Annotated in this window: 100 protein-coding genes, 1 tRNA gene and 4 pseudogenes (1 of these 105 running past the window's edge); 49 read left to right on the plus strand and 56 right to left on the minus strand. The window is 59.3% G+C overall.

Annotation, left to right across the window (positions count from 1 at the left end; translation table 11 throughout):
• Both NTD80_RS20300 and NTD80_RS20305 read right to left on the minus strand, forming a co-directional pair.
• Window positions 1-468, minus strand: a pseudogene (locus NTD80_RS20300) (type IV secretion protein Rhs); the annotation flags it as partial.
• A gap of 254 nt (window positions 469-722) precedes the next feature.
• On the minus strand, window positions 723-1,337 hold the full coding sequence (locus NTD80_RS20305) for a LysE family translocator (protein ID WP_262134711.1): 615 nt from the start codon (window positions 1,335-1,337) through the stop codon (window positions 723-725).
• 146 nt (window positions 1,338-1,483) lie between these two features.
• On the opposite strand from NTD80_RS20305, the gene NTD80_RS20310 reads away from it, so the two are divergent.
• A complete protein-coding gene (locus tag NTD80_RS20310) occupies window positions 1,484-2,569 on the plus strand; it encodes a DUF1615 domain-containing protein (RefSeq protein WP_065905544.1) in 1,086 nt (361 codons plus the stop codon).
• A 558-nt stretch (window positions 2,570-3,127) separates the two neighbouring features.
• On the opposite strand, the gene NTD80_RS20315 is transcribed toward NTD80_RS20310, so the two are convergent.
• Window positions 3,128-3,946, minus strand: coding sequence for a DUF4349 domain-containing protein (locus NTD80_RS20315; RefSeq protein WP_262134712.1), 819 nt, complete (start codon window positions 3,944-3,946; stop codon window positions 3,128-3,130).
• 156 nt (window positions 3,947-4,102) lie between these two features.
• On the opposite strand from NTD80_RS20315, the gene NTD80_RS20320 reads away from it, so the two are divergent.
• On the plus strand, window positions 4,103-4,519 hold the full coding sequence (locus NTD80_RS20320; RefSeq protein WP_065905546.1) for a PaaI family thioesterase: 417 nt from the start codon (window positions 4,103-4,105) through the stop codon (window positions 4,517-4,519).
• 180 nt (window positions 4,520-4,699) lie between these two features.
• On the opposite strand, the gene NTD80_RS20325 is transcribed toward NTD80_RS20320, so the two are convergent.
• Genes NTD80_RS20325 through NTD80_RS20335 form a run of 3 tightly spaced genes read right to left on the minus strand, consistent with a single transcriptional unit; the run spans window position 4,700 to window position 7,286 of the window.
• Window positions 4,700-5,881 (minus strand): acetyl-CoA C-acetyltransferase, encoded by a 1,182-nt coding sequence (locus NTD80_RS20325; RefSeq protein ID WP_065905547.1) that lies wholly within the window; start codon window positions 5,879-5,881, stop codon window positions 4,700-4,702.
• Window positions 5,882-5,892: 11 nt separating this feature from the next.
• Window positions 5,893-6,552, minus strand: a complete 660-nt coding sequence (locus tag NTD80_RS20330) for a CoA transferase subunit B (RefSeq protein WP_003211625.1) — start codon at window positions 6,550-6,552, stop codon at window positions 5,893-5,895.
• Window positions 6,553-6,587: 35 nt separating this feature from the next.
• The gene (locus NTD80_RS20335) at window positions 6,588-7,286 is read right to left on the minus strand and encodes a CoA transferase subunit A (RefSeq protein ID WP_010211319.1); all 699 of its coding nucleotides are present in this window, start codon (window positions 7,284-7,286) and stop codon (window positions 6,588-6,590) included.
• Between the two features lie 189 nt (window positions 7,287-7,475).
• Here NTD80_RS20335 and NTD80_RS20340 point away from each other — a divergent pair, with 189 nt between their 5' ends.
• Complete coding sequence (locus NTD80_RS20340) at window positions 7,476-8,375, plus strand: LysR family transcriptional regulator (protein ID WP_262134713.1); 900 nt, start codon at window positions 7,476-7,478, stop codon at window positions 8,373-8,375.
• A gap of 143 nt (window positions 8,376-8,518) precedes the next feature.
• On the opposite strand, the gene NTD80_RS20345 is transcribed toward NTD80_RS20340, so the two are convergent.
• From NTD80_RS20345 to NTD80_RS20370, 6 genes are all read right to left on the minus strand, one after another.
• Complete coding sequence (locus NTD80_RS20345) at window positions 8,519-8,848, minus strand: hypothetical protein (protein WP_065905550.1); 330 nt, start codon at window positions 8,846-8,848, stop codon at window positions 8,519-8,521.
• A 516-nt stretch (window positions 8,849-9,364) separates the two neighbouring features.
• Window positions 9,365-10,210 carry an NAD-dependent protein deacetylase gene (locus NTD80_RS20350; protein ID WP_065905551.1) on the minus strand — a complete coding sequence of 282 codons (846 nt, stop codon included), beginning with the start codon at window positions 10,208-10,210 and terminating at the stop codon, window positions 9,365-9,367.
• 8 nt (window positions 10,211-10,218) lie between these two features.
• Window positions 10,219-10,659, minus strand: coding sequence for a CBS domain-containing protein (locus tag NTD80_RS20355; RefSeq protein ID WP_065905552.1), 441 nt, complete (start codon window positions 10,657-10,659; stop codon window positions 10,219-10,221).
• Between the two features lie 132 nt (window positions 10,660-10,791).
• Window positions 10,792-12,741 (minus strand): DNA topoisomerase III, encoded by a 1,950-nt coding sequence (locus tag NTD80_RS20360; protein ID WP_262134714.1) that lies wholly within the window; start codon window positions 12,739-12,741, stop codon window positions 10,792-10,794.
• Between the two features lie 132 nt (window positions 12,742-12,873).
• The gene (locus tag NTD80_RS20365) at window positions 12,874-14,496 is read right to left on the minus strand and encodes an MFS transporter (protein ID WP_106804489.1); all 1,623 of its coding nucleotides are present in this window, start codon (window positions 14,494-14,496) and stop codon (window positions 12,874-12,876) included.
• A gap of 151 nt (window positions 14,497-14,647) precedes the next feature.
• Window positions 14,648-16,294 (minus strand): GMC family oxidoreductase, encoded by a 1,647-nt coding sequence (locus NTD80_RS20370; protein ID WP_120448094.1) that lies wholly within the window; start codon window positions 16,292-16,294, stop codon window positions 14,648-14,650.
• A gap of 196 nt (window positions 16,295-16,490) precedes the next feature.
• Between NTD80_RS20370 and NTD80_RS20375 the strand changes: the two genes are divergently transcribed.
• Complete coding sequence (locus NTD80_RS20375) at window positions 16,491-17,384, plus strand: LysR family transcriptional regulator (RefSeq protein WP_120448095.1); 894 nt, start codon at window positions 16,491-16,493, stop codon at window positions 17,382-17,384.
• 984 nt (window positions 17,385-18,368) lie between these two features.
• Here NTD80_RS20375 and NTD80_RS20380 read toward each other — a convergent pair.
• From NTD80_RS20380 to NTD80_RS20390, 3 genes are read right to left on the minus strand one after another with little or no spacing between them, the layout of a single operon-like run.
• Complete coding sequence (locus NTD80_RS20380; RefSeq protein WP_262134715.1) at window positions 18,369-19,466, minus strand: DNA alkylation repair protein; 1,098 nt, start codon at window positions 19,464-19,466, stop codon at window positions 18,369-18,371.
• Window positions 19,467-19,481: 15 nt separating this feature from the next.
• Complete coding sequence (locus NTD80_RS20385; RefSeq protein ID WP_065905558.1) at window positions 19,482-20,828, minus strand: glutamine synthetase family protein; 1,347 nt, start codon at window positions 20,826-20,828, stop codon at window positions 19,482-19,484.
• Window positions 20,829-20,839: 11 nt separating this feature from the next.
• Window positions 20,840-21,397, minus strand: coding sequence for a helix-turn-helix domain-containing protein (locus NTD80_RS20390; protein WP_065905559.1), 558 nt, complete (start codon window positions 21,395-21,397; stop codon window positions 20,840-20,842).
• Between the two features lie 46 nt (window positions 21,398-21,443).
• Here NTD80_RS20390 and NTD80_RS20395 point away from each other — a divergent pair, with 46 nt between their 5' ends.
• Window positions 21,444-21,812: a nuclear transport factor 2 family protein gene (locus tag NTD80_RS20395; protein ID WP_262134716.1), complete on the plus strand. Its 369-nt coding sequence runs from the start codon at window positions 21,444-21,446 to the stop codon at window positions 21,810-21,812.
• 28 nt (window positions 21,813-21,840) lie between these two features.
• Here the strand turns inward: NTD80_RS20395 and NTD80_RS20400 are convergent, their stop codons facing one another.
• Window positions 21,841-23,991, minus strand: coding sequence for a WG repeat-containing protein (locus NTD80_RS20400; RefSeq protein ID WP_262134717.1), 2,151 nt, complete (start codon window positions 23,989-23,991; stop codon window positions 21,841-21,843).
• A gap of 104 nt (window positions 23,992-24,095) precedes the next feature.
• Here NTD80_RS20400 and NTD80_RS20405 point away from each other — a divergent pair, with 104 nt between their 5' ends.
• Both NTD80_RS20405 and NTD80_RS20410 read left to right on the plus strand, forming a co-directional pair.
• Window positions 24,096-24,404 (plus strand): RcnB family protein, encoded by a 309-nt coding sequence (locus tag NTD80_RS20405; protein ID WP_065905562.1) that lies wholly within the window; start codon window positions 24,096-24,098, stop codon window positions 24,402-24,404.
• A gap of 77 nt (window positions 24,405-24,481) precedes the next feature.
• Window positions 24,482-25,675: an MFS transporter gene (locus NTD80_RS20410; RefSeq protein WP_262134718.1), complete on the plus strand. Its 1,194-nt coding sequence runs from the start codon at window positions 24,482-24,484 to the stop codon at window positions 25,673-25,675.
• Here the strand turns inward: NTD80_RS20410 and NTD80_RS20415 are convergent.
• Window positions 25,638-25,910, minus strand: coding sequence for a DUF1652 domain-containing protein (locus tag NTD80_RS20415; protein ID WP_065905564.1), 273 nt, complete (start codon window positions 25,908-25,910; stop codon window positions 25,638-25,640). The two genes, NTD80_RS20410 and NTD80_RS20415, sit on opposite strands and share 38 nt — an antisense overlap.
• Window positions 25,911-26,041: 131 nt before the next feature.
• Window positions 26,042-27,538, minus strand: coding sequence for a helix-turn-helix transcriptional regulator (locus tag NTD80_RS20420; protein WP_262134719.1), 1,497 nt, complete (start codon window positions 27,536-27,538; stop codon window positions 26,042-26,044).
• A gap of 174 nt (window positions 27,539-27,712) precedes the next feature.
• On the opposite strand from NTD80_RS20420, the gene NTD80_RS20425 reads away from it, so the two are divergent.
• Complete coding sequence (locus tag NTD80_RS20425; protein WP_262134720.1) at window positions 27,713-28,681, plus strand: hypothetical protein; 969 nt, start codon at window positions 27,713-27,715, stop codon at window positions 28,679-28,681.
• 50 nt (window positions 28,682-28,731) lie between these two features.
• Here the strand turns inward: NTD80_RS20425 and NTD80_RS20430 are convergent, their stop codons facing one another.
• The 3 genes from NTD80_RS20430 to NTD80_RS20440 form a co-directional block, all read right to left on the minus strand.
• A complete protein-coding gene (locus NTD80_RS20430; RefSeq protein WP_262134721.1) occupies window positions 28,732-29,901 on the minus strand; it encodes a hypothetical protein in 1,170 nt (389 codons plus the stop codon).
• Window positions 29,902-29,915: 14 nt separating this feature from the next.
• Window positions 29,916-30,803 (minus strand): nitrilase family protein, encoded by an 888-nt coding sequence (locus NTD80_RS20435; protein ID WP_262134722.1) that lies wholly within the window; start codon window positions 30,801-30,803, stop codon window positions 29,916-29,918.
• Between the two features lie 119 nt (window positions 30,804-30,922).
• Window positions 30,923-32,872, minus strand: a complete 1,950-nt coding sequence (locus NTD80_RS20440; RefSeq protein ID WP_262134723.1) for a flavin monoamine oxidase family protein — start codon at window positions 32,870-32,872, stop codon at window positions 30,923-30,925.
• A gap of 205 nt (window positions 32,873-33,077) precedes the next feature.
• Here NTD80_RS20440 and NTD80_RS20445 point away from each other — a divergent pair, with 205 nt between their 5' ends.
• From NTD80_RS20445 to NTD80_RS20475, 7 genes are all read left to right on the plus strand, one after another.
• Window positions 33,078-33,422 carry an FKBP-type peptidyl-prolyl cis-trans isomerase gene (locus NTD80_RS20445; RefSeq protein WP_262134725.1) on the plus strand — a complete coding sequence of 115 codons (345 nt, stop codon included), beginning with the start codon at window positions 33,078-33,080 and terminating at the stop codon, window positions 33,420-33,422.
• Between the two features lie 24 nt (window positions 33,423-33,446).
• Window positions 33,447-33,884, plus strand: a complete 438-nt coding sequence (locus tag NTD80_RS20450; RefSeq protein WP_262134726.1) for a DUF1851 domain-containing protein — start codon at window positions 33,447-33,449, stop codon at window positions 33,882-33,884.
• Window positions 33,885-34,369: 485 nt separating this feature from the next.
• Window positions 34,370-34,525, plus strand: a complete 156-nt coding sequence (locus NTD80_RS20455) for a hypothetical protein (RefSeq protein ID WP_262135074.1) — start codon at window positions 34,370-34,372, stop codon at window positions 34,523-34,525.
• 39 nt (window positions 34,526-34,564) lie between these two features.
• Window positions 34,565-35,281: an MgtC/SapB family protein gene (locus NTD80_RS20460; RefSeq protein WP_065905570.1), complete on the plus strand. Its 717-nt coding sequence runs from the start codon at window positions 34,565-34,567 to the stop codon at window positions 35,279-35,281.
• Window positions 35,282-35,584: 303 nt separating this feature from the next.
• Window positions 35,585-36,214 (plus strand): response regulator transcription factor, encoded by a 630-nt coding sequence (locus NTD80_RS20465; protein WP_262134727.1) that lies wholly within the window; start codon window positions 35,585-35,587, stop codon window positions 36,212-36,214.
• Between the two features lies 1 nt (window position 36,215).
• Complete coding sequence (locus tag NTD80_RS20470) at window positions 36,216-39,827, plus strand: transporter substrate-binding domain-containing protein (protein WP_262134728.1); 3,612 nt, start codon at window positions 36,216-36,218, stop codon at window positions 39,825-39,827.
• Between the two features lie 134 nt (window positions 39,828-39,961).
• Window positions 39,962-40,384: a chemotaxis protein CheY gene (locus tag NTD80_RS20475; RefSeq protein WP_065905573.1), complete on the plus strand. Its 423-nt coding sequence runs from the start codon at window positions 39,962-39,964 to the stop codon at window positions 40,382-40,384.
• On the opposite strand, the gene dkgB is transcribed toward NTD80_RS20475, so the two are convergent.
• The 3 genes from dkgB to NTD80_RS20490 all read right to left on the minus strand — a co-directional run bounded on the left by dkgB (window position 40,381) and on the right by NTD80_RS20490 (window position 43,835).
• The gene (dkgB, locus tag NTD80_RS20480; RefSeq protein WP_106804478.1) at window positions 40,381-41,199 is read right to left on the minus strand and encodes a 2,5-didehydrogluconate reductase DkgB; all 819 of its coding nucleotides are present in this window, start codon (window positions 41,197-41,199) and stop codon (window positions 40,381-40,383) included. The two genes, NTD80_RS20475 and dkgB, sit on opposite strands and share 4 nt — an antisense overlap.
• A gap of 114 nt (window positions 41,200-41,313) precedes the next feature.
• Window positions 41,314-41,892, minus strand: a complete 579-nt coding sequence (locus NTD80_RS20485) for a cupin domain-containing protein (protein WP_262134729.1) — start codon at window positions 41,890-41,892, stop codon at window positions 41,314-41,316.
• Entirely contained in the window at window positions 41,880-43,835 is a 1,956-nt protein-coding gene (locus NTD80_RS20490) for an FAD-dependent oxidoreductase (RefSeq protein ID WP_262134730.1), read from the minus strand. Before NTD80_RS20490 ends, NTD80_RS20485 begins: the two co-directional genes overlap by 13 nt.
• A 131-nt stretch (window positions 43,836-43,966) precedes the next feature.
• On the opposite strand from NTD80_RS20490, the gene NTD80_RS20495 reads away from it, so the two are divergent.
• From NTD80_RS20495 to NTD80_RS20545, 11 genes are all read left to right on the plus strand, one after another.
• Window positions 43,967-44,725, plus strand: a complete 759-nt coding sequence (locus tag NTD80_RS20495; protein ID WP_065905577.1) for a class II aldolase/adducin family protein — start codon at window positions 43,967-43,969, stop codon at window positions 44,723-44,725.
• 41 nt (window positions 44,726-44,766) lie between these two features.
• Window positions 44,767-45,405, plus strand: coding sequence for a TetR family transcriptional regulator C-terminal domain-containing protein (locus tag NTD80_RS20500; RefSeq protein ID WP_065905578.1), 639 nt, complete (start codon window positions 44,767-44,769; stop codon window positions 45,403-45,405).
• A 150-nt stretch (window positions 45,406-45,555) separates the two neighbouring features.
• Window positions 45,556-46,347, plus strand: coding sequence for an enoyl-CoA hydratase/isomerase family protein (locus tag NTD80_RS20505; protein WP_262134731.1), 792 nt, complete (start codon window positions 45,556-45,558; stop codon window positions 46,345-46,347).
• A gap of 30 nt (window positions 46,348-46,377) precedes the next feature.
• On the plus strand, window positions 46,378-47,538 hold the full coding sequence (locus NTD80_RS20510) for an acyl-CoA dehydrogenase family protein (RefSeq protein WP_065905580.1): 1,161 nt from the start codon (window positions 46,378-46,380) through the stop codon (window positions 47,536-47,538).
• Window positions 47,539-47,556: 18 nt separating this feature from the next.
• Window positions 47,557-49,665, plus strand: coding sequence for an acetate--CoA ligase family protein (locus tag NTD80_RS20515; RefSeq protein WP_262134732.1), 2,109 nt, complete (start codon window positions 47,557-47,559; stop codon window positions 49,663-49,665).
• On the plus strand, window positions 49,655-51,262 hold the full coding sequence (locus NTD80_RS20520) for a 5-guanidino-2-oxopentanoate decarboxylase (RefSeq protein WP_262134733.1): 1,608 nt from the start codon (window positions 49,655-49,657) through the stop codon (window positions 51,260-51,262). Before NTD80_RS20515 ends, NTD80_RS20520 begins: the two co-directional genes overlap by 11 nt.
• A gap of 19 nt (window positions 51,263-51,281) precedes the next feature.
• On the plus strand, window positions 51,282-52,868 hold the full coding sequence (locus tag NTD80_RS20525; protein ID WP_262134734.1) for an ABC transporter substrate-binding protein: 1,587 nt from the start codon (window positions 51,282-51,284) through the stop codon (window positions 52,866-52,868).
• A gap of 165 nt (window positions 52,869-53,033) precedes the next feature.
• Entirely contained in the window at window positions 53,034-53,993 is a 960-nt protein-coding gene (locus NTD80_RS20530) for an ABC transporter permease (RefSeq protein ID WP_065905584.1), read from the plus strand.
• Between the two features lie 3 nt (window positions 53,994-53,996).
• Window positions 53,997-54,824, plus strand: a complete 828-nt coding sequence (locus tag NTD80_RS20535; RefSeq protein WP_065905585.1) for an ABC transporter permease — start codon at window positions 53,997-53,999, stop codon at window positions 54,822-54,824.
• Window positions 54,825-54,826: 2 nt separating this feature from the next.
• A complete protein-coding gene (locus tag NTD80_RS20540; RefSeq protein ID WP_262134735.1) occupies window positions 54,827-56,446 on the plus strand; it encodes an ABC transporter ATP-binding protein in 1,620 nt (539 codons plus the stop codon).
• A gap of 9 nt (window positions 56,447-56,455) precedes the next feature.
• A complete protein-coding gene (locus NTD80_RS20545) occupies window positions 56,456-57,157 on the plus strand; it encodes an NAD(P)H-dependent oxidoreductase (RefSeq protein WP_120448112.1) in 702 nt (233 codons plus the stop codon).
• A 118-nt stretch (window positions 57,158-57,275) separates the two neighbouring features.
• Here NTD80_RS20545 and NTD80_RS20550 read toward each other — a convergent pair whose 3' ends face one another.
• A complete protein-coding gene (locus NTD80_RS20550; protein ID WP_120448113.1) occupies window positions 57,276-58,358 on the minus strand; it encodes a 3-deoxy-7-phosphoheptulonate synthase in 1,083 nt (360 codons plus the stop codon).
• Window positions 58,359-58,978: 620 nt separating this feature from the next.
• On the opposite strand from NTD80_RS20550, the gene NTD80_RS20555 reads away from it, so the two are divergent.
• Both NTD80_RS20555 and NTD80_RS20560 read left to right on the plus strand, forming a co-directional pair.
• A complete protein-coding gene (locus NTD80_RS20555; RefSeq protein ID WP_262134736.1) occupies window positions 58,979-59,728 on the plus strand; it encodes a carbon-nitrogen hydrolase family protein in 750 nt (249 codons plus the stop codon).
• Complete coding sequence (locus tag NTD80_RS20560; RefSeq protein ID WP_262134737.1) at window positions 59,729-60,178, plus strand: GNAT family N-acetyltransferase; 450 nt, start codon at window positions 59,729-59,731, stop codon at window positions 60,176-60,178. It begins immediately after the preceding gene.
• A gap of 51 nt (window positions 60,179-60,229) precedes the next feature.
• Here NTD80_RS20560 and NTD80_RS20565 read toward each other — a convergent pair whose 3' ends face one another.
• Complete coding sequence (locus NTD80_RS20565; RefSeq protein WP_120448115.1) at window positions 60,230-60,469, minus strand: DNA-binding protein; 240 nt, start codon at window positions 60,467-60,469, stop codon at window positions 60,230-60,232.
• An 83-nt stretch (window positions 60,470-60,552) separates the two neighbouring features.
• On the opposite strand from NTD80_RS20565, the gene NTD80_RS20570 reads away from it, so the two are divergent.
• The 12 genes and pseudogenes from NTD80_RS20570 to NTD80_RS20625 all read left to right on the plus strand — a co-directional run bounded on the left by NTD80_RS20570 (window position 60,553) and on the right by NTD80_RS20625 (window position 72,200).
• Window positions 60,553-60,918 (plus strand): helix-turn-helix domain-containing protein, encoded by a 366-nt coding sequence (locus tag NTD80_RS20570; RefSeq protein WP_065905592.1) that lies wholly within the window; start codon window positions 60,553-60,555, stop codon window positions 60,916-60,918.
• 151 nt (window positions 60,919-61,069) lie between these two features.
• Complete coding sequence (uvrY, locus tag NTD80_RS20575; RefSeq protein ID WP_003190387.1) at window positions 61,070-61,711, plus strand: UvrY/SirA/GacA family response regulator transcription factor; 642 nt, start codon at window positions 61,070-61,072, stop codon at window positions 61,709-61,711.
• 1 nt (window position 61,712) lies between these two features.
• A complete protein-coding gene (uvrC, locus tag NTD80_RS20580) occupies window positions 61,713-63,536 on the plus strand; it encodes an excinuclease ABC subunit UvrC (RefSeq protein ID WP_106804466.1) in 1,824 nt (607 codons plus the stop codon).
• Between the two features lie 32 nt (window positions 63,537-63,568).
• Window positions 63,569-64,129 (plus strand): CDP-diacylglycerol--glycerol-3-phosphate 3-phosphatidyltransferase, encoded by a 561-nt coding sequence (gene pgsA, locus NTD80_RS20585; RefSeq protein WP_016968866.1) that lies wholly within the window; start codon window positions 63,569-63,571, stop codon window positions 64,127-64,129.
• Window positions 64,130-64,192: 63 nt separating this feature from the next.
• Window positions 64,193-64,268, plus strand: a tRNA-Gly gene (locus NTD80_RS20590).
• 235 nt (window positions 64,269-64,503) lie between these two features.
• A complete protein-coding gene (locus NTD80_RS20595; protein ID WP_262134740.1) occupies window positions 64,504-66,339 on the plus strand; it encodes a tyrosine-type recombinase/integrase in 1,836 nt (611 codons plus the stop codon).
• A 509-nt stretch (window positions 66,340-66,848) separates the two neighbouring features.
• Window positions 66,849-67,118, plus strand: a pseudogene (locus NTD80_RS20600) (DNA adenine methylase); the annotation flags it as partial.
• Between the two features lie 34 nt (window positions 67,119-67,152).
• Window positions 67,153-67,582, plus strand: a pseudogene (locus NTD80_RS20605) (transposase); the annotation flags it as partial.
• Window positions 67,583-67,743: 161 nt separating this feature from the next.
• Window positions 67,744-68,394 carry a hypothetical protein gene (locus NTD80_RS20610; RefSeq protein WP_262134742.1) on the plus strand — a complete coding sequence of 217 codons (651 nt, stop codon included), beginning with the start codon at window positions 67,744-67,746 and terminating at the stop codon, window positions 68,392-68,394.
• A gap of 522 nt (window positions 68,395-68,916) precedes the next feature.
• The gene (locus tag NTD80_RS20615) at window positions 68,917-70,095 is read left to right on the plus strand and encodes a CBASS cGAMP synthase (RefSeq protein WP_262134744.1); all 1,179 of its coding nucleotides are present in this window, start codon (window positions 68,917-68,919) and stop codon (window positions 70,093-70,095) included.
• A gap of 6 nt (window positions 70,096-70,101) precedes the next feature.
• On the plus strand, window positions 70,102-71,733 hold the full coding sequence (locus NTD80_RS20620) for a ThiF family adenylyltransferase (RefSeq protein WP_262134746.1): 1,632 nt from the start codon (window positions 70,102-70,104) through the stop codon (window positions 71,731-71,733).
• Window positions 71,721-72,200 carry a Mov34/MPN/PAD-1 family protein gene (locus tag NTD80_RS20625; RefSeq protein ID WP_262134748.1) on the plus strand — a complete coding sequence of 160 codons (480 nt, stop codon included), beginning with the start codon at window positions 71,721-71,723 and terminating at the stop codon, window positions 72,198-72,200. The genes NTD80_RS20620 and NTD80_RS20625 overlap by 13 nt, the downstream gene beginning before the upstream one ends.
• A 251-nt stretch (window positions 72,201-72,451) precedes the next feature.
• On the opposite strand, the gene NTD80_RS20630 is transcribed toward NTD80_RS20625, so the two are convergent.
• Window positions 72,452-75,061 carry an AAA family ATPase gene (locus NTD80_RS20630; protein WP_262134749.1) on the minus strand — a complete coding sequence of 870 codons (2,610 nt, stop codon included), beginning with the start codon at window positions 75,059-75,061 and terminating at the stop codon, window positions 72,452-72,454.
• Window positions 75,062-75,458: 397 nt separating this feature from the next.
• Window positions 75,459-77,183 (minus strand): MobH family relaxase, encoded by a 1,725-nt coding sequence (gene mobH / locus NTD80_RS20635; protein WP_262134750.1) that lies wholly within the window; start codon window positions 77,181-77,183, stop codon window positions 75,459-75,461.
• Between the two features lie 221 nt (window positions 77,184-77,404).
• On the opposite strand from mobH, the gene NTD80_RS20640 reads away from it, so the two are divergent.
• Window positions 77,405-77,602, plus strand: a complete 198-nt coding sequence (locus NTD80_RS20640; protein WP_007901093.1) for a hypothetical protein — start codon at window positions 77,405-77,407, stop codon at window positions 77,600-77,602.
• A 131-nt stretch (window positions 77,603-77,733) separates the two neighbouring features.
• Here the strand turns inward: NTD80_RS20640 and NTD80_RS20645 are convergent, their stop codons facing one another.
• Both NTD80_RS20645 and NTD80_RS20650 read right to left on the minus strand, forming a co-directional pair.
• Window positions 77,734-78,693: an ArdC family protein gene (locus tag NTD80_RS20645; protein WP_262134751.1), complete on the minus strand. Its 960-nt coding sequence runs from the start codon at window positions 78,691-78,693 to the stop codon at window positions 77,734-77,736.
• A 131-nt stretch (window positions 78,694-78,824) separates the two neighbouring features.
• Entirely contained in the window at window positions 78,825-79,154 is a 330-nt protein-coding gene (locus NTD80_RS20650; protein ID WP_262134752.1) for a hypothetical protein, read from the minus strand.
• A gap of 456 nt (window positions 79,155-79,610) precedes the next feature.
• On the opposite strand from NTD80_RS20650, the gene NTD80_RS20655 reads away from it, so the two are divergent.
• Window positions 79,611-80,009 (plus strand): DUF3742 family protein, encoded by a 399-nt coding sequence (locus NTD80_RS20655; protein WP_262134753.1) that lies wholly within the window; start codon window positions 79,611-79,613, stop codon window positions 80,007-80,009.
• On the opposite strand, the gene NTD80_RS20660 is transcribed toward NTD80_RS20655, so the two are convergent.
• The 5 genes from NTD80_RS20660 to NTD80_RS20680 all read right to left on the minus strand — a co-directional run bounded on the left by NTD80_RS20660 (window position 79,998) and on the right by NTD80_RS20680 (window position 84,559).
• Complete coding sequence (locus NTD80_RS20660) at window positions 79,998-81,539, minus strand: conjugal transfer protein TraG N-terminal domain-containing protein (protein WP_262134754.1); 1,542 nt, start codon at window positions 81,537-81,539, stop codon at window positions 79,998-80,000. The two genes, NTD80_RS20655 and NTD80_RS20660, sit on opposite strands and share 12 nt — an antisense overlap.
• A 10-nt stretch (window positions 81,540-81,549) precedes the next feature.
• Window positions 81,550-81,858, minus strand: coding sequence for a hypothetical protein (locus tag NTD80_RS20665; RefSeq protein WP_262134755.1), 309 nt, complete (start codon window positions 81,856-81,858; stop codon window positions 81,550-81,552).
• Window positions 81,855-83,246: an integrating conjugative element protein gene (locus NTD80_RS20670; RefSeq protein ID WP_262134756.1), complete on the minus strand. Its 1,392-nt coding sequence runs from the start codon at window positions 83,244-83,246 to the stop codon at window positions 81,855-81,857. Before NTD80_RS20670 ends, NTD80_RS20665 begins: the two co-directional genes overlap by 4 nt.
• A complete protein-coding gene (locus tag NTD80_RS20675) occupies window positions 83,243-84,199 on the minus strand; it encodes a TIGR03756 family integrating conjugative element protein (RefSeq protein ID WP_262134757.1) in 957 nt (318 codons plus the stop codon). Before NTD80_RS20675 ends, NTD80_RS20670 begins: the two co-directional genes overlap by 4 nt.
• A gap of 105 nt (window positions 84,200-84,304) precedes the next feature.
• Window positions 84,305-84,559 (minus strand): helix-turn-helix domain-containing protein, encoded by a 255-nt coding sequence (locus NTD80_RS20680; protein WP_123722475.1) that lies wholly within the window; start codon window positions 84,557-84,559, stop codon window positions 84,305-84,307.
• 169 nt (window positions 84,560-84,728) lie between these two features.
• Between NTD80_RS20680 and NTD80_RS20685 the strand changes: the two genes are divergently transcribed.
• A complete protein-coding gene (locus tag NTD80_RS20685) occupies window positions 84,729-84,986 on the plus strand; it encodes a LasR-specific antiactivator QslA (protein ID WP_262134758.1) in 258 nt (85 codons plus the stop codon).
• Between the two features lie 37 nt (window positions 84,987-85,023).
• On the opposite strand, the gene NTD80_RS20690 is transcribed toward NTD80_RS20685, so the two are convergent.
• Genes NTD80_RS20690 through NTD80_RS20730 form a run of 9 tightly spaced genes read right to left on the minus strand, consistent with a single transcriptional unit; the run spans window position 85,024 to window position 92,488 of the window.
• The gene (locus NTD80_RS20690) at window positions 85,024-87,777 is read right to left on the minus strand and encodes a conjugative transfer ATPase (RefSeq protein ID WP_262134759.1); all 2,754 of its coding nucleotides are present in this window, start codon (window positions 87,775-87,777) and stop codon (window positions 85,024-85,026) included.
• Entirely contained in the window at window positions 87,777-88,193 is a 417-nt protein-coding gene (locus NTD80_RS20695; RefSeq protein WP_262134760.1) for a TIGR03751 family conjugal transfer lipoprotein, read from the minus strand. Before NTD80_RS20695 ends, NTD80_RS20690 begins: the two co-directional genes overlap by 1 nt.
• Complete coding sequence (locus tag NTD80_RS20700) at window positions 88,156-89,670, minus strand: TIGR03752 family integrating conjugative element protein (RefSeq protein WP_262134761.1); 1,515 nt, start codon at window positions 89,668-89,670, stop codon at window positions 88,156-88,158. Before NTD80_RS20700 ends, NTD80_RS20695 begins: the two co-directional genes overlap by 38 nt.
• Window positions 89,660-90,475: a TIGR03749 family integrating conjugative element protein gene (locus NTD80_RS20705; RefSeq protein ID WP_262134763.1), complete on the minus strand. Its 816-nt coding sequence runs from the start codon at window positions 90,473-90,475 to the stop codon at window positions 89,660-89,662. The genes NTD80_RS20700 and NTD80_RS20705 overlap by 11 nt, the downstream gene beginning before the upstream one ends.
• Window positions 90,472-91,113 carry a PFL_4703 family integrating conjugative element protein gene (locus NTD80_RS20710; RefSeq protein ID WP_262134764.1) on the minus strand — a complete coding sequence of 214 codons (642 nt, stop codon included), beginning with the start codon at window positions 91,111-91,113 and terminating at the stop codon, window positions 90,472-90,474. Before NTD80_RS20710 ends, NTD80_RS20705 begins: the two co-directional genes overlap by 4 nt.
• A complete protein-coding gene (locus NTD80_RS20715) occupies window positions 91,110-91,523 on the minus strand; it encodes a TIGR03750 family conjugal transfer protein (protein ID WP_262134765.1) in 414 nt (137 codons plus the stop codon). The genes NTD80_RS20710 and NTD80_RS20715 overlap by 4 nt, the downstream gene beginning before the upstream one ends.
• A gap of 7 nt (window positions 91,524-91,530) precedes the next feature.
• Window positions 91,531-91,902, minus strand: a complete 372-nt coding sequence (locus tag NTD80_RS20720) for a TIGR03745 family integrating conjugative element membrane protein (protein ID WP_201021322.1) — start codon at window positions 91,900-91,902, stop codon at window positions 91,531-91,533.
• A 17-nt stretch (window positions 91,903-91,919) separates the two neighbouring features.
• Window positions 91,920-92,159 (minus strand): TIGR03758 family integrating conjugative element protein, encoded by a 240-nt coding sequence (locus tag NTD80_RS20725; RefSeq protein WP_262134767.1) that lies wholly within the window; start codon window positions 92,157-92,159, stop codon window positions 91,920-91,922.
• Window positions 92,156-92,488, minus strand: coding sequence for an RAQPRD family integrative conjugative element protein (locus NTD80_RS20730; RefSeq protein WP_262134769.1), 333 nt, complete (start codon window positions 92,486-92,488; stop codon window positions 92,156-92,158). The genes NTD80_RS20725 and NTD80_RS20730 overlap by 4 nt, the downstream gene beginning before the upstream one ends.
• 598 nt (window positions 92,489-93,086) lie before the next feature.
• Here NTD80_RS20730 and NTD80_RS20735 point away from each other — a divergent pair.
• Window positions 93,087-93,350: pseudogene (locus NTD80_RS20735) on the plus strand (alcohol dehydrogenase catalytic domain-containing protein); the annotation flags it as partial.
• 218 nt (window positions 93,351-93,568) lie between these two features.
• On the opposite strand, the gene NTD80_RS20740 reads toward NTD80_RS20735, so the two are convergent.
• The 7 genes from NTD80_RS20740 to NTD80_RS20770 form a co-directional block, all read right to left on the minus strand.
• Window positions 93,569-94,771 carry an FAD-dependent oxidoreductase gene (locus tag NTD80_RS20740; protein WP_262134770.1) on the minus strand — a complete coding sequence of 401 codons (1,203 nt, stop codon included), beginning with the start codon at window positions 94,769-94,771 and terminating at the stop codon, window positions 93,569-93,571.
• Window positions 94,772-95,050: 279 nt separating this feature from the next.
• Entirely contained in the window at window positions 95,051-95,809 is a 759-nt protein-coding gene (locus NTD80_RS20745; protein WP_262134771.1) for a GntR family transcriptional regulator, read from the minus strand.
• Between the two features lie 199 nt (window positions 95,810-96,008).
• The gene (locus tag NTD80_RS20750; RefSeq protein ID WP_262134772.1) at window positions 96,009-96,515 is read right to left on the minus strand and encodes a MaoC family dehydratase; all 507 of its coding nucleotides are present in this window, start codon (window positions 96,513-96,515) and stop codon (window positions 96,009-96,011) included.
• A gap of 35 nt (window positions 96,516-96,550) precedes the next feature.
• Window positions 96,551-97,657 carry a CaiB/BaiF CoA transferase family protein gene (locus NTD80_RS20755; RefSeq protein ID WP_262134773.1) on the minus strand — a complete coding sequence of 369 codons (1,107 nt, stop codon included), beginning with the start codon at window positions 97,655-97,657 and terminating at the stop codon, window positions 96,551-96,553.
• Complete coding sequence (locus NTD80_RS20760; RefSeq protein WP_262134774.1) at window positions 97,654-98,838, minus strand: CaiB/BaiF CoA transferase family protein; 1,185 nt, start codon at window positions 98,836-98,838, stop codon at window positions 97,654-97,656. Before NTD80_RS20760 ends, NTD80_RS20755 begins: the two co-directional genes overlap by 4 nt.
• Window positions 98,835-100,010 (minus strand): acyl-CoA dehydrogenase family protein, encoded by a 1,176-nt coding sequence (locus tag NTD80_RS20765; RefSeq protein ID WP_262134775.1) that lies wholly within the window; start codon window positions 100,008-100,010, stop codon window positions 98,835-98,837. The genes NTD80_RS20760 and NTD80_RS20765 overlap by 4 nt, the downstream gene beginning before the upstream one ends.
• A 181-nt stretch (window positions 100,011-100,191) precedes the next feature.
• Entirely contained in the window at window positions 100,192-101,019 is an 828-nt protein-coding gene (locus tag NTD80_RS20770; RefSeq protein ID WP_262134776.1) for an SDR family NAD(P)-dependent oxidoreductase, read from the minus strand.
• A 324-nt stretch (window positions 101,020-101,343) separates the two neighbouring features.
• Between NTD80_RS20770 and NTD80_RS20775 the strand changes: the two genes are divergently transcribed.
• The 5 genes from NTD80_RS20775 to NTD80_RS20795 all read left to right on the plus strand — a co-directional run bounded on the left by NTD80_RS20775 (window position 101,344) and on the right by NTD80_RS20795 (window position 108,923).
• Window positions 101,344-102,966: a DUF1302 domain-containing protein gene (locus tag NTD80_RS20775; RefSeq protein ID WP_262134779.1), complete on the plus strand. Its 1,623-nt coding sequence runs from the start codon at window positions 101,344-101,346 to the stop codon at window positions 102,964-102,966.
• 16 nt (window positions 102,967-102,982) lie between these two features.
• On the plus strand, window positions 102,983-104,335 hold the full coding sequence (locus tag NTD80_RS20780; RefSeq protein ID WP_262134780.1) for a DUF1329 domain-containing protein: 1,353 nt from the start codon (window positions 102,983-102,985) through the stop codon (window positions 104,333-104,335).
• A gap of 100 nt (window positions 104,336-104,435) precedes the next feature.
• Complete coding sequence (locus tag NTD80_RS20785) at window positions 104,436-105,536, plus strand: WD40/YVTN/BNR-like repeat-containing protein (RefSeq protein WP_262134781.1); 1,101 nt, start codon at window positions 104,436-104,438, stop codon at window positions 105,534-105,536.
• Window positions 105,533-107,947 carry an efflux RND transporter permease subunit gene (locus tag NTD80_RS20790; protein ID WP_262134782.1) on the plus strand — a complete coding sequence of 805 codons (2,415 nt, stop codon included), beginning with the start codon at window positions 105,533-105,535 and terminating at the stop codon, window positions 107,945-107,947. The genes NTD80_RS20785 and NTD80_RS20790 overlap by 4 nt, the downstream gene beginning before the upstream one ends.
• A gap of 121 nt (window positions 107,948-108,068) precedes the next feature.
• Complete coding sequence (locus tag NTD80_RS20795) at window positions 108,069-108,923, plus strand: CmcJ/NvfI family oxidoreductase (protein WP_262134783.1); 855 nt, start codon at window positions 108,069-108,071, stop codon at window positions 108,921-108,923.
• Between the two features lie 178 nt (window positions 108,924-109,101).
• On the opposite strand, the gene folD is transcribed toward NTD80_RS20795, so the two are convergent.
• The 5 genes in view from folD to NTD80_RS20820 are tightly spaced (at most 41 nt apart) and all read right to left on the minus strand, a layout consistent with a single transcriptional unit that may run on beyond the window.
• Window positions 109,102-109,986, minus strand: a complete 885-nt coding sequence (gene folD / locus NTD80_RS20800) for a bifunctional methylenetetrahydrofolate dehydrogenase/methenyltetrahydrofolate cyclohydrolase FolD (RefSeq protein WP_262134784.1) — start codon at window positions 109,984-109,986, stop codon at window positions 109,102-109,104.
• Window positions 109,983-111,320, minus strand: a complete 1,338-nt coding sequence (locus tag NTD80_RS20805; protein ID WP_262134785.1) for an aminomethyl transferase family protein — start codon at window positions 111,318-111,320, stop codon at window positions 109,983-109,985. The genes folD and NTD80_RS20805 overlap by 4 nt, the downstream gene beginning before the upstream one ends.
• 41 nt (window positions 111,321-111,361) lie before the next feature.
• Entirely contained in the window at window positions 111,362-112,207 is an 846-nt protein-coding gene (gene purU, locus NTD80_RS20810) for a formyltetrahydrofolate deformylase (RefSeq protein WP_262134786.1), read from the minus strand.
• Window positions 112,131-112,547, minus strand: coding sequence for a Dabb family protein (locus NTD80_RS20815; RefSeq protein WP_262134787.1), 417 nt, complete (start codon window positions 112,545-112,547; stop codon window positions 112,131-112,133). The genes purU and NTD80_RS20815 overlap by 77 nt, the downstream gene beginning before the upstream one ends.
• Before the next feature lie 7 nt (window positions 112,548-112,554).
• Window positions 112,555-112,862 carry the 3' portion of an intradiol ring-cleavage dioxygenase gene (locus NTD80_RS20820; RefSeq protein ID WP_262134788.1) on the minus strand. Its footprint extends 559 nt past the window's final position, so 308 of the gene's 867 nt are visible here — the last part of the coding sequence; its start codon lies beyond the right edge, outside the window — the gene reads right to left on this strand; it ends in the stop codon at window positions 112,555-112,557.

Below are 112,862 nucleotides of genomic sequence, written 5' to 3' on the forward strand. Positions count from 1 at the left end.
CTCCAGTGGCCCGATGACCGACTGATAGGAGGCATACAGCGCCTTGAAATGCTCTTGGGAGACGTTGGGGAAGAAGCTGATGCGGTACTGCTGGTTACGATCGCACTCGGTAACTTCCAGAATGCCGCTGGGCCCGATGGTTTTATGGATGGGCGCCCCCAGCGGGCCGCCGTTGGGGTCGATACGCTGCAACATCACGGGCGTATTGCCGATGGGCACGAACCTCGAACTCTGGAACATGTGCACCAGCGTCAATGTGCCGTTGGCCTGGCACGCGGCGACGGTACTGCTGGGAAGGATCGAGCGGTTGATCGGCGCGACAAGCGCCACCTCACGGCCGACCTTGAATACCTGCTCGACATCCAGCGCCGAAGAGCTGAGGAAGCTTTGCGCCAAGGTTTCGTAGGAATTGAGGCAACGCCTGAAGTCGCTGAGCACGGCTTCGACGTCACGCGTCTTGGCATCCATGGCCGTCAGCAGCAGGAGGCCGATGGTTTGGCTGGTGGCGTTGATCAAGGCGCACCCACCAAAACGGCGGGGCTATCGAAAAAAAACATCTGCAATCCCTCGCACTGTGTGATCAGGCGAGGGACTTTGCAGCGGTTTTTAAGTGATATCTGTAGTGCTTATCCGGCATTGAGGTGGGGCGTTTCGCCAAACATTGTCTGCTTGCGCCCAAGCGCCCAGTGGCCGGCTGGGCGCCCCCACGATCCAGCCAGTGTTCAGCGCTGTGCGAACGCCAAATTCAACCCCAACCCTGCAAAGGCTGCTGCAAAACTGCGGCGCAGCCAATTCTGCACGCGTGGCGATTCGATGACTGCGCGGCGAAATCCATTGGCCAGCAGGCCGTAGAGCACAAACACCGCAAACGTCATCGCCATGAATACGCCGCTCAGCACCAGCATTTGCAAGGCCGGCGCGCTGCTGCCGGGGGTGACGAACTGTGGCAGGAAGGCCAGGAAGAAAATCGTCAGTTTGGGGTTGAGAATGTTCAGCAGGAAACCGCGAATGATCAGGCTGCGCAGGGTAGCAACGATGGGCGTGTCATTCATGGCGAAGGCCGAGCGGTCACGCCAGGTGGCGTAGGCCAGATACAGCAGGTAGGCCACGCCGGCGTATTTGAGTACTTCGAACGCCAGTGCGCTGGTGTGCAGCAGCGCGGAAAGCCCGAGTATGGAAGCCAGCAAGTGCGGGAGGATTCCCGCCGTGCAGCCCAGCGCAGCGAAGACGCTGGCGCGTTTGCCGGCGGTGAGGCCGGTGGAGACGGTAAAGATCACGCCGGTGCCGGGAATCAGCACGACGATCAGGCAGGTGACGAGGAAATTCAAGCTCAGCATGGCATTCAAACTCCTTGTACGAATGGTCGATGACAGATCCTGTCACGTTTGTCTTTTGCTGGCGAGTGCAGCAGGGCGGCGAACGCCGGATAGACTTACCTGTCGATATCAGCGCTAGCTGGCCCATTGTCGTTCAAGGAAGTCCCATGTCCGCATCCCGACTGATCCTGTGCCTCACCACGCTCCTGGTGCTGGCCGGTTGCTCTACAACGCGCGCCCCGCAACAGCCGCAGCGCAGCGAGGCCGAGGTGAAGGCGCAGATCGTGCGCCTGCTGCCGGCAACCGTGAAGGACCGCAACGGCTGGGCCCAAGATATCTACACGGCCTTTGATACCCAGAAGATCTACCCCAGCACGGAAAATATTTGCGCCGTGCTGGCGGTGACCGAGCAGGAGTCCACTTATCAGGTCGACCCGCCGGTGCCGAACATGGGCAAGATCGCCCAGGATGAAATCCTGCGCCGTGCCGGCAAGGTGCACGTGCCGGCCTTTGTGGTGCGCAGCGCCTTGCAACTGACTTCGCCCACCGGCAAGACCTACGCAGAACGCCTGAGTGGCGCGCGCACCGAGAAAGACCTCAGCGGCATCTTCGATGATTTCATCAGCGTGGTGCCCCTGGGCAACACGCTGTTTGGTGGCTTCAATCCAGTGCACACCGCAGGCCCCATGCAGGTGAGCATCGATTTTGCGCAGAAACAGGCGCGAGGTTATCCCTACACGGTGGATGGCACGATTCGTCGCGAAGTGTTCACCCGGCGCGGCGGCATGTACTTCGGCATCGCCCATTTGCTCGGTTATCCAGTGAATTACGATCAGCCGCTGTACCGTTTTGCCGACTTCAATGCCGGCTGGTACGCCAGTCGCAACGCCGCGTTTCAAGCGGCGGTCAGCCGTGTTACGGGCACCGAATTGACCTTGGATGGGGATTTGATTCGTTACGGCTCGTTGCTACCCGGCAGCACCGAGCTGGCGGTGCGCTCTCTCGGCGCGAAGCTGGATATGCGCAACCCCAGCATCCGCAGCCAACTTGAGCAAGGCGAGCAGTTGGATTTTGAAGACACCACCCTTTACAAGCGCGTGTTTGCCCTGGCTGATCAGGCTGCCGGCAAACCGCTGCCGCGGGCGATCCTGCCGGGCATTGTGCTCAAGAGCCCGAAGATCACCCGCAACCTGACGACGGCGTGGTTTGCCAACCGGGTCGATGAGCGCTATCAGCGCTGCATGAAGCGCTGATAGCGACCCAGTGGCAAGTGGACCTGTGGTCGGCCCTGTAGTAATCGGCCCTGTGGCGAGCGGCCGTGTGGTGAGCGGCCGTGTGGTGAGCGGGCTTGCCCCGCGTTGGGCTGCGCAGCAGCCCCAAAACAGGCACCGCGTGATAACTGAAAACCCCATGTTGCTTGATGGGGCTGCTGCGCAGCCCAACGCGGGGCAAGCCCGTTCGCCACAAGAGGCTGACTTGCAACAAGAGCCTGACTTGCCACAAGAGGCTGACTTGCAACAAGAGCCTGACCAGCCACAAGAGGCTGACTTGCCACAAGAGGCTGACTTGCAACAAGAGCCTGACCAGCCACAAGAGGCTGACTTGCAACAAGAGCCTGACCTGCAACAAGAGGCTGACCAGCCACAAGAGGCTGACTAGCCCCAAGAGGCTGACTAGCCCCAAGAGACTGACTTGCAACAAGAGGCTGACTTGCCACAAGAGGCTGACTTGCCACAAGAGGCTGACTTGCAACAAGAGCCTGACTAGCAACAAGAACCAGGCCTGCCACGACGTCCTTCTGCCACAAGCGGTCAGCTGTTCACAGAAGGTCCATCTGCCACCTTGGATCTTTTCGCCACGACCAACCGTCGCCACAGCCATACCCACAACCACAGCACAGGGAACGCCAGGACTACGAAGGGCAGCACATAACTGGCGCGTTCCAGTGCATCGGCAGTGCCGTCGACCAGGTTGTCGCCCAGGTTGCTGAACATCCGGCTGAAGCGTGACGCCTGGTTCGCGCCGTCGGAGGAGCGGAAGTTCAAGGTGACGCGGTTGGTATCGAGGCGGCGTTGCTGGCCCGCGGCGACTTGGGCCAGTGCCTGCAGTTCGTTTTCGATGCCGGCCTGCTCCTTGCTCAAGGCAATCAAGTCGCTGACGGTGATGTCCTTGCGCGTGGCTAATTCGTCGAGGCGTTGCTGCTGGGCTTGGAGGCGGTCCCGGCGGCGTTGCACATCGGCGACAGCGTCGGCCAGGTCTTCGGCAGTGGTGATACGTTGGCCGAGCTTTCCGCCTTCCGCGGCCAGGGCCACCATCGGTTCCACGCCGGTAGGCGCGATGCGCAGGATGATTACGCCGCCGTTGCCGTCTTCGGTGATTCCGAGAATATTGCAGGCGCCAAAACGAGCCGACTCACAGGCTTCGCGGGTGGCCTGCATGCGCGGTGCGAGCAGGGCGCCGGGCAGCGCCAGGGTCAACTCATGTTCATAGGCCAATTGTGCGCCGGCCCGGCCTTGCTCGCCGTTGATCACGTTGGCGCGGGAGTGATCCTTGGGCGAGCAGCCGACCAGGGCCAGGCCGGCCAGCAAGAGCCATAAAAGCGCGTGAGGTTTGCCGTCCAGATGGCGCATTGCAATTCCTTGGGGTGTGCGGGGAAATTGACCGCGATTAAAGCCGGTCTGGCGGATTAACGCAAAGCATCGCGCAGGATTTGCGTAGCTGATGGTGATGGCTGCTGCGCGGGCGCTGGCGTACACCTCAGGACTTATTCCAAGGAAGAATCCGCCATGATCAGCCACGCCGTTCCCGAAGGTTTCGTCTCGTTGCCCCGCAGCAGCCCGCTGCTGGATTTGCTGGGCCCGGCATACTGCCGAGGCGAAGGCCTGCAGCTGGAAATCGGCCTGCGGGCCGACAATCGTCACGCCAATGGACGTGGCACCGTGCACGGCGGGGTGTTGGCGACCCTGGCGGATATCGGCATGGGCTACGCGATGGCATTCTCCAGTGAGCCGCCGCTGCCGCTGATTACCGCGAGCATGACCCTGGACTACCTGGGCGCGGTGCAGGTAGGGGAGTGGATTGTGGTGCGCTTGGAACATCACAAGCGTGGACGGCAGATGGCGTTTGCCACGGTGAGTCTGCAGGTTGGGGAGAAGGTGGTGGCACGGGCGAACGCGGTGTTTGCGGTGCCCCGTACGGACTGACAACCGGGGATGATGGGGAGCGCGGGCACGTCAGCGCCTACCCTTTGCATTAAAGAAAAGGCCGGGCTTTTCGTGGAGCCCGGCCGTTTCCGTGTTGCTCTTATCAGCGGGGGCTGCCGTGCAGCTGAATGGGAGCAGCTCCCTCGCCACCGCGGGCGGTTTCCCCCGTTGTTGTTTGAATCAGCTGCGTTCGAGGGCGAGTGCTACGCCTTGGCCACCACCGATGCACAGCGTCGCCAGGCCTTTCTTGGCATCGCGCTTGATCATTTCATGCAGCAAGGTCACCAGCACGCGGCAGCCTGAGGCGCCGATCGGGTGGCCGATGGCAATGGCGCCGCCGTTGACGTTGACCTTGTCCGCGTCCCACTCCAGCTCTTTGCCCACCGCCAGCGATTGCGCGGCGAAGGCTTCGTTGGCTTCGATCAAGTCCAGGTCGCCCAGGCTCCAGCCGGCTTTGTCCAGGCAGCGGCGCGTGGCCGATACCGGGCCGATGCCCATGATCGCCGGATCGACGCCGGCATTCGCGTAGCTGGCAATGCGCGCCAGCACGGGCAGGCCGAGGGCCTTGGCTTTGTCGGCACTCATCAGCAGCACCGCAGCGGCGCCGTCGTTGAGGCTGGAGGCGTTGCCGGCAGTGACGCTGCCGTCTTTCTTGAACGCCGGCTTGAGTTTGGCCAGGGACTCGGCGGTGGTGCCGGCGCGTGGCTGCTCGTCCACGGCGAAGGCAATCGGGTCGCCTTTGCGCTGGGGAATCAGGATCGGCGTGATCTCATCGACAAAACGCCCGGCCTCGATGGCTGCCGCAGCTTTTTGCTGGGACGCGGCGGCAAAGGCATCCTGGGCTTCACGGCTGATGCCGTACTTGTCCACCAGGTTCTCGGCGGTGATGCCCATGTGGTAGTCGTTGAACGCGTCCCACAGGCCGTCGGTGATCATGCTGTCGATCATCTTGGCGTGGCCCATGCGCAAACCGGTGCGCGCGGCAGGCAATACGTACGGGGCCAGGCTCATGTTCTCCATGCCGCCGGCGATGATCACCTCGGCATCACCACAGCGGATAGCCTGGGCGCCCAAGTGCAAGGCCTTGAGGCCCGAACCGCAGACTTTGTTCAGGGTCAGGCTGGGTACGGCGTGTGGCAGGCCGGCGAGGATCGAGGCCTGGCGCGCCGGGTTCTGGCCGCTGCCTGCGGTCAGCACCTGGCCGAGAATCACTTCATCCACTTCGGCAGGATCCAGGCCGGTCTGCTCCAGCAGGCGACGGATCACGGCGGCGCCCAGTTCCGGAGCCGGGATGTTCGCAAGCGAACCTTGAAAGCTGCCCACGGCGGTGCGGGTGGCAGCAACAATCACGACGTCTTGCATGGAATCTGTCCTCACTGGAAGTGCATTTCTGGAACGTGGTCCGGGACGATCAGTTTACCGGCGGTCTTGCTCACAATCTCTTCAACGCTGACGCCAGGTGCGCGTTCCTTGAGGACAAAAGCGCCATTTTCGATTTCCAGGTACGCAAGGTCGGTCAGCACACGCTTGATGCAGTTGGCGCCGGTCAGCGGCAGGCTGCACTGGCTGAGCAACTTGGACTCACCGTCCTTGGACGCGTGGGTCATGATCACGATGATGTTTTCCGCACCGGCCACCAGGTCCATGGCGCCGCCCATGCCCTTGACCAGCTTGCCGGGGATCATCCACGAGGCGATGTTGCCTTGTACGTCGACCTCAAACGCGCCAAGCACGGTGAGGTCGACGTGGCCGCCGCGGATCATGGCGAACGATTCGGCGGAGGAGAAGATCGACGCGCCGATACGCGCGGTCACGGTTTGTTTGCCGGCGTTGATCATGTCGGCATCGATTGTTTCTTCAGTAGGAAACGGTCCCATGCCCAGCAGGCCGTTTTCCGATTGCAGCATCACTTCCATGCCTTCGGGAATGTAGTTGGCCACCAGGGTCGGAATGCCGATGCCCAGGTTGACGTAGAAACCGTCCTGCATTTCGCGGGCGACACGTTGAGCCATTTGTTCGCGGGTAAGTGCCATTTTTATGAGTCCTTATTGTTCGGGCTGGGGGCAGATTATTTGCGGACGGTGCGCTGTTCGATGCGCTTCTCGAAGGTGCCGCAGATGATCCGGTCGACGTAGATGCCAGGGGTGTGGATCTGCGCCGGGTCCAGCTCGCCCGGTTCGACGATTTCTTCCACTTCGACCACGGTGATCTTGCCGGCGGTGGCGGCCAGCGGGTTGAAGTTCTGGGCGGTGTGGCGATAGATGACGTTGCCGAAGTGGTCGGCCTTCCAGCCTTTGACGATGGCGAAGTCGCCGGTGATGGATTCTTCCATCAGGTAGGGGCGACCGTTGAATTCGCGGGTTTCCTTGCCTTCGGCAACCGGGGTGCCGACACCGGTGGCGGTGAAGAAGGCCGGGATGCCGGCGCCGCCTGCGCGCATTTTTTCGGCGAGGGTGCCTTGGGGGGTCAGCACCACTTCGATTTCGCCGCTGAGCAATTGCTTCTCGAACAGCGCGTTTTCACCGACATAGGAAGCGATGACCTTGCTGATCTGCTTTTCTTCCAGCAGCACGCCCAGGCCAAAACCATCGACGCCGCAGTTATTGGAAACCACGGTGAGGTCGCGGGTGCCTTTGCGCTTGATCTCGGCGATGAGGTTTTCCGGAATGCCGCATAGGCCAAAACCACCGGAAAGCACGGTCATGCCGTCTTCCAGGCCTGCCAGTGCTTCCTCGTAGGACGCCACGCGTTTATCGAAACCTGCCATATGCACCTCTATTATTGTTTGTGGGCCAGCCAATGAACCGAGTGTTGCGCCGACGGATTGATTTGTTAAGTTGTTTTTTTAGGTTGATTGATTTAGAAAACAGCACAATAAACTGCAGTCCGTAAGCTTCAAGCATAGTCAGCGGCCGCTTTCACTTGCAGCTTTCATCTCGTCACCTGGAACATTCCTATGACCGTCAAACAAATGCGTGCGTTTCTCGCCGTGGCCCAGACCCTGAGTTTTGCCGCCGCCTGCGAGCGGTTGCACCTCTCCCAGTCGGCGCTGAGCCTGACCATCAAGGGGTTGGAAGAAGGGCTGGGCGGGCGATTGTTCAGCCGCAATACCCGTAACGTCGCGCTGACCCCGGAAGGTGAATCCCTGCTGCCCTTGGCCCGCCGGTTGATTGCCGATTGGGACAATACCGAAGATGAATTGCGCCAACGCTTCACCCTGCAGCGCGGGCGTGTGACGGTGGCGGCGATGCCGTCGTTCGCCGGCAACCTGTTGCCGCCGATCCTGAAGATATTCCGCGCGCGTTACCCGCAGGTGAACGTGACGGTGCATGACCTGATCAACGAGCAGGTCCTGGAGATGGTGCGAGATCGGCAGGTGGAGTTGGGGGTGGCGTTCGAGCCTGCCGAAGAAACATCGCTGGCATTCACGCCGTTGTACCTGGATCGCTTCATCGCCGTGGTGCCCGCCGATTCGCCCTTGGCGCATGTGGCTGACGTCGACTGGAGAACCCTTTTGCAACACCCGTTCATTACCTTGCAGCGCCCGTCCACTGTGCGCGTGATGCTGGAAGAACACTTGGGCGCCCTGCAGATGAAACTGCCCGTGGCGTTGGAAAGCCATCAATTGGCGACCGTAGGCAAGATGGTTGCCAATGGCCTGGGGGTCAGCGCCGTGCCTGCGTTATGCGCGCGGCAGATGGAAGAGGCGGGCGCCCATTGCATTACCTTGCACGGCCCGGTAATCGAGCGGCCGATTGGGGTGCTGACCAAACCGGGGCATGAACTGTCGGCGGCGGCGCAGGTGCTGTTTGATATTTTCTGCGATGAAGCAGCGAAAGGGCGATTTCCGCTATAGCCCCTGTAGCAACCGGCTTGCCAGCGGCGGTGTAATCAACAAAGCATCGCCGGCACGCCGGTTCCCACAATTAACAAGATAACGATGGCAATAAAAAAGTCCGCTCGGCGAACCGGGCGGACTTAATGTGTTAATTAGTTTTATCAGCAGTATTTATCAATCACTTTAACCTGCGATTGGCCTTTGAGGTTCTGCCATTCGGTATTAAGTGTATGGAACACTTGCTCGATAAAGTTGCGATCGGCCGCGGCTTTCTTGCCGACATAACCCTGGCCGCGGCGGTACATCTTCAGGCGCGCCGCCAGTTCACGGTTATTACGGTCGAACTCGGCTTCTTCGGTGTGGGGCGCCAGGCAGTCAATTTGCACTTCGCCCGATTTGCCAATCCACAGGATATGGTCGTCGAGTGTGTCTTTCTGCGCTGCGAACATCTCAGCCAATTCATCGATAGTTGGTTGGTTGTTCAGATTCATGTGTAAGCCCCTTGACCAGTTGGCGATCTATCAGTTGATTCCGTTAAAACTGCTTAGTTGTCTCCGGCTTCAAAAACCGGGCGTCAGTGACGGTCTGCCGAATACGGGCAGGGTCTTGAACCTGATGCATGTAGTCTTGCTGATGAACTGCTACGCAATGGTTTCATAACGAAGACAAGCAGCGTTTGAGCTCCTTGTACCGATCCTTTCGGGCCGGTCAGCTTCATCAATCTGCCTTGTGGGCAGTGCACATCCGGAAAAAACAGCTCGGCGGTCAGACGAGCTTGTTCAAAACACGTGTTACCAACGCTCCCGATCCGGGAGACGTCTAGATCATGCAAGGACAAAAACGTTACGTCAACGGTTATGTAGTGATTTTTTTAAAGCACTACATAAATCCCTGTGAGGACGGGAGAATCCCGGAAAACGTGACTTGGGCGTCATTTTTTGGAGGGGTGGGTCGTCGATCCGAGGGGATGAAATTGGCGCGCAGCCGTGTAGGAGCTGGCATAGGGGTTATCTCAAACGATCAGCCAACAGAGGCAACAACTGCTCGCACGACGCCTCGATCTTCACCTGCAACAGCTCATCCCCACGGGTCTTGCCCAGGTTGATGGCAATCACGGGCTTGCCGTGTTCAACCATCGCCTTGCAGAGGCGAAATGCCGAATAGGCCATCAGTGACGAGCCCACTACCAGCAAGCCTTCTGCTTGCTCGACCGCCGCCATCGCCCTGGCTGCAGTTGCCGGGGCGACGTTTTCGCCAAAGAACACCACGTCCGGCTTCAGCCGTTCACCGTTGCAGTGGGGGCAGTGGGGCACCTGGAAGTGTTCTTCAAACGTCGGGTCGAGGAGGGTGTCGCCGTCTGGCGCTTGTACCGCATGCACCTGCGCAAGGTAGGGGTTATCGATTTCCATCTGCCGCTGGATCACATCGCGCGTGCTGCGCAGTTGGCAATCCAGGCACAGCACCCGGTGCAGGCTGCCGTGCAGTTCGATCACGTCATGGCTGCCGGCCTGGTCATGCAGGGTGTCGACGTTTTGCGTGATCAGCCCGCTGATGCGCTGGCGTTGCTGCAGGGTCGCCAATGCCAGGTGAGCCTTGTTCGGCTGCGCAATGCGCACCCTCGGCCAGCCCAGCATCGCCCGCGCCCAATAACGGCGTCGTGCCTGTGGGGTGGCGAGGAATTCCTGATACATCATTGGGGCCTTGCCCCGACGCACACCTTCACTGTCGCGGTAGTCGGGGATCCCCGATGAGGTGCTGATCCCCGCCCCGGTCAGTACCAGGAAACGCCGTTCGGCCATGGCCCGGTACAAGGTGTCGAGGTGGTCTTCTTGATGTTCCAGCGTGTCGAGCATGGGTTCCCCTATTCGCCGCGAATGTACTGCTCCAGCTGTTTGATCAGGTCGGCCTGTTCGGCGATGGCTTCCTTGACCAGGTCGCCGATGGACAGCAGGCCCAGCAGTTTGCCGCCTTCAACCACGGGCAGGTGACGCAGGTGACTGTCGGTCATGATGTTCATGCATTCCTCGACACTTTTGTGGGTGTCGACCGTTATCACCGGGGAACTCATGACTTCATCGACCCGTGTGGTGACCGACGACAGGCCCTTGAGGATGAGTTTGCGTGCGTAATCGCGTTCGCTGATGATCCCGACCACCGCGCCTTCCTTGACGACCGGCAAGGCGCCGACGTTTTTCTCCGACATCCGCACCAGCGCTTCAAACACGGTGTGGTCCCACTGGATAGTGTGCACGTCCTGGTTTTTCTGATCCTTGGCTTTGAGCACTTGTGCGACGGTTTTCATGGCGGCCACTCCGGTGTTGTTGTTAGGAAGTCAGCGGGTCCCCTACAGAATCCTAGACCGCCTACGCCGGAGCAAGGTCCAAAGCGGCGTTAAACCCGTCGAAAAACGTCATTCGCCGGATTTTTTCGGCGTTTACCCGGTATTAGTCGACTTTTTGCTGCGCTTGGGGGCGGCCGTAGTCTTGCGAGGCGCGCTTTTTCGTTTCTTTTTCCACGGTGTAGCACCCCGGCCTGCCGGGCTGGCTGGCCCGGTTATGGTCATGCGCATGCCGTTGCAGCGTGCCACTTGCTTGCTCATCCAGGCCGCTTGCTTGGCAACGAATTCCTCCAGGCTCATTTCACCGCTTTGCACCATGTCCAGCGCCTGTTCCCAGATCGCGGTGGTACCAGGGTCGGCAATCGCCCGTGGCACCGCATCGATCAGGCTGAACGCAGCGGGGGTGGCAGATAGCGCCTTGCCGTTTTTCAGCAGATAACCCCGGTCCAGCAACCCCTGAATGATCCCGGCGCGGGTGGCCTCGGTGCCGATCCCGGTGGTGTCCTTGAGCTTTTGCTTGAGCAGCGGGTCTTCTACCAGCTTGGCGACGTTTTTCATCGCCTTGATCAGGTCGCCTTCGGTAAAGGGCTTGGGCGGCTGGGTCCACAGGTCCTTGAGGTTGACCTTGGCCACCGCGTAGTCCTGCCCCTGCACCAGCGTTGGCAACGCCTGCGGTGCCGGTGCCTCGCGGCCTTTTGCCGGGGCCAGGGCTTCGGGCAGGGCGCGTTTCCAGCCCGGCTCGATCACCACTTTGCCCACCGCGCGTAGAGCCTGGTCGGCACAGTCAAAATCGGCCTGGGTGCGATCGTACTCATGGTTGGGCAGGAACTGCGCCAGGTAGCGTGCTCGTATCAGGGTGTAGACCGCACGGTGCTTGCCGGTCAGTTGGCCGGCATCTTTGCCCGCACCAGTGGGAATGATGCCGTGGTGCGCGCTGACCTTGGCATCGTTCCACGCCCGCGAACGGCGCTGCGGGTCGATATGCGGCATCAACGCATCCACCGCCGCATCGGCACGGCCCAGCGCGGCGAGGATCTTCGGTGCCTCGCTGTGCTGGCTGAGTGGCAGATAGCCGCAGTCGCTGCGCGGGTAGGTGATGGCCTTGTGGGTTTCGTAGAGCGATTGCGCGATATCCAGGGTTTCCTGGGCGCCGAGGCCGAGCTTTTTCGAGCAGATTTCCTGCAGGGTACCGAGGTCGAAGGGCAGGGGCGCGACCTCGCGCATGCGCTCGGTGCGCAGCTTCACCAGCCGCGCACTGGCGGCGTCGGTCATGGCGTCGGCGGCCTCGCGAGCCAATTGCGGGTTGAGGCAACGGCCCTGGTCGTCACAGGCATCTTCGGCCGCGCGCCATTGGGCGGTGAAGGTCATGCGCTCATGGCGCAGGTCGACATCGATGGCCCAGTACGCCACCGGTACGAAGTCGGCGATGCTGCGGTCGCGGTCGACCACCAGGCGCAAGGTTGGCGTTTGCACACGGCCTACCGGCAACACACCTTGATAGCCGGACTGGCGCCCCAGCAGGGTAAACAGGCGACTCATATTCATGCCGATCAGCCAGTCGGCGCGCGAACGGCCCAGGGCCGAGTGGTACAGGCTGAAGGTTTCGGCCCCGGGCTTGAGCGCCGCCAACGCCTTGCGAATCGAGGCATCGTCGAGCGCCGACAGCCACAACCGCTGGATCGGCCCGCGATAGCGGCAATGCTCCACCAGTTCGCGGGCGATCATTTCGCCCTCGCGGTCGGCGTCGGTAGCGATGACCAGTTCCTGGGCTTCCCCCAGCAGGCGCTTGACCGCCTTGAACTGGCTGGCGGTCTTGGGCTTGACCTGCATCTTCCATTTTTCCGGGACGATCGGCAGGTCAGCCAGCACCCAGCGCTTGTATTTGGCGTCGTAGGCGTCGGGCGGGGCGGTTTCCAGCAGGTGGCCGATGCACCAGGTGACTGTGACCCCGTTGCCCAGCCAGCACCCGTCGCCGCGCCGGCTGGCGCCGAGCACGGCCGCGATGTCCTTGGCCTGGGAGGGTTTTTCACAGAGGTAAAGCCGCATGCTCAGCCCATTCGTTACACAGTTGAATGGGGAGCAGGATGGGCAAAAGAAGGGATTTGATCAACTGTTATCTGGATGGATATACAGCAATTTGTGTGCGCCCCCGCCGTCAAGGACGGGGGCACGGGTCAGTCAGTTGTTATTGATGTCCACATGCCGGGTTTCCTTGAGGCAGAACAACCCGACAATCAAGCTCACGCCGGTCACTACCACCGGGTACCACAGCCCGTAGAAGATATCGCCGGTGTACACCACCAGCGCAAACGACACGGTTGGCAGGAACCCGCCAAACCAGCCGTTACCGATGTGGTAGGGCAGCGACATCGAGGTGTAGCGGATACGCGTCGGGAACAGCTCCACCATCAGCGCCGCCAGCGGGCCGTAGCACATGGCGGCAATCAGGATCAGCGCCACGATCAGCACCACCACCATTACTTTGTTGACCTGGGCAACATCCGCCGAAGTCGGGTAACCGGCCAGGGTCACGGCGCCACGCAGGGCCGCTTCGTCGTAACCGTCGATGCGCACTTCACCCACGCTCACCTGCACCGGGCTGCCCGCCGGGGCGGCGGCGCTGCTGTACGGCAGGCCCTGCTTGACCAGGAAGGTCTTGACCTTGTCGCACGGGCTGTCAAAACGCGCCTTGCCCACCGGGTCGAACTGGAAGGTGCAGGTGGCCGGGTCGGCCAAGACGGTGATCGGTGCCTGATGGCTGGCCTGGTCCATCGCCGGGTTGGTGTAGTGCGCCAGGCCTTTGAAGATCGGGAAATACAGCGCGGTGGCCAGCAGCAGGCCGAGCATCAGCACCGGCTTGCGCCCGACCTTGTCCGACAGCCAGCCAAACAGGATAAAGAACGGCGCGCCAATCACCACGCTGATGATCAGCAGCATGTTGGCCAGGGCCGGGTCCATTTTCAGGAACTGCGTGAGGAAGAACAGCACGTAGAACTGCGCGGCGTAGAAGGTCACGGCTTGGCCGCCGTTGATGCTGAACAGCGCAATCAGCACCACCTTGAGGTTTTCCCACTTGCCGAAGGATTCGCGGATCGGCGACTTGCTGGCCTTGCCTTCCTCTTTCATCTTCAGGAATGCCGGCGACTCGTGCAGGCTCATGCGGATCCAGGTCGAAATGCCCAGCAGCACGATGGAGAACAGGAACGGAATCCGCCAGCCCCAGACTTCAAACTGATCGCCGGTGAAGTAGCGGCACGCCAGCACTACCAGCAGCGACAGCAGCAGGCCGAGGGTGGCGGTGGACTGGATCCAGCTGGTGTGCAGGCCGCGTTTGCCGGCGGGCGCGTGCTCGGCCACGTAGGTGGCTGCGCCGCCGTACTCGCCGCCCAGGGCCAGGCCTTGCAACATGCGCAACACGATCAGGATGACCGGTGCCGCGATGCCGATGCTCGCATACGTCGGCAACAGGCCGACGCAGAAGGTCGCCACGCCCATCAGGATGATGGTGACCAGAAAGGTGTATTTGCGTCCGATCATGTCGCCCAGGCGGCCGAACACCAGCGCGCCGAACGGGCGCACCACGAAGCCGGCGGCAAAGGCCATCAAGGCAAAGATAAACGCGGTGGTGTCGTTGACCCCGGCAAAGAACTGCTTGCTGATCACCGCCGCCAGGGCGCCATAGAGGAAAAAGTCATACCACTCGAACACCGTCCCGAGGGACGAAGCGAAGATGACTTTTCTTGAATCGTTGCCGGCACTCGCGGTAATCGCCGAGCCCAGGGGTTGAGCATGTTCTGACATCGGGTAGCCCTCACAGTGATTATTTATTGTTGTTCCACTGTCGGCGCCAACCTTGGCGCCGGTTGTCCTTCCTGCCGGTGTCCGGCCGGGCGATGGCGTAAAGCCAGATGCAAACCCTGGATGCGCTATCGCCAGGCCGGACGCCTGCTGGTCATGCGGGTGCGGTCATTTCTCTCTCGGGGGCAAGGTTCCTTGTGTTCGGCGAAAGGATTAGCTGCGCGGCTTTCTCCGCGATCATCAGCGTCGGTGAACAGGTATTGCCGGAGGTAATGCGCGGCATGATCGAGGCGTCGGCAATCCGCAGGCCCGGCACGCCATGCACGCGCAGTTGGGCGTCGACCACGGCGTCCTGGTCAGTGCCCATGCGGCAGGTGCCCACTGGATGGAAGATTGTAGTCCCGATTCGCGCGGCGGCTTCGTGCAGCTCCTCTTCGGTCTGCAGCGAATCACCTGGCAGGTATTCAACCGGCTTGAATTGGCTCAAGGCCGGCGCGGCGACGATGCGCCGGGTCAGGCGAATGGCATCTGCGGCCACGCGCAGATCTTCCGGATGGCTGAGGTAGTTGGGCCGGATCAGCGGCGCATCCGCCGGGTTGGCCGAGCGGATATCAATGCGGCCACGGCTCTGCGGGCGCAGATCGCAGACTGACGCAGTAAAGGCGGGGAACGCGTGCAGCGGTTCGCCAAAACGCTCCAGCGACAGCGGCTGCACATGGTATTCAAGGTTGGCCGAAGTCTGTTCCGGGCCCGAGCGGGCAAACGCACCCAACTGGCTGGGGGCCATCGACAGCGGGCCGCTGCGGTCGTACAGGTAGCGCAGGCCCATGCCCATCTTGCCCCACACGCTGCCGGCGATCTGGTTGAGGGTGCGGGCTTTTTCCAGCTTGTAGATCAGTCGCAGTTGCAGGTGGTCCTGCAGGTTGCCACCGACGCCCGGCAGCTCGTGCAGCACCTCGATGCCCAGCGGCTTGAGGACGTTGGAGGGGCCGATGCCCGAGCGTTGCAGGATGCCCGGCGAGCCCACGGAACCGGCGCACAGCACGATTTCCTTGCGCGCCCTCCAGCTCGACTGCTGGCCGTGTTGACGCCCGACGACTTGGGAGGCGCGGCCGTTTTCCAGGAGTACGCGGTCGACTTCAACGTCGGTCAGCACGGTGAGATTGGGGCGTTGACGGATGGGCTTGAGAAACGCCTTGGCCGCATTCCAGCGGACGCCGGCCTTCTGGTTGACCTGGAAGTAGCCGCAGCCTTCGTTATCGCCCTGGTTGAAGTCGCTGATGGAGGCGATGCCGCTTTGCGCCGCCGCATCCCGAAAGGCATCCAGAATCGGCCAATGCAGGCGCTGTTGCTCGACTCGCCATTCGCCGCCATCGCTGTGGAACTCCGAGCTGCCGGCAAAATGGTTTTCGCTCTGCTTGAACAGCGGCAGCACGTCTTTCCAACCCCAGCCTGCATTGCCCGCGGCTGCCCAACCGTCGTAGTCCTGGGCCTGGCCACGCATGTAGATCATGCCGTTGATCGACGAGCAACCGCCGAGCACCTTGCCGCGTGGATAACTCAGTGCACGGCCTTGCAGGCCTTCCTGGGCCTCGGTCTTGAAGCACCAGTCGGTGCGCGGGTTGCCGATGCAGAAGAGGTAGCCGACGGGAATATGGATCCAGGGATAGTTGTCGCGGCCACCCGCTTCGAGCAGCAGCACGCGGTGGGCCGGATTGGCGGAGAGTCGATTGGCCAGCAGGCAGCCTGCGGGGCCGGCGCCTACTACCACGTAATCGTATTCAGCAGTTGCAATGGACATCTGAGGTCTCGCTTGTTTTTCTTATTGGTTCCATCCTAGTTGTTAGTTTTCGTCTTAAAAATGTTAGTTTTTACCCAGCTGCTGTGCGTTTTTAAACAGTGCGACCGCTGTGGCGAGCGGGCAAGCTTGCTCGCCACAGGCACGGGGCCAGTCTTCGCGGTCGTGTAGTGAGTTATGCCCAAGGGAGGGAGGCTGAATGTTCGACTGGAATGACCTGCGGTATTTTCTCGAACTGCAGCGCAGCGGCCGCCTGCTCACCGCCGCGCAACGCTTGAAGACGACGCATGCCACGGTGGCCCGGCATATCGAGGCGATCGAAAAGAGCCTCGGCACCGCGCTGTTCGTGCAGCACGCCCAGGGCTATGAATTGACTCCGGCCGGCGAAGCCTTGCTCAAGCATGCCGAGGCCATGGAAAACGTCGCGCTGCTGGCCGAAGACGAACTCACCCATTCCGCCGCGCCCTTGGGCAAGATCCGCCTCGGCGTGGCCGAGGGCTTGGGCGTAATGTTCCTTGCCGGTCGCATGGGCGGGCTGTTTGAACGCTATCCCGGGTTGGAGGTGGAACTGCTCGCGGTGCCGCGTTTCGTCAGCATTCTCAACCGCGAAGCGGAAATCAGCATCCACCTCGAGCGCCCCAGCGTTGATCAACTGGTCACGCGCAAACTCACCGACTATCGCCTCGCGCTCTACGCCAGCCGCGCCTACCTTGCGCGCAATCCGCCGATCGAAAAGCGCGAAGACCTCGCCGCCCATTCATGGATCGATTACGTCGACGATCTATTGTTCAGCCAGGAACTGAAATTCCTCAGCAGCTTCTGTCGTAATCCCAAGGTGGTGTTCCACAGCACCAGCGTCATCGCCCAACACCAGGCTGCACGGTCAGGCTTGGGGATTGCCGTGCTGCCGTGCTTCATGGCCTCTGGCGACCCGGACCTGGTGCCGTTGCTGCCGGCAGAGAGTATCCAGCGCAGCTACTGGATCAGTTCGCGGCGTGAACTGCACAAGTCGGTGCGACTGCGGGTGTTGTGGGATTACGTGGTGGAGTTGTGCGCGCGGGAGCAGGGCTTGTTGCTTGGCGAAGCTGCCTGAAGAACCTGGCTCGAAAACGGCGGGCTCGCTCGCGATGGCGGAGTGTCAGTCGATGCAGTGGGTGGCTGACCCACCGCTTTCGCAGGCAAGCCAGCTTCCACATTTGATCTGCTTACACCCGGGAGCCCAAGCCATGCCCAGATCCCCCTGTGGGAGCGGGCTTGCTCGCGAAGGCGGGCTGGCAGTTGAGGCATTCGGTGCCTGATCTACCGCTTTCGCAGGCAAGCCAGCTCCCACATTTGATCTGCGTACACCCGGGAGCCCGAGGCATACCCGGATCCCCGTGTGGGAGCGGGCTTGCTCGCGAAGGCGGTGGGTCAGTTGATGCAGTGGGTGCCTGAACTACCGCTTTCGCAGGCAAGCCAGCTCCCACATTTGATCTTCATACACCCGGGAGTCCGAGGCATACCCGGATCCCCCTGTGGGAGCGGGCTTGCCCGCGATGGCGGGGGCTGTCAGTTGATGCATTCGGTGCCTGAGCCACCGCTTTCGCAGGCAAGCCAGCTCCCACATTTGATCTGCGTACACCCGGGGGCCCGAGGCATACCCGGATCCCCCTGTGGGAGCGGGCTTGCCCGCGATGGCGACCTTTCAGTTGATGCAGTGGGTGCCTGATCTATCGCTTTCGCAGGCAAGCCAGCTCCCACATTTGATCTGGGTACACCCGGGAGCCCGAGGTATACCCGGATCCCCGTGTGGGAGCGGGCTTGCCCGCGATGGCGGTGTGTTAGCTGATGCATTCGGTGCCTGATCTACCGCTTTCGCAGGCAAGCCAGCTCCCACATTTGATCTTCATACACCCGGGAGTCCGAGGCATACCCGGATCCCCCTGTAGGAGCGGGCTTGCTCGCGAAGGCGGGCTGTCAGTTGATGCATTCGGGGCCTGACCCACTGCTTTCGCAGGCAAGCCAGCTCCCACATTTGATCTGCGTACACCCGGGTGTCTAGGCCCCACTTCAATCCCCCGGTGTTGCCCCACCTGCCTCAGTCGCGCAATACGAAGTCAGCACTGCCCAGGCGTTCACCATTCACCATCACGTGCACGGTATGCTTGCCCGGATAGTGCTTGCGGGTGGTCAATTCGCGGATGTGTTGCTCGCGGCTGATACGTTGCTGTTCACCCGCGCCCAGCGTGAATGCCTTGAGCTTGAAGACTTTGGCCGCGCTGTGCCCGGCGCTTTTGACGTAGTCGATGGCGTAGTCCACCACCAGTTTCTGCGCGGTGGCGGCGGTGGATTCCAGGCTGAATGACAGGGTGATGCGTTCGCCCAGCGTGATCACTGCCGGTGTGACGCTCAGGTGCTGAATCTTCACGTCGGCCTTGGCGCCGGCGCCCATGATGGTCAGCGCGCGGGTGTTGCCTTGCTTGATCAGGCTGCGCAGCGCGTGGCGGGCGATCCAGGCGGTGTGGGGATTGTCGAGGTTCCAGCCCTCGATCAGGTCGAGTACCCAGTCCGGGTGTTCCTTGGTGATGTCGTTGAGATGGTTGGCGACGGATTTGCGCACATACAGGCTGCTGTCGGCCTTGAGATTATTGAGGATCGACGCGCACAGCTCGGGGTTGGCCTGCACCTCGGCCAGTCGAAACGACCAGGGCAGGCGCGGGCGCGAGCCTTCGCTGGCGAGGCGGCGCACGTGTTCGTTGTCGTCCAGCGACCAGGCTTGCATCACCGCCAGCGTGCGCGCGAAATCATTCAGCAGAAAGTGGCGGATCGCGAATTCCGCCGAGCCAAACGTGGTGAAGTATTTGAGCGCGGCCATGGAACGCTTGAAGTCAGCCTGGCCGTAACTCGCCACGTAATGCGGCAGGAACAGGCTGACAAACGCGCTGTTCAGGCGCGGGGCCAGCGCGTAGAGCAGCTTGAGGGTCTGCACATATTCCAGCGGGATCACCGCGTGCAGGCTCTCGCTGACCCGCGCCATGCGCTGCATCACCGACAACTGCGCCAGCCCGGCCTTGGCGTGCTTGAGAAAACCCTTGGCGTCGAACGCCGGGTACACCGCGCTCATCTCGCGGGCGATGTGCTGCAGGCGTTCGACGTTGAAAATTTCCTTCAGGGCCGGGGCGCTTTGGTCGGTCATCGGTTATCCATGGGGTCAGAGAAACCAGCGGTATTCGCGCGCATTGATCTCTTGTTGGAAGGCCAGGTGATCCTGGCGTTTGTTTTCGCAGTATACGTCGACAAATTCGGCGCCCAGCTTATCGCGCACGACCGGTTGATGCTGCATGGCGCGCACGGCATCGAGCATTTCCAAGGGGAAGTCGGTACCGCTGTTGCGGTCCTCGTTCAACGGCGCGATGGGTTCGCGCTTGGCCTCAAGGCCATGTTCCAGCCCGGCCAGGATGGCCGCCAGCACCAGGTACGGATTGGCGTCGGCGCTGGCCAGGCGGTGCTCGATGCGCAGGTTGCGCGGGTCGGATTCGGGAATGCGCACGCACGCATCGCGGTCCTCAAAGCCCCAGCTGGCGCGGGTCGCCGCGTTGACCGTGCCACCCAGGCGGCGGAAGGCGTTGTGGTTGGGCGAGAAGATCGGCATGCAGTGCGGCAGCAGTTCCAGGCAGCCGGCGACCGCATGGCGCAGCGGTTGCTGCTGATGGGCCGCCAGCAGGTTATTGCCCGCGCCGTCATACAGACTCACATGCACATGCATGCCGCTGCCGGGGTATTGCAGGTAGGGCTTGGCCATGAAGCTGGCGCGGTGGCCATGCTTCAACGCCACGCCTCGGGTGCTGCGGCAGAACAGGGCGGCCCAGTCGGCGGCGCGCAGGCCATCGTCGAGGTGGCCGAAATTGATCTCGAACTGGCCGGGGCCGATCTCGGCAGTGATCACCGTGATGTCGATACCCTGGTCCTTGGCGGTCTGCGCCATATCGTCGAGCACTTCACTGAAGCGCGAGAGCCGGTCGATATGCAGGTTGGGCTGGTCGTCGGCATCCTCGCTCAGCGGGTCGCGGGCGAATTGCGGCAGGCCGTTGTCGAGTTTTTTGTCGAACAGGTAGAACTCCAGTTCGAACGCCACCACCGGGTGAATGCCTTTGTGCTGCAGGCGCTCCAGCACCTTGGCCAGGACTTCGCGGGGCTCGAATTCGATCGGGGCGTCGGTGCCGTCTGAGGTGATCAGCATCTGGCCCAACGGCTGCGATTCCCAGCTCACCGGCTTGAGTGTGCCCGGCACCAGGCGGCGGTTGGCGTCCGGGTCGCCGTCATGGAAGCAATAGTCACCAATCTTGAACAGCCCGCCTTGAGTCCCCAGCAGCACGGCGTTCTGTGGCAGCTTCAGGGGGCTGCCGGCGGCGACTTTTTCGAGCATTTCTATCGGGTAGCGCTTGCCGTAGAAATGCCCTGGGATATCCAGGGCGATCAGGTCCACATACCGCACGTCGGGGTGGTTCTGGCGGAAGGTCCGTACTTCGGCCAGCAACGTGGAAGATTGGCTTTTCACGGGTGTTGCTCCTAGTTGTAGACCCACAGCACGCGGGCGGGCAGATCGGTCAGGTTGGCGTAGCGGCAATGAGCAAAGCTGGCCAGGTGGAAGCTGTCACCAGGGCCGAGGGTGACCGAGTCAGCCTCACCCTCGACCCACAAGGTCAACTCGCCTTCGAGCACAAAACCGGCCTGTTCGGCGCGGTCGCTCATGGTTTGCTCGCCGCTGTTGGCGCCGGGGGCCAACAGGCTGTCGAGCATCGAGAACGCGCCATTCATGCTCGGCGAGACGAGGATGTCGGTAATGCCGTTGGCGTAATACACCGTGCGCCGCTCGTTGGGGCGGGTCACCCAGCTCACGGCCTTGGGTTTGGACAGGCTGTAGAAATACGTGGTGGGCACGTCGAGGGCGTGGCTGATCGCGGTCAGGTCGGCCACGGTAGGCCGCGACAAGCCGCGTTCCACTTGGGACAGGAAACCTACGGAACGCTCGATCTTCTGCGCCAATTGGGCGAGGGTGAGCTTCTTGTGTTTGCGCAGGTCGTGAATCAGGATCGCCAGGGCGTCGAGTTCTTCTTGTTGATTCATGAAATTTATATCAAATAATTTCATGAAAAATTACAGGATTAATTTCATGGAGGCAATGGGCATGCAGCTGGAGCAGCACTTATACGCGTTGGAACAGGCACTGCAGGCGAGTGCCACCCGCACGGATGCGAAGCGGGTGGCGCAGTTGCTGGCGGATGATTTCGTCGAGTTTGGAGCCAGTGGCACGGTATGGGGCAGTAAAGCCGAGGTGATTGCCGGGCTGCAGGATGAAGTGTTTGCGCCGCGCCGCATCTCGGGGTTTGCTGTGAAGGTGCTCGGCCAGGGGGTGGCGCTGGCGACTTATCGCGGCCACCGCGAAGGCACCGGGGACTCGCTGCGCAGCTCGGTGTGGCGAGAGGAGCAGGGGCAGTGGCGGATGGTGTTTCATCAAGGCACACCCGCGCCGGCGACCTAAGCTCCCTCGCCACAAGGGCGGCGCCTGGTTATTCGCGTTGGTAGCTGTCGATCTGCGCTCCATCGGCATCGAATACATTCACCCGGTTTTCTTCTTTCGTATCCCAGATGCTGTACTTCGCATCGTTGCTGTTGGCCGGGATGCTGTAGGTGGTGTACTGGCCGAGTTTCTTTACCACGGTATTGTTGCGGTCGATCAGCACCAGGCCCTTGAAGCCCTCCATCTCCGCTGAGGCGAGGTTTTTCTGGAAGGCGTTGAGGGTGGTGTATTTGAGCGGCACGCGCTGTTTGCCTTCGGTGTCGACCGCACCGTAGCGCTGGCCGGTCTTCACCACCGCCATGCCGTTGGAAAATGGCTCGACCTCATCGTAAGGCAGGTTGATTGGCAGGGTTTTACCTTGTGGGTTGATGAAGCTGAATCGGCGGCTTTTGCGCTCTTGCACCAGTTGCGGCTGGCCCTGGATGAACGCGCCGATGGCGGTGGTGCCCGGCGGATTGATTTTCTGCAGTTTCAGGCTGTAGACGTCCCTCTGTTGATCGTTGCCAGCGGTGGTGTAGAGGTAGTCACCGATCACTTCGATGTTGGAAAACCGCGGCGCCAGCAGTTCCTTGCCGGCCAGGTTCCAGACGCCGTAATCCGAGTCGCTGCCGTAGGTTTTCAGCCCCGGCCGGCCAATGAACAGCTCGCCGACCACGTTGACGTTGACGTATTTCATCGGCACCACGACCTGCTGTTTCTTCAGGTCGTAGACGCCGTAAGGCCCGTTCGTTTCGCGCTCGACGATCATCAAGTCAGCGTTGATCGGCTTTTCGATGATCTCGAACGGCAGCTCCTTCAGCGTGTGCCCGCCCGGCACGAAACTGAAGTATTTGAACAGCAACTGACGCCAACCGTCTTTCTCCGGCGTGCTGCCCACCTGCATGTGGTACACGCCGGGCATCTCGCTGTATTCGATGCGTTCGAAGCGCGGCTTGACCACCCAATGGCCCTGGTTGTCGATGAAGCCGTTTTTTTGCGTGGCGTTGTCGTAGGCGATGTAGCGACTCTGGGGTGGCACGCTGTTGTGCATCTGCAGGTTGACTGTTTGCAACTGGGCAGGCTCTAGCAGGTAGATGACGATGCTCGCCGGGGTATCTTCGAAGTGGTAGGTGGCGTGTACGTTGGTCAGGGCGCTGGCGGTGTCTGGAAGGTCTTTCACGAACTGCTCCAGATGCGTCTGCAGTTCGGCGCTGGTGGTGTAGCTGGAGAAGTGGTCCTGCATGCGCAGCAGTTCATCATAGTAGGCGCGCAGGTTGGCCTTCTGCTCGGCGGTGGGCGAGGAGTTCGAGCTGTTACCGCCGCTGTACAACGTCTTGCCGTCGGCGCTCAGGCCCTGGATCACCAAGCTTTTGTCCTTCGGTGTCGCCAGCAGTAAGGACGCGCTGCCGTCCGCGAGGGCGGTCAATTGGTAGATTTCGCCCTGCTCGCCGGCGACTTTGGGGTGGGCCGGGTCCAGCATGATTTTCTTGAAGCCTGCATAGGCCGGGTAGGTGAGGGCGACGTCGATGCGCTCCACCGGCTTATTGACCTTGAGCTCGGCCTTGGTAGTGTCTTCATCCTCAGCGCTGACCACTCCCACCTCGGTAAACGGCTGCTGCGTGCCGTCGCGAAAGGACACGGCTTGCACTGCATAACGTTCTTCATGACGCTGGTCGGGCAGGGCGCCACGCTTGAGCACCTCGCGGATCGGCTCCACATCCAGTTTCAACCCCGACTGGTTGTCGAAGAACACCTGCGCGAACGCTTGCTGCTGGAGCGCCCCCAGCGCGGCGCTCAGTTGCGTAGCCGGGAAGGGCACGAAAGGCTCGTCATAACGCAGCTCTTTTTTCTGCGCCGGTACCGGGTCGGTTTTTGACGCCGGGGAGATTTCCAGGCGCATGCTTTCGATCATCGCGATCTGGTTGATGCTGTCGCGGGCATCCAGTACCAGGTAATTCAGGCGCTTCTTCGCTTCGGGCAACGACAGGGTGTTGATGTCGGCGACTTCGCCTTCATTCAATTGGTCTTCGCTGTAGTCGGTGCCGCTCACCAGGCCAGTGACCGCATGACGGTCGAGCAGGTAATAGGCTGCGCCGCCGATCACGGCGAAGACCACCAGGGCGCTGGCGAGTAGCTTGGTTCGGGTCAGGGCTGTTTTCATTGTTGTCAGACTCGAGAATAGGCTGGCGCAAGGTTAGCAGGCTGAATGATTTCGTGCGCCCGTGGTCCGAACCTGGGTACGCGTCATTCATTGAAGGAGCACCTATGAAGTCCAAAACCCTCGCCGCCTGCCTGCTGGTCGCTGCCAGCCTGTCCACCGCCAGTTTTGTCGCACAGGCGGGTGATACCCCCCAGGAAACCGTGCAGCCTTCCAACATCAACGCCCGCGATCTCAAAGAGGGCGACCGTGCCCCGGACATCCTGATGCGCAAGGAGTCGGCGGTCAGCGACTGGAAAAAGCGTGGCCTCAAGCAACCTGAAGCCGACAGCCAATGGGCGCGGGTCGGCGACAAGTTCGTGCTGCTGAAAACCACCAACGGCACCATCCTCGAGATCACCCCAGTCAAAAAATAGCCCGGCTTTTTTGCTTGCTCCGCGTTAAGGTAACCGGCCATAAAACGCCGCGTTACCTTTGACCGAAAGAGAGCAGGATGCTTGCCACAATAAGAAACTACCCTCGCACCGTGAACCTGTTGCTGTCCGCCACGTTGTTGCTGACGTTGGCCAAGGCCATCACCTTTCCCTACCTGGTCATTTACCTCACCAGCCACTTTGCCCTCGACATCAGTCAGGTCGGCCTGGTGATCGGCAGCTCGCTGATCGTCGGTTCGCTGCTCAGCGTGTACGGCGGCTTCCTGGTCGACCGCATCAACAGCTATCGGCTGCTGCTCGGCTTGAGCGTGGTGTTTGTGCTGGGTTTTATCGGCACGGTACTCGCGCAGAATATCTGGGCGTTCTACAGCTGCCTGATCCTGATCAACCTGGCTTATGCGGTGATCGACATTGCGGTCAAGGCCGGCTTTGCCAGCCTCTTGCCCGAAGAGGCGCGCAGCGAAGTGTTTTCGATCAAGTACACGCTGACCAACATCGGTTACGCCGTGGGGCCGTTCTTTGGCGCGATGGTAGCCAAGCTGGATATCAGCCTGCCGTTCATCCTTTCGGCGTTGCTGGGGTTGGGGTTTTTCCTGTTGTACTGGCGCTGGGGCGATCGCACCCTGGCCACCGCCGAGGTCGCGCAAAAGCCGGTGTCGTTCCTGGCCGTCGGCCGTGTGTTGCTGCGTGACCATCGATTGGTGTGCTTCACCCTCGGCGGCCTGCTCAGCGCCGTGGTGTTCGGCCAGTTCACGGCCTACCTGTCGCAATACCTGGTGACCACCACCAGCGCGGAATACACCTACACCGTGATCAGTGCGGTGCTGACCACCAACGCGGTGCTGGTGATTGCCTTGCAGTACGTGATTGGCCGGCGCATCTCGCACCGTTACCTCAGCCAATGGCTGATCTTCGGCCTGGGCATGTTCATGCTGGGGTTGATCGGGTTCGCGCTGTCCACCAGCGTGCTGTGGTGGGTGCTGGCGATGGGGGTGTTCACCGTGGGGGAAATTATCGTGTTCCCGGCCGAGTACATGTTTATCGACCGGATTGCCCCGGACCACCTGCGGGGCATGTACTACGGGGCGCAGAACCTGTCCAACCTGGGTGCAGCATTGGGGCCGGTGTTGTGCGGGCTGGTGCTGGCCAGCCTGCCGGCCCACTACATGTTCTACATGCTCGGGGCGTTCATCGTCGCGGGTGGGGTGTTCTACTTCATTGGTTCGTCGTTGAAGGCAAGTCATCCAGCGTGAGCTTGCCCATGTTGTTGCTTTGCAGTTCGTAGCGCAGTTCTTCCACCATTTTTTCCACTTCTTGCGGGGTCTGCAGCCGATTGGTGCTGATCCCCGTCACCACCAGGTCCACCCGGCCGGTCTCGGCGTCATAGACCTTGAGGGTCAATGAGGCGTCCCGGCACAGGGTGAACTCGCATGTCAGCGGCGCCAGGCCTTCTTCGATGCAATTTCGCAGTTGAGAGAGCGTAAACATGAGGGTTCCTTCAAGGTGTCGTTTCACGACGGCACAGGTTCAAAGCCCTGTGCTCACCCCTTGAAGGTTAGGGATCGGTACGGCATCCGATAAGGCGAATTCATACTAGCTGGACTAGTGCATTTGTATGTTCAGCGCTTGCTTTTAACCCTTAATTCACCGGCAAACAGCCCACGTTCACGGGCCCAGACAATCGCCGCACTGCGGCTGTGCACCCCCAGTTTTGAGTACACCGTGGCCACATGGTTACGCACCGTATTGGGTGCCAGTTTCAGCCGCGAGGCGATTTCCTTGTCGGCCAGGCCTTCGCAGATCAGGCCCAGTACATCGCGCTCACGCGCGGTCAGGTCGGTGAAGGCTACGTTGGGCAGGTTGGGGCTGTTGACGCTCTTGGCGTTGGCCAGTTTCTCGATGAGGGTCTGGCTGAACCACGAGGCGTCCTGCATCACTTCCTCGATGGCAGCCACCAGCTCCAGCTCCGAGCGCTTGCGCTCGGTGATGTTCATCATCACCAGCAGGTAGCACGGCACGTCCTGGATGACCACGGTGTCGGCGGAAAGCACGCAGTCGATCACTTCGTTGCCTTTCTTGCGCACCTTGAGGTCCTGGCCATCGAGGTTGCCGGCTTTCTCCAGGGTGGCGAACACCTGGGCGGCCACCGGGGCGCTGTCGATGAAGTGGATCTCTTCGATGGCCTTGCCGATCAGTTCCTCACTGGTATACCCGGTAATCGTCATGAAGGCTTCGTTGATATCCACCACCTGCCGGTTGGCGGCGCTGCACACCAGGGTCGGCACAGGCGTCAGGCGGAACGACTTGGCGAAGCGCTCTTCACTCTGGCGCAGCGCAATCTCGGCCTTGCGGCGTGGCTCCAGGTCGGTGAAGGAAAACAGCATGCATTCCTCTTCGTTCATGTCCAACGGCTGGCCGGCGACGATCACCAGTTTGCTGCCACCTTCGGGCAGCTTCAGCTCGGCTTGCATCTGCGGGATGGTCGCGCCTTCGCCCAGGCGCTGGATGGCCAGGTCCTTGCGATCGGCCTGCTCCAGAACGTCCAGCTCATACACCGAACGGCCGATGACCTGGTCGCGGTTGTAGCCGGTCATCTCCAGGAAACCCTGGTTCACCTTGATATAGCGCAGGTCGCTCAGGCGGCAGATCACCGCAGGCGCCGGGTTGGCGTTGAAGGTTTTTTCGAAGCGCTGTTCGGCGCTGGCCCACTCGGTGGCGTCGCTGAGGATCAGTACCAGCAACTCGGGCTCGCCGTGGGAATCGCTGATCACCAGGCTGCGCAGGCGGTGGACCCAGGTCTTGCGTTCGTCGGCCGTGGGGGTGACTTCCACCACCACATCGCTGAACTCATCACCGGCCGCCGCACGGGCGAGGGGGTAGTTTTCCAGCGGCACGGGGTGGTTATTGCGATAGCGCAGGCTGAAGCGTTCGGCGTATTCCTGGGTATCGGCGCCCAATGCCGCGACCTCATCCACCCCATGCATGGCCAGGGCCGCATCGTTGGCCCAGAGGATGGTCTGGTCGACCTCGGCGAGGATTATCCCGTCGGACAGCCCGGAGATGATCTGCTGCAGTTGGCGACGGTTGGTTTCTTTGGCGAGGACATCCTGGGTCATGGTTTCTCCGGGTTTTGGACGCATGAAAGTACGACACCCAGGCTTCAGGATAGTGCAGAGCAATTGCCTGCACCGGGGTGCGAATGCACCAGATGGCCTGGTGCATTTGCGCGGGGACGGACGGACACGTGGCTGGCCAGACTGAGACAGTCAATCACTGCAAAAGGATCAATCATGACCACTGTCTATGAAACCAACCGTTCGCCGTTTCGCGTGTCCTGGAGTTCTGTACTCGCGGGTAGTGCAATTGCCCTGGTGACCTACCTGGTGCTCAGTGTCCTCGGCACCGCCATTGGCGCCAGCGCCGTCAACCCGATGCAGGCGGGCAATCCGTTGAGCGGTTTCGGCACGGGCGCCGGCATCTGGCTATTTGTCTCGACGCTGATCGCCATCGCCGTGGGTGCCTTTGTGGCCGGGCGTACGGCACCGGATCGCGGCGGCCTGCATGGTGTGCTGACCTGGACCCTGACCACGTTATTCACCACCTGGCTGCTGGCAGGCCTGGCCGCGAGCGTGGTCGGGACCGCCGGCAATGTGGTGGGCAAAGGCCTGTCGGCTGCCGGTAGTGGCATCGCTGCCGCGGCGCCGGGCATCAGTGACAGCGTCAAGCAGCAACTGGACGAGCAGGGCATCCACCTCGACTGGAACAGCCTGCAAGCTCAGCTCGATACGCTGCTCAAGCAAAGCGGCAAGCCTGAATTGGACCCGGCCAATGTCGAGCAGAAAACCGATCAGGCCGCAGCGGATGGCAAGCAATCGGCGACGGCTGCCGCGACCAATCCAGCCCTGGCCGGTGATGCGCTCAAGCAGTGGTTCGACCGCGTCAAAGCCTCCGGTGAGCCTGCGCTGAACGCGGCCGATAAAGACGCGCTGGTCAACATCGTTGCCGCCCGTACCGGCAAGAGCAAAGAGGAAGCCACGCAGATCGTCGACAACTATGCCCAGGCCTATCAGCAAGCCATGCAGAAGGTCGATGAGCTCAAGCAACAGGCCGAGCAGAAAGCCCGTGAAGCAGGCGAAGTCGCGGCCAAGCAACTGTCCCGCGCAGCCTGGAGCACCTTGGCGATGTTGCTGCTGGGTGTGGCGTTGAGTTTCTTTGTGGGGCGTGTGGCGCTGACGACGCGTCGGGTGCCGTTGGCCTGACGGGCGTTTAAGTTAGGTTGTGGTTAGGGGGCATCCCCTAACCACACTTTTCATGCTGCGAGCCAACCGACGACTGGCACAATCATCAGCGTGCTCATCGCCATTGAAAGCACATTGCCAATGTAAGGGTGAAAATGAATGGGCATTCTCGCGGCAATGAAACACGCCAGCGGCGGGGCGACGAGTGCACCCAGCAGAGCACTTGATCCAATCACCATCCAACTGCCTCCATGGCTCAGTACGGCTGCAGGTACCACTGATACCAACGGAACATAGGTTGGGTACCAGCCTCGCTTTATCCATTGATGTCGCCAGATCACTACACCAATAGCCGATGTCAGCGCCTGAGCCCCAATAATGTACAAGAGCAATCCGGAGCCATAAGCCGGGCTCATGGGGTTGAGACTATAAGCGAGCAATACCCCCGCCAATAACCCGAGACTGGCAAGTTCGTTTCCGAAAAAAGGGGCTTCGGAAAAGTCCGCCAATACTCGACGCATACCCCAGATCACTCCGTAATTAGGCGGTATCGCAGGTACAGGTCTCTGCGGAGCGACGTAGTCTGAGCGCACCAGTGAGGGCACCCTACGACACAGTGCAAATGCGACCACACTTCCCGCAGCCATGCCCAGTACATTGCCGATAACGGCTGGCAACCCCAGCGGTATGCACACCAGATTGACGATCAGCAAGCACATCGGCGTAACCAACAGCGCCCCCAGCACTGCACCGTTGAGGGTGACCTTCCAACCGCCGCCAAATATGAGCACCATCGCTGCGGGCAAGGAAACAAAAGCCGCAAACGTAGGTTGCCAAGTTTCGGCAGTTACGCTCCAGCCCCAAAGCAGGTTGCTCAGCAAGAGACCGATCAATGAACTGGTCACCAACCAAGGCCACAATCCGGTGCCATAGCAAATGGAAAAGCCTTGCCAGGCCTTACCATGCTTGCTCGCCCACCATGCCAGATAAGCGCCGCTTAATAGACCCAGGGATGCGAGTTCATGCTTGTAAAAAGCTACCTCACTGATATCTCCCAGTATCCACCGCAACCATGCGATGGGGTTGGGCAGGGACATGACCAAATCACTGTAGCCCGGCCAGGCACCCTGATGGCTGAATACCACCCATAGCGCCAGCAAGATCGCGACAAATCCCAGCGCAGCCACGGTGATATCCACGGGTGAGAAGGTCGACGTTTTCTTGGTAAATGAAGTTTCCATAGATTGCCCTCCTCTCAACGAGGCAGGGCAGGATGGAGGGAGTACCCGAGCATCTGGTCATACAGATCATGTCTGCGGTCTCGTTGCAGATCATTGAGGTCGTTCCAGATTGGCGCGCTGCGGGCACTGGTAATATCAATATCGGCAAAAAGAATTTCCTGGCGATTGGCCGAAGCCACTGCACCAATCGGCCAGCCGTTTGTTCCTGCAATGAGGGAACACCCGAGGTAGCGTGCATCCCGTTCCTCACCAATTCGGCTGGCGGCAGCGATGAACACGTTGTTCACATGGGCTGCTGTCATCGTCAGGTAGGAGGCCATGCACTTGCCTGCCTCATCGAACAGCGGTGGCGGCGTCCACACCCAATTGTTCAAGCTGCAGATGATATCGGCACCTTGCTGGCTGAGAATACGCGGCACTTCCGGGAACCAGATATCCCAGCAGATCAGCAGGCCAATGCGACCGATGGGGGTCTCAAATACCGGAAATCCACTATTACCCGGGGTAAACCAGAGCTTTTCCAAATTCCATAAGTGAGCTTTGCGATACTTGCCGATGAATCCGTTGGGGCCTAGTAATACGGCAGTATTGAATAGTCGCATGCCGTCGATTTCGCTCAGACCCGCCACCAGATACACCTGGTGCTTGCAGGCAAAATCCATCCATTCGCGCACGCTAGGTCCGTTCGGCACCTCTTCAGCATGATCGAACGCATCCTGGCGACTACTGAAGAAATATCCACAGTTTGAAAGCTCCGGCAACACGATCAGATTGGCGCCACCGTTTGCGGCTTCAGTCGCCAGTAGAAGGCTTTGACGCAGGTTGTCGCTGCGATTGGAGACGCCTACCTGCGGATCGAATTGAATAACTGCGACGCGGGCGAAACTTGTTGGCTCACTCATGAGTGACCTCTTATTTTTATGCGACCGGTTTTGGTCGGGTGTTTATAAGAGGCGACAATATGTTTAAAGGATAGTCAGATGATTCCTATGGCGTTGTAGTAGATTTCTCTAATGCGAATTTAACTTTCTAACTCGTACTCGGGGTAGTCTCGCAGGGTAAAACCGCCGTTGAAGTGTGCTTGAGTTTTGCTGCAAATATTGATCACCGTATCAATGGCACCTCTGAAGCACGGCTCCGTCCAGCCAGAGTCCACAGAAAAAGACTCCCCGCAAAGATAAAGTCCGGACATGTGAGAAAAGTCCCTGTTGTATTTCATCAGGCTGACGGCCTCGTAATAGGTGCCAGGGCGATAGAGCTTTGCACAGCCGAGGGAGTGTTTGTCGTTCATCCAGCGCTGAACAACTGCGTGTTCGCGTGCTATATAGGGAGAGATGCGCGCTTTGATATTGGTTGACTTCAATAAAATTCTATCCAGTTCTTCTATGCATTTGTCCACGAGCTCTGTGTCGCTGAAGAGTGATAGCTTCGTTGCGTCGTCCTCCCATGTGTAGCTTAAAAGTATGCAGTCGTAGGTGCTGTTTTCGTTGTAGCGGTAGGTGTACATGTCGTGTATGAAGCTGTCGGTCACGATGGCTTGAGGTATGGTTTTGTTACGTGAAATAAAGGACTTTTTGAGCGGGGCGTACACTTTGCAGCTGGTTTCCCAATGCGCTGTTTTATAGGCTTCGATTGTTTCGAAGGGCAGCATGTCTTGAGTGAAGTCTTCGACAGATATTTGTGTCTCTATCAGCCACGAAGGCAGTGTGATCACCACGGAGTCAACGTCAATAAATTCTTTCCTCATTGCCGTTGGCTGAGCAGCATTCCAGTCGTAGTAAACCCTTATTTTCCCATCTTTAAGAGCCTTTATTTTTGTCACTGAACTGTTGGTCAGTAATCCTGACGGGGTTTTTATTAAATGCTCATACAGTGACTCGGTGGGCTCACTCGCTTTTATAAATAGGAGCGACTCAGCCAGCGAGCCAAGACCCATATAGTTTGGTTTGTTGAAGCGAAGTCCTCTTGAGTCAGTCACCGCTGCAGCATTCGAATAAGGTGAGGCGATGGCCGCACCCTTTGAATCTACCCGGCCGTGAATTAACTGAAGATGACTACTGAAACCAAATATTGCTGTGCGTATTGGGTAGATTGAGCAGACATCGTAGAACGCTCCCCAGCTGCCGTCACCAATACCAATTGAATAGAAGATGGCAGACTCCTGCGCGGTCATGCCCATTCCGCCAAAATTGCCAGGATCACTTTGGCGCCAGCTATCGATGGTGGGCATCTTCACCAGATCACGAAATGAGGTGCCTTGGTATTTTTTTACTATCGCAGCCCACATTGATTCCCAGTGCTCCGCGCCATAATGCTCGGAAATGTGCACGGTCATGCGTTCGGCAAACTTCTTCCACTTGGCAAAGACGCGGCCTAACGTTTCACCGGGGGGTGGCGTTTTTCCGTCTGCGTTTTTCCAGATCAGCATGGTGGGTTCGTCGCCACTCTCCATGCTTCCTTCTCGCAGGTAGACTCCCGTTGCACGGACCGCAGGGCTGCCAGGGTTCGGAAAGTCCGAATGGACCAACTCAAACTCTTTAGCGTAATAGGCCATGAGTGAGCGGCCCTCTTTGGGAGGGGTGTTTGATGTATTGAAGAAAGGCATTCTCATTGCGCCCATCTCAAAAGGGGGGCGACCTACAGTAGGGGTATTGCGTCCCCCGAGGGCAGTGAAGTGTCGGCCGCCAATACGCTTGGATTTTTCGATTAATGTAATATTCTTGAAGCCACATCTGTGCAGTTCGCGTGCAGTGGTCAAGCCTGTTATGCCCGCCCCGATGATGCAAATCTTGTGCTCTGTGTTGGTCGCGTTGGCGATGCCGTTTTCTTGCTCTACCAAGGTGCGATAGTCAAAGCATAAGTCGGGTGGGTTAGGGAATGTGGCTCTCCATTTATTATTTGTCGCGCGTTTTTTTCTAGCGGACTGTTGATTAACATCTGCTGGGAAATTGAAGCTGGAGCCAATGGTCATTCTGATATTCCATGCGCTAGTTGATTCTCTCCACCTAGATTGGATGCAGGGACGGCGGTTAAAAATAAGAGACATGTGATTTTTGGTTAGGGGACATCGTGTTCTTTTGTAGGGGGAGAGAGGCGCTTATTCGGCTTGACTAAACTTGCAAATCCCACCCAATTCTGGGAAAACCCCACCCCTCACGCCTTCAACGAGCCCCGCCATGAGCAACGACGAACTCCAGATCACCGACATCCGCCCAGGCACCGGCAAAGCCGTGGTCAAGGGGGCGCTGATCACCACTCAATACACCGGCACCCTGGAAGACGGCACGGTATTCGATTCGTCCTGGGAGCGGGGTAAGCCGTTCCAGTGTGTGATCGGCACCGGCCGCGTGATCAAGGGCTGGGACCAGGGCCTGATGGGCATGCAGGTCGGCGGCGTGCGCAGGCTGTTGGTCCCGGCGCACCTGGGGTATGGCGAGCGGTCGATGGGCGCGCATATCAAACCCAACAGCAATCTGTGCTTCGAGATTGAGTTATTGGAAGTGCTGACGCGCGATGATTGAAGTGTTTGTGAACCGGGAGGCTGCATGCCGTTGATTCAAGCTATTCGCGACAGCTGGGGGTGGGTCGGCATTGATCCCGTCGAGGTCGTCGGGACCACCGCCTTTGGCAATGTGATGATCAAGGACACGCAGGGACGCTATTGGCGGCTGTGCCCTGAAGCGCTTTGTTGCGAGGTCATTGCGCAGACGCGTGCCGTGCTGGACGAGGTTTCCAGGGATCAGGCATTTCTGCGCGACTGGTATCTGCAACCCATGGTGGAGCAGGCCGAGGAGGCCCTGGGGCCGTTGGCGCCTGGCCAGGTTTATCATTGGGTTATTTCGCCGGTATTGGGCGGCGAGTACGTCATCGACAATGTGCGATGCCTGGATCATGTTGAGCAGCTTCGGTTCTGCGGTGATCTGGCACGGGAGATAAAGGATTTGCCCGACGGTGCCCAGGTGAAGCTCAGGCTTGTCGACTAGTCATTGAAAAAAGGCAGCGTTCCATGGATGTCCAGGGTGTAGCTGAATGGCCCCTCGGCGGCTCCTGAACCCTCCCTGAAGAATCCTCTTATCCACCTTGCGGAAGCTTTCCTACGGTTTACTCCCGCGTAAACGGGGCGTAAGCTTCGCGCGTTTTCATCAATAGCGGAGACCCTCAGTGGGTACTTGTTCGAGTGACAGTAGTCGGCCGGTTTCGGTAACCGGCACATACTTGGCAAGGTAACGCGCATTTTCCTGATGCCGTTGTCTCGCCAACAAAGCGAGAAGCGGCATTCCGACAGCAGCCAGTCCTGGCGCCTGTCCGATCCCTCTCATCGACGCTGACCAGCACCTGACTGACCTCGGGATGCTACGGACGCGCCTGCCTTTTTGCGGCAGGCGGGCCGAGCTGACTATGTCTGTAGAACGGGCAGGGTGCAGCCGGTCGTACCTGTCCGCCGGTTTCCTCGCGCAGGAGTTACACCATGAGCCTCACTCTGCTCAAAGAGTTGTTTGCCGGTTTCCTGCGGGATCGGCACATCGCCCGGCATTTCCGTCGCCTGCCGCTGATCCTGCTGGCGTATATGGCGCTGACTCAGGCGGTGAAAGGCTTCTACATCCGTAAATTTGGCTGGCAGTAACGGTGCTATCGCTGGCGCTGGCGTTCAAGGAGATTTTTTATGCAAGCAATCAACAACATCAACCTCAATTCGCTGATCGACACTTTGGTCAGCCTCACCGCCGCGTTCATCCTCGGCGGCCTGATCGGTTTTGAGCGCCAGTACCGCCAGCGCACGGCGGGCCTGCGCACCAACGTGCTGGTGGCAGTGGGCGCGGCGATTTTCGTCGACATGGCCAACCGCCTGGGCGGCGCAGAAGGCGCGGTGCGGGTGGTGGCGTACGTGGTCTCGGGCATCGGTTTTCTCGGCGCGGGCGTGATCATGCGCGAAGAAGGCAATGTGCGCGGGCTCAACACCGCCGCCACGCTATGGGCATCGGCGGCGGTGGGGGCCTGTGCCGGCGCCGACCTGATCCTCGAAGCGCTGCTCGGCACGCTGTTTGTGCTGGCGGCCAATACCTTGCTGCGGCCGATCGTCAACAACATCAACCGCCAGCCGTTGGATGTGGTGTCGGCGGAGGTCACCAATATCCTCTATGTCATCGCCCGGCGTACCCAGCAGAAAGCCGTGCTCGCACTGCTGGAAGCCGAATTGGCGCGTTGCAACTACCCGGCCAGTGATGTCGATGTGCGGCCTTTCGGCACTGACGAAGTCGAAATCGAAGCCACCCTGGCGGTGACCTCGGTGGACGGTGACGAGTTGGATGCTCTGGTGGCGCGCATTTCACTGTCGACCCTGGTGGTGCAGGCCTTCTGGAGCCCTAGCACCACGGAGTAGCACGCAGACGTAAGGCTTTGCCTTGTTCAACACGGACTATGCTTTGGAGGGGGAAAAGTCCTACAAGCATTCGAGACTATCCCTTCATTTGAAACCACACGCCATTGTTAAGGTTGCGCGCTTGCACCTTTTTAGGAACCCAGGCGCAGCGTTACGTTTTCATCGTGTTTTTCAAAAGGAGAGGCCCGTACTGCCTGAAGTGTCACGCAGAGTACTCAGCACCGTTTGTCGGAACTGTTACTTTTCACAGGTAGATAGGACTCACGTGATATGTAAGCGTACTGATCCTCCCAGGGGAGTCTTATGAGCAACAAAGCTTTAATTGTGGATGATCACCCGTTTATACGTTCCACCGTCAAGCACCTGCTGAAGCAGGAGGGCTTCGACACCATCTTCGAAGCGGGTAACGGCGCGGATGCCATGCAGGTTGCCCGTGAGGAGCGTCCGGACCTTGTCATTCTCGACCTGGCAATGCCCAAGCTCGGTGGGTTGGAGGTGATCAGTCGGATTAAAGCCTTGGACCTGCCCTGCAAGATACTGGTACTGACTTCGTACCTGGCCGTGTTCTTTTCCACCCGTTGCATGCGTGCCGGTGCCATGGGGTTTGTCGCCAAGACCGGCGAACTCGACGAGCTGCAGAAGGCCATCAGGGCAATCCGGTCCGGCTACAGTTGCTTTCCGAGTCTGCCTACCAGTTCGGTGCGTCGCGACGACCTGCAATCCACCGAGCAGGAGTTGGTGGAGGCGCTGTCCGATCGCGAGCTGACGGTATTGCAAAAACTGGCCCTGGGCCTGGGTAACAAGGAGATTGCCGAGGACATGCTGTTGAGTCACAAAACCATCAGTACCTACAAGACGCGGCTCAAGGAGAAACTACGTATGTCGTCGGTGGTGCATCTGTCCAAGTTCGCGCAGCGCAATCACTTGATCTGAAATGAACCCCTCACGGTTAATCAAGCTCATGGTCATCCTGCTCGTGGGGATGTTGCCTGCGGCGGTGATGGCCGTGGATGCACCGCAAAGCCTGCGGCTACTCGGCCATTCAACCCTTGAACCGACCAGCGTGATGCTCGATGAAGCCGACTGGCGCTGGCTGCGCGGGCAGCGCACATTGATCATCGGGGTCTCGGCGCCGGATTACGCGCCCTTCGACCTGAGTAACAACAAGCAAGAACTGGAAGGCATCACCGCCGATTATGCGAAGCTGATCGGCCAAGCGCTGAATATCGCGGTCACGGTTCGGCGCTACGACACGCGCGATGAAGTTATCGACGCCCTCAAGAGCGGCGCGGTGGATTTTCTCGGCTCGGCCAACGGTTATGAGGTCGCCGACCCGCAGTTGGTGCTATCGCGCTCCTACGCCAATGATCAACCCGTGCTGGTGACGCGTGCGGGTGACAACCTTGCACTGAATGCCGATCTGGCGGGCAGGCGCGTGGCGATGCTCTACCACTACATGCGGCCCGATGCCGTGCAGGCGTTCTACCCCCAAGCACAATTGCAGTTGTTTGGTTCGACCTTCGAGGCCATCGGCGCCGTCGCGTTCGGCCAGGCGGATGTGTACCTCGGGGATGCCATCAGCACCCGCTACCTGATCAACAAGAACCATCTCAATAATGTGCGCATGGCGGATTTTTCGGCCATGGAAGCCAACCCGTTCGGGTTCGCCCTGCGCAAGGAAAACACTCGCCTGCTGAGGATCATCAACGCCGCGCTGGCCGCTGTTCCTGCCAACCAGCAGATGGAAATCCTGCGCCGTTGGAGTGCCGGTGGCATTGGTTTTCCCGAGGCCCACCGGCTGCGCTTGAGCATCAATGAGCAGCGTTGGCTGGAGAAGCATCCGCGCGTGAAAGTGGCGGTGCTCGACAAGTTCGTGCCGCTGTCGTTTTTCAACGAGCAAGGCGAGTTCGAAGGCCTGAGCGCCGAGGTGTTGTCGCGGATCAGCCTGCGTACGGGCCTCAAGTTCGACATCGAGCAGGGCACTTCACTGCCGCGCCTGGTTGACGCGGTCAGCACCGGGCGCGTCGATATGCTGGCGGCCGTGACGCCCAGCATCGAGCGGTCGGAGAAAATTCGCTTTACCCGGCCCTACCTGTCAAACCCCTATGCTCTGGTGGTGTCCGCGGACAATGAGCACGTGATTACCCTGGAGGACATGGCCGGCAAACGCCTGGCGGTGGTCAGCGGCAACAGCCTCGCGATGCAGATTGCCGAGGATTACCCAGGCGTCATGTTTGTCGAAGTCGAGAACACCGAGCAGGCCATAGCGTTGGTGGCCAAGGGCACTGTGGAGGCGACCGCGGTGTCGTTGATCAGCGCGCGCTATATGATCGCGCGCAATTACCGTGAACGCCTGCGCATCACCAGCACGGTCGGCCGGGAGCCGGCGCGCTTCACCCTGGGGGTCAACCGCAGCCAACTGGAGTTGTATTCGATTCTCGACAAGGCATTGCTGAGCATTACCCCCGAAGAGATGGACGAGCTGACCAACCATTGGCGCAGTGAAATCATCCTCGAAGACAGCTATTGGCTGCGGCACCGCAACGTGATTATCCAAGGCTTCGTGCTTGCCGCGCTGCTGCTGTTGGTCACCCTGGGCTGGGTGTTCTACCTGCGTAACCTGATTCGCAAGCGCGCCCAGGCGGAGCGGGCCCTGAGTGACCAGATGCGCTTTATGAGCGTGCTGATCGACGGCACTCCACACCCGATCTACGTGCGCGACCGCCAAGGCCGCTTGATGGCGTGCAACAACGCCTACCTCGATGTCTTCGGCTTCAAGCTCGAAGACGTCATTGGCAAGACCGTCATGGAGACCGACACCGGCAACCCTCCCCAGGCTCAGTCGTTCCATGCCGACTACCTGCGCTTGATGGAGCAGGGCGAGCCGCAGATTTATGACCGCGTGCTGAAGATTCCCGGTGGCGGGGTGATGACCATCTACCAGTGGATGCTGCCCTACCGGGATAGTAACGGCAGTGTCGTGGGCATGATTGCCGGCTGGGTCGATGTCAGCGAGCGCCAGCGCTTGCTGAGCCAGTTGCAGGAAGCCAAGGAGGAAGCCGACGCGGCCAACCGCGCGAAGACCACCTTCCTGGCCACCATGAGCCATGAGATACGCACGCCCATGAACGCCGTGATCGGCATGATCGAACTGGCCCTGGAAAACGCCCAGCAGGGGCGTGCCGACCGCGCCGCGCTGGAGGTGGCCTCGGTGGCATCGCACAGCATGCTGGAGTTGATCGGCGATATTCTCGACATTGCGCGGATTGAATCCGGCCACTTGTCACTGGCCCTGGAGCCCGCCAATCCGCACGAGCTGCTGGCCTCGGTGGCGCGGGTATTTGAAGGGTTGGCGCGCGACAAGGGCCTGGTGTTGCAAGTGGAACTCGACCCGCTGATCAATCATGCGGTGTTGATCGACCCGCTGCGCTTCAAGCAGGTGGTGTCCAATCTGTTGGGGAATGCGATCAAGTTCACCACCAGCGGTCAGGTACGCGTGGGGGCCCAGGGGGCATTGGTCGACGATCAACTGGACCTGCGGCTATGGGTGGAGGACACCGGCATTGGCATCAGCGCTGTCGATCAGCAGCGCTTGTTCAACCCCTTTATCCAGGGCAGCAATAACGAACAATCGGCACGCAGTGGTTCTGGCCTTGGACTGGTCATCAGCCGCAACCTGTGCGAGATGATGGGCGGGCAATTACACTTGAGCAGCGTGCTGGGCAAGGGCACACGGGTGGATGTGACGCTGTCGCTGGAAATGACCACCCGCGTGCCGGATGCATTGCCCGTCTTGCCTGTTCCGGCGTCCCGGGCGTTGAGCATCCTGGTGGTGGATGACTACCCGGCCAACCGCCTGCTGCTGGCTCGCCAGTTGAGCTTCCTGGGCCACCGCATCACCACCGCCGAGGACGGTGCCCAAGGCTTTGCCTTGTGGCAGGCCGGGCAGTTCGACGGGGTGATCACCGATTGCAATATGCCCTTCAAGGATGGGTATACGTTGGCGCGGGATATTCGTGCCCAGGAGCGTCAGCGCGGGCTCACGCCGTGCCTGTTGCTGGGCTTCACCGCCAATGCGCAGCCACAAGAAACCGAACGCTGCCGACAGGCCGGCATGGATGGCTGCCTGTTCAAGCCTACCGGGCTTGACGACTTGCGCGCGGCGTTGGCATCGCGCGCGGTCGGCGAGGTGACACAGGCGGTTGAGCCGACGTTTGATTTGAGCACGCTGATCGCGCTGACCGGTAGCGATAAGGTCGCGCTGAACGAGCTGCTGACGCCGTTACTCGACAGCCTGGAGGAAGATCGCGCCTGGTTGGGTGTTGAGCAAAATCGCACGGACTTCGCCAGGCTGCATGACCTGGCCCATCGCGTCAAAGGTGGCGCACGCTTGGTCAAGTCTGAGGCGTTGATCGCCAGCTGCGAGACCTTGGAAGACTTGTGCGAGCGGCGCGAAGGCGAGGCATTGGACGCAGCAGTGCAGGCGGTGGAACGGGCTATCGCTGGCTTGCAACACAGCCTCGGGCAGTACTGCAATCAGGCGTGACCGAGGTAGACAGCCATTCGGTGCATTTGGGACAACTCCTACATGAAGGGGGAACATGCCTGATTTTGTCTTCGGGATATGTCTGGAAAATGGGCGACGCTCACTGACGAGCGCTGCCAGCCCAGGGGTTTGCCATGCCGAACAAAGCACTGACCATCCTGATTGCCGATGAACAGCACCTGCAACGGTTGTACATCGAAAAAATGCTCAATCAGTTGGGGTACCACCGGATCGTGCCGGTACAAACCTTCGAAGAAGTCCAGATACTCACCGCCATTCCGGCCGAACCCTTTGACGTGCTGATCATCAATGCGGGGCTGACGCTGCACAGCTGCGGGCCCCAGCCCCAGGTACGCCACGTGCTGGTCTACGACCACCTCGACCTGGGCGCACCTGCCGGCGCAACACCGGCAGTGCTGGTACGGCTGCCCGGCGTGCCGGACAACGTCAACCTCGAACATTTCATGGACATCATCGACCCACCCGCAGCCACGGCGGGCCTGCGGGTATTGCCCTGGTTGCGCGAGTTATCCCGCGCACGGGTGGCCGGCGCCTAGTCCCACTTCGGCGCGATGCCCTTGGGGCTGGTCAAGCGATGGCCGCGCTCCAGGCCGGCAATCTGTTCCATGTCGGCAGCGCTCAAGGTCAGTTGCAGGGCCTTGAGGTTGCTTTCCAGGTTGGCGCGTTTGGTCGAGGAGGGGATCACGGCGTACCCGAGTTGCATGGCCCAGGCCAGGGTCACTTGGGCCGGGGTGGCTTGATGGCGCTCGGCGATCTGCTGGATCACCGGGTCCTTGAGCACTTCGCCGTAGGCCAGGGTCATGTAGGAGGTGATCTGGATACCGTGGGCGCTGGCGAACTCCGCCACCTTGCGGTTTTGCAGGTAGGGATGCAGTTCGATCTGGTTGGTCGCGATGTGCTCGGCGCCGACCGCTGCGATGGCCTGTTTCATCAGGTCAATGGTGAAGTTGGAAATACCGATCTGGCGCGTCAGGCCCTGGCGCTTGGCTTCCAGCAACTGGCTCATGAATTCGGCGACGGGGACCTGGTCTTCCGGCGACGGCCAGTGGATCAGGGTCAGGTCCAGGTAGTCGGTCTGGAGCTTGCGCAGGCTCTCCTTGAGGCTCGGGATCAACTGGCCTTCGGCGAAGTTGGCGATCCAGATCTTGCTGGTGATGAACAGCTCATCACGGGGCACACCGCTGTCGGCGATGGCCTGGCCGACGTCAGCTTCGTTCTCGTAGATCTGCGCCGTGTCGATGACGCGGTAGCCCAGTTCCAGGCCGGTGCTGACGGAATCAATCACCACCTGGCCCTGCAGGCGGAAAGTGCCGAGGCCGAAGGCGGGTACGTTGGACGTGGGGATAGACATCAGTAACTCCTGAAGAGGTGTGAACAATGGAGTCGAGTATCCGCCCGTCGTTCCTTCGGAAAAACCGTCGAATCCGAAAAGGACTCTTTACCGCAGGTCACGAATGGGCCTGGCCTAAAATGTCGGCGGCGTAATCACCCAGATCACCACCGTCTCCACCTTGCCGGGGTTGCCATACCGATGCGGTTCGCTGCTGGCAAAGCTGAAGCTGTCACCGGCCGCCAGCAGGAAGTGCCGCTCTCCCACCCACAGCTCGAACTGCCCGCGCAACACATAGCCGGCTTCTTCGCCTTCATGGCTGTAGCTCTGCTGGCTGTAGGTGCCCGGTGGGAAACTCGATTGCAGCATTTCCAGTTGATGGTTGGGCAGGGGCGTCAGCAACTGGTCGACGATGCCGTCTTCATAATGGATGCTCTGGCGATTGTCCTTGCGCACCACGTAGCCGGCGTCTGCCGGTGCGGGCGTGGTCTCGCTGGCGAAGAACCACTGGATCGTCACCCCCAGGCTGCGAGCGATGTTGAACAGTGCCGGAATCGACGGATACGCCAGGTTGCGTTCCAGCTGGCTGAGGTAGCCGGCGGTCAGTTCGCTGGCCTCTGCCAGGGCGGTCAAGGTCATGCCGCTGGCCTTGCGCAAACCACGGATGCGGGTGCCGAGAAACAGTTGCTGGGGTTGGTCGTTCACAGATTCCATGCCACCTTGAGTCCTTCGTAGATCGCCTCTTCGGCGGTGCGCGGCGCCAGGCAGTCGCCGATCCGGTCAAACGGCACCAGGCCCTGCAACTGCGCGCCGAGAGTGTCCACTGGCTGATGGCCCTGGCACAACACCAGCGTGTCGATATTCTCCAGCAGCATGGGCTCGCCGCTGGCGGTGTGTTGCAGGTACACCGTGGTGTCGTCGCAGCCGTACAAGCGCGCATACGGGATGATCGGAATGCCCAGCCGGTGCAGCTCGCCGGCCAGTTGATCACGCACATACAGCGGCAGATTCTCGCCACAGTGCGTGCCATTCACCGCCAGTTGCACCTGATGCCCGGCGCGCACCAGGCGCTCGGCAATACCGGGGCCGATCCAGTCGCAACGCCAGTCGACCACCACCACCGAACGCCCCAGGGGCACTGCGTCGCGCAGCACCTGCCAGGCATCCACCACCTGCAGTTCGCCGCCTTGCTCGAAGGCCGGCCAATAGGGCTCGGCGCCGGTGGCGATGATCACATGGTCGGGTTGCTCGCGCTCCACCAGCGCGCGGTCGACGCGGGTGTTGCGCAGCACCTGCACCCCGGCCAGTTGCATCTCGCGCTGCAGGTTGGTGCTGGCGCCACCGAACTCACTGCGCCGTGGCAGCAATTGCGCCAGCAGCACTTGTCCGCCCAACTGGGCGCTGGCCTCGTAGAGCGTCACGGCATGCCCGCGTTGCGCCGCGACCGCTGCGGCTTTCATACCCGCCGGACCACCGCCCACGACCATGATGCGCTTGCGCTTGAGCGTCGCTTGCACCTCGCCGAATTGCAGCTCGCGGCCGGTCTCGGGATGCTGGATGCACGAGATCGGCAAGCCCTTGTGAAAGTGACCGATGCAGGCCTGGTTGCAGGCGATGCACGCGCGCACATCCTCGACGCGCCCGTCGAGGGTCTTGGCGGGCATCAGCGGGTCGCAGATCAATGCGCGGGTCATGCCGCACACATCGGCCTGGCCGCGCGCGAGGATCAATTCGGCTTCCTGGGGTTGGTTGATGCGCCCGGTGACGAACAGCGGAATCGACAGGCTGGCCTTGAACGTAGCGGCCTCATCGGCGAGGTACGCGGCGGCAATGGCCATGGGCGGCACGATGTGGATTGCACCGCCCAGCGAGGCCGACGTGCCCGCGACGATATGCACGTAGTCGAGCTGGGTCTGCAGGCTCTGCACGGCTTCCAGGGATTCGCTTTCGGTGAGCCCTTCGGCATCGCGTTCATCGGCAGAAATGCGCAGGCCGATGATGAAGTCCGCGTCGGTAGCCGCGCGCACGGCGGCGAGGATTTCCGTCAGGAACCGTAGCCGTTGCTCAAGCGCCCCGTTGTAGCCATCGCTGCGCCGATTGACCCGCGGGTTGAGAAACTGCGCCGGCAGGTACCCATGGCTGGCGACCACTTCGACCCCGTCGATCCCGGCCTGATGCAGACGCCTGGCTGCGGCGGCGTAACCCGCGACAATCTCATCGATCATCGCTTGGTCCAGCGCACGCGGCATCACCCGGAAGCGTTCATTGGGCACCCCCGAGGCCGAGTAGGCCACCGCCAGCAGGCCATCCGCCGACTCCATGATTTCCCGCCCGGGATGAAAGATCTGCGACAGCACCACGGTGCCATGGGCATGGCAGGTTTCGGCCAGCTCGCGGTAGCCCTCGATGCACGCATCGTCGGTGGCCATCAACACATGGGAGGTGTACCGCGCGCTGTCATGCACCCCGGCCACCTGCAGCACAATCAGGCCGACACCGCCTTCGGCACGCGCACGGTGGTAGGCGATCAATGGCGGGTTAACCCGGTTATCGGTGGGCATCGAGGTGTCATGACCGCTGGACATGATGCGGTTTTTCAGGCGTTTGCCCCGCAGGGCCAGGGGCTCGAACAGGTGCGGGAAAGCAGAGGGCGACATGGTGCGGGTACTCCAGGCGCTGTTATTGTTATTTTTCTATAGGAGGCTGCCGCCAGTAAAAAATCAACTTGTTTTTTTACTGGCGTCTGGATTAGCGTCGCCTTCACCCACCCCGTGCCCGGAGAATAAAAATGCCTCACTCCACCGAACAGCACCTGCGCGAAGAGCTTGCGGCGTGTTATCGATTGATCGCGCACTACCGCATGAGTGACCTGATTTTCACGCATATCTCGGTGCGCATTCCCGGGCCCGAGCATCACTTCCTGATCAATCCCTACGGGCTGATGTTCGATGAAATCACCGCCTCCAGCCTGGTGAAGATCGGCCTCGACGGGCGCGCGGTCGAGCCGTCGCCGCATGCGGTCAACCCCGCCGGCTTTGTGATTCACAGCGCAATCCATGGCGCCCGCGAAGATGCCCACTGCGTGCTGCACACCCACACCCGCGCGGGCTGCGCGGTGGCGGCGCTGGAGTGCGGGTTGTTGCCGGTGAACCAGATTTCCATGGAGTTCTACGGCAAGGTTGCCTACCACGACTACGAAGGCGTGGCCCTGGACCTGGACGAGCAGCAACGCCTGGTGCGCGACCTCGGCGACAAGCCGGTGCTGATGCTGCGCAACCACGGTTTGCTGACGGTAGGCGCAACCGTCAGCCAGGCATTCCTGCGCATGTACTACCTGGAAAAAGCCTGCGACATCCAGATCGCCGCCCAGGCCTGTGGCCCACTGGTGCTGCCATCCGCCGAGGTCTGCCAGTACACCGAACAGCAATTCAACAACCCCGGCCGGCCGCTGGAGGAGGGCGAGTTGGTGGACCTGGATGCGATGCAACTGGCGTGGGCGGCGTTGCTGCGCATGCTGGATCGAGTGTCGCCGGGCTACCGCGACTGATGTAGAGTCGTGCAGCCGACTCAACCGAAGGACACCGCGCCATGACCCAGGAAACCCGTTTCTCCCGGATGGAGCCGGAATTGCGCAAGGCCAATCTGGTCCAGGCGACCCTGACTTGCCTCAAGCGTGACGGATTCCAGGGCGCCTCGATCCGCAAGATCAGCGCCGAGGCCGGGGTCTCCGTCGGGCTGATCAGCCACCACTACTCGGGCAAGGATGAGTTGGTGGCCGAGGCCTACCGCACCATCACCGGCCAGGTCATGAGCCTGCTGCGCGAGACCATGGCCAAGGCGCCGCCCAACCCTCGGGAGCGTTTGTCGGCGCTGTTTCGGGGCTCGTTTTCCGCCGAGTTGCTCGACCCGCAGTTGCTGGATGCGTGGCTGGTGTTCTGGGGCGCGGTGAAGACGGCGCCGGCGATCAACCTGGCCCACGAACACTCCTACGGCGAATACCGCACCATCATGCGTTCGGCCCTGACCGACATGGCCCGCGAAGAAGGGTGGGAGCAGTTCGACGCCGACCTCGCGGCCATCGGCCTGAGCGCCTTGCTCGACGGGTTGTGGCTGGAGTCGGGGCTCAACCCCGGCACGTTCACCCCGGAGCAGGGGATCCAGATCTGCGAAGCCTGGGTCGACGGCCTGCAATCTGGCGGTCGCAAGCGTTACCAGCTCAAACCCTGAGCCTTCCTCGCCGCCCTGGACGCAAGGTCCGGGGCGGTTTTTCCGGCACTGAAAAAATTTAAGATTTGCCGATTGCCTCCTTACTGAACACTCGTTTAGTATCGCCTCATGTCGCACCCCTCACGCCAAATAAAATAATTCGAGGAAGCCATGACTACCGATTCGTCCGTGCTCACCCACGTGCAGGCAGGCGTTGCCTGGATCACCCTCAACCGAGGGCCGCAGCGCAATGCGCTGGACATCCCGACCCTCAAGCACCTGCACAGCCTGCTCGACGCGTTCAATCGCGACCCGGCCGTGCGTGTGGTGGTGTTGACCGGCAGCGGCCGCAGCTTCTGCGCCGGCGCGGACCTCGCGGAGTGGGCTGACGCCGAAGCACGCGGCGCCCTGGAAACCTACGGCTGGACCGAAACCGCCCACGCCCTCATGACCCGCCTGCACAGCCTCGACAAACCCACGATTGCCGCGATCAACGGCACCGCCGTCGGCGCCGGCATGGACCTGACCCTGTGCTGCGACCTGCGCGTAGCGGCCCAGTCGGCGCGCTTCAAGGCCGGCTACACCAGCATGGCGTATGCGCCGGACGCCGGTGCCAGCTGGCACTTGCCACGCCTGATCGGCAGCGAACAGGCCAAGCGCCTGCTGTTCCTTGATGAGCTGTGGAGTGCCGACCGCGCCCTGGCAGCCGGCCTGGTCGGTGAAGTGGTCGCCGATGAGCAACTGCATGCCCACACCCTCGAACTGGCGACCCGCCTGGCCAACGGCCCGACCTTCGCCTTCGCCCAGACCAAAACCCTGATCCGCGATGGCGCCGACCGCAGCCTGCCCGAGCAACTGCAAGCGGAACTGGCCGCCGGCCTGTTATGCGGACGCAGTGCCGATGGCGCCGAAGCCCTGCGCGCGTCGATGGAAAAACGCCTCCCGACATTCTGCGGCAAATAACAACAACGACACCCCCGAGCAGGTAGCGCCATGAATTTCCAACTCAGCCAAGAACAAGACATGTTGGTGGACGCGGTACGCAGTTTTGTTGCCAAGGAATTGTTGCCCCACGAGGAGGCGGTGGACCGCGCCGATGAGGTTTCACCAGAGCTGGCCGCGCAGATCCGCGACAAGGCCATCGCCGCCGGTTTCTATGCATTCAACATGCCTGAAGAGGTCGGTGGTGGTGGCCTCGACTACTTGTCGCAGGCGCTGATCGAACGGGAGTTGTCCAAGGTGTCATGGGCCCTGCATGTGTTTGTCGCGCGCCCGTCGAAAATCCTCATGGCCTGCACCGGCGCGCAGATCGGCGACTACCTGTTGCCGTGCGTGCAGGGCAAGAAAATCGACTGCTTCGCGCTGACCGAACCCGGTGCCGGCTCGGACGCCAACGCGATCAAGACCCGCGCCGTGCGCCACGGCGATGACTTCGTGATCAACGGCAGCAAGCACTTCATCAGCCATGCCGGGCACGCCGATTTCGCCATCGTGTTTGCCGTCACCGATACCTACGAGCACAACGGCCGCCAGCGCAATGCGGTGACTTCATTCCTGGTCGACCGTGGCACGCCGGGCATGACCATTCGCCGGGGCCCCAAGTGTGTGAGCAACCGCGGTTACCACACCTACGAAATGTTCTTCGACGACTGCCGCGTGCCAGCCTCCAAGGTGCTCGGTGAAGTGGGCAAAGGCTGGGACGTCGCCAACGCCTGGCTCACCGCCGGGCGCGTGATGGTCGCCGCCAACTGCGTCGGCCAGGCCCAGCGTGCGCTGGAGGTGTCGCTGCAATGGGCGGCGGATCGCAAGCAGTTTGGCCAGCCCATCGGCACTTATCAGGGCGTGAGTTTCAAACTCGCCGACATGGCCACGCAGATACGCGCGGCTGAACTGCTGACCCTGCACACCGCCTGGAAAATGGATCAGGGCAGCATGACCGACGGTGAGGCCGGCATGGCCAAGCTGTTTGCCAGCGAAACCTTGGGCAAGGTCGCCGACGAGGCCGTGCAGATTTTCGGTGGCATGGGCTTGATGGATGAAGGGCCGGTGGAGCGCATCTGGCGCAACGCGCGGATCGAACGGATCTGGGAAGGCACTTCGGAAATCCAGCGCCATATCATCGCCCGTGAACTGTTGCGGCCGCTGTTGCGCTGATCGGCTCGGAGAACGCTTATGTCCCAGGCTATTCGCGACAATCTCAAGCGCCTGCTGGCGCCCCGGCACCTGGCTTTTGTCGGCGGGCGCAGCATGGCCCGCGCCCTCAAGCGCTGTGCCGACGGCGGGTTTACCGGGCCGATGTGGCTGGTCAACCCGCAGCATGACAGCCTCGACGGCATCCCCTGTGTGCGCCGCGTCGCCGACCTGCCGTGCGGCCCGGATGCGGTATTCATTGCCACCAACCGTGAACTGACATTGACCTGCGTTGCTGAACTGGCCGCTATCGGCACCGGCGGGGCGATCTGCTACGCCTCCGGCTTTGCCGAAACCGGCGCCAGTGGTGCGGCGCTGCAGCAGCAGTTGTTGCATGCCGCCGGCGAGATGGCCTTGCTCGGTCCCAACTGCTACGGCCTGCTCGACTACCTGCACAGCGCCGCCTTGTGGCCGGTGGCCCACGGCGGCAAAGCGGTGGAGAAGGGCGTGGCGGTGCTGACCCAGAGCGGCAACTTCGCCTACAACCTGTCGATGAGCGACCGCTCGTTGCCGGTGGCCTACATGGCCTCGGTCGGCAACCAGGCGCAATTGGGCGTGGCCGAATTGATGGACGTATTGCTCGATGAGCCGCGCGTGACCGCCATCGGTCTGCACCTGGAAGGTTTGAAGAATGTCCCGGGGTTCGCCCGCGCCGCGCACAAGGCGCTGGAGAAGGGCATCCCGATCATCGCGTTGAAAACCGGCGTGTCGCAGATCGGGGCCGAGCTGGCGCTGAGTCATACCAGTTCGTTGTCCGGCTCCGACACACTGTACGACAGCCTGTTCACCCGGCTCGGGGTGATCCGCGTGAGTGGGCCGGTGAGTTTTGTCGAGACCTTGAAAGCCGCAGCGTGCGGCAATCTGCCAGCCGGCAACCGCCTGATCGCGCTGGCCTGTTCCGGTGGCGACGCGGGGCTGATCGCCGACTACGCCGAGCGCAACCAACTGGCCTTGCCGACACTCGACGAAGACCAGCGCGCAGAGCTGGTGCAGGTGCTGCCCAGCTATGCCAACCTGGTCAACCCGCTGGACTTCACCACCGCCATCTGGGGTGACCGCGAAGCCCTCGACACGATGCTCGATACCGCCCTGCGCACGGAGGCCGATGCCGCCATGCTGGTGCTGGACTACCCGGCCGAATTCACCGGCGAACGCAAGGAATGCGACCTGCTGCTCGGGCTTTTTTGCGACGCGCTCGACCGGCATGGCAAGACCGGTTTTGTCACCTCGGCGTTTCCCGAATTGCTGCCGGCCCATGCCCGCGAGCGCTTGCATGCCCACGGCATTGCTGCGCTGCAAGGCGTGGAGGATGCACTCGCGGCCTGGGGGCGGATCGCCGAGTATCAGCACAATCGACGGACCTTGCTGGTGCGCGGCGAATCGAGCCTCGTGCCGCTGTGCCCGCAACCCCTGCAAGGCCAGGGCCTGGCCCTGGATGAGTGGGCGTCCAAGCAAGCCTTGCGCGTGTTCGGCCTGAACACGCCGGCGGCGGTATTGAGTACGCCGGGACGCGCGATTGCCGATGCCGATGTGTTGGGCTACCCGTTGGTGCTCAAGGCGGTCAGCACGCAGTTGCCGCATAAAACCGAGGCCGGTGCCGTCGCCTTGAACCTGCAGGATGATGTGGCGCTGACGTCTGCGCTGGCGCTGATGCGCGGGCAGATCGCCGCGTACGCGCCCGGTGTAGCGTTTGACCAACTGCTGCTGGAGTCCATGGCGACCCCGCCGTTGGCCGAGCTGATCGTAGGTATCAAGCGCGAGAATGACTTCGGCCTTGCGCTGGTGATCGGCGCTGGTGGCATCCTCGTGGAACTGCTCAAGGACAGTCGCAGCCTGCTGCTGCCGACCACTGACGATGCGATCCGCCACGCCGTGCTCAGCTTGCGCAGCGCCGCGTTGCTGCAGGGCTTTCGCGGACGCGAAGTCGCGGATCTCGACGCGCTGGTCGCGGCCATCCGTGCGGTGGCCGACTACGCCTGTGCCAACGCCGCGCAACTGCTGGAGTTGGATGTGAACCCATTGCTGGTCAACGCCCACGGCGCCACGGCGGTCGACGCGTTGATTCGTCTAGGAGATCAACATGCACGATAAAACCCTGACCGGCGGCCAGGCCCTGGTGCGGTTGCTGGCCAACTATGGCGTCGATACCGTCTTCGGCATTCCCGGAGTGCACACCCTGGAGTTGTACCGCGGCTTGCCCGGCAGCGGCATTCGCCATGTACTCACCCGCCATGAACAGGGCGCGGGCTTTATGGCCGATGGTTATGCGCGTGTCAGCGGCAAGCCGGGCGTGTGCTTTGTGATCACCGGGCCCGGCGTGACCAACGCCGCAACCGCCATCGGCCAGGCCTACGCCGACTCGATCCCGCTGCTGGTGATTTCCAGCGTCAACCACACTGCCAGCCTCGGCAAGGGCTGGGGCATCTTGCATGAGACCCAGGACCAGCGCGCGATCACGGCGCCGATCACGGCGTTTTCCGCCGTGGCCTTGAGCACCGAAGATTTGCCCGAACTGGTGGCGCGTGCTTATGCGGTGTTCGACAGTGAGCGGCCACGGCCGGTGCATATTTCGGTGCCGCTCGACGTGTTGGCCGCGCCGATCCAGAGAGATTGGAGCAATGAGGTCGTACGCCGCCCAGGGCGCGGTTTGCCCTCGGCGGAAGACCTGGACCAAGCGGCGGCAAAACTGTCGGCGGCCAAGCGCCCGATGATCATCGCCGGCGGCGGCGCGCTGGCAGCCGGCGAGGCGTTGCAGCGCTTGAGCACACAACTGGCGGCGCCGTTTTTCAGCAGTGTCGCGGGTAAAGGCCTGTTGCCGATCGAGCATCCGCTGAATGCCGGCTCGACCTTGTGCGTCGAACCCGGTTGGCAATTGATCAGCGAGGCCGACGTGGTGCTTGCGGTCGGCACGGAAATGGCCGACACCGACTATTGGCGCGAGCGTTTGCCGCTGAACGGCGAGCTGCTGCGCGTGGACATCGACCCGCGCAAATTCAATGATTTCTACCCGTGTGCCGTCGCGCTGAAAGGCGATGCCCAACAGACGGTGCAAGCCCTGCTGCAACGGCTACCGCCGGCACCACGCGACGCTGCAGCGGCGGCCAGATCAGTGGCGGCAGTGCTGCAGGCCATCGAGTCCGGACACGGTCCGTTGCAATCGATCCACCAGGCGATTCTCGAGCGCATCGAGGCCGAATTGCCGGCGAATGCGGTGATCAGCAGTGACATGACCCAACTGGCCTACACCGGCAACTACGCCTACCGCAGCCGGGCCCCGCGCAGTTGGCTGCACCCCACGGGCTACGGCACCTTGGGCTACGGCTTGCCGGCCGGTATCGGCGCCAAGTTCGGCGCGCCGCAGCGGCCCGGCCTGGTGCTGGTGGGTGATGGCGGCTTTCTCTACACCGCGCAGGAATTGGCGACGGCGGTGGAAGAACTGGACAGCCCGCTGGTGGTGCTGCTGTGGAACAACGACGCCCTCGGCCAGATCCGCGACGACATGCTCAACCTGGAGATCGAACCGATCGGCGTGCTGCCGCGCAACCCGGATTTTGCCTTGTTCGCCCAGGCGTTCGGCTGCACGGTGAACCAGCCCCAGAACCTGGATGCATTGCAGACGGACTTGCGCAACGCCTTCAAACGCAACGGCGTGACCTTGATCGAGCTGAAACATGCCTGTGCCTGTTGATCTTTAGAGGAGCAAGACCATGAGCGAAAACAACAACAAAATGACTCAAGCGATGCACCGCCGGGACTTCCTCAAACACAGCGCCATGGCCGGTGCGGTGGCGGCGGCGTTTTCCCTGGGCCTGCCGCTGCACGCATTGGCCCAGGACGCGACGCCCAAGCCCGGCGGCGTGCTGCGCCTGGGCCTGGCCGGAGGCAGCACCACTGACTCGCGCGACCCCGGTTCCTGGGTCGACACCTTCACCTTTGTCGGCTTCTCGGCGGTGTACAACACGCTGACCGAAATCGCCGTCGACGGCAGCGCGATTCCCGAACTCGCCGAGCGCTTTGAATCGACCCCGGATGCGCGCGTCTGGACCTTTCACCTGCGCCCCGGCGTGACCTTCCACAACGGCAAAAGCCTGAGCGCCGAAGACGTGGTGGTGTCGATCAATCATCACCTGAGCAAGGGCTCCACGTCGGCCGCCAAGACCGTACTCGGCGACGTCGCCAGCGTCAGCGCCCAGGGCAATGATGCGGTGGTGTTCGAGCTGCACTCGGGCAACGCCGACTTTGCCTATGTGGTTGCCGATTATCACCTGGTGATCATGCCCGCCAAGGATGGCGCCGCCGACTGGAAGGCCGGCGTCGGCACCAGCGGCTACCGCCTGAAAAGCTTCGAGCCGGGTGTGCGCATGGACCTGGAGCGCAACCCCGACTATTGGAAACCCGGTCGCGCGCATTTCGCCAGCGCCGAGTTGCTGGCCATCGCCGACGGTGCCGCGCGGGTCAATGCGCTGGTCACCGGGCAGGTCGATGTGATCAACAAGGTCGACCTGAAAACCGTGGCCCTGCTCAAGCGCAACGCCAACCTGGTGATCGAAGAAACCAAGGGTGCGCAGCACTACACCTTCCCGATGCTGTGCGACAGCAACGAATTCAAGAACAACGACATTCGCATGGCGATGAAGCACGCGATCAATCGCGAAACCTTGCTCGCCTCGGTGCTGTACGGCTACGGCCTGGTGGGCAACGACCACCCGATCCAGCCCGGCAGCCGCTTTATCAACGCCGCCCTGGAGCAACGCACCTACGATCCGGACAAGTCGCGCTTCTACCTGCGCAAGGCCGGGGTGGAGTCGCTCAAGGTCCGCCTGCAGGCGTCGGACGCCGCCTACACCGGCGCAGTGGACGCCTCGGTGTTGTTCAAGGAGCAGGCGCGCCAGGCCGGTATCGACATCGACGTGGTTCGCGAACCGGCCGACGGGTTCTTCTCCAACGTGTGGATGAAGCAGCCGTTCACCACCTCGTTCTGGTACAGCAGCCTGACCGCCGACCGCATGTTCAGCATCGGCTACGCCAAGGGTGCGGCGTGGAACGAGACCCACTGGGACAACCCGCGCTTCAACCAACTGTTGACCGCGGCCCGTGGCGAGATGAACGCCCCGTTGCGCCAGGAGATGTACAACGAAATGCAGGCCCTGTGCCGGGATGATGGCGGGGCCATCGTGCCGCTGTTTGCCAGTTCGGTGGCGGCGCGTTCGAACCGCGTGGCGCACGGTGCGCAGACCGCGCCGTATGGCGAGTTGGATGGGCTGAGGCTGATCGAGCGGTGGTGGCAGGCGTGAATACTTCAGAAACGCCACAAACCAAATGTGGGAGCGGGCTTGCTCGCGAATGCGCTGGGTCAGTCTCTATCTGTATTGGCTGACACACCGCTTTCGCGAGCAAGCCCGCTCCCACATTGGACATTTGTCGCCTTCGAGAACATGCCCAACTCATGAGAACCGAACATGAATAGCTTATTCAAACTGGTGCTCCAACGCCTGGCTCTCGGCCTGCTGTCTTTGTTCGCCGTGTCGGTGATCATCTTTCTCGCCGTGGGCATGCTCCCGGGGGATATCGCCCAGGCCATGCTCGGCCAGTCCGCCACGCCGGAGACTGTGGCGGCGTTTCGCGCGCAATTGGGCCTGGATCTGCCGCCGCTGACGCGCTTCGCGCACTGGCTGCTGCGTCTGCTGCACGGTGATCTCGGCGCTTCGCTGGCCAACCAGCGACCCATTGCCGAGTTGATCGGCGCGCGCCTGGGCAACACCTTGAGCCTGGCCGCGTTGGCGGCGTTGGTCTCGGTGCCCACGGCGCTGGTGCTGGGGATGCTGGCGGCGTTGTACCGCAACAGCTGGTTCGATCGCCTGCTCAACACCTCGGCGTTGAGCGCGGTGTCGTTCCCGGAGTTCTTCGTCGCGTACCTGTTGATCCTGGTGTTTTCGGTGAAGCTGGGGTGGTTTCCCAGCCTGTCGAACCTGGCGCCGGACGCCTCATTCGGCACTATTCTCGAACGCTCGGTGTTGCCGGTGGCCACCCTCAGCCTGGTGGTGATTGCGCAGATGATGCGCATGACCCGCGCTTCGCTGATCAACCTGCTGGCCAGCCCGTATATCGAGATGGCGCGTCTGAAGGGCATCCGTCAGTCGCGGATTATCTGGCGGCATGCGCTGCCGAATGCGCTGGCGCCCATCGTCAATGTGGTCGCGCTGAACCTGGCGTACCTGGTGGTGGGCGTGGTGGTGGTCGAAGTGGTGTTCGTGTACCCGGGCCTCGGCCAGTTGCTGGTGGACTCGGTGTCCAAGCGCGACATTCCGGTGGTGCAGGCCTGCAGCCTGATCTTCGCCGCCACTTACATCCTGCTCAATACCGGGGCGGACGTGTTGTCCATTGCCAGCAACCCACGCCTGATGCATCCGAAGGGGTAGACCATGAGCCTGTTGAGCCAAGTGGCCCGGGCGCCGTTGAGCGCCAAGTTCGGCCTGCTGATCATTGTGTTGTACATCGTGGTGGCGGTGTTTGCGCCGCTGCTGGCGCCCTACGGCGAAACCCAGGTGGTGGGCGAGGGCTTTGCGCCGTGGAGCGGCCAGTTCCTGCTGGGCACCGATAACCTGGGGCGCGACATGTTCAGCCGCCTGGTGTACGGCGCGCGCAATACCCTGGGCATCGCGTTCCTGACCACGACCCTGGCGTTTCTGCTCGGCGGCCTGTGTGGGTTGGTCGCCGCGATCAAGGGCGGCTGGATCGACCAGGGCTTGTCGCGGGTGGTGGACATTCTCATGGCGATCCCGCAGCTGATCTTTGCCTTGCTGATTCTCAGCGTGGTGGGCACCAACGCCACCTCGCTGGTGCTGGTGATTGCGCTGCTGGATTCGACGCGGGTATTTCGCCTGTCCCGCGCCGTCGCGATGACCGTGGTGGTGCAGGACTTCGTCGAGGCTGCCCGCCTGCGCGGCGAAGGCCTGTGGTGGCTGGTCACCCGCGAAGTACTGCCCAACGCCGCCGCGCCGCTGATTGCCGAATTCGGCCTGCGCTTCTGCTTTGTTTTCCTGTTTATCAGCGCGCTGTCGTTCCTCGGCCTGGGCATCCAACCGCCCACCGCCGACTGGGGCAGCATGGTCCGCGACAACGCGGTGTTGATCACCTTCGGCGATATCAGCCCGTTGCTGCCGGCCCTGGCAGTGGCGTTGATCACCGTCAGCGTGAATTTTGTCGTCGACTGGATGTTGCATAAATCCAGTGGCCTGAAGGAGTGTTGAGGATGGACAAGCCCTTGCTGGAAATCCGCAACCTGCAGATCGAGGGGCATTACGAGGACGCCTGGCACCCGCTGATCAAGGGCATCGACCTGACCTTGCAGCGCGGCGAAGTGCTGGGGCTGATTGGCGAGTCGGGGGCGGGCAAATCGACCCTCGGGCTGGCCGCCATGGGCTATGCGCGCGACGGTTGCCGCATCACGAGCGGCTCGGTGTGTTTTGACGGCATTCAACTGCTGCAGGCCAAGCCCGAAGCGCTGCGCAAGTTACGCGGCTTGCGCATTGCCTATGTCGCGCAAAGTGCAGCCGCGTCGTTCAACCCGGCGCATCGGCTGATCGACCAGCACGTCGAAACGGCGGTGATCAACGGCGGCATCAACCGTGCCCAGGCCGAGCGCGAAGCGGTGGAGTTGTACCGCGTGCTGCGCCTGCCCAACCCGCAGACCATCGGCCAACGTTACCCCCATCAGGTTTCCGGCGGCCAGCTGCAACGGGTGATGACCGCGATGGCGATGGCGTGCCACCCCGACCTGATCATCTTTGACGAACCCACCACCGCCCTCGACGTCACCACGCAGATCGAAGTCCTTGCGGCGATCCGCGATGCGGTGAAAACCTTCGGCAGCGCCGCGCTGTATATCAGCCACGATCTGGCGGTGGTCGCGCAGATGGCCGACCGCATCATGGTGCTGCGCCACGGCAAGCTGGTGGAAGAGGCCGACACCCGCAGCATGCTCAGCCAGCCGCAGCAGGACTACACCAAGTCGCTGTGGGCAGTGCGCAGCTTTCGCACCGAGCCCAAGCCGTGCCCGGTGCAGGAGCAGCCGCTGCTGGATGTGCGCCAGGTGTGCGCCAGCTATGGCCATCAACCGGTGCTGCAGGAGGTGTCGATGAAGCTGTATCGCGGCCAGACTTTGGCGGTGATCGGCGAGTCCGGCAGCGGCAAGAGCTCCACCGCGCGCCTGATCACCGGCTTGCTCCCGGCCACGAGCGGGCAGGTGCTGTATGACGGCGAGGCGTTGCCGGTGGACTTTCGCCAGCGCAGCAAGGAGCAGTTGCGGCGCATCCAGATGATCTACCAGATCCCCGATACCGCGCTGAACCCGCGCCAGCGCATCGTCGACATTATCGGCCGGCCGCTGACGTTTTACCTGGGCCTGAAGGGCAAGGCCCTGCGCGCGCGGGTCGCCGAGCTGCTGGAAATGATCGAGCTGGACCCGGCCACCTACATGGAGCGCCAGCCGCGAGAGTTGTCCGGCGGGCAGAAGCAGCGCATCTGCATCGCCCGCGCCCTGGCGGCCGACCCGCAATTGATCATCTGCGATGAGGTCACCTCGGCCCTCGATCAACTGGTAGCCGAGGGCGTGTTGAAACTGCTCAACCGCCTCCAGCAGCAACTCGGCGTGGCCTACCTGTTCATCACTCATGACGTTGCCACCGTCCGCGCGATTGCCGATGAAGTGGTGGTGATGCAGCGGGGCAGGGTGGTGGACCAGGGCAGCCGCCGCGCGATTTTCACCCCGCCGTACCAGGACTACACCGGCCTGTTGTTTTCATCCGAACCTGCGATGGACCCGGACTGGCTCGATCACTTGCTGGCCCAACGGGCGGCGCCCACTGTTTGAGGAATTCACATGAAGGTTTTGATTGTTCACGCGCACCCTGAACCGCAGTCGTTTACCGCCGCCTTGCGTGATCAGGCCATCGCCACGTTGAGCGCGCAGGGGCATGAGGTGCAGGTCAGTGATTTGTACGCAATGCAGTGGAACCCGGTGGCGTCGGCCGCGGACTTTTGCGCGCGGGAAAACCCTGACTACCTGGTGTATGCCCTGGAGCAGCGCCTGGGGGTGAAGAAGCAGTCGATCGCGGCGGATATCCAGGGCGAGTTGGACAAGCTGCTCTGGGCTGACCTGCTGATCCTCAATTTTCCGATCTTCTGGTTCTCGGTACCGGCGATGCTCAAGGGCTGGATCGACCGGGTACTGGTGTCGGGTGTGTGTTACGGCGGCAAGCGGTTTTACGATCAGGGCGGGCTGGCGGGCAAGCGGGCGTTGGTCACGGTGACGTTGGGCGGGCGTGAACACATGTTCGGCGAAGGCGCGATTCACGGGCCGTTGGAGGACATGTTACGGCCGATCCTGCGCGGGACCTTGGCGTATGTCGGGTATGAAGTGCTGGCGCCGTTCGTGGCGTGGCATGTGCCGTATATCAGCGATGAGGCGCGGCAGGCATTTCTGATCGCGTACGAGCAGCGGCTGCAAGGGCTGGCGGATGAGCAGCCGTTGGTGTTCCCGAAAATGGCGCAGTTCGATGAGGCGCTGTATCCGCTTTCTTGAACTTGTCACCGTCCAGGTGTGGCAGCGGGCTTGCCTGCGAGTGCGGTACATCCGCTACAGATCTGTAGCCTGACACACCGTTATCGCAGGCAAGCCCGCTCCTACATTTTGAGCTGCATCAGTCAGTGCTATTGCGTTGTTCGCGCAGACGCTGCGCCGCGCTGCGCAGCAGTTGTTCGGTACCGTCCCAGCCCAGGCAGCCATCGGTCACCGACACGCCGTATTTCATCGATGCGCTCAGCGGCTGGCAGCCTTCGAACAGGTGGCTTTCGATCATCATGCCGACCAGCGACGTGTCGCCCTGCAAGCGCTGCTCCAGCACGTCGTTGAATACCGCCGGTTGGCGCAACGGGTCCTTGCCGCTGTTGGCATGGCTGCAATCGACCATGATCCGCGCCGCCACCTTGGACTTGGCGAGGTCGTGCTTGACCTGCGCCACGCTCTGCGCATCGTAGTTCGGCCCGCGGTGGCCGCCGCGCAGCACCAGGTGGGTGTCGGGGTTGCCTGGGGTCTGGATGATCGCCGGATGGCCCTGGCTGTCGACGCCGAAGTGGCGGTGCGGGTGGGCGGCCGAGCGCATCGCGTCGCAGGCAATCGCAACGCCGCCGTCGGTGCCGTTCTTGAAGCCCACGGGCATGCCCAGGCCGCTGGCCATTTCGCGGTGGATCTGCGATTCGGTGGTACGCGCACCAATCGCGACCCAGCTGAGCAGGTCATCGAAGTAGCCGGCGGCCATCGGTTGCAGCAGCTCGGTGGCGACCGGCAGGCCCAGGCGCAGCATTTCGCGCATCAGCTCGCGCGACAGCGTGAGGCCGGCGGCCATGTCATCGCTGCCATCCAGGTGCGGGTCGTAGGCCAGGCCTTTCCAGCCGATGGTGGTGCGTGGCTTTTCGACGTAGGCGCGGATCACCAGCAGCATCTGGTCGCTGACTTCAAGGGCCAGCTTCTTCAGATTGCGTGCGTACTCCATGGCCGATTCCGGGTCGTGGATCGAGCACGGGCCGACAATCACCAGCAAGCGCGAGTCCTGGCCATCGAGGATGGCGCGCACGGCTTGGCGATGGGCGTGAATCTGTTCATTGAGGAACGGGCTGAGGGGCAACTGGTGCTTGAGCTCAAGCGAGCTGGGCAGGCGCTGGGTCAGGGCTTCATTGGCGCTGGTCAGGTTCGAAACGGGCAGAGCGGCGGTGGCAGAGTTCATATTCAAGGCTTCCTGGGCAAGCGGCGGGCTGTTCCCGCGCGCTTGGCCCTACTGGGGTGTTCGACAATTGGCCGTATCGGCTACGTGTGTTGGCTTGCCACCGATAGGTGACCGATCGGAGGCGGCAGGCTGTCCCGAGCGGAGCTTGCTAAATCGCCAGGCGGTGGAGGTGTCGTAGCGGTAATAGGTGGCGTAGTTCATGTCTTGATTCCTTTTTAGTGTCCGGTGTGCAACGAAATTTTCAGGGCCTGAAAAAACAAAACCCCCGGTCGAGGAGCCGACCGGGGGTTAGATTTCTCTGGTAGGCGACCCCTTGAGTAGTGGGCGCCGATTTCAGGTATCAGGCGCGCCAGTGGCTAAACCAATACCCAAAATAAAAGCTGACCAGTGCGCTCGAACCGTTCACACGGGTAGCCGACACCGAGCGCTGGGCGCTGGCAGCAGGGCAAACCTGAGGGTGGGTGAGTTGCAACATGGTATGTCTCCAAATGATGGAGCGAGCTTACTAGAGGCACACCGGTGGATTCAATCAGTAATTTCTATTGCCGCGGGGTACTTACGGCTATGAGGGACTGCCGATATGCTGGACACACCTTGTTAATGATTGCTTGGACGCGACCATGACCGCCTTGACCCTTGCTGCTGCTCAAACTGTTTCCATCGCGGGCGACGTGCCGGCCAACAACCACCGGCACCTGGCGTTCATGCGCGCGGCGGCGGACAACGGCGTGCAAGTGCTGGTCTTTCCGGAGCTTTCGCTGACCGGGTACGAGCCGTTTCTGGCGGCTGAGTTGGCCATAGAGCCCGAGGCTGCCGTGTTGGCGCCACTGCGCGAGATGGCACGTGAGCTGCGCTTGACCGCGGTGGTCGGCATGCCGGTCCGGCTGGCGTCGCAAGAGGGCGTATTGATCGGTGCGCTGGTGCTGGGCGCGGACGGTTCCCTCGGCGTCTACACCAAGCAGCATCTGCACCCCGGCGAAGCGTTGGCGTTTGCCGCCGGGCAGGGGGGCGCGGTCCTCGAGCGGGGAGATGAGCGCATTGCGTTGGCGGTGTGCGCGGACTTTTCCCACGCCAGCCATCCTCGTTGCGCGGCTGAAGCGGGTGCCACCGTGTATGCGGCGGGTGTGTTGATCAGCGAAGGCGGCTATGCGGCGGACAGCGCTTTGCTTCAAGGCTATGCCGCTGAGCATGGCCTGCTGGTACTGATGGCCAACCATGGTGGCCCGTCGGGTGGCTGGGCCTGCGCGGGTCGCAGCGCGATCTGGGCGCCGGATGGCCGCTTGATTGCCGCCGCCCCAGGGGTGGGCGACGCATTAGTGATCGCCCAGGGCGAAGGTGGGCGTTGGGCTGGCCGAGTGGTAGCAGTGTAAATGAGCTTTCATCTACGGGCCGCGACGGCCAACGACTTGCCCTTTGCCCGCACCCTGACTCACGAAGCCATGAGCCGCTACTACCTGCAGTACGGCTTGCTGTGGTCCAACGATGGCTTCGACGTCGCCTGGGCCGGGCGTGAGAACTGGCTGATCTGCCGCGATGACGCGGTGATGGGGTTTGTCAGCCTCAGTCGGGACAGCAAGGCCCTGTATATCCGCGAGTTGCACATGCTCGAGGGTTGTCGCAAGCAGGGCGCGGGCAGTTGGGTGCTGGAGCAGATGGCGCTGAAGGCGCGCACGCACGGCCTGGGGCTACTACGCTTGACGGTGTTCAAGACCAATCCGGCGAGAAGGTTGTATCAGCGCCGAGGCCTGAGCATCGTGGGGGAAGAAGACTGCTTCTGGCGTATGGAACTCGACTGTCGGTCAACGCTGGCGGGCGAATAACACACTCATTCGGGCAAAACAGGCACAACGCTTCAATAAGCGCATACTGGGTCAGGACAACACGTCCAGCTCCTGTCTCAGGGGCTCATTCTCGGCCAGGATGACGCCCTCTTTCATGCCCAGAAGGACCGCTACCTTATGGGCCTCTCCACGCCGCCCCTTTTTGCGCCCAGCGAGCACTTGATAAGTGGTTGCCGGGTCCACGCCGTGTTCCCGAGCGAACGCTTGAACTGACTTTCCTTGGTGTTCAAGCCAAGCCTTGGCTTGTGCAGCAGTGCGGATTGCGGGCATAGTTCAAAACCGTTCAAGTTTGTTTAACGAAGAGATGAGTGTGTCACCTCTTGGGGTGTGCCAATTTAGGATCATACATCCAAATGAGTGGAATCGGTTCGCGTTTAAGGCAAGAAAGAGAGCGGCTAGGGCTGTCGCAAAAAGTGTTTGGTGAAATAGGAGGCGTTGAAGCCAACGCGCAAGGCAAATATGAAAACGGCGGTCGGGCGCCCAAGGCTGACTACCTTTCCCGCGTGGCGCAAAGAGGTGTGGATATCCTGTACGTGTTGACGGGCAGCCCCACGCCGATCCAACTGGATAATCTGAGCCAGATCGAAGAAAAAGTGCTGGGCAATTATCGAGCGATGTTCAAGGAAGACCAGGATGCAATCCGCCGCTTGACCACCACGCTGGCCGAGCATTCATCCATACGCAACGGAAAACCCAAGCCGCAACCCCAGGATTCCTGACCTTTAACCCGATAAACAACGCGGTTCGTGCTTCGACGGGCAGGCGCAGCGCGTTGAAACTCTATATATATGACACTTGCAACTAGGTCTGCGCCTTGGTTTTTTGCTAAGGTGTTCAGCAACCTATAAGACCATATCGCGAGGTGTCTGCTTGATTAGGGTGCTAGTAGTCGATGACCATGATCTCGTTCGTACAGGCATTACACGAATGCTGGCTGACATCGATGGCCTGCAAGTAGTCGGCCAGGCCGAATCGGGTGAGGAGTCCCTGATCAAGGCCCGGGAGTTGAAACCCGATGTGGTGTTGATGGACGTCAAGATGCCCGGGATCGGCGGTCTTGGCGCCACGACCAAGTTGTTGCGCAGCCACCCCGACATCAAGGTCGTGGTGGTCACCGTGTGCGAGGAAGACCCGTTTCCCACCCGCCTGTTGCAGGCAGGGGCGGCGGGCTACCTGACCAAGGGCGCGGGCCTGGCCGAGATGGTCCAGGCCATTCGCCTGGTATTTGCCGGCCAGCGGTACATTAGCCCGCAGATTGCCCAGCAATTGGCCATCAAATCCTTCCAGCCCACCAGCGACTCGCCCTTCGACGCACTGTCGGAGCGGGAAATCCAGATTGCCTTGATGATTGTCGGGTGCCAGAAGGTGCAGACCATCTCCGACAAGCTGTGCCTGTCACCCAAGACCGTCAACACCTACCGCTATCGCATTTTCGAGAAGCTCGCCATCAGCAGTGATGTTGAATTGACCCTGCTCGCGGTGCGCCACGGCATGGTGGACGCCAGCGCCTGACATGAGCACACCGTTTGATCCAAGTGCCTTTCTCTCAACCTGCAGTGGCCGCCCTGGCGTGTACCGCATGTTCGACAGTGAGGCACGGCTGCTGTATGTCGGCAAAGCCAAGAACCTGAAAAACCGCCTGGCGAGCTACTTTCGCAAGACCGGCCTGGCGCCCAAGACCGCCGCGCTGGTGGCGCGTATCGCCCAGGTCGAAACCACCATCACCGCCAACGAGACCGAGGCGCTGCTGCTTGAGCAGACGCTGATCAAGGAATGGCGGCCGCCCTACAACATCCTGCTGCGCGACGATAAATCCTACCCGTATGTATTTTTATCCGACGGCAACTTTCCGCGCCTGAGCATTCACCGGGGCGCGAAGAAGCAGAAGGGCAAGTATTTCGGTCCGTACCCCAGCGCGGGTGCGATCCGCGAGAGTTTAAGCCTGCTGCAAAAGACCTTCTTTGTGCGCCAGTGCGAAGACAGCTTCTACAAGAACCGCACCCGGCCTTGCCTGCAGTACCAGATCAAGCGCTGCAAGGCCCCGTGTGTGGGGCTGGTCGAGCCTGCGGAGTACGCCGAGGATGTGCGCCATTCGGTGATGTTCCTCGAAGGGCGCAGCAATGCACTGACCGATGAACTCTCCGGCGCCATGGAGCAGGCCGCCAGTACCCTGGATTTCGAGCGCGCTGCCGAGCTGCGTGACCAGATTTCCCTGCTGCGCCGCGTCCAGGATCAGCAAAGCATGGAAGGCGGCACCGGCGATGTTGATGTGATCGCAGCCTTCGTCAACCCGGGCGGCGCGTGTGTGCACCTGATCAGCGTGCGGGGCGGGCGGGTGCTGGGCAGCAAGAACTTTTTCCCGCAGACCGGTATCGACGAGGAGGTCGCCGAAGTCATGGCCGCCTTCCTGGGCCAGTACTATGTCAGCAGTCCCGAGCGCGATTTGCCGTCCGAGCTGATCGTCAACGTGGTGCATGAAGACTTCCCGACCTTGATCGAGGCGATCCACGAGCTGCGCGGCCGCGAGCTGGACATCAGCCATCGTGTACGCGGCACCCGCGCACGCTGGCAGCAATTGGCCGTGACCAACGCCGAACAGGCGCTGGGCGCACGCCTGGCCAATCGACAGCACGTCGCCGCGCGTTTCGACGCATTGGCCGAAGTCCTCAACCTGGACGAGCCGCCCCAACGCCTGGAGTGCTACGACATCAGCCACTCCAGCGGCGAGGCGACGGTAGCCTCCTGCGTGGTATTCGGGCCGGAAGGGCCGATCAAGTCCGACTACCGGCGCTACAACATCGAAGGCGTGACCGCGGGCGATGACTATGCCGCCATGCACCAGGCCCTTACGCGGCGTTTCAGCAAGCTCAAGGACGGCGAGGGCAAGCTGCCCGATATCCTGCTGGTGGACGGCGGCAAGGGCCAGCTGTCCATGGCCCGTGACGTGCTCAACGAGCTGGCGGTGCCCGACCTGATTCTGCTCGGCGTGGCCAAGGGCGCCACGCGCAAGGCTGGTTTCGAGACGTTGTACTTGAATGATGCCGCCCATGAGTTCACTTTGAAGGGGGACTCACCTGCGCTGCACCTGATCCAGCAGATTCGCGACGAAGCGCACCGTTTCGCCATTACCGGGCACCGCGCCCGCCGTGGCAAAACCCGGCGAACCTCAACCCTGGAAGGGGTTGCAGGGGTAGGCCCGACAAGACGCCGCGACTTGCTCAAACATTTTGGTGGCTTGCAGGAGCTATCCCGTGCCAGCATTGACGAAATAGCCAAAGCACCCGGTATCAGTAAAAAGCTCGCTGAGTTGATTTATGCAAACCTGCACAGCGAATAGAATGCCTTTCCACCTTGTAGCCAGTTGTGCCGATGAATATCCCTAATCTGATCACCGTTCTACGCGTCCTGCTCATTCCGATTTTTATTCTGTTGTTCTATTTGCCCTACGAATGGAGCTACGCGGCCTCAAGTTCGGTATTCGCCTTTGCGGCTGCCACCGACTGGCTTGACGGCTACCTGGCGCGCCGCCTGGAACAGAGCACGCCGTTTGGCGCGTTCCTCGACCCGGTGGCCGACAAACTGATGGTGGCTGTCGCTCTGGTGCTGTTGGTACAAGAACACGGCAACCTGTGGCTGACCCTGCCGGCTGCCGTGATCATCGGCCGTGAGATCGTCGTCTCGGCCCTGCGCGAATGGATGGCCGAAATCGGCGCCCGCGCCCACGTGGCCGTGTCCAACATGGGCAAATGGAAAACCGCCGCGCAGATGCTCGCGCTGGTGATCCTGCTGGCCAACCCGTCGGATTTCTCGTTCTGGGTCCTGCTCGGCTACGCCTTGCTGCTGATCGCCGCCGGCCTGACGCTGTGGTCGATGCTCCAGTATTTGCGCGCCGCCTGGCCTCACCTGCGCACCACCGTTGAAAAGAAATAAAACTTTTTTGAATCAAGGGGTTGACGGGGGTTCTGGATTCTATAGAATGCACACCACCAAGACGCGGGAATAGCTCAGTTGGTAGAGCACGACCTTGCCAAGGTCGGGGTCGCGAGTTCGAGTCTCGTTTCCCGCTCCAAATATTGCGCTACAGAGTTCCACTGAATTCTGTAAGTGATTGAAATCAGGGCCTTTAGGCCCTTTTTTCGTTCCAGCGGGAACCACTGAAATCCAGCTCCATCCAGTGCTTTTAAGTCCCGATTTAAGTCCCGAATGAGGATCTTGGATTTGGATGTGCACTGAATCGGTTTTTTGCTGGAGCAGCTTGGATAGCGAGACGAGCATCTGGCCCTGACTCTGTTCAGGAGCTCGCGATGGCACTCTCGGATACGACCGTTCGGCAAGCCCGAATCACCGGCAATGACTACACGATGGGCGACACGGATGGGCTTGCGCTCAACGTGACCGCACGCGGCGGGAAAATCTGGCGTTTCAGATATTACTGGGCGGGCGTGCAGAAACGCATGTCTCTTGGTAGTTATCCGCAAATCAGCCTTAAGGAAGCCCGTGCCCGACGTGACGAGGCGCGAGCCTTGGTCGCCCAAGGCATCAATCCCTATGAGCACCGTAAGCAACAGCGTCGTGCTGTTCGTTTTGCGGCGGAGCATACCTTCGAGGCCGTGTTCAATCAGTGGGTAGAGTTCCGCAGGCTGAGCCTGAAGGAAGGACGCCAGAGCACGCTCTCGCAGATATTGAGAATCTTCAATAAAGACGTCCTGCCCACCCTGGGCGGGCGGTCCATCTACGATATCAATCGTCACGATCTGCTGGATTTACTGAGCAGGATCGAACAGCGCAGGGCCTTAACGACAGCCGAAAAATGCCGGGCCTGGTTCAACCAATTGTTCCGCTATGCGCTGGTGAAAATCGAGGGGCTGGAACACAACCCGGCTTCAGACCTTGATGTGGTCGCACTACCCAAACCTCCTGTAGCGCACAATCCGTTTCTCCGAATGGATGAACTCCCGGCATTGATGGCTGCTCTTCGAAACTACGGTGGCGCCAACCAAACTCGGCTTGGCCTTCGATTGTTGTTGCTGACGGGTGTCCGCACGGGCGAGTTACGATTGGCGACACCCGATCAGTTCGATCTGGAGAAGCGCTTGTGGGTCATACCGGCAGAAGTGGTAAAGCAGCTCCAGTTGGCGATGCGGAAGCCAGGGAAGCAGACCAAAAACGTACCGCCTTATATCGTGCCGCTGTCGGTTCAGGCGCTGGAGATCGTGCGTCACTTGTTGGATCGGGTTGTTCCAGCACAACGCTATTTGTTTGCGCATCGAAGCGACCTGAGCAAGCGCATCAGCGAGAACACGCTGAACGGCGCGTTACGCCGGATGGGGTATGCCGATCAACTCACGGGGCATGGCATGAGGGCGACGATCTCGACGGCGTTGAACGAGATCGGATACCCGAAGGTGTGGGTGGATGCCCAGCTTTCTCATGCCGATCCGGATAAGGTGAGTGCGGCCTACAATCACGCGGAATACGTGGAGCAGCGCCGGACTATGATGCAGGATTGGGCGAACCGTCTGGATCTGTGGGGGCAGGGCCAGCTGAAAGCGGCAAGCTCTCCGCTGACTATTCGTTTAGAGGGCGCAGCTTCGCTGCCGTTACTGGAAAACGCGAAGGGAAATGCCGTTCTGTACAGCAGCTTTCCACCGGCGACCACCCCAGTGGCGATGCTGGACAGTCGCGAGAATGTCCCCATGGAGTCCAGCCGATTGCTTGTCGTGGCCGCTCCGACACGGACTGAAAAAGCTCACAACTCTCACATGTCTGACATCCAGTCTGAACGCGCGGAAATGTTGGCCACGTTTGAGGCTTCGAGTAACTTGCCGTTGCTGGTTTTCGCCAGACTGGCAGGCAAATCCCGCGATCAGATCAATCGCGATATCAAGGCTCGACGTCTTCTGTCACTGCGCTTGGGGAATCGTGGTCAGCGCATTCCAGACTGGCAGCTTGATCCATTGCGGCACAAGTTGGTGCTTGCGACTTTAGCGCGGTTTCCGGATGTGGATGCGTGGAGGCTTTATCGGACTCTCTGTGAGCCTCATGAGCGACTGAAAGGTCATTCGCCAATCGATGGGCTCACTATGGGGAATTTCGACGTTACTGCACGGATCGTTTGCACTGCCTTGCGCTCGAGCTGAGGTGCTGTCTTCCAGCGGTGACAACGGATGTCGCCGCTTGCTTAAGTGCATCTAGCACGGGCTACTTCTGGATGCTTGTAATTCACATGTCACATGAAATGTTGGAGAGGGTCGGAGAGATGCTTCTATTGCGCAGAATGACGCCGTTTGGCACTATCTCGCCCCCTCACTCTTTTGTCAGCTCTCCATCCCTCTCATTTGGGGGCTGCGTCTTGGAGATGGTGGGTAACCCGGCCTCGCGACGGGTTTTTTATTCGCCCGGCAAGCATGGCTGACGGATAAATTTTGAAGAACCAGCTACCCCATGTATGGGGTGCTAGGGGTCGAGTGTTCGAATCACTCCGTCCCGACCATATTTTTCAATGACTTAGCCCAATCTTCACCGGTTGGGCTTTTTCATGTCTGAAAAAATACTCCCACATTTACTCCCACGGATATTCTGGATCTAGGTAGCTTCGTGTGAGCTAGCGATATCTTTGGCACTGCTTCGTGCGAGTTTTGGTGTAAGTAAGAAGATGACCCGCCTCGAAACCCTCACCGACATCCAGCACGCCGCGCGAGTTTTCTACCTGCAGCATCATTCCTTCGCCGGCCAAGGTCACCGGGTAGACATTCGGCACCGCCACCACGGCCTGGCCATTAACCTGTTGCGTATCGAGGAAAACCTCTCGGCTGCCGGCACCTATGTCGAAAACTTATTCTGGCTTGAATGCGCCGAACGATACGAACACGCCCATACCTTCCACTACATGGACCCGCCTTACAGGCAGACTGCCGGTTAGGGGGGACTTTTAGTTTGAGAACGACGAGCGGATGACCAACGAAGATCGCTGGCGAATACGCCAGGAAAAAGCGGCACCCATCCTCAGCGCACTGCATACTTGGATGTTGGCCCTGCGCGATCTTGTGCCCGAGGGGTCGGCTATCGCCAAAGCTCTGGATTACAGCCTCAAGCGCTGGGCTGCACTGACTCGCTATGCCGAGGATGGCGCTGTGCCCATAGATAACAACGCAGTCGAAAACCAGATCCGGCCGTGGGCGACGTTCGAACTGGTTGTTCGCTGGCTCGTTACGCAGCAGCAAACGTGCGGCGGTGAACATGAGTTTGATCGAGACGGCGCGCATGAATGGGCATGATCCTTATGCCTACCTCAAAGATGTGCTGACGCGGCTGCCGACGGAACGGGGGAGTGAGCCAGTTGCTGCCGCATCGGCGGATGCTTGCCTGAGTCACGCAAGGTGACTTGGCAGGACGCTTGCGGCCCTCCCGATCGAGTCAGGAATGGGGCTGTATTGGAAGGCTTCTGGCACACAAAAAAACCGCTCTATAATGCCCCCCCAGAGTGTGCGCCTGTTATGCATAACGGTGTACTGTGGCTGCTGGCTTGTTGCAGAGGTAAGTTCATGTATCAGGTGCTTGGTATTCAAAAATGTCTCGGTTACTTCGCCCTATTGTGCTTCATCGTTTTCGGGGTGCTGAGCTTCTGGCGCCTGCCTGAGGTGTTCAGTGACTTTTCAGCTTTTTGGTCTGTAGCCAAAGTAGCGGTAGGTGTTGCAACGGTTGTCCTGCTTGGCGTGGGTCAGACACCTATGTTCCCCTGGATCTGCAAGCTGCCCTTGGTCCGGAAGTTTTTCCCTCCCATTGATGGAGACTGGCTCGTAACCATCCGGTCGAACTGGAATGTGGTCAGGCAGTTAACGGGGCAACCGGCTGGCGATGCGCTTATCGACAAGCAAGGCAAGGTCACCATCACATCCCGCCTGTTCAGCGTGCGGATGAAGTTTCAGTCTGATGATAAGTACTCAAAGTCGAGCACTACGATCGTGGGCGTACGGCGCGATCCAGAGCACGGAACCATTGAACTCAACTACTCATACCTTAACGTCACCCGGAATCCGGAGGTAACGGATAGCGGCTGCCATCACGGTTCGGCGCGAGTGGAGGTTCATGACGAGAATAAGGGGGTAACTCTTGATGGGGAGTACTGGACGAATCGGAACTGGAACAAGGGCTTGAATACAGCGGGTATGATTTTCTTTGAGCGACTAAAGTGAGTTAGTCGCTGCCTTGGCGCCTTCGCCAGGCTAGCTTGGTTGGGCCGATCATAAAATTTGGTTACCCCTCTCTTTCTGGCTCCTATTCGAAGCACTTTTCGAGGGGGAGGCGCTCGGCTGGAGCTCCCTCATTAACAGGGGCGGATTCCAGTAGCGAACTGTGGGGTTGCCGGGAGCATTCGGTTATCGGCACTTTGCCTGAAGCCGTCGTAATCAAGCTGCTGCTCCCAGCGCATTGCTCTCAAGGTCTCAACCACAACCTAGTACAGCCAACGTGTAGCGGTTACACAATATGTGGTGTTTTTTTCCTATTTTGCCCCATGTATTGCACAAGATGTAGGTGTCTGGCAGTATTGGATCCAGCTTGTGTCCGCTTCGCTACAGTTGCGCGCTATTTGGCTACGAATCCATTGCCGGTTTGTGGCAGCACGGAAGAGGTTGGTTCTTGGGAAAGGGTTCCCATCGCGAGGGTTAGCATGAAGACAGGCACGGTGCTCACTAGCCATCGACTGGAGATATTTCATGCCCAACCTGAGCCCCTTGCTGTACACCACAAAAGACCGTCCCGATGGGGACGGAACCGTCGCCGATCACCCGACATTTCTGAAGTCCCTGGATCTCACGACCGACGAGAAGCAGAAGATCGATGCGGCGCGGAAGGACATTCGCCAAGCACTACGTGATGGCCTACCCCAAGCCTTGCGGGACCAAGGTTACGAAGGTGAGACGTGTGAACCGAAGTTTTACATCCAAGGCTCCTGGGCGTACAAGACGCTGAATCGCCCGTGCCAGACTCCGCCGCAACAGTCTGACGTTGACGACGGGGTGTACCTACCGCTGAGCATCATGAAGGAGGAGGAAAAGCCCCACTTGGCGATTGATGACTTCTTTGATGCGGTGCGCGAGGTGCTGAAGCCGTTGTGCGACGTCAACGGTTGGTCGCTGGAGCGCAAACCCAACTGCATGCGGGTCGTGATCTCGACTTACGCGCATATCGACCTGCCGCTCTATGCGATCCCTGATGTGCAGTACATGCTCTTGAAGGCGGGTATGGAAGCGCGTGGCGTTCCAGTCATGGATGGTATCAATGCCACTGCCGCCACCCAGAGCTGGAAGAAGCTCCCCTCCGACAAGATCTTGCTCGCGTGCGATCGTGGCTGGATCAAGTCCGACCCTCTGGCGATGAAGGAGTGGTTCGAGTTGGAGGTGCAGGACAAGGGTGAACAGTTGCGCCGGGTGATCCGCTACATTAAGGGATTCCGTGATCAGCACTGGGATGATAAAGGGCCTAGCTCAATTCTGCTGATGGCGGCCGCCTGCCCACTCTTCGAACTCGAGAGCAAGCGCGATGACCAGGCACTGCTCAACGTAGTAAGGGGCATCCCAAAGGCCCTGCGAGATGGCGTTCTAAGCCCGATTGATTCCAAGGTTTACCTCACGGCCGCGATGTCCGAGGATGAGCTCCAAGCGGCGGCGGAGAAGTTTGAAACGTTCGAGAAGTACCTCGATGCTGCGATCAACGCGAACTCTGAGGCAAAGGTGTCAGCTTGTCGCTGGATGCGGGAGATGTTGGGTGATCGTTTCCCGAACCGGCCGGATCTGATTGATGACAAGCCTGTGGCAGCGCTGCCAGCGGCGATGGCGGCTGTTGATCCGGAGCCCGGCGAACTGGAAATGCTGAAACGTTCGAAGTCGGGTTGATGGTCAATGGTGATCCCTCAACTGCTGCAATCAATTAAGCCCCTGGGATTCCGTCGTAAGAAATCCCAGGACGTTTCGGGCTACCTGGCAGTGGAAGGCGCGCTAGAGACGCGCTTTGGTTTGGTGCCGTGCGACGTATTCATTGACCGCGAGCTTCGTTCGTTCCCGACGATCATTCTCCAGCAACCGTTGTCGGAGCTTCTGCTTCCTTTTGCGCCGCATGTTGGGCCGGATGGTTTTCTTTGCTATGTAGCGGAGGGGACACTCGTGTTTGACATGTACAGACCTATCAGCCAAACGATCGCTGCCCTGAAGCGGGCGGAGGTCGTTCTAGATCAGATCATGGCCAAAGAGCGGGTGGATGATCTGGAGGAGGAGTTCTTCGCGTTCTGGCGTGGTGACTACTGCTACACCGACATCGAGAGGCCTGAATCTGGCGAAGTCGCGGCGCTGAGTCTGGGTAAAGGGCAGGGGCTCGTTTTCACCGATGATCTGGCACGCGCAGAATCAAAGTTTGCTTACCGAGCAGGTCGCGTCGAGGCGCTCCTTGGAGTCACGGCAAAAATCACGACGAAGGTTCCTCCTCGTCCTTTGATTGGTGCCTGGCCGCCAAAGACTGTCGGTGAACTTCTAGACTGGCAATCGAAACTGGATCCTCCATGTCGCCGGAAGATCCTGGCCCGAATCATCAAGGCCTACCGTGCTGACAAGCAAGCCATTGTCGTAGTTATTGACGCACCTACGATCCAGTATGGGTTTCTCGTGACAGATCTTCAGAAATACAAACGCACATCCAAGGCTGATCAGGGTACTCCTATCTTCGAAGCGCCTATTGAGTTGATGCAGATGGTCAGGATGGACGATCGATATATTGTAGGGCGCAACATTCCCGGGCAGAAAACGCTCGCAGGCAAGAAGATTGCGTTGGTTGGCTGCGGAACCATTGGCGGCTACCTTGCGGACTTGCTGGTTAAGGCGGGTGCCGGCACGGGCGGTGGTGAGTTGCAACTGATCGACAATCAGAAGCTTGCTCCTGGGAATATCGGACGTCACCGACTCGGCACCAATCGGTTAGAACTGAACAAGGCGCAAGGGTTAGTCACAGAATTGAAAATCGGGATGCCCTCAGCAAACGTTAGGGCCCTCCCGGAGGACGCCTTTTCGGTCAACCTTGCAGGGTTCGACCTGATCATCGATGCGACCGGTGAGCAGGGTCTCGGGAACTGGCTGGCTGGTCAACAAGCGAATGGTAGTCTGCCGAATGGCGGATGGCAGACTCCGCTCCTTCATGTCTGGATTGAAGGTTCTGGTGAGGCAGTACGGGCGCTTCTCAAGCAGCATCGGTCTGAGGGCTGTTACCGCTGCTTATGCGATTACGAAGCCGAGCAGCGGTTCCTTTCAGTAGCCGGAGGTGTGCTTCCGATCCTCGCTGGAGGAGGCTGTGAGGGACAGTACGTGGCGTACCCTGCATCGGTGTCTGTTCAGGCAGCAGCGTTAGGCCTGGATGCTGCTTTGGCTTGGGTAGGGGCCACGTTGTGGGCTCCCTTATCCACTCGCGTCATCAGCCGGGCGCATGATCCTGCCACGGGGGATGTCACGATCCTTCCACGACCAGGGTGCCCCGCATGCGGTTCATAAACGCCTGGAAAGATCCAGCCAGTGAACGGCTTGTGTATTTCTCTCCACAGGTGATCGAAGTCTTCGAGCGGTACATCCAAGGCGAGAACGACGCAGAGGCGGGCGGCATTCTGCTTGGTCATGTTCGTGGTATCCACCTGGAGATACTAGAGGCCACGGTACCCACGCCAAAAGATCGTCGACTGAAGTACTTTTTCGAGCGCTTGCTCGATGGCCATCAAGGCATCGCCGAACGCCGGTGGCGAGATAGCAACGGGCTGGTCAGGTATGTCGGGGAGTGGCACACGCACCCTGAAGATCATCCGACGCCATCTGGCCTGGATATTAGCGAGTGGCAGAAGCTTGCGGCCTCTCGGCGAGATGGGAGGCCTATGTTGGCAGCGATTGTTGGGCGGCAGGACTTGCGCGTGGAGTACATGCTGTCGGATGGAGCGAGGCACTGCTTGTACCCCTTCAGCGGGCAGTAGCTGTGTACCTGGGCGTGATATCGATATGCCATCAACAGGAGCAGGGTCTGATTTCGAAAATGCGTTGCCAAAATTTCTTTATTGGCGCCATGGGGTAGTTCGATATGGGCCAGGAGAGATAGAGAATATCAACGCTGTTTGACGAATCTGAAATCCCCAAGCCTGAATCAAAATCACCAGCTTTTTTCCAGAGTCCCACACAAAAAGCAGCCACGGATTCATCGTCCGTGGCCGACACTATAAGACAAGTATTAGGCCACCCGTTTTGAGTATTCTCCCATCCACTCAGCAAGCGACTTCATGTCTATTTCGAGGTCTGCAAGCTCCGGTGGAACAGCGGGCAGATCATCTGCCTGGGAGTGCTCGTAAACTGAATATCGAGTCATCAGGTCGTCGATCAGATCGCAATCCTCCTGGGTGATATTGCTCAACTGTCTGAGGAGCCCTTTAGTCATCACTTCTCTTCTGAATCGCAGTACGACGCTGTTCAGCAATACCACCTCTACCGCGCGTTCTACGATAATTCGGAAGTCGCTGCAGACACTCTTGACCATGAGGTCATAGCTTTCGGCGTCGCCTTCGGCTTGGTGCTTTTTGAGCTTAATCAGAGACTCGTTTAAGAGCTTGTTAATGGCCGTTTTGGGTTTCGAGTCTCTGGCACTTTGTCCTGTCAAGATTCCAGATATCTTTTCGAGACGTCGAAGGGTTTGAACCTCATGGACAATATTCGGAAGATCCGGATGCTCTGCCACTTTCTTCACGGCGGCGTCCAGAAGTGTGACCAGCGACAACCTGTGCGTGAAGATTATGACCTGGCGTGTTTGCGCAAGGTTGACGAGGCGTGCGACAACTCGCTCTTCAAAATCCTGATCGAGTGATGAGATCGGGTCATCGAAGATAAAAGGGGCTACCTGGTTCGAACCGGTTATGTCCGCAAAGAAAGCTGCGAGCGCAACTATACGGGTCTCACCTTCACTTAGAATTTGCTCTGGCGGACGACTTCCTTTCGCACCTATCAGCGTCAATCCAAAAGTAGTTCGTCCTTTGCCCATGGTCTTGCTTTGGGGAGCTACAGGTAGCCGCGAACCACCTAATAATTTGAGTTCCGCAGCGAAACGGGTTTGATAGCCAGCGTCCAGTTCGGATTTTGCCAGCTCGTTGTTCTTCGTTGTGAGCGTGTTTGTGGCTGCAAGCTTTGTTGCTTTCCCATACTGGTCAACGTCTATCAACCGATCCCGCTCCGCCAGAACTGATTGCTTGTTCTGAGCCAGCCACTGAATTCCCTTCAACTTGCGTACTCGCACCTCCATTTGCTGTCTTTTGCCATCTTGCAGCAATTCGTTAAGCGATTTTTCTTCCGTACCAAGCGTTTGTGACTGATCAGTTAGAGCCTGATTCACGGGTGACCAATTAAATGCTGCAACCATTTCGATTTGATCCGCCGTATCCAGGTCGGCGCGTCTTTTGATTAATGTCGCGTGTAGATCAATGGCGTGCTGCCGGTCTATTTTGAGCAGCGACATATGAGCTAGCCAGTCCTGCTCTGTCGGTGACTGGGGGAGTGTGCGAAGCAGTCCTTTTAGTATGTCTTCTGCATCCTTGGCCGCACGCTCCAGCCCCTCGGTGACAAATTTTTCGAAATGTCGCAACCGATCAGCTGAGTCGTCTTTGAGTTCCTGTTGGCAGAGCACGCATCTCGACTCGTCGCCAACTACAGGAAATGCGTGTCCTGGATAGGCATGGCTTTGGGAAAAAAGCCGAGCCTGCGTCCACAGTTGCTGCCATAAGGGTTCGCCGACGCCCTCGAGAGGGGCTTCTGCGAATAGCAGTTGAGCTGACTTTTGGGCAGCCTGACGTTTGAGTTTAGCCTCGGATTGGGCATTAACGATGACTTGAGCGGCGCCATCGGAAAGCTTTTCCTTGAGCGAATTCATCGCCGATTGCACGTTAGCCAGGCCCAGCTTTTCTTTAGTGATCTCGCCCAGTCGTCCAACGACGTCTTTTTGAGCTAAAGCTCCTTCGAGACCGATTCGTTCTGCATCATTTTCTTCTGTGTATAGACATGCTTTGTCGATGGTTGCTGTGATTGTTGCCGGCTTCAGCGCAGCAAGCCATTTGCTTTCTTCGGTAATTCCCAACTCCAGTGGAAATTGAGGTAACGAACTCACTAAGGCATTCTTCGCAGCTCCTAGATGCTGGCTAACCCTGTCTGATATTGCAATCAATGCCGCAACAAACTTCATCTGGCTAGGTTCGTAGCTTGCCTCGTTTTTGCCCATGTACTGTGTGGCTGTTCTTGAGTCGAAGATCTGAGCGTGGCGAAGCTTTGGATGAGCGCCTTCGGCAAGTGTCCATTCGATTTTTCCAGCCTGGCCCCCAATAGACAGCTGGAATTGAGCTCGGCAAGGTACCGGCTCTTCGACGAACACGTTGGGGTGAATTTCGTCTTTCGATCTGGAGCCGCAAGCTTGTTTTAGAAGTCGTGCGTAGCCGCTCTTGCCTGAGCCATTCTGCCCATAGAATACTGTGATGTTTCCGGCGCCGAATGAAAGCGCCGCTCCTGCTTTGACGGCATTTAATCCATACACCTCTGTGATGCCGTCGATTCGGATGGCCGGACGGTTCGCAGCGAGGGCTAAAGAGCCAGGCGTCACAACGCCAAACCCTGGGTCGTCAGCCTTTTTCGATTCGATCATACAAAGCCTTGCGAGCTCCACAATCTCGGGATCCGTAGGAGGCCTTTTGGTTTCGATTAGATTCTTGGCTGCTGTTTGCAACCATCGGTTTCGCTCACCGAGCCAAACTTCAAATTCGTCGATAACAGGTGCACCTTGGCCACCTAAATCCTGAACGGCAGACATTGAAATCTCTCCTTGAAATCTTACGGAGCGGCAAGCATAGCTTGATAATGGCAATTTGCCTTTTTAGCGGGAGCGGCATGCCTGTGGTCATGTGATTGTCCTGCGCTATGCGGAAGACAGCGCGGCGGTTTTAAGAACGCAATGGCAGGCTCAGCAGTTTCGAGTGCAGTCGCAGGAGTGCTTGGCAAATACATGAGTCGATTCCATCTATCGCCAATTGAAGCGTCTGCTTACCTATCTACGGTCGGCTTTTGGCAGGTAGGTGCCTGCTGTCAAGCGCAGCTATCACCCCAAAGTAGTTGTTCGGAGCCTTCAAAAGGTCAAGGTCGGCTTTCCACAGCGTCGTCGAACCGCTTGGTGGCCTCTCAATCTCCGCCATATGGGCCACTTCGAAAATTTAATTTGTTTCGATTTTAAGAAAAGGATTGTCGGGTGGGGGCAATTCCAAAAATAGCTTTGGCACCTCAATCAGATACCCCTTCAAGGTGGTTTTCCTCCTCGGGCCTTGCACTTGGCATACCCAGATGTTCTGCCCGTTGTCTCGCCTTTTGTGAACCTTCAGCTTCTCAAACTGCTTCTGCACCCAACGCCATTCTTCAATCTCTTGAGTGGCACCCTGTGAGATACCAGGAAATTCCTGAGCGTAGCGTTGGAAGAGGCCAGGTGTTACTAGAAACACAGTTCCGCTTACGGTATGGATTTTTGCCTTACTGTCGTTGATGATCAGCTTGTGACTCAGGATGCCTTCCTTGACCCAATTCAAGAATGCCTGGCCAGGGTTGTCCGAAGTGGGATTTGATATTTCGAGAGCATTTTGTGACGGCGTATCACGCACTTCGGTTTCACCCATTCTGAACATATCCAGCAATGTTCCGAGGTAGTCGGCATCCTCCATCGCCATAGGATCTTCCTGCGATTGGTTTTGATGCGATCCTGTTCCGCCTGCCTTGGGGGCTAGTGCAGGTGCCGGAGCGTCAGTCGGGTGGTCATCGACTGCAATGCTCACCGTTCCGCTGAAAGCTTTTGGGCGGTCTTCGTTCCCCCAGATCAATGCCGGTTGAATGCGCAAAAAGGTAAAGGTCTGCTGCCAGTCCCCCTGAGCGACAAGAGCGGTCCAGATGGCTTTGCCTTCTGGAGTCGACTCGGCCAGCCCATGCGATTGCAGTTCGTCGAACACCGCAATATTGGATGAGGGAATGCCCTCTATCGCTTGCGACAGCAGATAGGCTCGCAGCTTGTCCGTGACCGTCTTGCTGACCAGCCAGAGTGCGTCCTCGGTCAGCCATCCCGCGGCACCCGGCTGGTTGAGTTTCAGCTCCTGCTGAACCAGATGACGTAGTCCGCTGATCAAGTGATGTTGCAGCGAATGAATCGGTGCTTGTAGCGCCTTGCTCGGATTGCCACCGATGTTCTGCGCGGTAGAGACGCGGTCGGCCTGAATGACCAACTCGCCCAGCACACCGGCGCGCTCGTACTGACCGGCCAGGACATACAGCAAGCTGGCCCACAGCGACGGAAATCCACTGAGCCAATCGAGGATGGGGCGGTCGAGAATCTGGGTGTAGAGCAAGCCTGCAGCGGCGCCGTGCAGGTGGTAGTCGCGACCTTTGAGGTAACGAAAACGGTAGGGCTGATCCAGTGGTCCCTGCCAAGGATGCCAAAGACGGCCATCTTGGCGTTCAACCAGCAGGTCCACGGCGATCTTGCCAATGTCATGCAGCAGCGCGCCATAGGCGATGCCGGCGGACCAGGCGTCAGTCTGGGCGGCCTGGTCTTCGGGCGCCGCACCAGTGGGAAGCAGATAGGATTGGCGCAGTTTCAAACTGCAGGCGACCAGTTCCAGTCCATGGTCGAGCATGCCGCCGAGATACGCATGGTGGTGCGTCTCGCTGGCCGGGAGTTGCTGGACCTGTTCGGCGTAGCGATGGATCGGATTTAAATAGAGCTGGATGAACTGCGCGTGGGAGAGGGCGGTGTATTGCCAGATGCGATCGAGCAGCTGGCGGCGGTGCTCCGCGGCTAACAAGTTGTGAGCCGACTCGATGGACAGGTAACCTTCGGCGACGTTGACGGTCGGTGGCGGAGGGGGCTTCTGCCTTTTGCGGCGAAACAGGCTGAGCATCGTGACCTCCGGAAAGTCGCTGGGTCAGTGGCCTTTTAGCCTTTTCGGATAGAGCTCTTACCCTTGAGTCCCCATTCCCTTCCAACCCTTACCCGTCCTTTTGGCTCGTGTCCCTTTGCATGGCAACCGGAATATGGATACGGCTAGGCATCGTTTTGTTGGGGCTAGTACGGCAAAGACAAGAGTCGGTACACTGCGGTGCATATTTTTTGGGTCTTGCCATGAACCTCACTGACGCCACGCTCGTGCTGCTGCTCGCGGCACGTATCCATGGGACCGACGAAGCCGTCCGGGCCTCGGCGAAGAGCGTGGTCAAGAAGTTACCGCGCAGTAAACGCGATCTGATCTACAAGGTGATCGATAGCCGAAGTCCGCTCGAGCTGGTGGATTTTCTGGCGCAGAACCTGGATGCGGAATGACAGGCTGCGGGTGTGTGCCCATCCCTGACTCTTTGCGTCAGTGCCGGCGGCATGAGGGTTTTTCTGGGCGCAGAAAACAGGGTCCAACTCGTGTTGGACCCTGTGAAGCGTTTGCAGCGGAGAGGTAACGATCAAGCTCCATCGTTCATGCAGAGTGAGTCGTCCAAGACCGCTCGCTTCAGTTGCTGCTCCAGGTTGAGTACATATTCCGAGGCGCTTCGGGCCTGACCACTGGCGCGAAAGATCGCGCGTTTGTCAGCCTTGAGCAGGCCGAGCCAGGAGTCGATGTAGCCCGCATGCCGCAGCTCTCCCTGTATTCCGGTGTAGGCGCATAAAAACGCCGCACCCATCTCAGCGATCAACTCCTCAAAGGCATAGCCTGGCGAGCCGAACGGATAGGCCGATGTCACCCCGTCGCGCTGCAACCGAGCGTGATGCCCGGTCCAGTGCGTCAGCTCGTGCAGTGCGGTGGCGTAGTACCCGCCTTCATCGTGAAATTGTGCTTTTGTCGGCAGTTGAATGAGATCCCTGATCGGGTGGTAAAAGGCTTCGTCGGCAGGCCGATGAACGATGCGTGCGCCTGAACTTAACAGCAGATTTTCCGCAACGCTATTGGCCTGGAAGGGATCGGTCGGTTCCGTTTCGAGCAGGGTTTGATTGAACATATCGAGCCCCTCCGTTTGCTCAATGTTGAACAGAAAATGCGTCCTGAGAATGCCGAAGTGAGCGACCTTGGGCTGACCGTTTTCATCGAGTACGGGTTGGCCTGACTCGGTCTGTTCCTCGCGCTCCATCGGCTTGTAGAGCACAGCCAGAGTGCTGTGCTCACCCTTACGGATGTGCCCACCGGCTTTTTTAGCTTGGTTGAAGGTCAGCCAACGATCTTGAGTGAACCCCTGTAACCTGGCCTCGGCCCAGAGCAGCGGTAAATTGATACCCGAATAGGGACGTCGCGTGATGGCGTTGATGGGGTAGGGTTGATGGCCGATGTCAGCGGAGCCACTTGAGGACCAGGGTTTGATCCAGGGAGCAACGCCTTGGTCTAACGCGGTAACGATCTTGTCAGTTACGTCTTGGTAGATATCGCGCATGGCAATTTCCTCGAGAGAAAAACGGAGGAACGCCTTGCCCATCGGGGGAGGGTTCCCCGGTGGGTGATGGGCTGGATTGATGCAGGTCTTGCATGCCGTCCGAATGTGGAGGTGGGCGCCGCCAATTGCGCTTAGCGCTGGTGTTCTCCTGCAAGCGCTATCAGTAAGGCGCCAGGCTGACCCGGTTCTTGGATTAGGCTGAGACTCAATTGCAGCAATGGGTCGTGGTCGAAGTGATCGGTTGGTTCAATGTGGACTACCTCGAACAGCACATAGGGCTTTTGTGGATAGGCCAGGTGGGCTTCGAAGGCTGCGCGCAATACGTGGCTCAACCGATCGATCTGTAGCTTCCCAGCGTGATCGGAACGCTCGAGCTGTACTGCGCGTTGCCATGCGCCAGGGGTGAACACGATGGGCAACCGAAGGGTGTTCAGTGTTTCCGGTGTCAGTGAGTCGGGCATGGTATGTCTCCGTTGAAAACGCGAAGAAACCTGTCCCGTGCGGGAAAAGATTTCCCCGCAGTGGGTTGAAGAAAATCAAGAGGGTTTTCCTGGCGAGCAGCGCTCGAAAGGCGCTCAGGAGAGCAGTAGGCGTTCATCACCGTAGAAACGGTCACCGTGCGAGCTACCGAACGCTAATCGCACTTGGGGAGAGCCATCATCGAAGTGACGTAGCCTTGAAGGTTCTGGCTACCTGGGAAAGTGCTGTCGATAACAGCGATTCGTACCTTGTATTTAACCGGACGATTTATCTGGGTCAATGACTGTAGAGACGCTGTTTCACGGAGCTTGTCTTCTGTCTTCCAGTGAAGATTTTTCGGCTGGGGCAAACTGATAAACGGTCAGGCACGGGCCGATTTCAGTAGTACGCTATTACTCTTGTCTCAACCATGAAAACGCTCAGAAGAGGGCGAGACCATGCCGATTCAGCAACCTGTTCAGAGTTCACGTGCCCACCGCTGGGCGTACGTCTGTGGTATGTCGGTGAAGCGTGGTTACCGTAGGTTGAAAACGTTTGAGTCCTGCGTGGCTGAGCGTGCGGTGACGGCAGGTATACCTGCGGGTAACTTAATCGTTCGCGGGAGCTTTCTGATTGCCAAACTGGCATTGATCGGAGGTTTGCTCCTTGTCAGCGTTTGGCTGGTTACTTTTTTTGTGATGATGTTGGCTGTCATCACTTTGATATGGTTCAGGGCTTTTGTTGGTTCCGATCATCAAGAGGAAAGTCCAGGGCCAGACTACCTGGGTGCTGATCTCTACATCGGTGACTTCGACGACAATGGGCATTATATAGGCGACAGCAAGTCATCTAATTGAGCGCTTAGCAGCACCCAATATTTGATCCGTACCTTTACTCGCTGAATCACTTGCGGCTTTGCTACCGTTCGCCAACATGCCTTGAATCCCGTTGCCGACTGAATATCCTGCCCAGCTCATGGCTCCTAGAAACAGCATCGGTAGCACGATGAACATCGCCCCCATCACGTACTCGATCACCTGCGCGGTGACAGTCCCATCCATAAACCCGGATGTGGGCAGCGACAACAGCACCTGATTGGAAGCCGAAACCTGGTTGTACAGGGTATCGAGCATGCTGGAGTCGACCCAACGCGCCAGTTCCCACCAGAAGGTCAGCATGTGTAAGGTGAACAGCGCGAACGTCACCGTCATGACGGTCTTCAGCTGGTAGGTACTGACAAGCAGGATCAACGGTAGGCTGATGATGACGCCCATGATGAGGAAGGCCTGCACCATTGGCAGAGCGGCGCGTAGCGCATTCATCGCCGGGAAGTTGCTGAAGGAGCCGAGGGCCAGCCCGGTGTTGGTGGCTAGGTTATTGATACCCTGATTGATCGAGCCGCCGCGGGCACTTGAGCCATAGTCCTGGTACACCTGTCCGGGCGACATGGACATCGATTGCTGGCGCGGGCTGACCAGCTCACGCAAGGTGGCATCCTCGATCTCGTTGCTCGAACGACCAGTCAACCAACCTTTCAGCTGAGTCAGCAGCGAGGGATCGACCTGCTGGATCAAGCGCTCGCGCAACCCAACACCGCTATCACTCCACCACTGCTTGCAGGTGGGGTAGCCCGCGCCATTCTCTAACCGAGGTAAGGAGACATCGCGATTTTCATCATAGGGCCAGTTGACGCGCGGCGTGCGTGAACGATCCGTATCGTAGTAGCCGGGCGTATCGAGAAAATAGCTTGAGCCGATCCAAGACGCGTCGTGACTTTGTGCCTTATCCAACTGCGGGCGGTTGGTGAACAGCCGAGAACGGGAATAGCCATAGCAGTCGCGGGTGAAGTCGGCGACTTCCTGCAGCAGTACCTGGCTGTCGATGCGCGAACTGTCGATCTCCATGCGCATCTGCCGGATATCCGGTGCGCAGGGAATGGATGCGGTGGCTGCGGCGGTTACCCCTTTGCTCAAGGCATGCACCAGAAACCACCAGATCGGTACGTTGGCGGAGCGTTCGCCTATGGTATTGAAGGTCGTCCCCCAGGCGGTTTCCGCCGGCTTGGCCACGCTTACGCCGCAGCGCTGACTCGCCGCATCATCGAACGTCATTGACGAGAGGCTCAACGGAAAGACCGGCGCGCAGCCGAACAATACGACGATGTAGGCCAGCCACAACCGGTTCTCGATCCGCGGCACCGAGAGCAGTCCCTTGTTGCCTTCATCCGCGCCTTGCTGGCGGGCAGACAACCATTCCTGCAAGATGATTGCACCAAAGGGCGCGGCGAATAGCCCAGTGTCGGACAGGACACTCCAGAGGCCGTTGTTGATGATCCAGGCCAGCAGAGAGAGGTAAAACTCCAGGTAGCTGTTGGTGCTCATGAGCATGGTGGTGACCTCACAGTCGGGTGAGTTCGACGCAGGTAAAGAGCACGAGCCCTAATGCTCCGATGCGTTTCACGCGCAGTCGATCCTGTGGTCGATGTCGGTAGCGCCGAAGCAGATCCCACCAGAGCGCAAAGAGGGCGCAGTAGAGCAGGGCACGCCACCACCGCAGATAGGGCCGTACGGATTCGAGTGCCTGCTGCCAGGCCTCGAAACTACCCAGCGCAGTGCGGCCGAGCCAGGCGACCAGTGCGGCGGCCAGAATCATCACCGCGGCAATCCCCAGACCTGAAAGCAGAGTGAATTGCTGTGAGCGTTTCATGGCTTCACCTGCGGCCTGGCGTCAGCGTCATTGATCCGACCCGGCTCAGGGTCGCCTTGCTCGACGGTACGCGAAGCATCGGCACCGCCGGCATGGCGATCAAGCACCAGGCTGGCAGTATTGGTGGTCAGCATCTGCCGGACCTGCAGTTCGGTTTGCAGCAGGCGTATTTCGCGCTCCAGGGTGTCGATGTTTTTCGTCAAGGCGCTCTGTGCCGGTTCGGCTGAGGCGATGTTCGGTTCGTGACTGCCCGCCAGCAGGGTGCGCAGTAGCAGCAACGCTTTGTCGAGCACACTGGACAAGGCCGTCTCACTGGCCAGGCGCTTCGCCAACAGGTCCTGATCGGGGTCGTCACGCAGGGCTTCGACCACGCCACGGGTCACCGGCAGCATCGGGCTGGAGGCTTTCGCCAGGTTGTCAGGGGTAGGCGGCAGAGAGCCAGACAACAGCCCTTGCAGGGCCTTGAGGCGCTCGTTATAGGCCTCCTGGATCAGCGGCGTCAGTCCGCTGCCAGCGGTCGCACGCAGAGTTTCGCAGTTGTCGCAGGTAGCGACTTCGCTCTCGCCCAACACGCGAACGGCCCAGTCGGACTCCTCTTGGGGCGAAGCCCAAGTCTGGCAAATAGCCCCTCCCAGGCAATCACTGTTACTGATCGAGGCACTGTCATCCACCGTACGGTTATGCAGCAGGTTATAGCCTGCACGGACCACGTCGGCGGTCACCCGAATGGGCGTCTGTCCGTTACCTCCGGCCTTCGAACCGCCGACCCAGGACACCCCATTGTTGCCGTTATGGGCCTCGGTGTTTTTCACCGCTGCCACCGCATCACCGCCGGTTTGCTCCAGATTGCCCTGCATCTCCTGGTTTTTGGCCAGCGCGCCCCAGCCGGCCTGACCGACCTTGTCCGCCATCTTTTCGGCCATGGCCTGGCAGGTTAGCTTGGAGCGGTCGAAGTCGATGCGACCTTGCATCACCCCGTTACTGAGCAACTCATAGAGACCGGGGTTGGCGCGCTGGATGATCAACGCCGGCAGCGACATCACCGCTTGGGTCGCGTTCTGCACGATGTTGCCCATGATCTGCTGGAAACCTTCGGTGACGCCGTTCAGCTGGTTTTGCAGGGTGTTGGTGAGACTCATGTTTCCGCACATCATGTTCGCTCGCCAGGACCCGCCGACACCGAGACCACTGGGTCGGTAGAGTGAGCTCGGTGAGCCGACTGCCGAGCCGCCACCAATGGTGTACATCACCCGGTCGTCGAGTACTTCGCCTTGAGTGCCCAGGCGGTAATCGCCCTCGGCGGCGTGGGCATGAGTGGCCATGGCGAGCAGTCCACAGAGCAACAGACTCATCACGCCCAACCATGGTCGTGCGAGAAGCCGACTCATGACGCACCTCCTTCGAAGTCGATGCTGAACAGCAGGGTCTGCCCCTCACGTTTGCAGCAGCTATAGGGACGCCACAGTGACCAGGCGTAGCCGCCATCCGCGCTCTGTACCGGATCGCTGGGGAAGATGGTGCACGCGGGCTGAACCTGAGGGTAGAGCAATTGCCATTTGTGGGTCGACGCGTCGTTCTCAATGATCGGGCCAGGCGGCCAGTAGCCGTCGCGCTTGGCGGGCGTGAGTGGTACGTACACATGCGGCTGCCAGTTGCGGGTAATCACATCACCAGCCCGTTGCGCCATGACTGCGGCCGCCTTGAAATCGTCGGGCTGTATCAGAAAGCCCTGCCGGGGATAAACGCTGCCCCACATGTTTCCCGAGGCCTGACGACCAATATCATGGATTCCCGGCATGAGCGACTCGGGGTAGAAACTTTCCGGAATGCCATGGCGCCATGCCAACGAGTCCAGGGTGCTCAGGTAGTAGGGCATGTACGCAGTAGCACCACTGGCACAGGCGTAGCCGGATTGAGAGGCCAGTTGTTTTGCGGCCCAGCCACCTGGATGACCGATGCCATCAACGTTTTTGAAACGAGGCAGGTTGTCGCGGCGGGTGTTCGGCGTGATCAGGTTGCCGCCACCCTCAGCGCCGCTGATGGGAGAGGAGAGGACAGCCATCTCGGTCCAGGGGTTATTGCCCGTGGTGGCGTAGCTCGAGACCACGAGCTCAGGAATGAAATGACGAACCTTGGTCGAGGTTTTGACTGTGCAGCCGAAGGGCGTGCAGAGGAGCCAGAAACAAATGCCGACGACCCTGTATTCGAGACAGCTTGGAGAAAGCACGGAGGACGTGATGCTGCCGGTGTCCAGCGCCACGCTTGGGCCGCACGCCAGCAGGACGCTCAGCGCCAAGGGCCGTAGCTTTGTGGGCGGGATTGACGAGCAGGCAACAGGCATGATCCAGGCTCTCGGTGTATGGCCTGGGCAGGTTCGGTTACGGACTGAAGACTGTCAGTGGAAATTATGAAGGCGAATCTATCGGGTTTGTGAGACGTGAGACTATTATTTGACGTGAAGGGAGCTGCGTAGGATATCGGGTTCCACAAGTAACTGATCTGCGGTAATTTCGAAAATATTGGCGAGCTTGCACAGGACCAACAGCGACGGATTGCCCGTGCATCGTTCGATTTGACTGACGTAGGTGCGATCCACCTCGGCCATGAGCGCGAGCTGCTCTTGGGTCAGGTTTTTCACGCGTCGCATCAAGCGGATATTTTCCGCCAGTTGAAGACGAAGCTGTTCGTAGTCTTGAGTCATGCGCGCAAATTGCGCCTTGAGGGACTCTCAATCCACGGGATATAGTCTACATTGGCATTGATCTAGGCCATTTGATGCTCATGCCTGTTATCGAGCGTTCATTTGGCTTCGTTAAGCTTTTCGAAGCTGGGCCCAACGTCTAACAATAAATCAGAAATCTAGGGTGTATATGGACGAAAACTACATTTCAATTACTGCGGCGGATGGCTGCCCAAGTCTTCTGACACCTTGGGGCAACGAGTTTGCCTCGATGATCGAGCGTGGCGTGCAATGTGCTCAAGCTTGGCTTGATACGCCCGGCGAGATTCCCCTGTGGTGGGAGCTGGCGCAAACCCGCAAGACCTTTCCTGTCGGTGACTGCCAGGATGCCTTCGAAGCCGGATTCCTGTTGAGGATTCAGCAGCGGCTCCGGGGCGTAACGCAATAACCGGTCACTCGCTTTAGAGCGCGAGGAATAGATTCCCCTATGCGGGTTCTATTCCTCGCGCTATATCGATTCGTTCAGCTACCCTATACGCCGCTTCCAGTTCTGAGCAGCCGTTCTCTTGCATCAGTGTCCAGCGCTCGGCTTTTTCCTCGGGCTCCGTCATGGCCAGGGCGAGATAAAGACTCGGCGGCACGGCCCGAAACAGCGTTTCGAGCTTCTTCGATAGTACGACCCCCTCAGTGTATTTACCCGGCTCCTTACTGGCGGAGAGCAGCAAGGCTTTCTGTGCCGGCGTGAGTTTCTTGAACCGTGCGATCTCTTCGATTTCCGCGGGCGGCATGTTCAAACAAATCCACCATTCGATCATGTTGAGCATGGTCTGCGCGGCAGTGGGAAAGTCGGCAAGGTTTTGCGTCGCCAGCCAGAACCAAGCGCCGAGCTTGCGCCACATTTTCGTGCCCTTGACCACGAATGGCGCCAGCAGCGGGTTTTTGGTGATGATATGGCCTTCGTCGGTGACCATGATGATTGGCCTCCCCAGGTACTGGTCGCGTTCGGCTAGGTTATTCACGGTGTTCATCAGGCTGATGTAGCTGATGGACATCTGCGCCTCGTAGCCTTCGCGAGCGTAAGTGGCGAGATCGACAATGGTCACATCGCTCTCGGGCCAAGGCGTGCCCTCGCGATCAAACAGTTCACCCTCGAAACCCTGGCAAAACAGGTCGATGGACTCGCCCATTTCCTGGGCACGCTCGCGACGCTTCTCCGGCAAGTGCGGGTCGGAGGCGACGCGCAGCAAGGCGTCGCGCACGTCGCGGGTCAGCACTTGACGGCCCGCGGTGACGCAGGTCTGCGCCGCATCGAGAATGCACTCGCGGATCAAGCTGCGATCGGCGCGACTCAGGCGAGCTTCTTCCTTGGCCTCGCCGCCGGTGATCATCAATCGGGCGGTGATTTCCTGTTCACCGAGAACATCGCGCTGGTCTTCGCGATTGGCTACCGCCTCATCGTCCAGCTCATCGATCGACAGACTCGCCACCTGATCCGGCTGCTCGACCAGGCGCCAGGCATCGGCGAACGGGGCGAGGCTGACCGAGGCGCCAGGTTTCAATTGGACCTTGTTGACCGACAGGCCTTGTGTCGTGAAGTAGTCGCCCTGCAAGCCGAAGGAGTTGCCGGCCTCGACGATAAACAGGCGAGGGCGGTACACGGCCATGACCTGCATCAGCAGGGTGACCAGGGTCGCCGACTTGCCGGCACCGGTCGGGCCGAACAACAGCAGATGGCTGTTCATGGCTCGGTCCAGACGTGACAACGGATCGAAGCTCAACGGCGAGCCACCACGATTGAACAGGGTGATGCCTGGGTGGCCGGTGCCGGTGCTGCGGCCCCACACCGGAACCAGGTTCGCCAGGTGCTGGGCAAACATCAGGCGGGTGTACCAGTTTCGCGTGTCGCGGGCCGGGTTGTAAGCCATCGGCAACCAACGCAGGTAGCTGTTGCAGGCGGCGACCTCATCGCCTTCACGTACCGGTTGCAGGCCCGCACCCAGTAGTGCGTTAGCCAGGCTGACCGAGCGCTGGTGCAGTTGCTGTTCATCGTGACCGCGTACGTAGAACGCCAGGGTTCCCCGGTACAGCTTGTGCTGGCGGCCGATGATTGCACGAGCCTCTTCGACGTCCTGACGGGTTTGGGTTGAGGCCAGGTTTTCACCGATGGCTTTGCGAGCCAGGCGGTTCAACTGATCCTCAAGTACATCCTGCGGTTTGACCAGCAAGGTCAGGCTCATCACCGTGCCTTCGGGTAACTGGTCGAACAGGGCATTCACTGCGTCGCCCTTGCGGGTTTCTCCGGTGAGTTGACCAATCAAGGGAGCCCGGCGCAGCTTGTCCACCACAATCACCCGGTGGGGCTGATCGTCGAAAAACCAGACCCCGTGCTGCACATCCGAACGCGGTTCGTTGAAGAATAGCCGTTCGGCAAAGTCATGATCGAAGGGCAGTTCCAGCGACTCGCCATCACCTGACTCCGGATAGGCCACGCGTTGGTAGAAATCCTCGGGTGCTTCATTGGTGAGCCTGGGCGCCGGATTGAACCAGGGCAATAACCAGGCATACAAACCGCGGCCATCGACTCGTGCCGATTGCACGCTGCATGCCTGCAACGAAGCCGCAATACGTTCGCAAGCCTGTTGCAGGGATTGCACCGGAGTGAGTCCTGTCTCCTCAGCGTCAGACTCAAGCCAGCGATAGACCACCAGGCGCACCCGGCGGTTATTGCCACGCCAGGGCAGGCGCGTAACCACCTTATCCTCAAACAGACCACCGGGCTTGGCGATGGCCTTCAGATGTCGGCGAGTAAGATCCAGGTACTCTTGGGTGAAAATCGTGTCTCGCGCACTGTCCCGAACATAGTCAGTCAGCCGGTTCAGGTTGGGGGTGAGGTCGTTGTCGTCCTGGCAGAAAAACTGCGCCACCCAAGGCGCTTGATCCAGCTCGTCAAAGCTGTCCTGCAGGGCGTCCTCAAGGGCATCGCGGGCCGCCATCAACCAATCGGGTTCGCGCCCTTCAGTGCCGATGGGCAGTAATTCGAACACCGCACCCACCGAGCGATTGTCATCGAGTAAAAAACACTGGTCGGTGTCGAGGTATTCGACCCAAGGTAGGTGATCGGTGAAGCTGGGATTGTGCGCATAGAGTGCAGCTTCGTCGGCCAAGGTGGCACGAGGACGCAATGGGTGGCGCCAGGCTTTCCACACAGGAGTGCGGTTGTCCGAATCGCCGGTACGCACTACAAGTCTTCCTGACGTTCACCGGGTAATGCGTACTGCACACGTTGGTAGAACGGGAAGACTGTCGAATAACCCGGGATCGGTGCCTGCTCGGTACCACTCAGGTGCGGGTACACGTACAGCACCAGATCGGGATTGGGCAGGCGCGGGAACAGGTTGCGGATCTCGTTCGCCGCTGTGCGCGTGTACGGTTCCTGGAGAGAAGAGGAGAAATCCGCCTGAGCTAGCGGGCGGCGTAACTGTTGCCGAGCATCCAGCAGTTGCTGCTGAGTACCTTGCGAACCGGCGCCGTTCCAGATGTCCAGCATAGTTTGCTCGCCATGGGGCAGAAGCGTCTCCTTGTCGGTGGAACATCCCGCTAGGACCCAGCAGAGCACGCTAATCCAGGTCAGGCAGAGAGGCATGGTCTTTTTCATGGCGAACACTCCGGCCCTTGGGCTCGTAGTCGATGGTGATCTCATGGTCGAGGTGCAGCGCGACCTGTGCGGCCGGTGGTACGTATACGGCGGCAAAGGCTTCGCCATACAGTTTGTTGACCCACTCGCGGATGTCGCTGACCCCGCCACTGAGAATTGAATTCAGTGCGCTGTTGCCCGTGCTGTTGGTAACCCCGAGCGTACTGCCGCCCGAACTGATCACGCTGCTGTTGTTCTGCTCATCCCCGAGCAGAGCGGCAACACCGGCGCCGGCGGCAGTGATCAGGCTCTGGCTGCCGAGGTACTGCTGGGCGTTCGAGCGGCGCTCACCGGCAATGCAAGGAATGCCATACGGATCGGACAGGTAACCGAGTCCACCACGGATCTTGTCGGTGTTCGAACTCTGGGTGGTGGAGGCATTGCGGCTGGCGACCGCCTTCGGCTGAGGCACCGTGCGGATGGTGCCATCGGTAAACACAAAGGTGATTGACTCGACCTGACCACGCACGCAGGACAGGGTCCAGTCACCGGACGCTGTGCCGGACATCACGGCACCCGCGATGTCCGGCAGGTCGATGCCGTTGGCCGTCAGGTTCTCGGGGCCGACCAGCACTTTGAAGGGATAGGGGTCATTCACGGTGCCGTCTACTGGGACTCGGCCGATCAGCGCGGTCATGGCGACCGAGCCCATCAATGTCGCGTTTTCGGGAATGGTGAAGACCGGCTTCGCGCCTTCGGTACGATCAACGGATCGCGTCAGGTCACGTTCACCCTGGGAGACGGCTCGCAGCTGTTTCTGGCTGCGATCAATAGCGTTATCGTTCAAGCCCTCCAGTGAGTTGAAAGCGGTAGGCAGACTCAGTGCGGTGGAAGTCTTGGTTTTGCCTCGGGCGTCGGTGGACGGGGCATCCGAAGGTTCAATCCACTGCAGCCCATCATTGGCAGAGTGCTGCCCTTCAAACTGAGCACCGTCGCCGGACTCAAGCCCCAATCCGATCGGCATGTCCTTGCCTTTGCCGGTCAGCCCTGACAACTGTTCCTGCAATTGCGTCAGCAGACCGCGAGCCTGACGACTGTCTTGTTCCGCTTTGAGTCGGGCCTCATTGGCTTGTCGGCGGCCTTCGTCGACTTGCTGAGTCACGCTACCCAGCGCCGTCTGGATACGCGAATCGACGCTGTTTTCTCGTTCGCGCAGGCGGTTATTCTCCGTCTGCAGTGAATCGTTGTGTTTCTTCAAACCGAGCATGTCGCTGCGCATGGCCTTCACCTGCCCGACCAGGGTGGCGACCGTGTCGCGTGGGGTATCGCCAGCAATGCCGAGCGACTTGGCTTGCTCGGCGGATAACTGAATATTGCCCTGATTAACAGGGTGCTCTGGAGAGGGAGTACTACCCGCGACCCAGCTTTTCAGGATGATCAAAACCACGGCCAACAACGCCGCCGGTACCAGCCATTTGAGCAAGGCGTTAGCTTTCATCGCTAGCACCTCGCGCAACGGGCGGAGGTAATAGCACCGCGTGTTCGAGGCCGGCACCGCGGGTGACGAGGTAGGTAATCGTGGTGTCTTCAGCACTGCCGACAGGCCCGAGGAAAGCATGCTGGAAGGTCGCGGCGAACAGCTTGGCCTGAAGCCGGCGCGGATCGAGTTGCACTATTTCTGAACCACGATTGCGCAACTTCACCGCCGTCACCCAGTAATCACCGAGTCGCCAGGCGGCGATGGGCGTGCAGGACACGTTTTCGGTCGGCAGCAGGGTTGGCAGTTCTGTGCGCAGCTTGAGCGGGACGCGGCGTACACCGTGCAGGGACTCCACGTTGCGCAGAGGCGCGTACAGGCTTTGCGCGGCGTAGCGCGTCAAAGCGACCGGGATCGGTGTACCTTCTGGAACCGGGACGGTGCTAGATTTAGCCTCGGTAGCCTGCCCCTGGGCATTCTTGAGAATACGCACGGGTTCCAGCGGTTGATCGCCGGGAGTGGCCGCGATATCCAGCAGGATGATCTCGCCCGTCGTTACTGATTGCAGTTGCAGGCGGGTCGGGGCAATGGCTTCCAATGCGCGCAGGTACAGTGTGCCACCGGTTGATTGCACACGCAGCTTACCCGTTAGGGTTGAGGGCACGCCGACTCGAACAGCCTCATCGACAAAGACCACCCGCTCCTGATTGATCACCAGAGGGACTGCGAGGGGGAGGCGTTCCCAGTGCATCAGCTCGACGGCCTGCGCTACAGCTCCCCATGTAGTCAGTGCGACGGCGAGTCCCAGGGTAGAAATCCGCTTCATGGCTCACCTCCAGGCAGGGAGATTTTTTGCGGAGTGCCCTGATAACAATCCAGTGCCAGCCCCCACTTATTACGCTCGGGATCCAGGTCAAAACGCACCACGCGTAATGGATATCGCACCACCACCCGTTTCACCGGTTCGGCGGCGTAATACTCATCGGCATTGAGGTCGAGTTTGACCAGCCAGCTGTCGCGGTCGAGTTGCTTGACCCTGAGTTCCGGGTCTTCGCTGTAGCCTCGGCCCAGGATTTCGTAGACGCCACGCACCCGCTGGCGCAGTTCGCCGGCAGCCTTGCGGTACTCGTAGTCGCCATCGAGGAAGGCCTTGCAGGCGGGGGTCAGGTAGGACTGCAAGCCATAGATGGCGCGGCTGTAATCCTGCTCGCCATCTGAGGGCCAGCGGTTGAGTTGGCCAAAGATGTACAGGGCAAAGGCATAGACATTCTCCGAGGGGATATCCCACCACTTGCGAGTGCTGCCCGAGCGCAGATCCGGTGGTACATGCACGGTCAGATCGGTCGGTGCTGAGCGCCAGCCGTACCAGAGCCCGGCACAGACCAGGGCAAGGATCACTACCGCCAGACGCAGGCTGAAGATATGGGCTTGTTGGGCGTCCACCTTGTTCCGAAAACGACTCATGGTTGCCACCGGGACAGGGCAGGGCGCAGTCGACGCGAACGGCGAACCGTCCAGGCTCCGGAGTGGAGAATCAAACTTCCGCGTCCCAGGCGCCAACGGCTGGCGAGTATCCATTCGAGCTTGCGGTACAACCAGGTCTCGGGGCGAGCCCGTTTGGCCCGACGCAGTAGCGTGCCACCGGCAAATAGCACCATCGCCATGCCTGCGATCATGCTGGTTGGCGCCACGGCAATGGAGGCGGTGGCGATCGCCAGAGGAACACCCAGCACCAGGCCGACGAGTGCGCCGGCACCTAGCGCCACCCACATCTCATCATTGGTCAAACCGCGTAATACGGCAGGATCGCGATTGAGCCGCTCCGGCAGAAAGACCAAGGTGCCGTCGGCAAGGCATTCGGTAGTGTCGTTCATGCCAACCTCACAGAATCGCGGCAGCCTTGGTGAGGAACCAGATGATGATCACTACCAACAGGGCTCCGATACCGACTACAGCACCCAAGTCCTTCCAGGTCTTGCGCTGGTTCTGCACGTCGGCATAGACGGTTAGGGAGTGCCAAGCCACACCGAGAAACGCGAGCAGGGCGATCAGCAGGCCGAGCAGGATGCCGCCGTCGTAGGCATAGTTTTTTATCGTCTCGATCAACCCGGAACCTTCGCCGCGCGAAGGGGCTTCCATGGTGGGTAATTGGGCAAAAGCCAGGCTTGGACCGAGCACCAGCAGCAGACCGATCAAGCGCTGGCTCGCACGATCACGCAGGTTGTTTTTCAGGGGGACAAGGCACTTGAGCATGACGGCGATCTCCTGGTTTAGGAAAGGGTGAAGAACATCAGAACCAACAACGCGAGCAACACGCGTGTAGTGCCGCCACCGAAGGCGCCGAAGCGCACACTGCCTGTCGCCCATCCCCGGTAAGCCGTCCACATCACCCAGGCGCACCAAAGCAATGCCAGAATGAGAACTAGGGATAGCCACAGCGTCGAACTGCTCTGCGGGGAGAAACCGGATGCGTTTTGGAACGCTGAGTTTTGGGCGTCAGTCATGCTCATGGCGAAGGCTCCGCGGGCGGAGTATCGAGGAGGTAATCATCGACCAGTTCACTGGGATCGCGGGGTTGAGCGCGGGAAGGGGACAGGTAACCCTGTACTCCGTGACGGATGCGCTGAATGTCCTGGGTCAGTCGTGGATAGTCGAAGCGATAGCGCTCGACTGATTCAGCCGTGCTGGCGGCCTCAGCTCGTGTCGCAAGGCGTTCGATGGTGACGAGTTGCCGCTGGATAAGGCTGAGTTGATCCTGCTCATGAGCCGAGGCGGCATAGCTGCTGCCGTGAACGATAGCCAGCGAGAGTAGTAAGCAGCGAAAGACGGTAGTCGGCATGATGCTGTCCCATATGGAGCTGGGAGCAGAATCAAGTTAGAGGTCGAATTATTCAGTAAAAAACACGAGGTCTGATAAATCGCTTTTTCTGGGGAAGTACTGAAAATGTGAACTTGCAGCTACGTGGCCCTTCAACATTTGGATAGTGGTTGGGGGATTAGGGAGATTCCGCTCTCAATGAGCTCCGTTGATGACGATGTCGTGACAACCCATTCCTCGGCTTCTTAACGGTATCGTATTATTATGTTGCTGCAGTTGCAGCACTCCAGTTGGGCTCACTGGGAAGCGTCCAGAACTGGCAGGTGGGTTGCTTGCAGCAACCAAGGAGAAGAGCTGATGTTTGATTACGTGGGAAGGTTTCCTATTCCGGCCGACTTACTGCCGCAGCGCTTGCGGTCGCTCCTGGAGCCAGTCGGGACGGACCCCATGCTGAGGGTCAAGGTGAGCAGCTTCACGGAAAGCGACCCTACGGGTCTAACCGCGAGACAGTGCACATGTTGATGTTTGTAGTTCCCGACGACAGCGAAAACGCGCCGCCTATCCTCCATAGCGACCAAGGGCTGGTGGTGTACTCCGTTCCGCTTCAGCTTCCTGTGTTGGCGAGATAAGCGTTCGTCTGCACGCCAGCTCGCTTAACTTCCATGATTACGCCGTAGCGACCGGCGCGATTCCGACCGCTGATGGCCGTACTCCCATGTCCGATGGGGCGGGTGTTACAGAGGCCGTGGGGGCGGGCGTCAGCGAGTTCGCTGTGGGGGACTCTGTGGAGTCCTGCTTCTTTCCGACCAGGGAAAATGGCACCCCGCTGTTGGCCATTTTCGCCACTACGCGTGGGGATCCTGGGGATAGTGTCGACGGTTACCTGCCAGGCCTGTGGCCGAGAAGACCGTTACTGTTTTTCTTGTCATTTTTGAATCCTTGGAATGGCATCAGCTGAGACGAAGCTGATTGCGTGCGTTCTCAAGAGTATGGGAATCGATAGCCGTCACCCCCTCCTTGCTGGGTGGAAGGTGGGGGTAGCAGTCTTGAAAATCCGGGACGATTCACCTGGGGCTTCGTCGCTAGGAGGCGGGTCAGGTGTCAGGGCAGTGGTTTGCGCTTGAGCAGTGACGGACTCTCAACATTTTTGGCCGCGCTGAACATGGCTATTTGCAACTCCGGGTGAGCTTGCAGGTGGCGCAACCCTGCCAATTGCTGCTCCAGCGCCGCGTCGTCTGAGCAGTGGTAAACGAGCTGTTTGAGTCCGGACGCTGACGGTGAGGCATGTTCAAGGAACGCGCTGAGGCGCTCTTGCGAGTAGCGGTCCAAAATTTCTTCATCTACTTCGCCTTTAATCACGGCTGCCAAGGCTTCGTGAAGAACGAAGATATCGAATAAGCCACTAGTCAGTCCCAAACCGCCGGTAGGATTGGTGATATGTGCAGCGTCGCCTGCGAGCAGTACTCGGCCAACGCGCATGCTCTCAGCGGCGCGTTGATGCATGCGGTAGGGGGAGTATTGAACGAGTTCGTAAGGGGTGCTTTTGGGCAGAATTTTCTCGAAGTATTTTGGGATGCGTTCGGCGACCTGTTCTTCTGGCAACTCCAGGCTCTCGCAGTAAGTGACGCGCCAAAGGTTCTCGTTGTCGATGCGCGCGACGATCGCGCCGACGTCAGGGTCTAGCATCATGGTGGCATTGGAAAAGCCCAGCTTGGCAAAGTCCCCCCGCACGTTAGTGGCGACAAAGCGCTCGGGCCAGGTGGTGCCGTCGAATCCGAGATTTTGCGACCGGCGAATAATGCTGTTCGCGCCGTCGGTACCAATCACCCAGCCAGCACGGACGTCTTCCTGGCGATCGTCTTGCAGGGCGTGCAGAACGACGTGGTCCTCATGCTGAGTCAGGCCAGTTACCTCGATGTTCCAGCGAATAGTGACATTGGGCAGCTTTTGCAGATGGCGCAGCGCAATCTCGCCCAATTTGTTTTGGCCAAGATGCAGGTTGTACGGAGTACGGCTCAAGGTTTTCAGAGGCTCCCGCGTATCCAGATGGATTCGTTCGCCAGTTTTGAAAACATAAAATTGTAGGGACGAGCTGAGAAAGCCGGCTTCTGTAGCTTCATCCAGTACACCTAACTTCTCCAGCCCGTCGAGTACTGCCCAGTGATACACCATCGCTCTGGGTGAGTGATTGAGAGCATGGCCGCGCTCCAGGACGGTGACCTCAATGCCCGCCTTGGCTAAGCCAAGGGCACAAAGCAGTCCGCTTGGACCTGCCCCCACAATTACGACATTTTTGTTATTCATTGTTGTCACTCTGCTGATGGGTAAAGGGAAGAGCGAGCTGCTTGACTCGTCTCCCCGGCCAAGTAGCAGCTCGGACAGGATAAGTGGTTACGCGGTATCAGGGCTGCGACTACTTAAGTAATGATCCGAGCATTGCTTTGTCCGGATTTTCGGTAGCAGAAGAGGATATGTCAATATTTGTTCGTACAAATTTTGTGTTTTTAGAGCCGTTGCGCTGCGGCAATGGCTCTAAGACAAGAGAGGTATCGATAGCTCTATTTTTGTACGTATTTGTTTGGGTTACGCCTTGGAGCGACGCAGCGTGAAGGAGAGGCGAAACATATCGGGTTTATGAAGGTTCAGTGCGATGATGGCCACCTTCCCAGAGGTAAGGCGGTAGCGCCGATGGACTTCCATGACAGTGGTGTCTGCTTCGATCTGGAGCACCTCGGCAATAGTGGCAGGGGCGTGCCCGGATTGAACAATTTGCTCGACCTCTTCAACCCGCTCACCGTAAACATCTTCAACCAGCTCATAGATGGGAGATTTGTTGCGTTCCAGAAGACGAGCTACGCCGGCATAGTCGGCGTGAATGAATACTTCGGTCCAGCAGATAGGTAGGGGGTCGTCGTCCGCATAGCGGAAGCCAGCAACATAAAGCCAGCGCTGGCCTTCCGGGCAGAAAAGACGCTCGGCCTGCTCTTCGCTACAGTCGATCATTCCGAGGGTCTCGATCTGAAAGCGCATTCCCGCAACGTAGTTGATCAAGTCGCTGATGGAGTTGATTTCATGCACGTACGTTTGTGCGGAGCCGGGCCGTACGACCGTTGTTCCGGCGCCTTGGCGAGATGACACCAGCCCATCGTCGCGAAGCTGGCGCAGTGCAGCCCTGATGGTATGTCGGCTAACGGCGAAGTGTTCGGCTAGATCCGTTTCGGTTGGAAGTTGAGTACCTACTGGGTAGGTGCCGGAGAGGATATCGCTTTTGAGTTTCTGTACCACTTGCTTGTAAAGCGGTCCGCCAGTTGTTTTGACGTTGGTTTCCTCGGATGGACTCATGTTTCCCGTGCTCTGAATGAAAATAGATATGGCGCAAATTGTACGCACATCTGCAGCTTCTTTCCGAGAGAATTCTGGCTGGACTTTCGGCTGGATCACGAAGAGATAGCACCAATGCGCTAATTGATACGGACTTGGCGAAGACAAAGCTCCGGTTGGATAGCTCGGGGGCGCGTTGTGCTTTCCCCGAGCCAGACTCTTAGTCGTCGACCGCGTAACCTCGTTTGGGCACCAGTACGGTACGTTCAAATGAAATGAAGACCGTACCATCCTGTTTTTTACCAAATGTACGAACCGTGACTATCCCCTGCGTGGGACGGCTACTGGATTCGCGCTTATCCAACACCTCTGATTCGGCATAGAGCGTATCCCCTACGAATACTGGCGCGGACAGCTTGATCTTGTCCCAGCCCAGGTTGCCAATCGCCTTCTGACTAATATCACTAACACTCATGCCCACTACGATCGACAGAGTGAGGCAGCTGTTTACCAGCGCCTGTTTGAACTCCGATTTTTGAGCAAAATCGTTGTCGAAATGCAGCGGGTGGGTATTCATCGTCAGGAGCGTGAACCAGATGTTGTCAGTCTCAGTGACGGTGCGACCTGGCCGGTGCTCGTAGCAGTCCCCAATCTCGAAGTCTTCGTAGTAGCGACCATAGCTTTCGCGGTAGCGGTGGGGGGCTATTTCTTGTGCGATACCTACCATGATGGTTCCTTTTTTGTTTTTGGGCTGCCACGCCGTTACTTGATCAGCTGTTGGTTGTCCGCCCCCAGGAGGGGAGCTCCCGGGTTGAGCTGTGCGGGTTCGTTGTGAAAGCGGATAGGGCTGCCGATATGGCGCACGCCTGAGTCGTCACGCCAGACCATCTCGCGGGCCAGGACGTTAGGATCCTCCAGCGCTTCAGGTAAGGTCTTGACCACGCCGAAGCAGATGTTCAACCGCTGTAGTAAGTCGTCCCAATGCGCTAAATCGTGTTGCAGAAATCGTGCGGTCAACGCGTCAATCAGCGGCTTCTGGTGAGGGCCGGGACCTCGTTCACACAGGGGAATCAGGTCCTGCAACTCCAGAGCGTCCAGCAACAGTCGAACGAATTTCATCTCCTGGCCGGCGAGGGCAATAAAGCGTTTATCGCGTGTTTCATAAGTGCGGTACAAAGCGCTACCGCCGGTGGTGCGCTGGTGCTTTGCCACAGGCTGCCGTCCTTCTGCGATCGCCGGCCCAAGGATGTTGAGGCAGCCCGCCAAAACGGCGTCCTGCATCCCGATATCCAGGTAGTCGCCTTCGCCGGTTTGCTTGCGTCGATACAATGCCATCAGGACTCCGGCCAGGCCCTGCAGTCCTGCCAGCAGGTCTGCTATTGGAACGCCTGGCAGGGCAGGGCGGTCATCTTCACCCAGGGTCATGCTGAGCAGCCCGGCCAAGGCCTCGACGCCCAGATCATGAGCAGGACGAAAGCGGTAGGGACCAGTCTGACCGTAGGCGCTGATGGAGCAATAGATGATGCCTGGGTTACGCGCTTTGACCTGCTCGTAGCCGACGCCCAAGCGGTCCATCACTCCGGGTCTGAACGACTCGATAAATACATCGGCGGTTTCGCAAAGGCTGAGCAGCGACTCCCGTCCTTCGGGTGTTTTCAAGTCCAGGGTAACGCTGCGCTTGCCGCGATTCAGATTGCGGAAAAACACCGTTTGCTCCTGCTGGTAGGGGGCGATTTGGCGACCCGGGTCCCCTCCATCTGGATTTTCCACTTTGATTACTTCTGCCCCGTGGTCAGCCAGAGCCAGTGTCAGGTAGGGGCCGGGCAGTAAGGTCGACAGGTCAAGTACGCGGACCCCCTCCATCTTCATTGAGTCACCTCAGCCTTCGCCAACACCGCACCCGTCAGCAGCGCCTCGTTGTCTGCGCCAAGTGGCGAGCAGACTTTTTGTTCAAGGCGTTGGCCGTCAATCTTGATTGGGTTGGCGAGCACCTTGAGGCCGTTTGGTGCGTGGGGATGCTGCAGATGATTGATCATCGCGTTGGTCGTTAGAAGCGGGTTTTCCATTGCCTCGGACAAACTCAGTACCGGTGCTACCGGTAGATGTCCGGTGAGGACACTCAACCAGTGCGCTGTAGGTGCCTGGCCAAGGGCTTCGTCGATTATTTCCGTAAGCTCCTGCTGGTGTTTTTTGCGCAGTTTGGCATTGGCGAAACGTAGGTCGGATTTCAGATCGTCTCGCTTGAGGATCGTGATCAGTGCCTGCCAGAACTTTTCTGTCATGCACATGATGAAAATCCAGCCATCTGCCGTGCGGAATGTCTGTACCGGGGCCACCGAAAGATGGGCGCTACGTGCTTGGCGGACGACCTGGTGCTGTTCGTTCAAGTACCAGATTGCGGCGTACCCCAGTTGGTGCAGTGCTACGTCAAACAGCGAAGTGTCCACGTCGCAGCCTTGTCCTGTTTCGCGTGCGCGGTGCAGCGCAGCGAGCAAGCCGACACTGGCGGTAATACCGGTCATGTGGTCTACCAAAGATGGCGCACCGAATCGCGACGGCGGCCCTTCAGGTTCGCCGGTCAGGTCCATGAGGCCTGCCTCTGCCTGCATCAGGTAGTCATAGCCAGGCCAGGCCGCTCGTGCATTGTCCCGGCCATAGGCGGATATATGCAGACACACCAGTGCGGGGTAGTCGGCGGCCAGCGTTTTATAGTCCAGTCCAAGCTTGGCTGGCAGATCTCCGCGCAGGTTATTCACCAGTGCATCGGCACCGGCGAGCAGCCTGTTTAGCTCCGCTTTCCCCGCGTCCGATTTGATATCCAGGGTGATGCTGCTTTTGTTCATGTTCCAAGTTTGGAAGTACTGACTGTCAGCGTCCCCGAGCAGATGTGGTCCGGTATGGCGAGCCGGGTCTCCGCCAATCGAGGTGTTCTCAATCTTGATTACTTCCGCGCCCAAGTCGGCAAGAAACATGGTGCCGTAAGGGCCGGCGCCGAACTGTTCTACCGAAAGAATGCGCAATCCTTGCAGTGGTTTTCCTGAAGGAGTCATGCTTCGGCGCTCCGTTTCATCACTTGCTTGGCGATGATGATCCGCTGCATCTCATTAGTGCCTTCGCCGATGCAGGTGAGTGGCGCGTCGCGGTACAGCCGTTCGATGTCGTATTCCTTGGAGTAGCCGTAGGCACCATGGATGCGCATCGACTCTATGGAGTTTTCCAGTGCCGCTTCGGAAGAAAAGTACTTGGCCATGCCCGCTTCCATGTCGCACCGTTCACCTCGATCGAAGGTGGCCGCAGCATCCAGGGTCAAAAGGCGTGCGGCGCGTGCACGAGTCGCCATCTCGCCGAGCTTGAGCTGGATTGCTTGGTGTTCGGCAATCGGTTTGCCGAAGGTTTTCCGTGTTCCTGCGTAATCGACTGCAAGCCGGAGAGCGCCCTCGGCGATGCCAACACCGCGCGCTGCCACGTTGATACGTCCAAGTTCAAGGCCGCCTGTAGCTTGATAGAAGCCTTGCCCTTCTTCGCCGCCAATCAGGTTTTTGGCCGGTACGCGGTAGTTATCGAAGATCAGCTCGGAGGTCTCGATGGCTTTGTATCCCAGCTTCTCGAGCTTACGACCGGCGGTGAAGCCGTTGCCCTTCGGGGCAATGAATAAACTCATGCCTTTATGGCGTGGCTGTGCCTGTGGGTCTGTCTTGACCAGCAACGCGAAGCAGCTGCCTTCGATGCCATTCGTGATCCAAGTTTTAGCGCCATTGATGATGTAGTCATCACCATCGCGGCGGGCGGTCATACGAATACCCTGCAGGTCAGTGCCTGCGTCGGGCTCGGTCAGTGCCAGACCCCCGCGGACTTCGCCAGTGGCCAGGCGCGGCAGCCACTCATTTTTCTGATCCTCGGTGCCGAACTTCTCGATGGCCAGAGCCAGCATCAAGTGAGAGTTGAAAATACCGGTCAGTGCCATCCAGTCCGAGGAAATGCGCATCACGATCTGCGCATAGGTGGATGCTGGCAGACCCAGGCCGCCGTACTCCTGGCTAATGGTGGCGCCAAAAAGGCCCAGTTCTTTCATCTGCTCTACGAGCTCGTGGGGGTAGCGATCGGCATGGTCGAAATCTTTAACTCGTGGCTTTACCTCCCGTTCCACCCAGCGATCAATGGTGTCGAAAAGTTGTTTCTCGTCGCTCGCGGTCAGCGATTGATGGCGGGGGGAATTGTGCATGTGAAGCGCCCTTTTGTTTTAAATGTACGTACAAATTATTTTTTGATCGGTGCTGTTGTCAAGCGTGATTTTCGTTTTAATGGCTTTATTTACACAGCTTGATGAGCTAGCGCTCTTATTTTCAATAAATAGGTTCGTACATATTTAGGGGGGGGCGGCCGCAAGCGGCCGGAGGAGGGCGTTACTCGGAAGGAGACTGCGCTGCCAGATTGGCCGAGGTGATTTGCGCGAAGCGGGATTCGATAGGAGCAAAGAGCTCTGGATGGGTGAAGCAGTACAGCGTTTTGCGTTGAATGGCGGAGATAATCAAGTCACCCACGTCGTCTGGTTCGAGCCAGCGTAGCTCGGCCATGGCCGGTATTTCGGTCAGGTCGACGTCTGCGAGCTTCGCATCGTGCAACGCTTTCGGGCGGTTGCGTGAGCTGTTCTGGATGTTCGTATGGACGGGCCCTGGAACCAGCACCGTGCAATTAACGTTGCTTTCGGCTATTTGCAGCTCCAAGGCCAGGGTCTCGGTTAAGGCCACTACGCCAAACTTTGTGACGGAGTAGCCGCCCAGAGATGGCATGGTCGCCAAGCCACCGATGGATGCCGTATTAACGATATGGCCGCCTTCGGCGTTCTGCTTCAGCAAGGGCAGGAAGGTGTGGACACCATGGATCACGCCCCAGAGGTTGACGTTTATCAGCCACTGCCAGTCGTCAAGCGTCATATCGCTGATGTTCGCCATTGGACCGACTCCAGCGTTGTTACACAGAATATCGACGCGGCCGTATTCCTTTAGAGTGGCCTCTGCGAGGGCTTGGACACTGGTACGGTCGCTTACGTCGGTACGCACTGGATAAGCACCAATCTCGCGCGCGGTGTTCTGCAGGCTGGTCTCTTCGATATCCGCGATCACAACCCGTGCGCCGTGGGCGATGAAGCGCTGCGCAATGCCTTTGCCGATACCGGATGCGCCGCCTGTTACCACGACGACCTTACCGTGCAATTCGCCAAACTCGTTCATTGTTGTTCTCCGTTTTGGTGTTTTTGTGGTCTGAATTGTTAGCACAATTATTCCGCTAAAAACGAGGTGTCAAGATGGTGGCTATCTTTATTTTTAAAATTCTCTATAAAACAATTATTTACGTGGTTATTTATGTTTTTTAAGAAATCCTATCCGTCGTGATTTAGGAAGTGCTTTTATTTTTTGTACGTACAAGTGTTGACCTTCTCTTTGTGCGCAAGCTAGATTGGCTTCGCCGGGCAAGCGACGCGAGTGGCGTGCTCAGGGCCAGACCTCTCTGGGGGTCTCCGTCGTTCGACAATAAAAATAAGATGCGAGGTCACGATGATTAATCTGCAACGCAACGGAGTTCTGCGCCCCGCTGCTCTATTGCTTTCTGAGGGCCGACACGTAGCCTCCTGGCAAATGGCTTTTTGTTCCGCTTTGGCGTTGGCAGTTCCCGCTGCGCAAGCGATGCCATTGGCTGATACAGAGAGTTACTCGCTTCGGTTCGATAACTCGATCAAGTACAGCTTGGGTGTACGGACCGAGAGCCCATCTCATACCTTTCTTGACAACCCCAACGGCAATGACGGGGATGCCCGTTTCGATAGCGGCAGCTTGATAACCAATCGCCTTGACCTGCTTTCGGAATTGGACTTTTCCCTGAAGGATGCCTACAAAAGCGGCTTTCGCGTGAGTGCTGCCGCCTGGTACGACAATGTTTACGCTGGTGGTGCAAAGAACGTTGGCGAGAACTACAACCCTGACAGCGTCAGCTCGAGCGAGTTTGTTGATCGCGCCAAACGCCTTCATGGTCATGATGCAGAGATCCTTGATGCCTTCGTCCACAGTGGTGTGGATATCGCTGGTCATGACCTGAACTTTCGCCTCGGTCGCCATACACTGCTTTGGGGGCAGAGCTTGTTTCGCGCAGGCAACGGGATCGCATACGGGCAGGCGCCGATTGATGTGATCAAAGCGGCGTCCGTACCAGGCACTCAGGCCAAAGAGTTATTTCTCCCAGTGAACCAGTTGTCCACGTCTTTTGCCTTGAGCGATAGCTGGAATATCGAAGCTTACTATCAGTTTGAGTCTCGCGAATCACGTATCCCGGTTCCGGGCACCTATTGGTCGCCGGTGGATATGGCGTATCGCGGTGGTGAGCGTCTACTGACCGGGGGGGGGACCTATATGCGTTACTCCGGTTCGGACGAAGCGGATTCCTCAGACGAAAACTGGGGTGTAGCGCTCAAGTATTACGACCTCGAGGGTGGCTGGGACGTTGGCTTCTACTACGTGAAGTTTGCTGATCGACTTCCTCAGGTCGTAACCAGTATTGCTCCAGGAGTCGCTGCCGATCCGTTCCAGATTGGCGAGTACCGTTTCGTCACACCAACCGATATCGATATTGTAGGGATGAGTTTCTCGACCACCCTACTGGATGCGAACGTGGGGGCGGAAATCTCGGTACGCAACAATATGCCGTTGGTATCAGCAGGGTATTTCAGCCCGGACAGTCATAGTCAGTTTGCCACCGGTGATACGGTTCATGGTCAAGTTTCCATGATCTGGGTGACGCCGCGCACCGGTTTTTGGGACAGTGCCAGCGTGGCTGCTGAGGCGGGTATCCATCACTTGTATAGCAAGGACGATCCCTCCAATGTTTATGTCGGAAACGACAAGACTGCTTATGGGGTCACCGCCGTGTTCGAACCGAGCTGGTTGGGCGTGCGGCCGAGTCTCGATCTGAGTATGCCGATTACTGTTGCGCATAACTTTACTGATACCTCACCCATTGATCCGACCTGGATCGGCGACGGAGGAAGTGTTTCGGTCGGGCTGAACTTCAACTACCAGCGCACATGGCGAGGTGGTGTGGCTTACACGATGTTCACTGGTGCCGACTCCACGAACGTGTTCGCGGATCGCGATAACTTAATGTTTACCGTTTCCCGCTCGTTTTAACTGGTTGGAGTAAGAGATGAACAACAATAAAACCACTTTGCTCTCCTTTATCGTCCTTGGTGTTCTGTCGTGCTCGATCGTACACGCGGCGGTATCTCCTGCTGAGGCGCAGAAACTGAAATCCGAATTGACACCTCTGGGAGGAGAGCGGGCAGGCAATGCGGACGGGACTATCCCTACCTGGACCGGAGGGCAGAAAACCGCTTTGCCGGCGGGTAAGACCAACCGTCCGCCTCTGTTCAATCCGGATGAAAAAGCGCTGCTGAAGATCGATTCCAGCAACGTCGACCTTTACAAGGACAAGCTCTCCGAGGGCGAGCAAGCCTTGTTGAAGAATATTCCGGGTTACGCCATCAATGTCTACCCAACCCATCGCTCGGCGTTGGCCCCGGAAGCGAGCTATGAGCGTGTGTTCAAGAATGCGACCACGACCAAGATGGATGATAAGGAGCTGATTAGTGACTGGAATGGCAGTATTCCATTCCCGATTCCGCAGTCGGGCTCCGAAGCCATGGCCAATACCCAGTTCGCCTTCCGTGGCATCGATGTGCAAACCACCTCCTCTGTTTACGTAGTGAATGGCAGTGCCCCCGTATTGGCTACTTCGTCTACCGCCCTGGAAACGATGCCGGGCGATTACCCCCCAGGGCGCGAAGATCCATTCAAAGGGCAAACACGTTATGCCGTGTTGGTTGAAACCAAAGCGCCGGCCTATCAAGCGGGCGAGAAAATTCTCGGCCTCATCGATAAACAACTCAATGCCGTTGCGCAGGCATGGACCTATCTGCCGGGACAGCGTCGCCTGCGTCGCACCCCAAATGTTCAGTACGACGTTCCGTCACCGTTCACCTCTGGGGTGACCAACTATGACGAGCAGAATGGTTTCCAGGGATCCATTGATCGCTATGACTGGAAGATCGTGGGTAAGAAAGAACTCTACATTCCGTACAACAACAACAACTTCCTGAATGCCATCGGCCTCGATCAAGTTCTGAAGCCTAATTCGGCCAACCCTGATTTGATGCGATGGGAGCTGCACCGCACTTGGGTGATTGAGGGCAACCTCAAGGAAGGACAACGCCACGTGGTCCCCAAGCGTCGCGTGTATGTGGATGAGGACAGTTGGCAGATCGTGCTGGCAGACCATTGGGATGCGAAAGGCTCGTTCTGGAAGGCCACTCAGGTGCTGAGCTACATCAATCCCGATGTTCCAGGAATGATTGTGGCGACCAACTTCGTCTACAACGTCCAGTCAAAATCCTATGCCGCATTCAACGTGCTGTCGGAAAAGAAAGACGGATACACCTACCGGGAGGTGCCAGCTACCACCTTCTCGCCTCGCAGTCTTGAGGCGTCTGGGGTTCGTTAAGGGGTTTAGCAGCGTGTGCCGCTCGATCTAATCCGGGTAGTTGCGAGTGGGTCACAGTCAGAGACTGCTGACTCGCTCGTCGTCTTTAGAGGTATTTCAAATGAACGGGCATCCTGCATTTGCCGCCGTTGTGCTGGCATTGCTCTGCACGGTCGGCGGTGTGGTCCATAGCAGCGCTGCATCGCAGCCTTCTACCACCCTAGCCCTCACTACGCAGGCGCTACCTTCAGCGCATCCCAGCAAGGTCATGCTGATGGCGGTGGCTCGAGCGGGCAGCAGACTGGTGAGTGTCGGCGAGAATGGAACCATTGCCTTATCAGATGATGACGGCAAAACCTGGCGCAATGCCGATCAGGTGCCGGTGAGCGTCACACTCACCAACGTTGCCTTTGCATCCCAACAAATAGGTTGGGCAATTGGTCATCAGGGGGTGGTGCTGCGAACAGACGATTCCGGGCAGACGTGGACTCGGCAAGCGGATGGTGTTTCGTTGGCCCAGATAGCGGTGGATTACTGGACAAAAGAGGCCGCCAACGGCAACCAGGAAGCAGATGCTGCTCTGGAAAACGCCCGCTACTTACTGGAGGACGGTCCTGAGAAACCGTTGTTGGCATTGTCGATCAGCGATGAGCAGCACCTGATCGTGATCGGTGGGTTTGGCATCGCGTTCAAGTCGGTCGATGGCGGCAAGAGCTGGGTGCCCTACATCCCACTGCAAAACGAGGGGCGCCTGCACCTCTATGGCATTACCGAGGTCGCGGGCAACACGCTTATTGCCGGCGAGCAAGGCCTGTTACTGAGTGGCGGGCAAGCGTTGCAATCTCCGTACGAGGGCAGCTTTTTCGGCGTTATTTCCGATACAACATCTACCGTTGTCGCTTATGGGCTGCGTGGCAACCTGGCGGTGAGCGCTGATGCCGGATCTCACTGGCAGGCGCAACAGGCTGGCGAGGCGGGCCTCACCTGCGGCGTGCTTCTGGTGGACGGGTCGTTGCTGCTGGGCAACCAGGCTGGGCAAGTGTTTATCGCCCGCAACGCCAATGGCACGTTCGAGAAGGTGGATTGGCAAGCTCACGTGCCCTTGACGGGGGCCGTACAAACACCAGATGGCGATCTGGTATTCAGCAGCCTGGCAGGCATTGTCAGGCTTCCTGCGAACCAGCTATCGGTGACTGCGCAGAACACGGGAGTGACCCAATGACTTCGTATCGACACCAGCCGGCGAACGGCGGTCAAGCAGACGATGGTTCGTGGCTTGAGCGGCTTATCTTCAATCATCGCCTGGTGATTCTGCTGGTCTGCATCGCGCTGACTATCGGCACCGCGTTTCAGTTACCTAATCTGCGTTTTAACGCCAATTTCCAGCGGATGATTCCAACAGGACATCCTTACATTGAGAACTACATCAAGCATCGTGCCGATGTTGCCGGCCAGAGCAATTTGGTAGCCATCGCCGTCACCAGCAAGAGCGGCAACATTCTTGACGATCAGTACCTGCAGACGCTGAAGCAGATCAGTGACGAAGTGTATTTGATCAATGGGGTCGACCGGCCATGGATGGTGTCACTCTGGACCCCGACTATGCGTTGGCTTGGTATCACGGAAGCGGGTATCGATGGCGGCCCGGTGATCGATGCCGGTTATGACGGATCGCCCGCCGCGCTGAGCCAGCTACGTTTCAATATCGAACGTTCTGGCGAGGTGGGCCGGATCGTGGCGCCAGACTTCCAGTCCAGCATTGTGCTGGTGCCCTTGATGGACTTCGACAACGAGACCGGCGCACCGCTGGACTACGGTCGTTTCTCCGAGCAATTGGAACAGGTCCGCGCCAAGTACCAAGGCGATGGGGTAGACATTCATATCGTTGGTTTCGCCAAGGTCGTCGGTGATCTTATTGATGGCGTAGCCAGGGTACTGAGCTTTTTCCTGGTTTCGATCATCATTGTTGCTGCGCTGGTTTACTGGTATTCGCGCTGCGTGGTCAGTACTGCCAACGTGCTCATCTGTTCCCTGGTGGGGGTGCTATGGCTTATGGGCTGTTTGCCGCTGTTGGGTTTGGAGCTGGATCCGTACACGGTGCTTGTGCCGTTCCTGGTATTCGCCATCGGGGTGTCCCATGGCGCGCAAAAAATGAATGGGATTCTGCAGGACATCGGAAGGGGCTGCTCGCCCTTACTCGCGGCCCGGCAGACCTTCCGCCGCCTTTTTCTGGCTGGCTTCATTGCTCTGGTGGCCGATGCTGTCGGGTTTGCTGTGTTGCTGATCATTGATATCGGGGTGATTCAGCAATTAGCCCTGATCGCCAGCCTCGGCGTGGCATTCCTGATTCTGACCAATCTCGTGTTGTTGCCGATTATGTTGAGTTATGTCGGAGTGGGACGCAAAGCTGCGCAACGTTCTCTGCAAATAGAGGAGCAGGACTTGCGTAGCGACCATCCTCACCCGCTGTGGAGTTTCTTCGATCTTTTCACTCAGCGTCGTTGGGCAACTGTCGTGCTACTGGCCAGTGCAGGACTCGGCGTAGTGGGGGTTGTAGGCAGTCATCATCTGCAGGTCGGTGACCTGGATCCGGGTGCGCCGGAGCTGCGCAAGGATTCTCGCTACAACAAGGACAACGCCTATATCACCTCCCACTACAGCAACAGCAGCGACCTTTTTATGGTGATGATCGAGTCGCCGGTGGGGCAGTGCATGAATTACCAACTGCTGGAAAAGGTTGGCATGCTCGAGTGGCAGTTGAGGCAGTTGCCTACGGTAGTGGCAACGAGTTCTTTTGCTTCGTTCACGTCATTGGTGACCAGCCAATTTACTGAAGGCAATCCGCGCTGGATTTCCCTGGTGCCGAACCAGGCGCTGCTCAACAGCCAAGTCAAATACGCACCGCGCAGTCTGGTGAATCAGCCCTGCAGCCTGTCGCTGATAAGAATTTACCTTACCGACCACAAGGCCTTGACACTGCGTGAGATAAGCGAAGCTGTGGAACAGTTCGCGGCGCAGAACGACAGTGAGCAGGGTCGCTTCACACTCGCTGCTGGTAATGCTGGCATCGAGGCAGCCACCAATCAGGTGGTCAATAACGCCCGGCTCACCATGTTGCTATTGGTGTATGGCGCTGTGGTGGTGATCTGTTTGATCGCCTTCCGCTCCTGGCGCGCGGTGGTTTGTGCGGTACTGCCGCTGATGCTCACGTCTTTGCTCGCCGAGGCGTTGATGACGGCTCTGGGTATTGGCTTCAAGGTCGCTACATTGCCTGTCATCGCTCTGGGTGTCGGGATTGGCGTGGACTACGCGCTGTATCTGCTGAGTGTCTTGCTGGCTGAATTGCGGAAGGGGGCGAGCCTGTCTCGAGCGTATTACCTGTCCTTGTTATCAGTTGGGCGGGTGGTGCTTCTCTCCGGCATGACGCTATCAGTGGGCGTGGCAACCTGGAGCTTTTCGCCCATCAAGTTCCAGGCCGACATGGGCATTCTGCTGTCGTTCATGTTCTTGTGGAACATGCTTGGGGCGCTGATCCTGCTGCCCGCCTTGGCGTCCTTCCTCTTCGCGCGGACAGGAACGCAAGCAACGTCGGAGCAGCACATTGTCGCTGAAGAGCGCGTGCCAGTTCCCTAGCTTCAACGAGTGCGCCACTGCGCGGTGGCGCCTCCTTTCTGTCACTTCTTGAACGCTTGATTGCAGTGCTGCAAGGGGCGCGGCGTCTTGATTAACCCAGAACGGTCAGGTGAACAAAAAAATGAATAAAGATCGGTACGACGTTGAAGGCGAGATTCCCTATGTAAACACCGACAGAGATCGCATCGTGATCTCATATAAACAGCGCGAGTTAGAGGGCTTTATCGTAGAGCCCCACCTTGTCCGCATTCGAGACGCCAGGGCTACAGATGAGGCGCTTTCTGTTGAACGACAAGGATTCCAAATCGTTAAGTGGCCGAGCAAGGTGGTGCAGGAGCGGCTACCTGAGCTGATTGAGGAAAATCGTCTTCCCAGTGAAGTGATGGGGCCTGCCAATTTGGCCTACCTCGCTGAAATGGAGCCGCTCATGCACGAAATTTGTGGCGCCCGGGAAGTCTTTGCTCAGTACGGAACCGTGACGGTGCGCTTTAGCAAGCGTGCCGCTGCTCGTAGCTGGATGACCACCGCGCAGTTCGCGCATTTGGACTTCGCCAAAACTGATATCGATAGATTGCTGCAGGAAACACTTGAGTTGACTGGGCGCAAGGTCGCTCCCTTTAGTCGTCACGTCATGATGCAAGCCTGGCGGGTTTTGACGCCTCCTCCACAAGACATGCCGTTGGCGATCTGTGACGGCCGCAGTGTCTACAAGGAAGATATGGTGCCTTTGGAGTTTCTGGGTCCTGAGGGCAGCCGCAATGAGTTGGTTCACTCCCGTGGCTGTCTGTTCAGCCCCCGCCATGAGTGGTACTACTTCCCCAATATGACCCCGGATGAAGTAATGATATTCAAGGGCTTCGACTCCGATTGCCCGGATGCCATGAATGCCATGCACACCGCGTTTGACAACACATCAGTGGTAGACACTGTTCCCCGTGGCAGCGTGGAATGCCGCTTTATTGCGCTGTACGACTGACCATTCTCCAGATGCTCACGCATTGACCCCGAAATGACTGCTGTTGATAGGCAGCAGTCGTTTCGCGTGTCACGGGCCAGGGCTCGCTCGAACTCTATGGCGGATTGAAGGGCCTTGATGGTTTTTGCTCGAGCGATGGCGCAGGCAAACCTCCCTCCCGCATCCGCGGATGGGATCGCTACAAGACGCGGGGCAGAGATAAACCTTTAGCGGCACAGGCCGCTATCAGCGTATTGCGAAGCAGACAGGCAAGGGTCATGGGGCCGACGCCACCCGGTACCGGCGTGATGGACCCTGCCACTTCAAGCGCCTCGTTAAATGCGACATCGCCGACCAAGCGCGGAACCTCCTGTTCCACGACTCGGTTGATGCCCACATCTATCACGCAGGCCCCCGGCTTGATCCAGTCACCGCGTACCAAGTGCGCTTTTCCGACGGCGGCAATCACGATATCGGCGCTGCGCACCAGGTCTGCCAGTTGGCGAGTGCGCGAATGCGCAATGGTGATGGTGCAATGCTCGGCAAGCAGCAGTTGGGCCATCGGTTTTCCAACGATATTGGATCTGCCGATGACCACCGCGTGAAGCCCCTCCAACGAGGGCAAGGTTTCACGTAGAAGCAGCAAAACGCCGTACGGGGTGCAGGGGATCAATGAGTTCTGTCCCATGGAAAGCTGCCCGATGTTTACCGGATGAAAGCCATCGACGTCCTTAGCTGGGGCAACTGCGTGGATCACTTTGTGCTCGTCAATGTGTGGCGGCAGTGGTAACTGAACCAGAATTCCGTGAACCTCGCTGTCCTCGTTGAGGCGCCCGATCAACGCCAGCAACTCGTTCTCCGATGTGTGTGCCGGGAGGCGGAACTCAAGGCTTGTCAGTCCGGTGTCACGGGCCTGGCGAATTTTATTGCGAACATAGACGTCACTGGCCGGATCTTCTCCTACCAGGACGATCGCCAGGCCAGCCTTCAGGCCGTGGGTCTGCAAGAGCAGCGCCGCCTGGCGAGTGACTTGCCGGCGAAGGCGATCAGCCAGTGCTTTTCCGTCGATAAGGGTTGCCGTCATCGCGCGGGGGCCGGCTGCAGAGTGCTGACATCCGCACGGCGCTTGTCGGTCTTGTAAGGCGCAGCCGCCACTCGCGCACGAATGTGTTTCTGTGCGCCACGGGCGCCGCCATACACCACCGTTACCTCGGTGCCGGGCTCCGCCAGTTCGATATCGATCACACACAGGGAGAGCATTTCGCGGAAGTAGTAGCTGTAGCAGCGAGAGCTGGTTGCACCTACTAAACGGCCCTGATGTTCTACACGATCGGTTTCCATGCAACCCAGCAGTTCGCGGGGCAGCTCCATGTAGTCATTGGGTATGCCTTGGCGAAACAGCGAGGCGTAGACGTCGATAACATCGCCGCTGTTCCACACCAGCGTCACCATTTTGCGTTTCGGCGCGGCCAGTTCAGCTTCCAGCGCTTGGCGCCCGATGAAGTCATGATCGAGTTTTATGCTTTTGCCCCAGCCCAATTCAATCGGGCTGCGGTGCAGCGCTTCCGAGCTGTCGACCGGGTAGGTACCAGCGTGTTGCAGCAGGCTCAGCATGGCTGGGGATGCTTGGGTCATAAAGGCGAGAAAGCCTTTTTCCGCTTCGCCCGAAATCGCCGGAATGTAGTCAACGGTTGGCGTAGGGAAGCAGGCTTCTACGTGGTTGACCATTTTTGTGCGGCCGCCCAATTGGCGAATTCCGTAGGCTTGACCGGCCTCCAGAATGGCGCGGTAGATGTCTTGCGCATCTTCGATCCGGCCATGAAGTTCGTAGCCCACTTCGCCGGCCATGCCTTGGCGCAAGGCGAGGAATTCTCTGTTGCCGATGCGAGTCGGACGAAAGCGCATAAAACCAATGTCACGCAGGTTCTCAGCCGTCACTTGTTCCATTACAAACAGTGCATTGGGCCCCTGTACCTGGAGAATGAAACGCTCTGCTGAGAGGTTCTCCAAGGTGGCGTTGTAGTTGCCATGCTGGAACTTGTACAGCGCCCAGAGAATGCCGGGGCCGCTGGTATACAAGAAGTCATCTTCGGCAAGTTTCATCAATACGCCATCGCCAATGACCTTGCCCGCACTGCTGCAAAACACGGCATGTTTGGCCTGGCCAATGTCAAACGTGGCAAAGCTGTTGATGCTTAGATCGGAAAAGAATTTGAGCGCATCGGGTCCTTTCACCCGAAGCTTGCCCAACGGCGACCAGTCGCCGATGTAGCACGTCTTTTTCCAAGACATGCTTTCGTCGATCCAGCCGGTGAATTCAGCAGCTTCGAACGAAGCGCCGAAGCGGGTGTAAGTGTAGGCGCTCGCTGCCACCGGAACGGCAGGTGTCAGGGGCAGATTATTGTTGTTGTTTTGCATGATGAAGCTCTCCTGAGAGGGACCTGTATGGACTACGAGTGTCACTGAAATACAACGGTCTTGTGGCCATTGAGCAGGATGCGATGCTCGGCATGCCATTTCACGGCGCGGGCTAGCACCACGCTTTCGGTGTCGCGGCCGATGGCCGTCAGGCTGGCTGGATCCATGGTGTGGTCGACGCGCTCAATGCCTTGCTCAATGATCGGACCCTCGTCCAAGTCGGCGGTGACGTAATGAGCTGTCGCGCCGATGAGTTTCACCCCCCGATCGAAAGCTTGCTGATAGGGGCGCGCGCCTTTGAAGCTGGGTAGGAATGAGTGATGAATGTTGATCACCTGGCCAGATAGCTGCTGGCACATACCGTCCGAAAGGACTTGCATGTAACGCGCGAGCACCAGTAGCTCGGCCTCCTCTGCGCGGAATATGTCTAGGATCTTCTGCTCGGTTTCCAGCTTGTTGCCCGCGTTGACCGGAAGGTGGTGGAAGGGCAGTCCATAGCTGGCTGCCAACTGATAAAATTCTCTGTGGTTCGAGACTATGGCGCGAATATCGATGGGGAGAAGGCCTGAGCGATGGCGAAACAACAGGTCGTTCAGACAGTGCCCAATCTGAGAAACCATAATCACCGTGGGCATTCTTCTATCGGCGACGGTGAATTTTGCTTGCATGGCGAAGTCGTTGGCGACGCTGGCAAAGCGCTCTTCCACCTCAAGTGGAAGAACGTCGCTGGGGCACTCGAACTTGACCCGCATAAAGAACAAACCAGTGGACGCATCATTAAGCTGCGCGGCTTCGAGTATGTTGGCGCCCTCACTGAGCAAAAAGCCGCTGACGGTGTGAACGATGCCGGGCCGATCCGGGCAGGAGAGGGTGAGGATCAGTTTCATGACGTGCTGCCTTCATGGAGTCGTTGATTGGGGGGCGCTCAGCGCTCGGGTAGTCCACTTGGTAACGGAGGGTTCGCAGGTCGCCCAGTTCGTGGCGAACCCGCAGATGGTCGTAGTGGGTGGCATAGGCGGTCAGCGCTTGGGCGTCTATGAAGTAGGCAATCATCACCACGTCGCAGGCGTAATCCACACCGCTTTCGTCACTGCCCACTTCCATGGAGAGCAGCCCAGGGACTCGTCCGAGCAGGCCTTCGAAAGCCGCCTTGACCATCTGCCGGGCAGCCTGTTGTTCTGCGGCGGTTTCGCCCCGCAGTTTCCACATCACCATGTGTCGGATCATGGAGACCTCAAGAAGGGATGCGGTTGAGTACAAAGTCAAAGTCGAGCGTGTAATACGGCGTGCTGATTTCGTCGCCATCCGGGCTGGTGCCGGGAGGGTGTTCAATCCAATTCGCAACCAGGGTCTGGCGCACGCCAAACACGACATCTGAATCGAGAAATGTGTCGTTACTGCGAAAAACCTGAGTCACCAGGCGCTCGAAACCTGGGGCATCTATCAGGAAGTGCACGTGGGCTGGTCGCCAGGGATGACGGCCAGTGCTTATGAGCATTTTTCCTACCGGTCCGTCGTGTGGAATCGGGTAGGCGGTGGCCA

The sequence above is a fragment of the Pseudomonas sp. 13B_2.1_Bac1 genome, from assembly GCF_025466155.1.
Lineage (GTDB): Bacteria > Pseudomonadota > Gammaproteobacteria > Pseudomonadales > Pseudomonadaceae > Aquipseudomonas > Aquipseudomonas aylmerensis.

Coding starts and splice junctions, on each gene's coding strand:
- NTD80_RS20505 (WP_262134731.1), top strand. CDS start 45,556: ATGACTACCGATTCGTCCGTGCTCACCCACGTGCAGGCAGGCGTTGCC.
- NTD80_RS20755 (WP_262134773.1), bottom strand. CDS start 97,657: ATGAAGATGGAGGGGGTCCGCGTACTTGACCTGTCGACCTTACTGCCC.
- NTD80_RS20465 (WP_262134727.1), top strand. CDS start 35,585: ATGAGCAACAAAGCTTTAATTGTGGATGATCACCCGTTTATACGTTCC.
- NTD80_RS20625 (WP_262134748.1), top strand. CDS start 71,721: ATGCGGTTCATAAACGCCTGGAAAGATCCAGCCAGTGAACGGCTTGTG.
- NTD80_RS20540 (WP_262134735.1), top strand. CDS start 54,827: ATGGACAAGCCCTTGCTGGAAATCCGCAACCTGCAGATCGAGGGGCAT.
- NTD80_RS20500 (WP_065905578.1), top strand. CDS start 44,767: ATGACCCAGGAAACCCGTTTCTCCCGGATGGAGCCGGAATTGCGCAAG.
- NTD80_RS20770 (WP_262134776.1), bottom strand. CDS start 101,019: ATGAACGAGTTTGGCGAATTGCACGGTAAGGTCGTCGTGGTAACAGGC.
- NTD80_RS20400 (WP_262134717.1), bottom strand. CDS start 23,991: ATGAAAACAGCCCTGACCCGAACCAAGCTACTCGCCAGCGCCCTGGTG.
- NTD80_RS20390 (WP_065905559.1), bottom strand. CDS start 21,397: ATGAATCAACAAGAAGAACTCGACGCCCTGGCGATCCTGATTCACGAC.
- NTD80_RS20435 (WP_262134722.1), bottom strand. CDS start 30,803: ATGAGTGAGCCAACAAGTTTCGCCCGCGTCGCAGTTATTCAATTCGAT.
- NTD80_RS20445 (WP_262134725.1), top strand. CDS start 33,078: ATGAGCAACGACGAACTCCAGATCACCGACATCCGCCCAGGCACCGGC.
- NTD80_RS20790 (WP_262134782.1), top strand. CDS start 105,533: ATGACTTCGTATCGACACCAGCCGGCGAACGGCGGTCAAGCAGACGAT.
- NTD80_RS20660 (WP_262134754.1), bottom strand. CDS start 81,539: ATGCTCATGAGCACCAACAGCTACCTGGAGTTTTACCTCTCTCTGCTG.
- NTD80_RS20395 (WP_262134716.1), top strand. CDS start 21,444: ATGGAGGCAATGGGCATGCAGCTGGAGCAGCACTTATACGCGTTGGAA.
- NTD80_RS20420 (WP_262134719.1), bottom strand. CDS start 27,538: ATGACCCAGGATGTCCTCGCCAAAGAAACCAACCGTCGCCAACTGCAG.
- NTD80_RS20620 (WP_262134746.1), top strand. CDS start 70,102: ATGGTGATCCCTCAACTGCTGCAATCAATTAAGCCCCTGGGATTCCGT.
- NTD80_RS20675 (WP_262134757.1), bottom strand. CDS start 84,199: ATGCCTGTTGCCTGCTCGTCAATCCCGCCCACAAAGCTACGGCCCTTG.
- NTD80_RS20655 (WP_262134753.1), top strand. CDS start 79,611: ATGCCGATTCAGCAACCTGTTCAGAGTTCACGTGCCCACCGCTGGGCG.
- NTD80_RS20555 (WP_262134736.1), top strand. CDS start 58,979: ATGACCGCCTTGACCCTTGCTGCTGCTCAAACTGTTTCCATCGCGGGC.
- NTD80_RS20340 (WP_262134713.1), top strand. CDS start 7,476: ATGACCGTCAAACAAATGCGTGCGTTTCTCGCCGTGGCCCAGACCCTG.
- NTD80_RS20430 (WP_262134721.1), bottom strand. CDS start 29,901: ATGGAAACTTCATTTACCAAGAAAACGTCGACCTTCTCACCCGTGGAT.
- NTD80_RS20725 (WP_262134767.1), bottom strand. CDS start 92,159: ATGAGCATGACTGACGCCCAAAACTCAGCGTTCCAAAACGCATCCGGT.
- NTD80_RS20470 (WP_262134728.1), top strand. CDS start 36,216: ATGAACCCCTCACGGTTAATCAAGCTCATGGTCATCCTGCTCGTGGGG.
- NTD80_RS20765 (WP_262134775.1), bottom strand. CDS start 100,010: ATGCACAATTCCCCCCGCCATCAATCGCTGACCGCGAGCGACGAGAAA.
- NTD80_RS20730 (WP_262134769.1), bottom strand. CDS start 92,488: ATGCCGACTACCGTCTTTCGCTGCTTACTACTCTCGCTGGCTATCGTT.
- NTD80_RS20425 (WP_262134720.1), top strand. CDS start 27,713: ATGACCACTGTCTATGAAACCAACCGTTCGCCGTTTCGCGTGTCCTGG.
- NTD80_RS20560 (WP_262134737.1), top strand. CDS start 59,729: ATGAGCTTTCATCTACGGGCCGCGACGGCCAACGACTTGCCCTTTGCC.
- NTD80_RS20615 (WP_262134744.1), top strand. CDS start 68,917: ATGCCCAACCTGAGCCCCTTGCTGTACACCACAAAAGACCGTCCCGAT.
- NTD80_RS20530 (WP_065905584.1), top strand. CDS start 53,034: ATGAATAGCTTATTCAAACTGGTGCTCCAACGCCTGGCTCTCGGCCTG.
- NTD80_RS20360 (WP_262134714.1), bottom strand. CDS start 12,741: ATGCGGCTTTACCTCTGTGAAAAACCCTCCCAGGCCAAGGACATCGCG.
- NTD80_RS20775 (WP_262134779.1), top strand. CDS start 101,344: ATGATTAATCTGCAACGCAACGGAGTTCTGCGCCCCGCTGCTCTATTG.
- NTD80_RS20685 (WP_262134758.1), top strand. CDS start 84,729: ATGGACGAAAACTACATTTCAATTACTGCGGCGGATGGCTGCCCAAGT.
- NTD80_RS20680 (WP_123722475.1), bottom strand. CDS start 84,559: ATGACTCAAGACTACGAACAGCTTCGTCTTCAACTGGCGGAAAATATC.
- NTD80_RS20350 (WP_065905551.1), bottom strand. CDS start 10,210: ATGCTCGACACGCTGGAACATCAAGAAGACCACCTCGACACCTTGTAC.
- NTD80_RS20795 (WP_262134783.1), top strand. CDS start 108,069: ATGAATAAAGATCGGTACGACGTTGAAGGCGAGATTCCCTATGTAAAC.
- folD (WP_262134784.1), bottom strand. CDS start 109,986: ATGACGGCAACCCTTATCGACGGAAAAGCACTGGCTGATCGCCTTCGC.
- NTD80_RS20440 (WP_262134723.1), bottom strand. CDS start 32,872: ATGACCATTGGCTCCAGCTTCAATTTCCCAGCAGATGTTAATCAACAG.
- NTD80_RS20595 (WP_262134740.1), top strand. CDS start 64,504: ATGGCACTCTCGGATACGACCGTTCGGCAAGCCCGAATCACCGGCAAT.
- NTD80_RS20665 (WP_262134755.1), bottom strand. CDS start 81,858: ATGAAACGCTCACAGCAATTCACTCTGCTTTCAGGTCTGGGGATTGCC.
- NTD80_RS20495 (WP_065905577.1), top strand. CDS start 43,967: ATGCCTCACTCCACCGAACAGCACCTGCGCGAAGAGCTTGCGGCGTGT.
- NTD80_RS20315 (WP_262134712.1), bottom strand. CDS start 3,946: ATGCGCCATCTGGACGGCAAACCTCACGCGCTTTTATGGCTCTTGCTG.
- NTD80_RS20760 (WP_262134774.1), bottom strand. CDS start 98,838: ATGACTCCTTCAGGAAAACCACTGCAAGGATTGCGCATTCTTTCGGTA.
- NTD80_RS20490 (WP_262134730.1), bottom strand. CDS start 43,835: ATGTCGCCCTCTGCTTTCCCGCACCTGTTCGAGCCCCTGGCCCTGCGG.
- NTD80_RS20705 (WP_262134763.1), bottom strand. CDS start 90,475: ATGAAGCGGATTTCTACCCTGGGACTCGCCGTCGCACTGACTACATGG.
- NTD80_RS20520 (WP_262134733.1), top strand. CDS start 49,655: ATGCACGATAAAACCCTGACCGGCGGCCAGGCCCTGGTGCGGTTGCTG.
- NTD80_RS20550 (WP_120448113.1), bottom strand. CDS start 58,358: ATGAACTCTGCCACCGCCGCTCTGCCCGTTTCGAACCTGACCAGCGCC.
- NTD80_RS20410 (WP_262134718.1), top strand. CDS start 24,482: ATGCTTGCCACAATAAGAAACTACCCTCGCACCGTGAACCTGTTGCTG.
- NTD80_RS20570 (WP_065905592.1), top strand. CDS start 60,553: ATGAGTGGAATCGGTTCGCGTTTAAGGCAAGAAAGAGAGCGGCTAGGG.
- NTD80_RS20525 (WP_262134734.1), top strand. CDS start 51,282: ATGAGCGAAAACAACAACAAAATGACTCAAGCGATGCACCGCCGGGAC.
- NTD80_RS20330 (WP_003211625.1), bottom strand. CDS start 6,552: ATGGCACTTACCCGCGAACAAATGGCTCAACGTGTCGCCCGCGAAATG.
- NTD80_RS20715 (WP_262134765.1), bottom strand. CDS start 91,523: ATGAACGACACTACCGAATGCCTTGCCGACGGCACCTTGGTCTTTCTG.
- NTD80_RS20740 (WP_262134770.1), bottom strand. CDS start 94,771: ATGAATAACAAAAATGTCGTAATTGTGGGGGCAGGTCCAAGCGGACTG.
- NTD80_RS20320 (WP_065905546.1), top strand. CDS start 4,103: ATGATCAGCCACGCCGTTCCCGAAGGTTTCGTCTCGTTGCCCCGCAGC.
- NTD80_RS20305 (WP_262134711.1), bottom strand. CDS start 1,337: ATGCTGAGCTTGAATTTCCTCGTCACCTGCCTGATCGTCGTGCTGATT.
- NTD80_RS20630 (WP_262134749.1), bottom strand. CDS start 75,061: ATGTCTGCCGTTCAGGATTTAGGTGGCCAAGGTGCACCTGTTATCGAC.
- NTD80_RS20365 (WP_106804489.1), bottom strand. CDS start 14,496: ATGTCAGAACATGCTCAACCCCTGGGCTCGGCGATTACCGCGAGTGCC.
- dkgB (WP_106804478.1), bottom strand. CDS start 41,199: ATGTCTATCCCCACGTCCAACGTACCCGCCTTCGGCCTCGGCACTTTC.
- NTD80_RS20380 (WP_262134715.1), bottom strand. CDS start 19,466: ATGACCGACCAAAGCGCCCCGGCCCTGAAGGAAATTTTCAACGTCGAA.
- NTD80_RS20405 (WP_065905562.1), top strand. CDS start 24,096: ATGAAGTCCAAAACCCTCGCCGCCTGCCTGCTGGTCGCTGCCAGCCTG.
- NTD80_RS20805 (WP_262134785.1), bottom strand. CDS start 111,320: ATGCAAAACAACAACAATAATCTGCCCCTGACACCTGCCGTTCCGGTG.
- NTD80_RS20780 (WP_262134780.1), top strand. CDS start 102,983: ATGAACAACAATAAAACCACTTTGCTCTCCTTTATCGTCCTTGGTGTT.
- NTD80_RS20375 (WP_120448095.1), top strand. CDS start 16,491: ATGTTCGACTGGAATGACCTGCGGTATTTTCTCGAACTGCAGCGCAGC.
- NTD80_RS20700 (WP_262134761.1), bottom strand. CDS start 89,670: ATGAAAGCTAACGCCTTGCTCAAATGGCTGGTACCGGCGGCGTTGTTG.
- NTD80_RS20545 (WP_120448112.1), top strand. CDS start 56,456: ATGAAGGTTTTGATTGTTCACGCGCACCCTGAACCGCAGTCGTTTACC.
- NTD80_RS20450 (WP_262134726.1), top strand. CDS start 33,447: ATGCCGTTGATTCAAGCTATTCGCGACAGCTGGGGGTGGGTCGGCATT.
- NTD80_RS20785 (WP_262134781.1), top strand. CDS start 104,436: ATGAACGGGCATCCTGCATTTGCCGCCGTTGTGCTGGCATTGCTCTGC.
- NTD80_RS20335 (WP_010211319.1), bottom strand. CDS start 7,286: ATGGCAGGTTTCGATAAACGCGTGGCGTCCTACGAGGAAGCACTGGCA.
- NTD80_RS20670 (WP_262134756.1), bottom strand. CDS start 83,246: ATGAGTCGGCTTCTCGCACGACCATGGTTGGGCGTGATGAGTCTGTTG.
- NTD80_RS20710 (WP_262134764.1), bottom strand. CDS start 91,113: ATGAGTCGTTTTCGGAACAAGGTGGACGCCCAACAAGCCCATATCTTC.
- NTD80_RS20515 (WP_262134732.1), top strand. CDS start 47,557: ATGTCCCAGGCTATTCGCGACAATCTCAAGCGCCTGCTGGCGCCCCGG.
- NTD80_RS20565 (WP_120448115.1), bottom strand. CDS start 60,469: ATGCCCGCAATCCGCACTGCTGCACAAGCCAAGGCTTGGCTTGAACAC.
- NTD80_RS20645 (WP_262134751.1), bottom strand. CDS start 78,693: ATGCGCGATATCTACCAAGACGTAACTGACAAGATCGTTACCGCGTTA.
- mobH (WP_262134750.1), bottom strand. CDS start 77,183: ATGCTCAGCCTGTTTCGCCGCAAAAGGCAGAAGCCCCCTCCGCCACCG.
- NTD80_RS20650 (WP_262134752.1), bottom strand. CDS start 79,154: ATGCCCGACTCACTGACACCGGAAACACTGAACACCCTTCGGTTGCCC.
- NTD80_RS20415 (WP_065905564.1), bottom strand. CDS start 25,910: ATGTTTACGCTCTCTCAACTGCGAAATTGCATCGAAGAAGGCCTGGCG.
- NTD80_RS20750 (WP_262134772.1), bottom strand. CDS start 96,515: ATGGTAGGTATCGCACAAGAAATAGCCCCCCACCGCTACCGCGAAAGC.
- NTD80_RS20510 (WP_065905580.1), top strand. CDS start 46,378: ATGAATTTCCAACTCAGCCAAGAACAAGACATGTTGGTGGACGCGGTA.
- pgsA (WP_016968866.1), top strand. CDS start 63,569: ATGAATATCCCTAATCTGATCACCGTTCTACGCGTCCTGCTCATTCCG.
- NTD80_RS20460 (WP_065905570.1), top strand. CDS start 34,565: ATGCAAGCAATCAACAACATCAACCTCAATTCGCTGATCGACACTTTG.
- NTD80_RS20535 (WP_065905585.1), top strand. CDS start 53,997: ATGAGCCTGTTGAGCCAAGTGGCCCGGGCGCCGTTGAGCGCCAAGTTC.
- NTD80_RS20485 (WP_262134729.1), bottom strand. CDS start 41,892: ATGGAATCTGTGAACGACCAACCCCAGCAACTGTTTCTCGGCACCCGC.
- NTD80_RS20610 (WP_262134742.1), top strand. CDS start 67,744: ATGTATCAGGTGCTTGGTATTCAAAAATGTCTCGGTTACTTCGCCCTA.
- uvrC (WP_106804466.1), top strand. CDS start 61,713: ATGAGCACACCGTTTGATCCAAGTGCCTTTCTCTCAACCTGCAGTGGC.
- NTD80_RS20475 (WP_065905573.1), top strand. CDS start 39,962: ATGCCGAACAAAGCACTGACCATCCTGATTGCCGATGAACAGCACCTG.
- NTD80_RS20370 (WP_120448094.1), bottom strand. CDS start 16,294: ATGTCCATTGCAACTGCTGAATACGATTACGTGGTAGTAGGCGCCGGC.
- NTD80_RS20345 (WP_065905550.1), bottom strand. CDS start 8,848: ATGAATCTGAACAACCAACCAACTATCGATGAATTGGCTGAGATGTTC.
- NTD80_RS20815 (WP_262134787.1), bottom strand. CDS start 112,547: ATGATCCGACACATGGTGATGTGGAAACTGCGGGGCGAAACCGCCGCA.
- NTD80_RS20455 (WP_262135074.1), top strand. CDS start 34,370: ATGAGCCTCACTCTGCTCAAAGAGTTGTTTGCCGGTTTCCTGCGGGAT.
- NTD80_RS20695 (WP_262134760.1), bottom strand. CDS start 88,193: ATGAAAAAGACCATGCCTCTCTGCCTGACCTGGATTAGCGTGCTCTGC.
- purU (WP_262134786.1), bottom strand. CDS start 112,207: ATGAAACTGATCCTCACCCTCTCCTGCCCGGATCGGCCCGGCATCGTT.
- NTD80_RS20745 (WP_262134771.1), bottom strand. CDS start 95,809: ATGAGTCCATCCGAGGAAACCAACGTCAAAACAACTGGCGGACCGCTT.
- NTD80_RS20355 (WP_065905552.1), bottom strand. CDS start 10,659: ATGAAAACCGTCGCACAAGTGCTCAAAGCCAAGGATCAGAAAAACCAG.
- NTD80_RS20325 (WP_065905547.1), bottom strand. CDS start 5,881: ATGCAAGACGTCGTGATTGTTGCTGCCACCCGCACCGCCGTGGGCAGC.
- NTD80_RS20640 (WP_007901093.1), top strand. CDS start 77,405: ATGAACCTCACTGACGCCACGCTCGTGCTGCTGCTCGCGGCACGTATC.
- NTD80_RS20310 (WP_065905544.1), top strand. CDS start 1,484: ATGTCCGCATCCCGACTGATCCTGTGCCTCACCACGCTCCTGGTGCTG.
- NTD80_RS20720 (WP_201021322.1), bottom strand. CDS start 91,902: ATGCTCAAGTGCCTTGTCCCCCTGAAAAACAACCTGCGTGATCGTGCG.